We start from the raw sequence: 115,343 nt of genomic DNA on the forward strand, positions 1-115,343 counted from the left end.
ACTGTATCTCGAAGGCCGGACTGGCGATGACCAACCAGCTCTTCGCTGTGAGAATGGCCGAATACAATATTCCGGTTTACGAAATCCGGCCGGGGATCATTTCGACGGATATGACTTCGAAGGTTCAGGAAAAATATGATAACCTGTTCCAAAGCGGCATTGCATTGCAGCCGCGCTGGGGTACGCCCGATGACGTCGGTAAGGCTGTGGCTTCCCTCACGCGGGGTGACTTCCCCTACTCTACCGGTCAGGTGATCAACGTAGATGGTGGAATGCTGATTGACAGACTTTGAGGTAACTATTGGCCGCCGGCTTTCCGCTGTCGGCCAATAGTGTAAAGTAATGCAGTACCGACATTCAATTTGAACACGGAAACCGAAAGCTAACAGCCGACGGCCCAAAACCCTAAACCATGTCAACAACAAACAACTCTAATCCTTCGCTGCTTTCGCAGTTGCTCCAAGTGCCGGTAATAGTGGCCGCATTGGGCTATCTGGTCGATATGTACGACCTCTTTTTGTTCAGTGTTGTGCGGGTTCCGAGCCTCAAGGCTTTAAACGTACCCGAAGACCAGTTGTTGACCGAGGGGATCAGTCTGTTGAACTATCAGATGGCCGGTATGCTCATTGGTGGTGTTCTGTGGGGAGTAATTGCCGATAAAAAGGGCCGGTTGTCCGTTCTTTTCGGGTCGATTATCATGTATTCGCTGGCGAATATCGGCAACGGGTTTGTCAGTTCACTTGATCAATACGCAGTTCTTCGCTTTATTGCGGGTGTAGGATTGGCCGGGGAACTCGGAGCAGGTATTACGCTCGTTACGGAGGTCCTCCCTAAGGAAATTCGCGGCTACGGCACCACTCTTGTAGCGACACTTGGTGTGTTAGGTGCGATTCTGGCATACTTCGTGGCCGATTTGTTCGCATGGAGAATATCTTATTTTGTAGGAGGTGGAATGGGGCTTTTGCTGCTGGTATTACGGTTCAATGTTTTTGAGTCAGGAATGTTCAAGCATGTGAAAGAACATGCGGTGGACCGTGGAAATATCATGATGATCCTGACCAATGGCGCCAGATTTGGGAAATACCTGATGGCAATCCTGGTCGGCCTTCCGATCTGGTTCGTCGTCGGAATCCTGATCACTTTTTCGCCCGAATTCGGGGCAGCGAAGGGAATCGAAGGCATTAATGCAGGAAAGGCCGTTATGCTGGCATTTTCGGGGCAGGTTGGCGGTGACATCATCAGTGGGTTACTAAGCCAGTATATGAAGAGCAGGAAAAAGGTGATCAGGTTATTTATTGTCCTGTCGCTGATCATGGTCATCGGCTATCTCATGATTCCGATGCAGGATTTGTTCTCCTTCTATCTCCTTTGTACATTGCTCGGATTCTGCAATGGATACTGGACATTGTTCATCACCATTGCCGCCGAACTTTTCGGCACCAATCTGCGGGCGACCGTGGCCACCACCGTTCCAAACTTCGTTCGCGGGGCGACCATTCCGCTGGCAGCATTATTTGTGAGTTTCAAGCCCGACCTCGGGGTGATCCAGAGCGGGTTAGTGATAGGGGTAGCAACCGCCTTAGTCGCACTACTGGCGCTTTCCTTCCTCGAAGAGACATTTACAAAGGATATGGACTTTGTAGAAAAAGAATAGTTTCGGTTTTAGTTTTAGTTAAAGACGGCCCCCAACGATGGAGGGCCGTTTTTTTTAACAGTTATTAACACTTCCCGAAGCAACATTTCCCTGCTACTCGCCATCTCTTGGTTAAATTAAAGATCAGCCATGAGATACCGTTCAATTGCTTATTCTGGAAATCAACCACTTGTACCTCCGGAGATTCCATTCATGTACTTTGCATTACATAGTACCGCGCCCCAGTCTACCTTTGTCATGTTCCTTTTAAGAACAAAAAATTTATAGCCATAAAAATAAAATAGCCATGAAAACAACAGTTAAAACCTTCATCTGCGCATTTGCGCTCGCCGCCGCTTCTTTCACTGCCTACGCAGAAGACAAAGACGCCAAAAAGACTTCCAGCTTTGGCACCGGAGTTTACGCCACCAAAACAGGTAAAATCAATGTACTTGTCGACAAGGCCAACAACAATGCCAAAACGACATTGCTGCTGAAAAGCGCAGACGGAACGATCGTCTATCGCGAGACCGTCGCCAAAGACAACAAAAAGTTCGGACGTACGCTGAACCTCGAAGCCATGGAAGCGGGCAAATACACCCTCGATATCATCAGCGGTAATGAAATACAGACTAAAACATTCGAATTGTCGGAACAAAAAGTAGAACGGGTTCTGACTGTTAAATAAGGTTCAAATTTCATCAGACTACCCAAAGCGGTTTCCCAGGTTCGGGAAACCACTTTTTTATTTTTAGAGAAACAGCATTAACCGTTTGCAAAACCGAATGTGGTGGAGGAGGTTTCCAAATAAACTGCTCAAATAAGGCTAGAAAGCCTTTTTATCACCACACTTTCTATTGAGATACAACAGAAAGTCAATCCGGCTATTAAAAAGATTGCGACAGAAAACAGGAATGCAAAAATATCCCAACTGATGCTAACTAATAAATGAGCCGGCTAAACAAGGAGATCGGTTACAAAAACCACTTTTCAGGTCATTTCCAAGGCATTTCTCATTAAAACCTATAGCTATGGATACCCGTCGCGATTTTCTTCAGAAACTGACACTAGGCATTGGCGCCACGGCGCTCACAGATCTGCCTGCCGCAGCCAGCGAACGCTATGCCGCTCCTAACGCGGATAAGCAATTGCGCGTGGCGCTCATGGGACTAGGAGGCTATGCGACACGCGTTGCCGAAGCGATGAAGGACTGCAAAATGGCAACGCTCGTTGGAGCCGTTTCCGGTACTCCTTCGAAACTCGACACATGGAAACAGAAATACAACATTCCGGAAAAAAATACCTATAACTACGAGACTGTCAGCAATATCAAGGATAACCCTGACATTGACATTGTGTACATCACAACCCCGAACTCCCTGCACCACAAGCACGTCCTGCAAATAGCAGCTGCTGGCAAGCACGTGCTTTGCGAGAAGCCTGTGGCCGACAATGCAAAGCAAACCCGTGAGATGATAGCAGCATGCAAAAAGGCCGGTGTGAAATTCTTCATCGGCTACCGGATGCATTTCGAACCACACACGCGGGAGCTCATACGCATGCGGGAGGCCGGTGAGCTGGGCAAGATCATGCACGTGAACAATTACATGGGTTTCAAATCCGGAGACCCTAACCAATGGCGCCTCAAAAAAGCTCTGGCCGGAGGCGGGGCGATTATGGATGTCGGAATTTATGCATTGAATGGAGCTCGCTATGCGACCGGTGAGGAGCCAATCTGGGTTACCGCGCAGGAAACGAAGACTGACCCGGTGAAATTCAAGGAAGTAGACGAGACAGTCATGTTTCAATTGGGCTTTCCAAGCGGGATTGTTGCGAGTTGCGGTACCACCTATGCTTTCAACAATTACGAACGGTTGTATGTCATCGGAGAAAAAGGGTTCGCGGAACTAAGCCCTGCGTTTGGCTATGGCCCCATCAAAGGCCGCACACACCTGGGACCGATGAATCAGCCGGTGGTTACGCATCAAACCCTTCAAATGGATGGTATCGCCGACATTATCCTGAACAACAAACCAGACCCCAACGTAACCGGGGAGGAAGGCCTGAAAGACATGATTGTGGTCGACGCCATCTACGAATCCATCAGGAAGGGTGGGGCCAAGATTATGATTGCCGGAAAATAACATATGCATCGCCCAAACCTTCTTGTCATTTGCGGTAAAAATAAACGGCGTAGCCGCACGGCAGAATACCTGTTTAAAAACGACGATCGCTTCAATATCCGCTCGGCAGGATTGAGCCCTCAGAGCAATCGAAAAATCTCTGAGGGCGACCTCAATTGGGCAGATATCACCCTCGTGATGGAACCCGACCATAAATCCAAGATCCGGAAACTCTATGGACATATGGATCTACCACCCATTCATGTGCTCGACATTCCCGACGAGTATGAATTTATGGATGAGGAACTGATTGAAATTCTAACCACCAAAATCAACAGTCTGCTCGAAGCAAACTTCGAGGCCTGAAATATTTTTTTACGCAACTCTTGCGCAACCGATTAATTGCATATATATTTGCACCCGATCGATTGCGCAATTAATCAGAATGAAATGAGACGAGATGTTTTTCAAGCCATCGCCGATCCGACAAGGAGGGACATCATTGGCCTGATCGCTAAAAAACCGATGACGCCTAACGCTGTGGCCGAATCCTTCGGCGTGAGCCGCCAGGCCATTTCGAAGCACATCCAGATCCTGCTCGAATGCGGCTTGCTGGGCATCAGCCCGCAGGGGCGTGAACGCTATTACACGGTGCAGCCAAAAAAGCTGGCAGAGGTAGCCGATTGGATCGACCCGTTCCGCAAAATGTGGGAGAACCGGTTTGAGAAACTGGACGACATTATCAACACTTTAAAAAACGAACATCATGGCAACAAGGAATGAAACCAAAATCATTGTAGAGCAAGGCAAACAGGAACTTTTCATTATCCGCGAATTCGAGGCACCACGCGAGATCGTCTTCCGCGCATTCAGCGAGGAAGAACTACTCACACAATGGGCGGCCGGGCCGAATGATATGACCGTGCGCTACGAAAAATTCGAGCCCTTTGCCGGCGGCTCCTACCGCTACATCAATACGATTCCCGGCAATGCGATGGAGTTTGCGTTCCATGGTGTATGCCACGAGCACACAGCACCGGAACGGATCATTCAGACATTTGAATTTGAAGGATTACCTGAAAAAGGCCACGTAATACTGGAAACATCCCGTTTTGAAGATCTGCCCGGCGACCGCACGCGCCTGACTGTCCAATCTGTATTTCAGTCCGTTGCCGATCGTGACGGCATGGTGCAATCGGGAATGGAACGCGGCGTACTGGATTCTTATGCGCGGCTGGATGAACTGTTAGAAAAGGCGGCTGTATAGCGCCACTAAACTTTGAACGAATAAGGCAACTGACTGTGACCGGTTGCCTTATTCTATTTTACAACATACGGAATCCTGAACTGGCCGCACGCATTTCGAGTTATAAGGGCTAACGCCATACAGCCATGAACAACTACCCGCAAAGCGTCCGGAGAAAAGACCGGCAGGAAACCGACATTGCATTTCTTCACGAAGTTCTGACCAAATCGGTTTCCTGCTCCATTGCCATCGAAAAAGAGGGCTATCCTTTAATCCATGTCGCGTTTTTTCACTTCGATGAAGCCAACAACGACATCGTCTTCCATTTTTCCAAACACGGCTATGGAGGCGAGGAAATTACTGAAGGGAAGAAAGCAAGTGTGTCTGTTTACAAATACGGCAGGCTATACACCGCCTCCAAAGCCGTCGACTTCGGATGTGAGTATCAAAGTGTCATTATTTATGGCAAGATCCGCATCATCGAGCGCGAGGAAGAAAGAATGCAGGCAATGGGCACTTTCTTCGACCGATTTTTCGGTCGGATCCCGAAAGACAGTTACGAGGCTTTTACGTCCGCACAAAGCAAACCAATCCATGTCGCAAAAATCCGTATCGAACAGTGGTTCGGTAAAGAGCACCTGGTCCCGGCGATTGCGATTGATGCATTTCCTCCGGAGTTCCCTTCGGTAATCCAATCCGGGGAAGCTTAACCCGGCGGTGGCGTTCAACGCGTCAAAACAGTATAGCATGCAACCATTCAGACTTTAATACACTGATCCGACAAAAAAACGGGTTGGCCTTTATCATGCAAAAATCAAAAATCATTTTTCCGGTGCTGGCTGGCCTTGCCACACTGTTTTCTCCTGTTCTACTATCCGCACAAATCATGGATTCGAAATCAATCGTTGCACCCGGCGCCCAGGTCGAGAAGCTGGGAGAAGGTTACAAATTCACAGAAGGTCCAGTCGCCGACAAAGCCGGAAATGTCTTTTTCACCGATCAGCCCAACAATAAAATCATCCGGTGGGACGCCGAAACTGGCGAATTCAGCACTTTTTCGGACAAAGCCGGCCGTGCTAACGGAATGTATTTCGATAAAAAAGGGAATCTCGTGGCTTGTTCCGATGAGGACAACCAGGTATGGTCTTTCGATAAAAAAGGAAACCCTACCGTGCTTGTGAAAGACTATGAAGGCAAATTGCTCAATGGCCCCAATGATCTGTGGATCGACGCAAAAGGAGGTATCTACCTTACCGATCCATTATACAAGCGCGACTACTGGAAACGCGACCCTGCGATGCAGCAGGATGGCCAGCACGTATATTACTTCACTCCCGATAAGAAGCTCATCCGGGTCGATGAAAAATTAAAAAAACCGAATGGAATTATCGGAACGCCGGATGGTAAGAAGCTGTATGTGGCTGACATTGGCGATAATAAAACTTACATCTATGACATTCTGAAAGACGGCACACTGGGTAACCGGCAGCTTTTTGTATCAAAGGGTTCCGACGGGATGATCCTCGACGAGGAGGGTAATCTCTACATCACAGGCGACGGCGTGACGGTTTTCGATAAATCAGGGGTTCAGATTGCCCATTTTCCCATACATAAAGGCTGGACCGCTAATTTATGCTTCGGTGGAAAAAACCGGGACCTGTTATTTATTACGGCAGAAACGGCTGTCTATGGTCTGAAGATGAGAGTCAAGGGCGTTAAGTAAGCGATCTCTGAAAAAAAGAATGGCGGAATTTCCGGACACCCTGGAAGTTTCGCCATTTCTTTTTGTATGTACTGCAACGGATTTAGAGTATATATCGTCATGGTGAAGTACAATATTCCATACTAGATCACCCGTCGGCTCGTTACTGAACCTTACCACAAAATCCACCTATGCGTCTGATTTTTACGATCTTTCTGTTTTTCGCTTCGTTTGCTTCTTTTGCACAGGAAAAGATCACGATCAGCGGGTTTGTAAAGGAAAAAGGAAGTCAGGAGCAACTTCCCGGGGTGAATGTCTTCATCGAAGGCACACCGTACGGGGCAGTCACCAATACATACGGCTTTTATTCGCTCACCGTTCCGGTTGCTGATTCAGCAACCGTTTCGTTTTCTTTCGTCGGCTATGAGAAAACCGAAAAGAAGGTCTATCTGAAAAAAAATATCGAATTGAGTATTTTTCTGCCTCCCGTCACACAATTGGACGAAGTTGTGGTCTCTGCGAGGCGACAGGAGGACTATGTGAGCCGAACGGTGCAGATGAGCAAAATAGAAATACCGATTCAACAACTGAAAAAGATCCCGGCCTTTTTCGGCGAAAAAGATGTGCTTCGTGTTTTGCAATTAATGCCGGGTGTCCAGAAAGGCACCGAGGGGCAGACAGGGCTCTACGTGCGCGGGGGCGGACCTGATCAGAACCTGATCATCCTTGACGACGCCGTTGTTTACAATGCCAACCACCTTTTTGGTTTCTTCTCAATCTTCAATAGTGACGCATTAAAAAGTGTCGAACTCACCAAAGGCGGCTTCCCGGCGCGATATGGGGGACGCTTATCCTCGGTGCTGGAAATGAATATGAAGGAAGGCAGCAAGGAAAAACTACATGGTGAAGGAGGAATCGGCCTTATCTCATCCAGACTAACCTTGGAAGGTCCTATCTCTAAAGGCAAATCTTCCTTCCTCGTTTCCGGTCGCCGTACCTACATCGATATACTGGCAGCACCCGTGATTGCCCAGCAACAAAAGGGCGACGACAGCCAGGTAAAACCCGGTTACTACTTCTACGACCTCAATGCCAAGATGAATTATGACCTCGGAACGAAAGACAAGCTTTATGTAAGCGGATACTTCGGCAGGGATAAATTTCACGCCAACGAAAAAAGCAGCGACTCCGAAACCCGCGCCGGCCTGGATTGGGGCAATGCCACCGCCACCATGCGATGGAACCATGTTTTAAATCAAAAACTGTTTGTAAATACTTCCTTTATTTTCAGCAATTTCAATTTCGGCGTTTCCAGCTACTCGAAAGATCTCAATAGCGATGGAACGATGAATGACGAATTCAGCCTCGAATACGATTCCCGGATCAGGGATTTGGGCTTCAAAACCGATTTTGACTACTACCCTTCCTCCAAACACGCGGTTCGTTTCGGCATGCAGGCTACTTTCCACAAATTCGTTCCGTCAGCCCTGGCCATTGAAGGTACCTTTACGGATAATCCGATCGAACGCTCCGTGCAGCCGGTGCGCACACTCGAAACCGGCGTATATGCCGAAGATACCTGGCAAGCACTCGATGCGTTGAAAATTAATGCCGGCATTCGGCTGAGCACATTTCAGACTCATTCCAAAACATACCTTCGCCCTGAGCCGCGCTTTTCCGCCGCGCTGCGACTGGCCGAAAATCTGTCATTCAAAGCGTCTTATGCGCGTATGAACCAGTACGTCCATTTGCTTTCAAACACGGGCCTCGGCTTACCGACCGACCTCTGGGTACCTACCACCGATCGTGTGAAACCGCAGCAATCCCAACAGATCGCAGCTGGCTTTGCCAAGGATATTGAAAAACCCGCTTTGACCGTGACGCTGGAAGGCTACTACAAACGAATGGACAACATCCTGAATTACAAGGAAGGCTCGTCGTTCCTGAGCATCAATGGTGAGAATGCCAATGAGCTCAGCTGGGAAGACAATGTGACTTCGGGGAAAGGCTGGTCCTACGGTGCGGAATTCCTTGTTCAGAGGAAAACAGGCAGGCTCTCGGGCTGGATCGGCTATACATTATCCTGGACTTACTGGAAATTCCCCGAACTGAATTTTGGAAATACGTTCTTTCCCCGTTATGACCGTCGGCACGACATTTCGGTGGTCGGCATTTACGAGATCAGTAAACGCATTACGTTATCGTCGACCTGGGTGTATGGCACCGGTAATGCGCTCACATTACCGGTGTCAACCTACCGTGCCGTCACGGATAACTTCATGACGCGCCTGAACCCAACCGGAAAACCCGCCATTGGCTGGTATGGCCCGACGGTCAGCGAATACGGACAAAAAAATAGCTACCGCGCCGAACCTTTTCACCGGATGGACATTGCCATTCAATTTCACAAAAACAAAAAAAGGCATGAGCGCACCTGGGAATTCGGTGTTTACAATGTCTACAACCGCCGGAACCCTTTTTTCTATGACATCGACAAAGACATCGTAATTCTGCCGGGCCCACCCAGTACACCTGTTGAGAAAAACACCCTGAAACGGTATTCGCTCTTTCCGATACTACCTTATTTCAGCTACAATTTTAAATTTTAATGTCGCAGGTCCATGAGATTTCTGAATATAGCTATATTACTCTTTACGCTGGCAGCTTGTGAGTCGCTGGTTACAAATGTCGATCCTTCGAAACTACCTCAAACTGAATCGAAGCTCGTCGTCCAGTGCTTCATCTCTCCCCAGGCAGCCCGAACAAATGTAGTGGTCACAGAATCCACTCCACTCTTTGGCGAAGTGAGTGTGCCGGGCTTTAACATTCCGAATGCGGTTGTGAAAATATCAGACGGGATCAAGGAGGTAATCGTCCCTTACGATACGGCCAGCCAGCTCTATTCTATCGATAAAACACTTTTCCCCATCGTGGCTTCCAAAACCTACTATCTGTCAGTAACGGAAGGAATCCGGTCGGTGACGGCCACCTGCACCGTGCCTGCCAAGACGGTCAATGCAAAAAGCTATGTAATAGACACTTCCTATTCAGGCAGCATCGGCCAGCAGGATACCGCTATTACCGTGAAAATGACCTGGGTCGACATTCCTTCGGATACGAACTACTATCGGGCAAGAGCTTCCATGGATTTGGAATACAGTGTACCAGAAGGAACAAACCCCGATAACTTAAAGGAAAAGCGTATAAGAACCCGTTTCAATTTCAACTGGGACGACACCATCGGTCGCAACGACTACCGTAGTGATGCAAACCTGGATGGTGCTTCATTCACTACACCAATCGGACGGACGAAGCTACCGCAAGTTATCTATTACGACTTCGGCAACGGCAACCGTTTTACCATCTACCCCAAAAGCAAGATCATTTCTGTCACCATGGAAGTGTATAATACCGACGAGCATTACTTCCGCTATCACCGGTCGCTTGAAACGCGTGGAAGCTCGGATAATCCTTTTGTAGAACCCTCTCTCATCTACACCAACATCCAGGGAGGATTGGGATGTTTTGCGGCCTACAATTCAGGACAAGTCATATATCGTCCCAAGTAATCTTGCTTACATCCCATTTCCTTTCTACATAATTTAACAGATTGAGGTCAAAGCACCTCAATCTGTGTTGCGCTATTCTGCCTGATGATCTTTAAACCGGACAGCATTTCAAGGCATGCTTTTTTCCCGTATAGTTCCAGACATCCCTATCATTTGTTCAAATCAAAAACCGATCATCCATCTTAAAACAACATACTTATGGACTTGCAAGGAACAACCCGGGACAAGACGAAGTCGTCTAATCCTTCCAACAAAAACATGAGTGAACCGGATACGCTCATCGAAACCCTGGAAGATCTGCAGGAGCAAGGTTATACGTACGACTTCAATCTGACAGCCCATGCGCTGGAAGTACACAAGGACGACGGCATTTGTCTCACGCTCTCACCCGAAGACTTTGACATCGTACAGGTATACCGGTTTGAGGGCATGACCAATCCGTCGGATATGTCGATCCTTTATGCTATTGAGTCAAAGGACGGATTAAAGGGAACGCTGGTCAGCAGCTACGGCGTCTATGCCGATGCCATGTCCAACGAAATGATCAGAAAGCTGGATACCCGCAGCTCGCTTATCGTTCACCATCCGGATGAGGACGACATGGCGCATTAGTATTTCAGCTGTCCTGCATTAGTCTGAATAGAGATGTTACTTTACCAGTGAAATGGTCGGGTAACATCTTTTTGCTGGCAACCCTTTGCCGGCAAAAAGAGAAAAAGTGTAGTTCATGACCTGGCTTTCGAACTGCGTAAACAATAAAAAGCCGGGTTTGTGCGCTGGCACGGGTATTTTATACAGAAATCTTAATTGCATTTTAAAGTACATGACCATGGAAATGATCGAACTGACCGACGAAATGATTCAATCAGCCGAGGCGCGGTCTGCCGGCCAGCCGTACCCATACTTTGTCAAAAACCTGAAAGCCATCGGCGTCGACAATTATGAAGTAAAGGTTAAAAACCATAAACGTACCTATACTTCCGTTCAGGGAGACAAGCTGATCATTCCCGGCGACCTGCCCGAGTTTGAATGTGCAGAGACATTCGAGCTGGAAGAGGTGAAAGCTGCCATCAAGCGTAACCAGGAAGGTATTACAGACTATCCCGCATTCCTGCGCGAAATCGGTGCTGCGGGCATACATACCTACGTGGCGGACCTTTCGGGCATGAAAGTTATTTACCAGGGCCCCAACTCGGAATACGAGTATGAGGAGGTGATCCCGGAAGTATAATCTATCTTACAGATTCCTGACTTTCAAAAGCATCGCTTCCAAGTGATCATCTGAAAAATCCAGATGGGTCACAAATCTCACAAGCCCTTTTCCAAATGTGACGGCCAAAATCCCCGCATCCGCAAGCCGTTTCACATAGGCCGTTTCTGAGACGTCATCAGCCAGTTTGACAATGACGATATTCGTATCCACCGGAAAAATACCGGTCACCTCGGGTCTTGTCGAAAACATCTCGCCTATTGCGCGTGCTCTTTGGTGATCTTCTCTCAGGCGGTCGACATGATGACCCAGTGCATAAATACCCGCCGCCGCCAGGAAACCCGCCTGGCGCCAGCCACCTCCCATGACCTTCCGGAACCGGCGCGCATCGCGTATTATCTCTTTTGTCCCCAGCAAGAGCGAACCTACCGGGCAGCCGAGGCCCTTCGAAAGGCAAATACTGATGCTATCGAATACTTCTCCGTACTGAGCGGTTGTTTCGCCGGTTTCCACCAATGCATTAAAGAGCCTGGCGCCGTCGAGGTGCAATGGGATGCTACGTTCGCTGCAAACATCCCGGATAGCACGGATGTCCCCAAAATCATAATAGCAGCCTCCTCCCTTGTTCATTGTGTTTTCAATCGAAACGAGCCTGGTAAGCGTCGAATGCACGTCGTTCTCAGGGCTGATCGCATCCGCTACCTGCTGTGCCGACAGCCTGCCACGATCACCATCGAGGAGTTTTACGGATGAAAATGAGTTCAGCATAATCCCCCCGCCTTCGTAGAGGTAAATGTGAGAATGCTTGTCACAGATCACATCGCTGCCCGGTTTGGTGTGAACGCGAATGGCAAGCTGGTTGGTCATGGTTCCCGACGGGCAAAAGATCGCATCCTCCATTCCAAAAAGCCTGGCTGCCTTCTCCTGCAATGCATTCACGGTAGGATCATCACCCAACACGTCGTCGCCTACTTCTGCTGCCCACATGGCTTCCTGCATCTCCCTCGTAGGCCTGGTGACGGTGTCACTCCGTAAGTCTATGGTCATTTTGATCTTTGTCAATTTAAGTGGTGGTAACGGAGCGCCAAATTAATTCTTAATGCGGATTTCCCGAACAGGCAATCATTACTTTAAACGGGTATATTGCAACCAAAATCAGGAATTATGGAATTTGAAGAATATCTGAAAACAAAAAAAATAGACTCGGAAGCGTTCAAAAAAGCGGATACGTTACGGTTTCAGGAATGGAGTACCCTTTTTGAAACGATGCACCCGGAAAGCTTTACTGCGCATAAAAAATTCCTCATCAACGATATCCGCCGGCGTTACCATCTGAAAGAAGGTGAGCGGTAGGATTTGAACACCCACATGCTTTTCACTAAAAACTTCTAAAGGCTGTATGAAAAAATTTACATTTCTTATTCTCCTCTTCGTTTCGCTGCAGACAATAGCCCAGCAAGGCCTTATCAAGGAAAGTCTGAAAATCAACAGCAAGGCCATGGGCAAGGAAATCAAGTACAACATTTATCTTCCCGCAGATTACGATAAGACCAACCGTGCCTATCCTGTCCTTTATCTGCTACATGGCTATTCAGACGATGAAACCGGCTGGACGCAATTTGGAGAAGCCCAGCACATTGCCGACAAGGCCATTGCCGATGGCGACGCCCCCGCTATGATCATCGTGATGCCCGATGCAGGCGTTACTTTCTACATTAACAGCGCCGACGGAAAGGCCAAATACGAAGACTTTTTCGTCAGCGAACTTATTCCGCACATTGAATCCACCTATCGGGCAAGAGCCAAAAAGGAATTCCGCGCCGTGGCAGGTCTTTCAATGGGTGGCTACGGTACGATGGTCATGGCTACCAAGCACCCCGATCTGTTTGCAGCCGCGGCCCCATTAAGCGGCGCATTCTGGTCGGATGAAGAGATTTCCAATATGCCGGCCGAGCGCTGGGATGGTCTGCTCGCCGGGTTGTTCGGCAAAGCGGCGCCCGGTAAAGACCGTCTTTCCGAGCATTGGTATAAAAATTCAATCCTGAAAATCATTGAAAGTACCCCGGTAGACAAATTGAAAACCGTGAAGTATTATATCGACTGCGGTGACGATGATTTCCTGATCAAAGGCAATATGAATCTGCATGCAGCGATGACCGACAAAGCCATTCCTCACGAATTCCGGGTACGCGATGGCGGGCATACATGGACCTACTGGCGTACCGCATTACCTGAGGTGTTAAAATTCGTGGGACAAAGTTTCCACCGCTAAGCGAAAAGCCCGGGAGATTCGCATCACCCGGGCTTTTCTGCATCGCTATCCTCTCATTTCTTCCATCAGCTTCATCAGAATCCCGACCGTTTTCTCCGTCTGTTCTTTACTGGGCGTTGTGTCCCAGTTCCCGACGATTCCGTTGCTGCCAATGTAAATGCCGTCTTTCCGAGCAATGAAATTTGCTCCCTGCGTGTACAATTTATAGTTGATATCGCCCTGCGGGATCAGGCAGGAAAGTTGGCCTGAAACGGGCGTCAGTTCCTCATCGTTGAAAACCGGTTTCGCTCCCAGTCCCATGCAGTTGACAACGACTTTCTCCTGCAACGCATCGATATCTTCCAATTTTTTGATTTCCTGTATCTTCACTTTACCCCCGAACATCGTAAAATCCTGCAAATGATGCCTCAGGTAAGTAGGTATGTTAAACATGATATTGGTCCGGCGCGTCACGTGATCTGCTTTAAACGGATGTTCTTTTTTAGTGAGCCGGACGCGTTCCGGTAACAGGCCTTCTATTTCAAAGTCTTCCCCGCCCGCCCCTGGAATGTACATGGGCGCCTGTTGGAACACACCATATTCCTCTGCCCAGCAAGCGATATCACTCATTCCCAGCAGGAACTGAAACCTGCGAAAGGAAAAACGGGTCGCTTCTTCCCAAATCTCTTTGAATTCGGGCTTCGCGATCTTCTTATCGCAGACCCTCGAAGCAGGTGACCAGGTACCCGTAGCCAGATTACTCGTTATATTAGGAGGCACATCCTTCGTGTAGATCGTTACTTCGCAGCCACTTTCCTGCAACAACCGGGACGTTGCGATTCCCACCGTGCCACAGCCCAGCACCGCGATTTTCTTTTCCCCCGTTGCCAGTACATTTTTGCGCGCGATGTTCCCCGTTCCCCACGAAAGCGACCACCCGCTACCGCCATGGCCGTAATTATGCACGATTGTCTTGTTTCCGAGCCGCTCCACGTCCAGTCTGGGCCCTGAGGCGCGGAATGGTCTCAGGCCGACTGTTTCCTTCACAATGCGGTCCATGGAAAGGCGCAACTTGGGAATCTGGTGGTACCCCCGACTGATATGAAAGTGCTTGTCGGGATACCTCAGTTCACTTTTGGGGGCGCAGGAAGTTGCTACTGCGCCTAGTGCAAAACTGGCCGGGATGGCTTTTTCGAAGAAATTTCTGCGGTTCATTGAGGTTGGAGTGAATGATAATGGAATGATGGAATATAGAAAGGAGTACCAACGTTTACAAATTTTCTATCGCAATACTAAAAACAACCCAAACATTCTTTCATAAAAACCAATTTAGACCAACACGTCACAACACCAGGGCCGAAGGCTATTTGTTTCGAGACAGAGAAAAAGGTACATCCGCCTCGCCTGCGCCCCATTGCAGGTTGGGTTTACTGCCCATTTGAAACACCAATGTTCCACCTCGTAAAATCTCATCGTGCGTGATATAGGTGCGCGTGAAGGATTTGCCGTTCAGCGTGGCAGATTGAATGTAACGAGCTTCATCCGAAACACCCCTGGCCACTACGGTAAACTTCTTCCCTTTCCCTGTACTGACTGACATTTCCGCAAAAACCGGACTACCCAGTACATATTGATTGGTACCCGGTACAACAGGGTAAAAACCCATCATACTGAACGCCAGCCAGGCCGACATTTGCCCGCCGTCTTCATTGCCGCTCAACCCGCCGACGCTCGTATCGTATTCATTCCGGATGATGCTCCTTACCCATTGCTGTGTTTTCCAGGGTTCTCCGGCGTAGGCATACAAATAGGCAATCTGATGGTTTGGTTCGTTGCCGTGCCAGTAATGTCCCTGCCCGAAAAGTGTATCCAGTTTGTTAACAAACCCTTTTTTACCGCCGATAAGCATTTGTAGCCCCGCAATATCCTGGGGAACAAACCACGTGTATTGAGCAGGTGATCCTTCGGTGATAAAACTGGCGCGTTTGGCAAAAGGATCGAAGTCCGCGATCCAGCGCCCGTCTGCGTAGCGCCCGCGCGCGTAACCGGTGCCCGGGTCGATCACGTTCCTGTAGTTGAGTGCCCGTGTCCGCAGCTGGCCCGCGTCGCCCTTCTTTCCAAGCCCCGTTGCGAGTATCGACAAACAAAAATCGTCATAGGCGTATTCGAGCGTGCGGGAAACCTGTTCCCGTTTGTGAAAAGCCTGCCATACGCTGTCTTCCAGGGGTACATAGCCATATTGCAGATAAGATTTCAATGCACGACGCCCCATTCCCGCTTCATAGCTTTTTGGATTGGTATTAACCTCAAATGCATTCTTACGGAGGTAAGTGTAGGCGCTCTGCAAATCAAAGTTCCTGACATTTTTGGCGTAGGCATCGGCGATCACAGACATCGCATGATCGCCGACCATCGCCGCGGTATAATGATTCCAGCAAGGAAAAATCGGCATCCAGCCACCTTGCTCCGCCTTTTTCACCAGCGACTGCATCATATCTCCGGCGCGTTTCGGTTCCAGCAACATGTCCAGGGGCATGGCCGCGCGGAATGTATCCCACATGCTGAAATCGCAATAGTAATCAAATCCCTCCGCCTTCTGGAGCGGAGTTCCGCCAGCGAAAGACGGATAATGCCCGTCCACGTCGGAGAAAAGCCGGGGCGACAATTTGGTGCGGTATAATGCGCTGTAAAAAAGAACCTTGTCCTCTTCGCTGCCTTTCACCTCGACTTTACCTAATGCATCATTCCAGACATCGTGTGACAATTTTCTGACTGCCTCAAAGCTTTTCGTCCCAAGTTCCTTTTCCATGTTCCGGCGCGCACCTTCCAGGCTGGTAAATGACGTTCCTATCCGCACTGTAATGGTTTGCTTTTCATCGCCGAAGCCCACATAGGCGCCCAGCTCTTCCCTCTTGCCTTTGCCTGTCAGTATACGGCCCATAGGGGTAATGGTATCGCCCAGCCACGTACCCGACTGCATAAATTTCTTGTCAAATTTCAATACGAAATAACCGCTGATCCCCGCTGGCTGCCCCGTTCCCTGGTAAATACGGTGAACCGGATTATAACCCACGATCTCGCCACGTTCCGGCAACACTTCCACGTATCCCTCTCCTTCATCGCTATTCGGCTCGACGAGAATAAAAGACTCATCGCCACTTTCGAATCTGAAACGCATGATTCCCGCTCTTGCGGTGGCGGTTACTTCGGCCTGAATCTGCTGTTCGGGCAACCATACTCCGTAATAATCCGGTGAACTTTGCTCCTTTTCATGCGAAAATATCGCCGATCTTTTTTCCGCGTCGCTGATCAGCTCCCCGGATAAAGGCATGACCGTCAGAGATCCGTAATCCTGCACGCAGGAGCCATTTAGCCAATGTGTTCCACGGAACCCCTGGAATCTGGTATCGTTATAGTAGTAAGGAGCAATACATTTGGTTTCCGAAGCGCGGGTTTGCGGAGTCCATTGCGTCATCCCATTGGGTATGCCCACTGCGGGGATTGTCTGGCCTTTCAGCTCGCTTCCCGCCTCGCTGTGGCTCCTGGCACTCTCTGTTGCAGAAGGTGCCGTACCTATCAGGGTTGCCACAAAATCTACCGGCTTTTTCTGCGCATCACACTGGTTGTCAATACACAACGCAGACACAAATAATAAACTCACTGACAGAAAAGGAAATCGCATAGCTAGGCTTGTTGTTAATTCAGGGCGGAAGATCGAAAAAATTATGGTATGTTAGATCGATAGAATGTTGATATTCCATTGACCAAGACGATTTAAATTCACTGCCCCCTTATGAAAATCCACACCATCGATACAGGCTTTTTCAAACTCGACGGAGGCGCGATGTTCGGTGTCGTTCCGAAAGTGCTGTGGAACAAGCACAACCCCGCCGATGAAAAAAATCTCTGCTCCTGGGCAATGCGGTGCCTGCTGATTGAAGACGGAGAAAAAGTGATCCTGGTCGATACCGGCATGGGAGACAAACAGGATGACAAATTTTTCAGCCACTACGATCTGCACGGTGAAGCGACCTTGTTATCATCAATAGAAGAAAAAGGATACGGCCCCGGGGACATTACGGATGTTTTGCTGACGCACCTGCATTTTGACCATGTCGGAGGGGCTGTTCGCTTCAATCGGGATGGCTCCATGCTGCAACCTACGTTTCCAAAAGCCACTTATTGGTCGAACAACGCGCATTGGGAGTGGGCGACACACCCAAATCCCCGCGAAAAAGCGTCTTTTTTAAGAGAAAATATACTTCCACTGCAAGAATCCGGACAGCTGAAATTCATTGAGGAAGGACAATCCCCATTCACTTCCATGACGCTGATCTCCGTCGACGGGCACACCGAGCAAATGATGCTGCCGGTTATTCATTACAAGGACCGGAAAATCATTTACTGCGCTGATCTGATCCCCTCCTCGTTCCACATTCCCATTCCCTGGGTGATGAGCTACGACATGCGTCCGTTGCAAACGATGGATGAAAAGCAGCGGGTGTTACAGCAAGCTGTCGACGAACAATACATTTTGCTGTTCGAGCACGATCCATTGTATGAAGCAGCCATCGTGGAACAGACGGAGAAGGGCGTCAGGATTAAAGAAAGAGGAAATCTGGGCAATTTTATCTGAAACCCATGAAAACCGGATTGGTCCTTTCAGGCGGAGGCGCGAGAGGAATAGCACACATAGGCGTCGCTCAGGCGCTCATTGAAGCGGGTATCCAGGCTGATATGATCAGTGCAACAAGCTCAGGTGCCTTTGTAGGCGCTTTGCTGGCTTATGGGTATCCGCCGTCGGATATTCTCAAAATCGTTCGTGAAACCAGTTTCTATCCTTATTTAAGACTTGGATTGGGTTCTAACGGCCTCTTGCATATGCGTAAAATGGAGGAGGTTTTTCGCAAATTCATTCCTGAAAACACATTCGAGTCGCTGCAAAAGCCGTTGGTCGTGACTGCCACCGACATTGTATCCGGCGAAGAAGTACATTTTCGAAACGGGGAGCTCGCATTACCAGTATTGGCATCCTGCTGCATTCCGGGCCTTTTCAGCCCTATGCTTTATCAGGGGCATCAACTGGTTGATGGGGGCGTGCTGAATAATTTGCCCGTCGAGCCGATTCTGGACGAGACCGATTATCTCATCGGCAGCCATTGTAATCCATTTAATCTCGACAAACCATTGAAACGAACTACGGAGATTGTATACCGAAGCCTGATTCTCGCGATGCACACCAAAACAAAGGCCCGGTTTGCAAAATGTCATTTATTGATCGAACCGCCTGCATTGAGCCGTTTCAGCATTTTCGATTTCAGGAAAGCCGGACAGTTATTTGAAGTGGGTTACACTTTTACAAAGAATTTACTCCACAATCGGGAAGCGCTACTTTCCTGAAATCGCCATGGCTTTATCCCCAAGCGTTTTGATCACCCACTGCCCTACCTGCTCACCCTGCTTTTGCCCATTCTCGATCGCGTCCATGAAATGAATGCCTCCGTAAAACCGGGATATTCCGGATTCATTGGCGGCCGCCATGAATGACTTGAATGACCGGGCTTTCAGGTTGAACCTTTCCTCAACCGTATCGGTATAGGCAAAGTTGTCCCCGAAATAGTGCGTGAGTATTACCGCAGCTGCAGTGGATATGACCGAATGACCGCTGAGGTATTCGGGGAAAGGTGGTGTTTGCAAAAATGGTGTCCAGGTAGGATCGATGAATTTCCGGATGGCTGTCTCCGGGCGGATCCGGTTACTCCGGTACTTCTCGTCCCAACACGCCATGAAACCATCCATCAGGCCGATGGCCACTGTTGTATTAATGAGCATGGTTTTGGCAAAATCCGTTTTACCCTGGCGGCACGCAATATCGGTAATGCCCATCCAATGCGCTCCCGGGGAGATTTTCTTCATTCCCACCAGCAAGTGCCCCTTGTTTTCCAATGCGAATGGATTGCAGTCCCAAAAAGCGGCTATTACGCGATGCTCGGGCTCTTTCTGATCATCATAATTGCGTTTCATCAATTGGAAGAACTCCGAATTTTTGGACTCGGAAAATGCAACGGGCGGTTCAGGGCGGAATTGCGAAGCGGAATCCAACGTAAAAGGACGCACGGTTTTGAAATATGGCTCAACCGGCGGGAAATATCCCGGTGGTGTCGGATACCAGGTCCCCGGCCCGCCCTGCGGCTCGTACCTGGGAAAATTGCTGATCTTATTGTAACGATCCGATTTGGCATATTTCAGGATCTGTTTGCTGATCGCCAGCGCATATTCCTGAGACCCTGCAATCACTTCCTCTGTAAAACCCGCTTTCTTGCAGGAATCGATAAGACTTTGCTGGTATTTTTGATGCAATGCGCCAGACGGCTGCATTTTTTTGGCAGTTTCCAACATCGCCAGCACCGCAGTGAGCTGATAGGAATATCCCTCCACCTTCGGCTTTTCAATCTCCGGGAAATCATTCAGAACTCCGTGCATGCTCGGATATGACTTCTCGTGCTGGGCTACAACCTCGTAACCAGCCAGACAGGCATAGGAATAAAAACGCGCTCCCAATGGCGGATTTGTTACGTCATGCACCATAACGTCGGTCATCTGCAAGGTCACCTGCCCGATGACGTCGGGACTGATCTCTTTTTTCGATTCGCCCCTTTTGCAAGCCGCCCAGGCAACAGTCAGGAGGGCAACAAGGAGAAGATTACTTAACTTTACCAATTTGATATGCTTTTATTTCCTGTTGATTAATTCCGAACAACAGCTTGTTTCCAAGCGGCAATACACTCCTTACATCACCTCTGAGCGCAAAACCGGACTTTTCCTGGTTCAGATAGTCGAATTTGCCGGCTCCCGCACCTTTTAACAAGATCCCATAATTGGCATCGTACTTCCCGAAACGAAGCCGCGCTTTGCTGATGTTACCGCACAGCAGCAGGTCTTTTTTACCATCTCCGTCATAATCCAGAACTGTGATACTGTAAACCGGCGAAACCTGCACTTCCAGCGGCAGGATCTTCTCCGTGAACTTCCCATTTGCTGCTCTTTCAAAATAGGCCGTTTTTAGGTAAGTGGCTTTAAGTTCCTGTGCTCCTTTTAGCTCATCGGGCGTAAAGATCTCTTTCACTGTCGCATCGGCATAGCCCTTGTAGTCCTGGAAGCGGGTACGCATTATACTCATCTGGTCCAGCATTTCATCACGGGTAACATAAGGATAGCTTTTACCCTGGATATAAAAGCTCATAATCGGATCAATGGAGCCATTGTCATCAAAATCTTTGTAGATCATTTCCACGGGTTCGCTGTCACTCGCTTTGCATTGGGTGTTCGTTCCCATATTCCCGATCACCAGGTCTTCCTTACCGTCGCCATTCAGGTCTTCGACCACGATTTTGTTCCACCAGCCCGTGTAAGGCTTATCGAAGTAATCCGCAGTTCGGTTTTCCAGCTTTCCATTGTTATTGATAAAAACAGATACCGGCATCCATTCACCTACCACGACCAGGTCGGCTTTGCTGTCGCCGTTGATGTCTGTCCACGCTGCATCGGTAACCAGACCGATATGTTCGAGCTCTTGCGAGAAACGGGTTGTCTGATCGGTAAATTTACCTTTACCGTCGTTAATGAGTATATAACTACGCGGTGTTTCCGGGTATCGTCCGGGAATGACGCGCCCGCCCACAAACAAATCTGGCTTGCCATCTCCATTGACATCTGCCGTACGGACGCAGCTCGTGCTCGTAAGCATCGAAGGCAATGCACCAGCGCTTTTGGTTAAATTTCCCTTGCCATCATTCAGATACAGCCTGCTTTGCAGCAAAGGGTCCTCGGGCAGGAAACTCGAATATCCGCCACTGCAAACGAACAGGTCTTGCGCACCGTCGCCATTAGCGTCAAAAAACAATGCGTCGGTGTCCTCGCTCTGTTTATCAGTTTCGAAAGCAAGAACTGGCTTGGGACTGAATGCTCCACTTTTCTGCTGAATATACAGTCTGGCCGCTTCGCCTGATCCTCCGCCCACAAAGACATCTTCCAGTCCATCCCCGTTCACGTCTCCTTTTTTCAGGCACGGGCCGGAAAACGACAGCGGATTGATGAGCAATGGCTGACGTTTGAAGTCATTGGTTTTGATACCCGGACTTTTGAAAGCGATCGGCGATGAAACCGGCGCAAACACCGGAGCCGTCTGTTTCACTGCCTTGCGTACCGGCTTCGCATTCGCCTCGGAAAGCGATAACAAAGCATTAGTTTTGGGATTTACCACTTTCTCCTGCTTGCCATCCAGCCAGGTAACCACCAGCGAATCCACGGCTGCAGCCTTGCCCAACCCGAAATGTAATACCGGCGATACGCTCGACTGATAACCACGGGTAGGCATTTGCTCAAGATATTGCTGTTGCCCTTTCTGATAGATCGTGACTTTTGCACCCAGCCCCTGGCTATTTTGAGCACTACCTGCCAGCTTCACTTTGAGGTAATTGTTCTTCAATTGCTTCTCTCCCTCATTCCGGTAAATAAATGCGGGTTTATTGATATTATTGACAACCAGATCGAGATCGCCATCATTGTCCAGGTCAGTATACGCGGCACCTCCGCTGTTGGAGATCTCACCTAATCCCCAGTTATCCGCCATATTGGTAAAAGTCAGATCCTTTTTGTTCTGAAAAAGGTAGTTCTTCATATTCGAAGACGGCATCTGGTAAACCAGTTCCAGGACATCCTCCCGCTTCACCTTTCCCTCAATCCGCTTCAAATGGTCTCCCATGAATTTGACAAAATCCATGTTCGTGAAATCGCGAAGATTTCCATTGGTAATAAACAGGTCTTTCCAGCCATCATTATCATAATCTGCGAAAAGTGAGGCCCAGCTCCAATCCGTATTCGAAACGCCGGATAATTGCCCGATCTCGGAAAAAGCCAAATCCTTTGTACCTTTTCCTAGGCCCTCGTTCAATTGCAGCATATTCCGCATATACTGGTGATGAAAGCCCATTTTCACGTTAAAATCAAACAATTCATAGTTGTCCAATCCCGTAAGCAGTTTTTGGCGCCGGTTGTCTTCCGGCAGCATGTCCAGCGTGAAAATATCGGGCAGACCGTCATTGTTGAAATCCGCGATGTCATTCCCCATCGACGAATGCGAAGTATGGCCGATGCTGCTTTTCAAAACATCCGTAAAGGTCCCGTTTCCATTATTGATATATAGGAAGTCAGGAACGGAGTAGTCATTGGAAATATACATATCCTGCCAACCATCCTGGTTGATGTCGGCGATACCGATTCCCAGGCCGTAGGTTAGTTGCGAGCTGTGAATGCCTGCTTTTTTGGTAATGTCGGAAAAATGCGGTGCGCCGTTTTGCGGGTCGTTCCGAAAAAGCCTCACGCCAGTTACAGGGTCTTCTTTTTTAAGAATATCGGCTGTGCTAGCTTCATCGAGAATAGGGAGTGCTTTGGGATTATGGTTGAGCAGGAACATATCGAGGTCCCCGTCCCTGTCAAAATCGAAAAATGCCGCCTGGGTGCTGTTGCTCGGCGTAGCCAAACCATACTGCTCCGCCATTTCTGCAAACTGCGGGATGCCCTGTGCATTGTTACCTTTGTTAATAAAGAGCTGATCTTTCAGGCTTTCTGGTGAAACGGCGCCTGAGTAGCAGACATAAATGTCCAGTTTACCATCCCCGTTCACGTCGGCCATGGTGACCCCGGTTTTCCACGGATGCGACCGGCCGCCTACCTGCGCGACGCCAGTAATGTCCTCGAAGACCATCCCGCCTTTGTTCAGGTATAGTTTGTTGGACACCATATTGCCGGTAAAGTAGATATCGTCTAAGCCATCGCCGTTTATATCGCCGGTTGCCACTCCACCGCCGTTATAAAAATATTCATACATCAATACGTTGGTGTTCAAACCCTCGGTTAATGTATTGGCGAAATCTACTTTGGTTTGTTCGGGCGTAAGGAGTGTAAAGAGTGCGGGTCCGGCGGGGCCTTTTTTTTCCTCTTTGGAATCCGAGGATTTGTCACAACCGGAAACAACCAGTCCAGCAATCAAAACAATGCTGCCTGCTTTCCAGGGCCAAATTTGCTTCATGACAGGGAATGAAGAGTTAAGGGAATAAAAAAGAAACTATGCCTTGTAAGCCAAGACATAGTTTCAGTAAAATTAGTCAATAAAATATAACTATTTGTCGTAACCCGGGTTTTGCACCAGTTTCGCATTACGGTTCATCTCATCACGGCTGAACGGGCGGAAGTACATTTTATCCACCCATGTACGGTTCTCATGAGATTTCTCTTCCACCGGCGTGTAAGTATAGTCGTACACCGTCGGATCATAGTGATACGGCTCCTTCATTGATTTACCCGCCTTAAACTTCCCGATCACGTTAATGTATTGCAGAGGACGGCCCAGCGTGGTTTGCGCTATCATCCAGCGACGTGCATCGTGGTAGCGTTGCTCTTCATAAGCCATTTCAATGCGTTTCTCGTGACGATAAGCCTCTTTCAAAGCAGCTCCGGAAACTTTCAGCGCTGGCATACCTGCACGGAAACGGATCTTATTCAACCATTCCAATGCGATTGCTTCATCACCAACTTCAATGCTCGCCTCGATGTAATTGAACGCCATTTCCGTTACCCGGAAGAACGGCCAGGGGATATTCTGACGGTCGGTGTTGTCGTACAACGATGGGTTCGGGTCGATGAATTTGCGCATGTAGTAACCGGTACGGCTTCCGTTCCAGTCTTCAATACTGCTGCTGCGGGTATCCAATCCTTTGCGATTGATCAACGCGCCTTTGTCGTCCAGAAGGTCATATGCGCCAGTCTGGATTTGGTTCGCAGGATCTTTTGCGTCGGATGGGCGTGGTTTCCATGTTGCCCCGTCAAACATAATGGTGGCATATAAACGCGGATCGCGGTTCACATAAGGACTGGCCTTGTGGGTGGGGTTAGTCCACGAGAACGGTGTTCCGTCCATCATTTCATAGTCATCCACGAGCGTTCCGATAGGTGTATTACCCGCCCAGTTGTGGTAGCCGTTCGGGCCATTGTTCAAACCGGTCTGCCGTGCACCCTCGTTCTGGCTTGGCGTAAAATAGCGTCCAAAAATAATTTCACTGGCACCGGAAGCATCCAGGGTTTTATCAGCGCTGGCACCGGCCATTGCCATCGAAATATAGTTGATTTTGCCCTGATCCGCCGTTACTGGGGCTGTCAGGTTCAGCTTGTAGCCGCCGCCACTCGCATCTAACGCAGCTTTCGCAGCAGCTTGAGCAGCCTGCCAGCGTGCTTTGCGGTCACCCGACGGATAACCCAGGAACTCAGGATTCGTATAAGCGGCGAGCACCGTAGATTTGGCTTTGACAGTAGGAATATCGTGCAAGTCACTGGCCGCATAGAGCAAGACACGCGATTTCAACGCCAATGCAGCGGCTTTGGTTGCGCGACCTTTTGCCAGCGTTTTGCCATCCAGCAACAGCACAGCACTATCCGCATCGCTTACGATCTGCTTGATACATTCGTCGAAAGTATTACGCTGAACAGAGTAATCTTCGTTCAAAGCATATACTTTCTTGATGATGGGAACACCTCCGTAGTAGCGAACCAGTTGCTGGTAATAATAGGCCCGCATAAAGTACGCCTCGCCTCTCAGACGTGCCTTCAGGGCATCGTCTGTAAATGTCGCCGTAGGCAGATTCGCAAGAGCGATATTGGCCGCACGGATGTACTGGTACATCTGGCTCCAACCATAGGTCGCATCCACCCAACCCAGGTTCGAAGGGCTCAAACTTCCTTCGTTCACCGTGTTGATGTTACGGCCCGTGTGGGTAAATACGGCTTCATCGGTGAGTGAAGCAAGCATTTGCTCGCTGAAACCTCCCTGTTGAAGGCCTGCATAAATGCCCGTCACAAAACCTTCTGCCAAGGGACCCTCTTTCCACGCTTCCTCACTCGGAATTTCCGTAGGCGGCGTCACATCCAGAAAATCGGTATCGCAGGATGAAAGTCCTCCGGTCACCAGGGCAATTAGCAATAGACTTTTATATTTCAATTTCATATTTCGTTTCGTTAAAATGCTACACGTACTCCTGCGCTGATAACTCTTGACTGCGGATAGTACTGACCGCTGTTTGTAGTCGCTTCGGGGTCCCAAACCTTGATTTTGTCGAAAGTCAGGAGGTTCAATCCGTTCACATAGATCCGGAAATTGCTCATCCCGATTTTTGAACCGATTTCCGATGGCAGGTTATACCCCAGTTCGACGTTTTTCAAACGCAGGTAGTTGTTACTTTTCAGGAAGTAGTTGTTGATACCAGCCTGGCCTGTGTTGGTGTAGTAACGGTTGTTACGGTTGGTCAGACGAGGATACTGATCGGTCGGATTGTCGATAGTCCAGCGGTGGTCGTAGTCATATTTCAGGTAGTTACCAATGTCACCTGACTCTGTCAGACCTACGATTTGAAGCCCTCCGAGCGTTCCCTGGAACAGCATCGACAGGTCAAATTGTTTGTAGCCCAGGTTGACGGAAGCACCTCCGGTAAACCATGGACGTGACACTTTTTCGGAACGGATACGGTCGTCACCGTTGATTTTACCATCGTTGTTGACATCCTTGAACTTCATATCACCAGGGCGCAGGTTACCTGTGATCGGGCTGTAATCGATTTTGTTGGCATCAATTTCTTCCTGGCTCTTGAATGCACCGTCGAATTGGTACACTAGGAAAGAGTTGAACGGCATGCCTGTTGTTCTCTGGTAAGAAGGAGCACCTGGTGTTTCATCCCAGTACTTGATCTTGTTTTTGGCATAACCACCATTCACACTCACAGAATAACTGAAATCTCCGGCGTTGCCATCGTAGCTAACCTTGAATTCCCATCCCTTATTTTGCAGTTTTCCAAGGTTTTGAGGTGGAAGCTTTCCATCGATACCAGCGGTAGAGGGTGTAGAACCAGCCTTTGGAATCAGTGTTTTGGAACGGTTGTTTACAAAGTAGTCGAACTCGAAAGAAAGTTTGTCGTTCAGCAATGTACCCTCGATACCGAAGTTGATGTTGTTTGCAACCTCCCAGGTAAAGTTAGGGTTGGTTACACGGCTTTCCAGCAATGTTTTGGCAACCTGGTCATTGATGATGTACGATCCAAAGCCCATGGTAGACAAATACTGATATTCAGCCAAAGTTTCTGTATTCAGGAAATAAGGTTCCGCACCCATTTGTCCCCATGAACCGCGTAGTTTTACATTGTTTACATAGCGCGAGATGCTGTTTTTCCAGAAACCTTCTTCTGAAATGCGCCATCCTGCCGATACCCCCGGGAAGAAACCGAAACGGCCATCTTTCGGGAATACATAGGAACCGTCCACACGCCACAGGAATTCAGCGAGATACTTTTCTTTGAAGTTATAACCGGCACGGCCGTAGTAGCTCAACCGGGCTCTCTTGTATAGATCGGTGTTGTTGATCGTCTGTCCGTTCAATGTGATCGAACCGGAGTTACCGATGTTCTGCTCAGGAGTACCACCTGCAAAAAGCTGGTCTACAACAGGTGAGATGTAATAACGGCGGAATGCAAAGAAACCATCTGCGTCTACTTTTTCACGCTGAGCACCCGCCATCAAATTGAAATTGTGGCCATCAACTGATTTTTCGTAAGAAATCTGTCCTGTTAGCTGAACTGATAATTCCTGAGCCGAAGTCTCAGTCAGGCGGGGATCTTTGAAAGTCGAGCGCACAGTTCCGGTGAGGAACGGCGTTTTACCATCTGCCTCATAGGTTTTCTTATCCCAGAAATACAATGTCCATGGTGTTTCAAAGTTCTTAACACGACGCAGCTGTTTATCGATAGCCGCCATTGTATTGATTTTTAAACCTGGCACACCGGGAATCTGGATTTCCAGACCGCCATTCGTCTGGATGTAGTCTCTCTTGTCGTTATTGTAACCAGTAGTGTTCGTTGTGATTACCGCTGGGTTTTGTCCGTTCTCGATATCGGGACCCGGACGTCCGTCCGGCCAGATCGCGATTTCGGTAGGTTTACCGCGCATGAGCATCCGGAAGATCGCTCCGGCGCCGTTACCTCCACTTGGGAAGTGACGGAACTCCTCGCGGAGGGTAACACCAAGGTTTGCAGTGATATACTTGTTGATCTTCGTATCCAGGTTCACACGCATATCGTATTGCTTGTAGCCCGTTGCAGAATTTACATAGTAACCATCCTGGTTAATGTGCCCGATAGACGCGAGGTATTTGATATTTTCACTACCTCCTGTCAATTGCAGGTTATGACGTTGCTGAGGTGCCCATTTCCGGATCACAGAGCCGTACCAGTCGGTATTCGGGTGGAGATAAGGATCTGATCCGTCACGGAATTTCTGCATGTCGTCCGGGTTGAACACCGCATTGATCACGTTTCCGTTGTCGATCCTTTTATAAGAACCGTTTGTATTGAAGCCTTGCAAAGCACCTTGCCATTCGCCCACCGGGAGGTTGTCGTAGATCTGCAATTCGTTACGGATGGTCGCATATTCCGCTGCATTCGACATTTCAGGTGTACGGGTAGGTTGAGACACACCCAGGTTCATGTCGTAAGAAATTTGTGGTTTGCCTGATTTACCACGTTTCGTGGTGATCAGGATAACCCCGTTACCGGCGCGCGAACCATAGATTGCAGCCGCAGCATCTTTCAGTACCGAAATACTTTCAATATCGGCAGGGTTGATACGGTCGAGACCGCCGGAACGGTTAGGCACACCATCCACGACGATCAGCGCATTGCTGTTACCCAGGGAGTTGGTACCACGGATGCGGATCGCAGAACCGTCGTATCCTGGCTCACCGCTGGATTGTACGGCTGAAATACCAGGCAGACGTCCGCCCAGCGTATTGGATAAGTTGGCAGCCGGAGCCTTTTGGAGCTCAGCACCTTTTACGGCCGTTACGGAACCGGTAAGGGTCGCCTTTTTGGCGGTACCATAACCTACCACGACCACCTCTTCAAGTGCTTTGGTGTCGGAAATCAGGATTACATCCAGGACACTCTTGCCTCCGACAGGTATTTCCTGCGTGAGATAACCGATAAAGGAGAAAACCAATGTGCCGTTTTTCTCGGCAGTTACCGTATAAAGTCCTTCGTTATCAGTTACTGTACCTGAGGTTGTTCCCTTCACGACAACGCTTACCCCGGGTAGCGGTTGTCCTTGCTCATCTTTGATCTTACCCTTGATGGTGTTCTGGGCAAATGCTCCCATGACCGTCACCAGGGCCAGACAAAGAGAAAAAACACTTCGTGATACAGCACGAGGCGTCCATCCAGTAGAAAATCTCATAGATTAATAGTTAGATTGTAGTTGTAGTAAGAATGTTTGCTTAACCGTATAAGCACGGAACGTAGAGTCAGACTGGATTTCGTTTCGAAAATCGGTGCTGGCGATTAAAAATTGTAGCTAGGAGAATTTTAACATACAGTAGGGAAACAGTTAGGTGAGTACTTTCATCGAACAGAGCTTAGGCCTTCAGACTGTGTACATCGCACACAATTAAATTCAAATACTACATGACTATGTAGGATAAGTGCTAATTGTGGTGATATACTCGTTTGATTGTACAAAAAGATATTAATTTTTTAACAAAAAAAAGACTTCCCGGTTAAAGAATATGCATTCTTAAAAAATAACAATAAATAGTAGCACCTAACGAACAATTTTTATCATCTAGTAATATATAAGTTACAATAAATCATTCTTTTGTACAGAATTATCATCAAATTCCTATTTCTTGTTATATTCGTCGACTATATCAGTTACAATTTTCTGCGATACCGAATGAAGTTCCGTTTACTCTCCCTGTTGATCATTCCGTTTCTCTATGGATGTAAAAAAGAGTTATCATCCCAAGAGTACAATGCGAAGGCTTCGGATCCGGCGCTGTTCCATGAAACAGCCACACATCTGACCGACGTCATCATTCACGATATATTCAAACCGCCTGTTGCCAGCCGCATTTACGGGTATTCCTTTCTGGCTGCTTACGAGGCACTTACTCCCGGCTACCCGGAATACCAGTCACTTGGTAATCAACTTGTTAAGTTCAATCTACCCCCAAGGCCAGACAGCTCGTTGGCCTACTGCTTTCCACTGGCGAGTATCAAGGCGTTTACAGTTGTGGGCAGAACGCTCACTTTTTCCGGGAATATGTGGGATGACTATGAAAAGAAGCTTTTCAAAAAATATCAGGATATGGGTATTCCTGAGGACGTATATGAACGCTCCATTGCATACGGCGACACCGTAGCGAAGCATATAATGGCATACGCGGCCAAGGACCACTATAAAGAGATTCGCGGTTATCGCTATACGGTGACCAATAAGCCAGGGACGTGGGTCCCTACTCCCCCCGCTTATGCCGACGCCTGCGAACCGATGTGGAATACTGTAAGAACATTCGCGCTGGATTCCGTGACACAGTTCCGTTGTCCGCCACCGGCAAAATATGACCTCTCAAAAGACAGTAAATTCATGGAACTGGCCATGGAGGTATATCATATAGGCCAGGGGCTCACCGAAGACCAGAAGGCGACCGCTTACTTCTGGGACGATAACGCTTTTGTGACCAACGTCGTTGGCCACGCCATGTTTGCCAATAAAAAAATGACGCCGGCAGGCCATTGGCTCGCCATTATCCGCACAGTCACCACCGACAAAAAACTCAATCTGATGCAGGCTACCGAGGCGTACACACTCGGAGCACTTTCGATTTACGATGCATTCATTGCGTGCTGGGATGAAAAGTACCGGACAGTCCGGATCAGACCAGAGACCGTGATCAATAACAACTGGGACCCCAACTGGCGCCCATTCCTGGAGACACCTGCATTTCCTGAATATGTGAGCGGGCACAGTTCCATCTCAGCGGCCTGCGGTGCTGTTCTAACCCATTTGATCGGAAAGAATGTCGCATTCACGGATACCACAGAGAAAAAATATGGTCATGGCGTAAAATCCTTCAAGTCTTTTGAAGAAGCTTACTGGGACGCGTCAATCAGCCGTGTGTATGGCGGAATCCATTACCGGGATGGCGTAGAGGAAGGGACCTATCTGGGCCTGAAGATTGGAGAAAACATCTGGAAAAGGGCCATTACACGCAAAGATCGCAATGTACTGGCCCAAAACTAGTCGTTCAACCTACGCAACGTGATCCGCATTGTAGTGCAGCCCGATGTTCTCGCGTCGGGCCATTGCCATTTTGATAATCAGGTAAGACACTGATATCATATTCCGGAGTTCACATATCGCGACCGATACTTTTGATTCCTTGTAAAGGTCTTCGTGCTCCTGGTGCAGGAGTTCCAGACGGTCGTAGGCACGTTTCATACGCCGGTCGGTACGAACGATACCGACGTAATTGGACATGATACTATTGAGTTCCCGGGTCATTTCCGTGACCAGTACCTGCTCTTCGGGGTGCGTAGTACCCGAATCGTCCCACTCGGGAATATTGTTGGGGACAACCGCATTCTCAAATCCGGCAACAGTACTTTCATAAGCCCGATGCCCAAAAACGACTGCTTCCAGTAATGAATTGGACGCCAGCCGGTTCGATCCGTGCAAGCCGGTACATGCGCATTCTCCTACCGCATACAGGAAATCGATATTTGTTTTTCCCCACTCATTCACCCGGACTCCCCCACACATATAATGCTGGGCTGGTACGACCGGAATCATGTCCTTACGCACGTCGACTCCCTGTTGCAGGCAGTATTCAGTGATATTCGGAAAATGCTCGAGGAACTTTTCGTAGTCGCAGTGCCTCACATCCAGATACACGTGGTCAACCCCGTTCTTCTTCATCTCGGAGTCAATCGCGCGTGCAACGATGTCACGCGGTGCCAGGGAAAGGCGGCTGTCGTAGTTTTCCATGAACGTACTGCCGTCGGCCCGTTTCAGTATTCCTCCAAAACCTCTGACGGCCTCTGAAATCAGAAACGAAGGTTTTTGGCCAGGCTGATAGAAACTCGTGGGATGAAACTGGATGAATTCCATATTGTCACAAATACCCTTGGCGCGATAGGCCATTGCAATGCCATCGCCGGTCGCGATCGTCGGGTTGGTTGTACTCTGGTAAATATTACCTATTCCACCCGTTGCGAGCAATGTGGTTTTAGCTAAAAATTTCTCGACCTCGCCTGTGCGCCTGTTGAGCACATAGGCGCCGAAGCACTTAATATCCTCCTGATACCGGTAAACTGTTTCTCCCAGATGGTGCTGGGTAATCAGCTCGACCGCGTAGTAATGCGTAAAAATCTCGATGCTTTTATGGCGATTGACCTCTTCGAGCAATGCGCGCTCGATTTCCGCACCGGTAATATCCTTAAAATGCAAAATCCGGTGGTCGGAATGCCCGCCTTCTTTTGCCAGGTCGTACTCGCCGCCCTTTTCCCTGTCGAAGCGGGTGCCATAATCGATCAGCTCCTGAATGCGTAAAGGCGCCTCACGCACGACGATCTCCACAATATTCCGCTTGTTCACCTCATCCCCCGCATCCATTGTATCCTGAATATGTTTTTCAAACGAGTCCGACTCGGCCCAAACTACCGCAATCCCTCCCTGCGCATACTTGGTGTTGGTTTCATCCGCCTGCACTTTTGTAATAACGGCAATGGAAACTTCCTGCTTCAATTCATCGAAATGGCGGGCTAGTTTGGCAGCATAACTCAGTCCGGCAATTCCCGAACCGATAATCAGAAAATCAAATTGGGGCATAATTCAAAAAACAGGGTTAAATCGGTGTCAGATGCCTTTGCTCAGTTCCAGCATGCGTGCAACGGAATCATAGGCTTTTAGCCGGATATCCTCGGGTACGAAGATTTCGGGTTGCTCATAATACAATGCATTATAAACCTTTTCCAGCGTGTTCATCTTCATATACGGGCATTCCGAACATGCGCAGGTATTATTGTCGGAACCGGGAGCCGGGATCAGCTTTTTATCGGGTACCGATTGTTTCATCTTGTGCAGGATACCCGCTTCGGTCGCTACGATGAATTTGTCGTGTTCGGATTCCTTCACAAATTTCAGAAGACCCGTCGTTGAACCGACAAAATCAGCCTGTTTGAGAATGTCTTCCTTACATTCCGGGTGAGCGATCAGCAATGCGTCCGGGTTTTCGTCACGAAGTTGTTTCAACTTCTCACGGGAAATATCGATGTGCACAATACAGGCGCCGTCCCAAAGGACCATATCCCGTCCGGTCTTATGTGCCACATACCTGCCGAGGTTAGCATCCGGTGCAAAAATAATCTTCTGGTCTTTCGGCAGGCTTTCGACAATCTGCAATGCATTCGAAGACGTGCAGACAATATCGGTCAATGCTTTGATCTCTGCCGAGCAGTTGATGTAGCTGATCACGATATGGTCGGGGTACTGGGCTTTGAATGCCGCAAATTTATCCGCGGGTGCCGAATCAGCCAAAGAGCAGCCTGCATTCAGGTCAGGTATAACGACCTTCTTGCCCGGGCTCAATATCTTGGCTGTTTCACCCATAAAATGTACGCCGCAGAAAACGATCATGTCAGCATCCGTGGCAGCTGCCTGCTGGGACAGGCCCAGACTGTCGCCGATATAATCAGCCAGGTCCTGAATTTCTGCATCCACATAATAGTGAGCCAGGATCACTGCATTCTTTTCCTTTTTCAGGCGGTTGATTTCCGCAACCAGATCAATGTCTTCTGCAATCGCCTCCGTCACATAACCGTAGCGGTTAACCTGCGCTTCAATTGTAGTCATTATGGTGAATAATTGGCTTTTATTTGATATTAAAAATCCATGCCGAATTTACGATATTAAACCAATGAAAAGCAAAGAAAGTGCGCCAGGCACCATAAAACGAAAGCCGCCGGAATATTCCCGGCGGCTTTCGATATGCGTAAAAGTGGATCTGTCAGAAAATCCAGCGGAAAAACGCGTAAAGTGTACCCGACAGCAGCATCGTTACCGGCAAAGTCAGAACCCACGCAATCACGATGTTACGGATCGTACCACCTTGCAGGTTTTTAACCCCTTTGCTCGCCACCATCGACCCGGCAATACCGGAAGACAACACGTGGGTCGTACTAACTGGCAGCCCCATGTAAGAAGATACACCTATGGTACTTGCGGCCACCAACTCCGCCGATGCTCCTTGTGCATAAGTCAAATGTTGTTTACCGATCTTCTCCCCGATCGTAACTACAATCCGCTTCCAACCGACCATCGTACCGAGCCCCAGGGAAAGTGAGATCATCAGAATAACCCAATCCGGAGCATAATCGGTATATCGTCGGATACCCGCTTCGCCGCCCGATTGCTTTTTCAGAAATGCCATATCGGCCGCATTCAGGTTAGCCTGGCCATTATCCAGGATCGTTTTGGTATTACGGCTGATGAGAAGCAAGGAACGACGTGCATTCATTCGCTGCTCTTTCGGCAACCGGTGCTCGGGCATGGGATGGCTGATCTGCGCCTGAAGTGTAGCTATCTCCGCCTTGATCGTGCTCAGATGATGACGATCGGAAATGGAAAGGCGGCTGGAATCAATGCGCCCTACCGCCTGTTCGATACCGATCAGGTCGGCTTTCATTTCAACAGGATCTTTGGAGTTATCGAGCGCAAAATGTGCCGGAACGATACCGATCAGGATCAGCATCACGAGGCCCACTCCTTTTTGCCCGTCATTCGAGCCGTGGAAGAAGCTCACAAGCGTACACGTCGTGATCAATATGGCGCGTATCCAGATCGGAGGCGCTTCATTCTTTTTGGGTTCGCTGAAAACAACTTCCCGAAGCTGCTTCGACAACGACCTCCTCAGAATAAACATAATAATGATTGCCAGGGCAAATCCGAAGATCGGGGAGCTTAAAAGCGACATGAAAAGCTCTTCGGCCTTGGTCCAGTTGACCCCTGTGCCTTGCGTATTTTCAGGCATCAGTGTAAATGCGAGCCCTACCCCAAGGATGGAGCCGATAAGCGTGTGGGAACTGGAACTCGGCAAACCAAAATACCAGGTACCCAGGTTCCAGATGATAGCGCTGAACAGCAGCGCAAAAACCATGGCCGCACTATGGTAGACATTCTGGTCGATGAGCAGCTCTACGGGAAGCAGGTTCACAATCCCCATGGCCACCGCGATCCCGCCGAAAAACACGCCACAGAAGTTCATAAAGCCTGACCAAATCACTGCTACATTGGGTTTCAGGGAGTTGGTATAGATCACCGTTGCAACCGCGTTCGCAGTATCATGAAAACCATTAACAAACTCAAATGCACAGGCCGCTAGGATACTAAAAGCGAGGAGGATAAAAATGTCGGTTTCCAGACCAAACATAAAAGAAGTATATAGGTTGATTTTATTGGCACAAAACTACTTATTCTCGGCCGATGCAATGTTAAGAAATTGTTAAGCCGGGTTTAACTCAGTTTGTTTCTTTGTTAGCAAGTTGCCCGCAAGCAGCGTCGATATCCTTGCCACGGCTCCTCCTGACATGCACCGTAACCCCTCTGTCTTCCAGGAATGCAGCAAATTTATCAAGCTTATCAGCCTCAGTGTTCTTAAAAGCAGCCTCGGCGATGGGGTTGTATTCGATGATATTCACACGGGCAGGAACACGCTTGGTAAACTCCCAGAGCTCTTTGGCATCCTGCAAAGTGTCATTGAAGTTCTGGAACACAATGTACTCGAAAGTAATGCGGTTGCCGGTCTTCCTGTAAAAGTAGTTTAATGCTTCCGCCAGGTTATCGAGCGAGTTGGACTCATTGATCGGCATGATCTGGTTCCGCTTTTCGTCATTGGCCGCGTGAAGCGACAATGCGAGCCGGAAACGTACTTCGTCATCTCCCAGCTTTTTAATCATTTTTGCGATGCCAGCCGTCGAAACCGTAATGCGCTTGGGCGACATATTAAGCCCTTCCGGGGAAGTGATATATTCGATGGACTGGAGAACATTGGTGTAATTCAGCAACGGCTCCCCCATTCCCATATATACAATGTTGGTCAAAGGCGCATTGAAACTGCCTTCTGCCTGTCGCGCAATGGCCACTACCTGGTCGTAGATCTCTCCGGCGTCCAGGTTCCGCTTGCGATCCATGTAGCCCGTCGCACAAAACTTGCAGGTAAGCGAGCAGCCTACCTGGCTGCTTACACAGGCGGTCATCCGATCGGTAGCGGGGATCAGTACACCCTCCACAAGGTTCCCATCGAACAGCCGGAATGCCGACTTGATCGTCCCGTCATTACTTTGCTGCTGCTTGGCTACATCCAGTGAATGGATCACGAAGTGTTCGTTCATCAGCTGCCGGGTAGCCAGCGAAAGATTGGTCATTTCGTCAAATGAATGGGCCGATTTTTTCCAGATCCATTCATAAATCTGTTTTGCCCTGAAAGCTTTTTCCCCGTGCTCCGTCATCCAGCTCTTGATCTGGTCAATGGTGAATTTGCGGATGTCCTGCTTGTGTTGTAAGGTGGTCATTTTTTTATCATTCTGTCAAACACACGGGGCATTCAACCAATTTTTCTGCAAAAGTACTGAAAATCAACAATGAAAGCTTAACCCGTCCGGGAATTTGAAAGTTCACTCGTCGAGGTAATCCCGTTTCCAGTCGCGGATCACGTCCGTGCCTTTGGGCATTAGTGACAATGCTTTGGTAATAACCGTAGGAGCGACGGGCACAACAAGCGGGTAAAGATAGGTGTCGTCGGTACGGTGCGAGGGGATCTTCACCCCGATGGCGTCGACCAGCCAGAAAAACACGCTGATCCCAAAAACCCAGGTAAAAACACCCACCATTGCCCCGGCAAAACTATCGAAAGTCCCGAGGATCGAATAGCGCAATGAACGCCGGATCGTGTAGCCGAACTGGTTGAGGAGAAAAATGGTAGGGAAGAAAATGGCAGAGAACCCTACATAAGGCAGGACTTTCCGTGCAACTCCTTCGCTGAAATAAGGCGTAAGGACTTCCATCCCCAACCCAAGGAATTTGAAACCCAAAACCATGGCTACCACAAGACCCAGAATACCGATGATTTCGATCAATAAACCCTTGCGGTAACCATGCAATGCCCCCCAAAGCAGGGGAAGAAGGATGAGAACATCCAATAATTTCATGCGAGCAATGCCTTAACCAGGGTAGATACTACACGTCCTTCGGCTTGTCCGGCAAGTTCTTTGGTAGCAACGCCCATGACCTTACCCATATCTGAGGGGCCAGCTGCACCTACCCGGGCGATGATCTCCTGCAACTTTGCTTTTACCTCGTCTTCAGTGAGTTGCTTAGGCAGAAACTGTTCTATCACCGCCAGTTCGGCCTCTTCTTTTTCAAGCAAATCCGGGCGACCCTGCGTTTTGTAAATATCAGCTGACTCGCGGCGTTGCTTGGCAGCTTTGGTCAAAAGTTTCAGTTCATCGTCAGCAGAAAGCTCACCGGTGCCACCGCCTTTGGTTTCTTCCAATAAAATCAACGACTTGATGGCGCGCAAAGCACGTAACGTATCCTGATCCTTTGCACGCATCGCGTCCTTAATGCCGGATTCTACTTGGGTTTTTAGAGACATGTTAGTTTAATTTTGAATGATTGAATGAGTGACCAGGTCGCCAGAGCGATGACTGAATGTTTAGTCCGTGTTAGTCAGATATTGTCATTCGGTCATTTATTGTTCTTTATATTTGATTTAGGTCAAAAATTAGCGTCAAAAGTGTTTTTATGTACTCAAATGCTAAATTTGTAACAGACCGGCAAAGTTAGTAATTCGCTTGAAAACTCGTTGCCAAGATTCAAAAGTCACAATCTCGCATCCAATCATTCAAAAATTCATTCACACATTCAGTCATTCCATTATTCACTCATCCAAAATTGAACATCCCGCATGACCCGTCTAAGCGTTAACATTAACAAGATCGCAACACTCCGTAACTCCCGCGGCGGCGACAACCCTAATGTGCTGAAAGTAGCGCTGGACTGCGAGAGGTTCGGCGCACAAGGTATTACGGTACATCCGCGTCCCGACGAGCGGCATATCCGCTACCAGGACGTTTATGATTTACGGGAAGTTGTGACGACAGAGTTCAATATCGAAGGAAACCCCGCAGAAAAGAAGTTTGTGGAGCTCGTTCTGGCCAACAAACCCGATCAGGTAACGCTGGTTCCGGATGCGCTGAACGCCATCACTTCCAATGCAGGATGGGATACAGTCACACACCGCGCCCAACTGACCGATCTCGTAGGCATATTCAAATCCGCCGGCATCCGGGTTTCCGTCTTTGTCGACCCAGACGAAGAAATGGTGGAAGGCGCGAAAATATGCGGTGCCGATCGTGTTGAACTATACACAGAACCATTTGCTGCCGGTTATTTTGAAAACCGCCAAAAAGCCGTGTTACCATTTGTGAAGGCTGCCGAAAAAGCGAGAGAAGTGGGGTTGGGACTCAATGCAGGCCACGATCTCAGCCTAGACAACCTGCATTTCCTGAAACAGAGCATTCCCTGGCTCGATGAGGTGTCCATTGGCCATGCCCTTATCTGTGACGCATTGTACATAGGATTGGAAAATACGATCCAGATGTACCTGCGGGAACTGGAATTGTGAAACGTGCTGTCACCCCGAGTGCACGGGGCCGCCCGGCGGTCGAAGGGTATCACGCACGACGCTCTTCGACTGTGCTCAGGGTGGCATGAACACTTCGCAAACGCCTACCAGCCCGTCCGGTATTGCCTTTTCACAAACTGGTTGGCCACATCGAAGTTGGTAATTTTCATATTGGTACCATCCCAAAGCAGCCGCTGCCTTCCCGGGAAAGTGTATCCTTTGCCGTCGGCTTTTGCCTCCCTGTACAGATAAGATCTTACCGCCAGGTTTCCCATCAATACAATCTCCGTCAGTGGCCCCGACTGGTCGAACGATGAACTGGTATATGCGCCATATCCCTTTTTGCAAGCCTGCACAAACTGCTGCTGATGTCCCTCCCAGCTGCCCTGCACCAAAGCACGCGGCTTAGTAGCGATCCTTATATTCTCAAATTTTTTCTCCGGCCACAGTCTTGGGTTTTCGCCAAACATTTCGGCGCTGATAATTCCTTTTGTTCCGATAAAAAGGATTCCGCCGTCGACGCTGCCGAAAACGGTCCTATAATCACAGCCATCGGGTAGCTGCGGACGCATTCCGCCGTCATACCAGTTGAAGCTGATCTCCTTACCGGCAGTTTTGGAAGCAAATTTCAGGTGAATATTCGCCGAGGGCGGGCACACATCGTCAAAAAAGGCTTGTTGAAAAAAGTCGGCGTAAACAGACCCGACACTGCATTCGACGGACGTCGGATACCCCAGTTTCAGTGCGCGGAACGGAACATCGATAAAGTGGCACCCCATATCGCCTAACGCACCGGTCCCGAAATCCCAGTAACCGCGCCAGCGGAACGGCATATAAGCTTCATGGTAGTCGCGTTTGGGAGCTGTCCCGAGCCAGAGGTCCCAATCCACGCCCGCGGGTACGGGCTGTGCTTCGCCTTTATCTTTCGGCGACTTTACGCCTTGCGGCCAGACCGGCCTGTCCGTCCACACCTCGATTGTATGCACGTCCCCTATCGCGCCGGATTGCACCAGCGCCTCGGTTTGCCGGGTGCCGTCGCTGCTGCTGCCCTGGTTGCCCATTTGGGTTACCACTTTGAATTTCTTAGCTGCTTCGGTCAGCATCCGGGCTTCCCAGATGTCCTTAGTCAACGGTTTTTCCACATATACATGTTTTCCCAACTCCATTGCGGCCATGGCTACGGGATAATGCATGTGATCGGGTGTGGTAATCAGGACGGCATCGATTGTCCTGGCCTCCTTCTCGAGCATTTTACGATAATCCTTATAGTACGGCGCGTTAGGGAATTGTTTGCGGTATTTTTCGGACTGGCGGTCGTCGACATCGCATAGCGCGACCATATTTTCAGTTCCGTTGTTGTAGGCTTGCCGGATGTTCACGTCGGCCTTGCCTCCACAGCCCACCGCGGCAATATTGAGCTTGTCGCTCGGGGGAATATAACCTCTGCCCAGCACGTGTCGGGGAACAATCATCAAACTGCCGGCCGCCAATGCCCCGGCTTTTACGAAATCCCTGCGCCTGATAGAATTTCCGGATGCCTTTTCCTGATGATCCATGAATGTATAATCGTTTGTTGAAATACTGAATGGTATCGGGAAAAAGGCGTCCGGGATGAAAGACTACTATCGGCGTCCGAAGGTTTCCGCGATTTTCATGGCAACACCCATATCGCCATCGATTTTCAGCTTTCCGGTCATCAGGGCCATCATCGCATTCAGGTCACCGTCAATGAGTTTCAGGGCATTTTTTACCGACACCTCAAAGGTACAGTCCGCATCCTCATCCGCATTCGATACGTTGTTGGGCACCGACTTCCCGTCGACAAACACGATACCTTCGTCGGTTACAAATTTGGCTGTGGCATCCAGTCCGCTCTCGGTTCCCAGGATATTTTTAATGCGATCAGTCAGAATCTGGAGGCTCATAAGTATCGTCTGTTAGAATGTTTGAGTTTTTATTGGATTAAAAAACGACAAATGTATACCCGTCGGAAGAATATTCAAATGCCTTTGGTGTTTTCACCGAAAACGACAAATTTTACATCGCTGATCAGAAACTTCTGATCTATTTTCAACTGAATAAGTGCTATTGTGAATCGTCCGACGTTCCTGACCGTTTTGTGTTTTCTCACCTTCATGAGCTCCGTTTCAGGACTCTGGACCCAATCCGAAAGACTCTGGAATCCCGGCATCACTGCAGACAAAACCCGAGAAACGTTTGAGGCTGTCCGTGAAAATCTCGACCGGCAGCAACAAACGGCCGAAGCCAAAACGATGGATGCGATGTTTGAGGCTGTCATTGACCAGACCACGGCCGACTCCATCCGGACAGGCGCCATTATCATGCTCATTTTCGAATCATTATCGCTCTATGCAGCCTATCTGATGTGGAACCTCCGAAGAAAAGGGTATTACCTGTACCTGGCCGGGATTGGCGTTGCCTTTGCAGCCCCGCTCCTGCTGATCGGCGGGTGGCTCGGGGTTATCACAGCGATGGCAGGGGTCATTCTCAGTGCTGTCATGGCAATCCTGTACGCTTTCAACCTGAAACACATGTACTAAGCAGGAAATCCTGCCCTTCGCTCATACTGCCCGGCCGCACAACGTCCGGATGTCGCCAATAATTGTAAAATGGGTTGTAAGCGCTTGCATTCCATCAAGAAAAGATTTTATTTTGCGCACTAATTTGAATCGAGAAAATGGCTTTAATTAACAAAATCAGAGAAAAATCCGGGATAGCCGTCACGGTTATCGCTATCAGTTTAATTCTTTTTATGGTTGGAGGCGACCTGCTGGGCCCAAATTCAATGCTCGGGGGCAATAACAACCAGGTCGTGGGAGAGATTGCCGGGAAAGAAATTAATATCAAAGATTTTCAAAGCCGGGTGGACGGTTTTCGTCAGAATTATGAAGCCCAGTCGGGCCGCAGCCTGAACGAGAATGAACTCGCTTCCCTGCGCGATCAGGCCTGGAACCAGTTCGTTGTGGATATTGCCTATAAAAAACAATACGACAAGCTGGGACTTTCGGTAACCGACGAAGAACTGTACGACATGGTTCAGGGTAACCACATCAGCCCCTCGATACTTCAAGCGTTTTCAGATCCTACCACCGGTCGTTTCGACAAGAACGCGGTGATCAATTATCTGAAAAACCTCAAAACGCTTCCCCTCGAACAGCAGAAGTCCTGGGAGAACTTCGAAAAAAGCCTTCGTGAAGAACGCACACGCGCCAAATACGAGAACATGCTGAGACTTTCGACCTACACCCCGAAAGCACAGGCCGAAAAGGAGTACGTAGCACAGAATACCAAAGCCAGTCTGCGTTACCTGTATGTACCTTATTTCTCGGTTGTTGATACTACCATTAAAGTTACCGACGCACAACTGGAAGAATACCTGGGCGCTCACCGCAAAGAGTACAAAGGCACAGATACCCGCTCGGTTGAATATGTGACATTCCCGGTACAGCCTGCGAAAGATGACAGCTCGGCATTGTACACTGAAATTAAAGAACTGGCGAGAGGCCTTGCTACCGCGCAAAGCGACTCTGCATTCGCTGCCATGAATACGGATATTCCGATGCCGATCAACCAGTCGTACGCCACCATGAGCGACCAGTTGAAAGAAGCGGTAAAAACCTTCGTACCAGGCGGTGTATACGGCCCCTATCGTGAAGGCAACACTTACTACATTTACAAATACGGCGGAACCAGGTCCGACACGGTTTCATCTGCCCGTGCAAGCCATATTCTGATCCGTGCCGAAAACCAATCGGATTCAGCGAAAGCGGCAGCCCGGGTGAAAGCAGAGGGCATCCTTGCGCAGATTAAGGCGGGCGCCAACTTCGAAGCACTGGCGGCAACATCCAGCGCAGATCCGGGATCTGCACAGCGCGGTGGTGACCTGAATTACTTCCAGAACAACGGCGCAATGGTGAAACCATTTGAAGACGCTGTTTTCTCGGCAACCGCTCCCGGCCTCATTCCCCGATTGGTGGAAAGCCAGTTTGGTTTCCATATTATCAAGGTAACAGCCACCAAATCCAATACGCTGTACCGCATTGCCGCGATCGGCAAAACGATAGCGCCTAGCCAGGCTACCCGCGACGAAGCTTACAGAAAGGCTGATGAATTTGCTAATTCCGTAAAAAGCAGAGAACAATTCGAAGAAGCGGTTAAGAAAAACAAAGCGCTGGTTCTCGCGACTGCCAATCGTATCCCTGAATCTGCTACCAATATCAATGCGATCCAGAATGCACGAGAAATCGTGAGATGGGCATTTAAAGACGATACAAAAACTTCTAATGTTTCCCCTGTTTTCGAAACGGAAGAACAATATGTAGTGGCTGTCCTAACCGGAAAATCAGATGCCAAAGATGTAAAAGTGGACGATTTCCGCGACGAACTGACTACCAAAGTACGTAACCAGATCAAGGCAGAGCAAATTACCGCCAAGCTGAAAGGCGCTACCGGCTCACTGGAAGAAGTCGCGAAGAAATACGGTGCAGGTGCATTGGTCGAATCTGCCAACGACATTTCACTGGCTACCGGCTTCCTGACCAGCGCAGGTTTTGATCCGATTGCACTTGGAAAAGCATTTGGTCTAAAGGCTGGACAAAAATCAGGTGTATTCACCGGCGAAAACGGTGTATTCATCATGGAACTGGGCAACAAAACAGATGCTCCGAAAATTGCAGACTTCACCCAGTATAAAACGCAGCTGACCCAGTCACTGGAAAGCCGGATGTCGTACCTGGTAAATGAAGCGATCCGCGAGAACGCCAAAATCGAAGATCGCCGCGCGAAGTTCTTCTGAGAACATTCCTGAAAAATCTTATTCCAAGAGGAGCAGAAATTAAATCTGCTCCTCTTTTTGTTTATGCTGCAAAATTTTCAGAAAAAAGTGATAGTATTGCAGTATGAAATGTCAATTATACACTTATTAGTGTATTGAGGAGAAAGGAGGATGGGAAAAGGGAGGAGTACAAGCTCACCAGTTCGCATTTTTCCATTTATTTAAGCATTATAAAACGATTAACAACATTCCAATGAGCATTCTACTCGGAGAACAGGAGTATTTTAAAGGTATCGGAAAGATCGCATTTGAAGGACCGGAAACCGACAACCCGCTGGCTTACCGCTGGTATGACGAAAATCGCGTCATTGCGGGCAAAACCATGAAAGAACACCTTCGCTTTGCGGTGGCCTACTGGCATACATTCTGCGGTGCGGGTTTGGACCCTTTCGGCGGACCTACGCTTTTTTATCCCTGGGATAAGAAGCCCGACGCAGTAGACCGTGCTAAGGATAAAGCCGATGCAGCTTTTGAGTTTATCACCAAACTCGGCCTTCCTTATTACTGTTTCCACGATGTAGATGTGGTAGATTACGCCGACGACGTGCGCACCAATGAAAAGCGCCTTCAAGCTTTGACAGCATATCTTGGTGAAAAACAAAAGGCTTCAGGTGTTAAACTCCTTTGGGGAACTGCGAACCTTTTCGGGCATCACCGCTATATGAACGGAGCATCTACCAACCCCGATTTCGATGTTGTCGCACATGCAGGTGCACAAGTAAAAATGGCCCTGGATGCAACCATCGCACTGGGCGGTGAAAACTATGTATTCTGGGGCGGACGCGAAGGATATATGAGCCTGCTGAACACTGACATGAAACGTGAGCAGGAACACTTCGCGCAAATGCTTAAAATTTCGGTTGCCTATGCGCGTGCCAAAGGTTTCAAGGGTAAATTCTTCATCGAACCGAAACCATGTGAACCTACCAAGCACCAGTACGACTACGATGCAGCGACCGTAATCGGCTTCCTGCGCCAACACGACCTGCTGAGCGATTTCAGTCTGAACCTGGAAGTAAACCATGCCACACTCGCCGGCCATACATTTGAACATGAATTGCAGGTAGCTGCGGACGCCGGAATCCTGGGATCGATCGATGCCAACCGCGGCGATTACCAGAATGGCTGGGATACCGACCAGTTCCCGAACGACGTCGCCGAATGGACCCGCGCATTACTGGTGATCCTGAATGCGGGTGGTCTGCAGGGCGGGGGTATCAATTTCGATGCCAAACGTCGCCGCAACTCCACCGATGTGGATGATGTATTCCACGCACATATCGGCGGTATCGACACCGTGGCGCGTGCCTTGGTGATCGCGGACAAGATCATTCAAAACGGCGAATACGATAAAATCCGTAAGAACCGCTATGCGAGCTTCGACGGAGGCAAAGGAAACGAGTTCGAAAAAGGAGCGTTGAAACTGGAAGATCTGTTCGAATACGCGGCAACCAAAGGCGAACCAGCAACAATCTCCGGCAAACAGGAATACCTGGAAAATCTGATCAACCGGTTCCTCTGAGTGTAATCCCAATATTACCTCAATATTATTTTTCAAAAGCCATTGATGTATTTCAATGGCTTTTGGCATTCATGCGGGCCTCACCAACGTAACTTGCATGAAATTAACCCAGCGCTAACTGCCATGCATACCGGCCGCGCCCGTAGTCAGCCCCTCTCTCCCACATCTCAAGGCATCATCCTGTTTCTGATCTGGACGATTTACGCAGTACGTGTATTTGCCCAAACTGAAACAGGCATTAAATATCCTGAACATAGCATACCGGTCAGCCCCCAAAACTCCGATTCTGTCCTGCTCCACTTAAAAGCGAAGTATAACGATGCGGTTCAACAGAAACAGGATGTAAATGCGGCAGTATACCAACAGCAGATCGGCCGCCTGCTTTTCATTTCCGGCCATTACCCCCAGTCACTCGATTATCTGCTGAAAGCGGAAAAACTATTCCGCATTCTCGACCAGAAAAAAATGCTGGCTACCAATCTCGATATGCTGGGCGAGCTGTACTATCGCACGCGCAGGCCCCAGCTTGCCCGAAAACAGTACGACGAAGCATTGCGCATTTACCAAAATCTGAAACTGGAATCCGGCAAAGCGGAAACCTACGGCAGAATGGGTCATCTGTACGAGAAGCGGCAGCTTTATGACAGCGCATTTCTTTTTCAACGGAAAGCATTGCTCGCCTACCAGCTCGATCACCGTCCAGATGGCGAAGCGAAGATTTATGAAAACATTGGAAGCATCTATGAAGACCTTGAAAAATACGACTCGGCCTACTTCTATTTCAATAAAGCGTTTAGACTGAATGAACAAACAGGCAATGCAGGTGCGCAGGTAGAAGTAGTGAACAACCTGGGAGACGTGCTCAGGAAGACCGGCCGGTTCAGAGATGGATTAGCATACAGTGTAAAATCCCTCGATCTTGCCAAAGCGCATGGCGAGCGCTATCAGATTTCCAGCGCATTCAACGACATGGCAAAGGCCTATAATTTGCTGAACCGGAACGATAGCGCTTTTCATTACCTCTCGTTGGGCCGGAACCTGCTCAACGATATCTATTCCGAAGAAAGCAACAAACAGCTCGCATTACTGCAAACACTATACGAAATTGAAAAAAAAGACATCGAGATCGAAAGACTGGTCCAGGCGCGCCGGACAGACACGCTGATCGCCCTAGCGACCGGCATCGTCATCGTACTCATTATCCTGGTAGCCGCATTGATCATCAGCCGGCAGCGCCTGAAAATCAGGAACGAGCAGAAACTCCGCGCACAACACAAGCAGGTATACGAAGCACGAAATCAACTGATGGAAGTTGAATTAAAAAACAAGAAACTCGAAGAAGAGAATCTCAAACAACAGCTCGAAACGAAAATGCAGGAGTTGAGCAGTTATACTCTGCACATTATCCGGAAAAACCAGTTGCTGGAAGACCTCCGCTCGAAGCTCGATGAGATGGTCAAAGACGATAAACGCGACCAGCGGAAGCAGATCAGACTGCTTTCAGAACAAATAAGTGACGGGTTGCAGGACGACCAGCATTGGGAGGAATTCCGTGGTATTTTCGAGCAGGTACACCAGTCCTTTTTTGACCGCCTTCAGCAGCAAACGGGGCCTCTCACCAACAATGACCTGCGGCTCATCGCGCTCATCAAAATGAACCTGACTTCCGCGGACATCGCAACCTTGCTTGGAATCTCCCAGGACAGTCTCCGGGTGATCCGGCACCGTTTGCGCAAGAAAATGCACCTCGCCCCGAGCGATAACCTCTCGGCTTATATCCAGTCTATTTAAGTGCCGTTAACAGTTTCTTAATACAGCGGTAACACAAAGATAATGGCGCACAAATTGATTGCATTTACCTGAAAAACAATCAATTATATTCAAAAACACCCCCTTGTTGCCCTAATGTAACGCTCCCGGAACGCCTGTTGCCCTTTTGTTAACGGCCGGGATTTGGATCACTGACTTTGTTCTGCACACCTTCGCATCAACGATCGAAACCGGCGCAAATGCCGGATACTCCCACAACGATTCCCTGACGCGATGATCCGTAAAATTTACCTGTATACACTTTTGCTTTTCATGGCGGTCACGAGCCTGCATGCGGGAACACTCAAAGGAAAACTGCTCGAAGCAGCCACTGGCGAACCTGCATTGGGCGTAGTGATCACCATAGAAGGTACTGATAGGCAAGACATCTCCGGGCTGGATGGTTCCTTTTCCATTTCTAATCTTCTGAAGGGCTCCTATCGCCTGAATATTCATCACATTTCCTATGCACCGTTACAAAAAGATTTTACGATTACCGGTAATGAAACGGTGCAGCTGGACTTCGTGCTCGAAACAGCTGCCGGACTCAAACTGGAAGAAGTAGCAGTTACCGGCAAGCGGGACGGAGCCAGCGACAATACGGCACGCCTCATGGAACGTAACGCCGGCCAGGTCATGAACATCGTTTCCGGTAAAACGATCCAGCTATCCCCGGATCTCACGGTTGCCAATGTTATTCAGCGTATATCCGGCATTTCCATCGAACGGAACAGCAATGGCGACGGCCAGTACGCCATTCTCCGCGGAATGGATAAACGCTATAATTACACGCTCGTCAATGGTGTCAAAATTCCCAGCCCGGACAACAAGTACCGGTACGTTCCCCTTGACATCTTCCCCTCCGATCTCCTTGACCGCCTGGAAGTATATAAGGCGCTTACCCCGGCCATGGAAGGCGACGCGATCGGCGGAGCGGTGAACATGGTGATGAGAGATGCGCCCGACCGGTTTACATTGTCGGCCAACATTTCCACAGGCTATAACGAGCTGTTCATGCAGCGGAAATTCATGGGGTATGATTTCCGGAATATCGCATCAAAATCGCCCTACGAGTTGCAAGGAAACCAGTACAACGCAACCCCCGGAGATTTTTCAAAAGCGCCGGCCAGTTATACCCTCAAAACCCCGCTTCCAAACCTGCTCGGGAGCCTTGCCGTGGGAAACCGGTTCATCCATGATAAACTCGGCATTCTGGTAGCAGGTAGTTATCAAAACACGCACCGAGGTAGTAACAGTCTTTTTTTTGACTCGGAAGCGGTGGATACCCTGCGCGGCGAAACGTTGACCAAAATGAGTGAGCGCGCATATTCGGAACAGCAAATCCGCATAGGGCTGCATGCCAAAATTGATTTCCGGTTCAATGAAAAACATAAGATTCAGTTTTACAATGCATGGATGAACCTGACCAATGTACAGATAAGAGACACCAAAGCGACCCAGCTGACCATCGGCGGCTATGATCCGGTTGCAGGTAATGCCACATTAGGTTATTCGACCCGCTCCCGGCTTACCAAACAACAGATCCTGAACAGCACCCTTCAGGGGAAACATCAGCTGCTCGATGCACTGGCACTGCAGTGGTCGGCGGTGTATTCCAAAGCAACCAACGAGGTACCGGATAATGTGACCGTACCCCTGACGGGTGTTATGGAAAACTTCCGGGAACGCAGGACGACCGTCGGTGACGCCTCGGCGCGCTGGGAGCATAATTCGGACCGCGACATTTCGGGTTATCTGAGTCTGATTTACAACATGGCCATCAGCATGGCGCAGGTAGAATGGACTGTGGGCGGGCTGTATCGTGACAAATCACGCTCGAACTTTTACAACAACTATCAGCTGAGGCCGGCTGACCCATTTGCCGAATACGGAAAAGATTTCACTGACTACACCCAGATCCGCTGGACCATTCAGAATCCACGGGGCTCTGTTGCCAGCGCATTGAACTACGATGCGACCGAGCGGATCAAGGCAGGTTTCATTCAGTTTAAAGCAGAAATACAACGCATGGAAGTACTGGGAGGCATGCGGGTCGAGAGCACGGATCAGGGCTACTCCATGCTGTTTCCGATTGGCGAAGACCGTCCCGAGGGCAAACAAGTGTACACAGACTTTCTCCCCAGTCTCCATTTGAAATACAAACCGGAAGACCGCGTCAACCTCCGTGCCTCCTATTTCCGTTCCATCAACCGCCCCGGATTCTTTGAAATCGTCCCCTACCGGATTGTTCAGGAGGAATACCAGGAACGCGGCAACCCGGACCTGAAGCGCGCCATTGCCGACAACATCGACCTGCGTTACGAACTTTTTCCGAAGCCGTCCGAACAGTTGATGGTAGGTCTTTTTTACAAACACATCAAAGACCCGATCGAATATACCCTGCAACGCGACGCGATCCGGGGACAGGATATTTACTACGTTCCCGGCAATTTCGGGAACGCCAAAAACTACGGTCTGGAAATAGACTATATCAAATATGTGAAGCAGTTTGGCATCAAAGCCAACTACACCTACACGCATTCACGCATCACTACCCCCAAGTCCAGACGCATACGTAACGAGAGCGGCGACCTGCAAACGATCAATGTCGATCAGACCCGTCCGCTTTATGGTCAGTCGGCGCACGTGGCAAACCTGTCGGTACTTTACAAAAACCAGGAGAACGGCATTGATGCACAGCTGGCGGGGGGCTACACGGGCGACAGGATCAATACTGTGTCCCAGTTCCTTGACAATGATCTCTGGCAAAAAGGATTTATTCAGATGGACGCCTCTCTTGAAAAGACATTCCGCAATGGTCTGGGTGTTTTTATAAAAGCCAATAACCTGCTCGATACGCCTATGGAAGTGTACATGAAAAACGTCAGCGCGTCCAATGCGAACATTCCAAACCAGGATCTGGCCGGGAAAACACTCATCCGCCGCGACCGCTACCAACGCACTTACCTGCTGGGCTTCCGATACAAGTTTTAATCTGTTATCAAAAATTGCATACTCATGAACAACTCCAAAATGAAACATCTGTTTATTCTTTCCGCCCTTGCGGCATTTATCGTCGCCGGTTGCAGCGACGACAAGTCAGATCCAACTCCTGTAGACAACAAACCGACCGAGCAAAGTGTCGCCGGAGAAGTGTCGGGTACCTGGACAAAGGGAAATACTTACAAAGTGACAGGGCACATCCAGGTGCCCGAGGGCAAATCTCTGACCATCGAGGAAGGCGTCACCGTCCTTTTCAGTGATTCCGTCGTGAAACCGGAAGTGGTGGTGAAAGGAAACCTTTACAGCTTGGGTACTGCCGGCGCACCTGTAAAATTCACGGTTCCCGATGCCTGGAAAACAACGGGTAACCAATTCGGAAACCTATGGGGCGGTTTGATTGCCGGCCCCAAGTCTGCTGAATTTGTATTGAACTACACCATTCTCGAGTATGGCGGCGCAGTAACGACCGAGGAATCACCATCCGTGAAAGCCGGGTTGTACAAAGCTATCGCAGGAGAGCACGTTCCGGTGCTTTATTACCCCAATATCGACGGTAAACTGGTGGTGATGAATAGCACGATCCGTAATTTCAATGAAGACGGATTCTATATCGAAGGCGGTAAAGTGATCATCGCCAACAGCACGTTTTATACAACCGGTGTTTCGGGTGGCGATGCCATCAACATCAAGTCCGGCGTTCAGGCCGACGTGGCATTTAACCTCGTATACAGTCCGAATACCAATGCGTTAAAACTTTCCAATTCCGGTGTAAGAACACCCCAGGCATACATCGTTGGCTACAACAATACCATTGTCAATGCCGGTTGGAGAAGACCTACCACCAAAGGCGGGTCCATTTGGCTTGAAAAAACGGTAAGAGTGGATCTTTACAACAACTTGCTGGCCAACGATCGCTTTGGTATCAAGAAAGAAAATGCAGAGAACTCGGTGGACGACCGCTCCCGGATCGATAACACGTTGTATTATGGTTCTACCGACGAAGCTGTGAAGCAGTTCCAGCCTTCGGTTGAAATCCTGAAAGGCACCAACGACCTGATCTCAGCCAAAGTAGGTGATAATGATCCGAAGTTCGTCAATTACCCCTTGACTACCGACAATAAAAACGCCACTTTCAACACCGCCTGGGACTTCCACGTGCAGGCTGGCTCGCCGGCCCTCGGTAAAGGAAAAACCAATTTCACCCAGCTATATGCCGACGGGCTGCTCGTTAATGGCGTAACCTACAAATCCCCCGCCCCTGCCGACTACATCGGCGCATTCGGAACCAAGTAATCATCTCCTAATATGCTCCCGGCCTGCATTTACCGGCCGGGAGCTTTTTCTTTTTATATGACTGTGAAAGTATCCTTACTCCCGGCCATTGGCCTGGCGGCCTCTCTCCTTGCCTGCCAGGGCCAGCAAAACGCCCCAATGCATTCCGCCGCCCATGCCGATACGGTTAATGCCATCATACAACCCGTTTTCATCACCGACACCGTAGCACACGATACCGACGACCCGGCCATTTGGATCAACCCCAGCGATCCAGCCCAGAGCCTCATTATCGGTACAGATAAGGATCAGGACGGCGGATTGTATGTTTTCGATCTTCAAGGCAAACTGCTTCGTGAAAAAACCGTTACGGGTCTGCAGCGCCCCGATAATGTCGACATTGAATACGGCCTGAGCCTGGGAGGCAAACCTGTCGATATCGCTGTGGCAACCGAGCGCCTTACACACAAACTCCGTATTTACAGCCTGCCTGATATGAAACCTGTCGATAACGGAGGCATTGAGGTTTTTTGGGGGCAAACCGGAGCAAATGAGCGCGATCTGATGGGCATTGCGCTTTACAAAAACAAGGGTGGTAAGGTCTACGCCATTGTGGGCAGGAAGTCAGGCCCGACCGACGGTACCTATCTCTGGCAATATCTTCTTGAGGATGATGGCAGAGGTAAGGTGAAAGCGTCCCTGGTTCGTAAATTCGGTGCTTATAGTGCTTTCAAAGAAATCGAGTCCATCGCGGTTGACGACCAGCTGGGCTACATCTACTACTCCGATGAAGGAAAGGGTGTCCGAAAGTATTACGCCGATCCTGAAAAAGGGAACAAGGAACTGGCCCTTTTCGCAACGAAAGGTTTTACTGAAGACCACGAGGGCATCTCTATTTACCAGCTTACCGACTCGACCGGATACATCCTCGTCTCCGACCAGGGGGCCAACAGTTTCCAGATCTTCCCCCGGGAAGGAGCGCCCGGCAACCCGAATGAGCATACCGTGTTGAGGAAAATAACAGTCAAAGCCAGTCACAGCGACGGATCAGACGTCACATCAATATCTCTCAATGGTGATTTCGCAAAAGGCCTCTTCGTAGCCATGAGCGACGACAAGACTTTTCATCTCTATCGCTGGCAAGACATCGCCGGAAAGCACTTAAAATCAATTGAGTAATCAGAAAAAATAAGCTGTGGTATCCAATGCAACGACTTGCCGTTTTGGGTGTTTCACGACTTACTACGGTCTCAGTGCCACAGAGCGATCGGGCGAGCGACAATGTTCGGAATTCGAAGATCGTAATGGGGCGTTTTGGTTTTTTTCACCAAAAAAACCAAAACGCCGCCGGAAATGTCCGGCGGCGTTTTTATTACTACTGCGATTAAGCTTAGGGAAGCTTAATTATTAACCTAATCTATGAATCAATATCCTACGTTCTGGTTCAGATTGGTATTGTTGCGAACCTCTGCTGTCGGAAGCGGGAAAAGCAACTCACGGGCAGTTACCGTAGGGCCATAGCTGAACTTATGACCTACGTAGTCTTCAAACTTCTTGGTCTTCACATTGAGCGCCTTACGCAGCCTTACCATATCAAACCAGGTGATGTTCTCGAAACACAGCTCATACCAGCGTTCTTTCCATACCGCCTCACGAAATGTATCTTTTGAAAGACCGGTCAGATTTGGCAGCTGAGCCCGGGTACGGATCGCGTTAACCGCATCATAAGCTTTGGCAGAAGGACCGCCCACTTCGTTGGCAGCCTCTGCATACACCAGCAACACGTCGGCATAGCGGATTACCGGCCAGTTCAAATCACTGTTGGCTGTGCTTGTTTGGGCCACATTATCAAAATGCTTGTAAATGAAGTATCCCCCCAGATCCACTTCCTTGCTTCGATCGGCTTCATTGGTAAATTTGGTAAAAAAGAATTGCTTCTCCTTTGCACGAAGATCATTGGCTTCGTAGGATTTCACAAAATCAGCAGTCGCATAAATCCCCCCCGTTTCGTCGGAATATTGGGAAATATTCTTGTTGTAAGGGATAATGGCCACCTGCCAGTTGGACGGGAGAATCTGCGTCTTGAACTGTACCATGAATATATTTTCCTCAATATTCTTCTTGGCGGGATTATGAAGGTCATCATAAGAACCAAACAGTTTGAACTGCTTCGAATCGATTACTTCCTCTGCTTTTTTGGCAGCCAGATCATAATAGGCTGCGCCTTTTTGCAGCGGATAGCCTGCCATCGTCAGGTAAACCTTTGCCAGCAATGACTTCACAGCTCCCATACTAACCTTTCCGGATACGTCTGTCATCGGCAAACCTGCCGCTTCGGCGAGTTTGAGATCTTCTACAATCAGATTATAAACCTGCTCGGGCGTTGACTGGGTCGGACGCAGCTGTTCCGATTGCAGATCTACCGGGGCTGTGATGATCGGAATGTTCCCGAACATCTGCACGAGATTGAAGTAATAGAATGCGCGGAGGAAATAAGCCTCTCCCATCAGCTTTTTAGCCTCTGTTGCATCCATGCTGATCCCCGGGATTTTAGCAATCGAAAGGTTAGCATTCGCGATTCCCTTGTAATAAAACTGCCAGTAAGATTGCCCGTAGCCATTGTCGGAAGTGTTTCTGAGATCCTTCACGAAATAGCTGTTTACAGCTTGTCCAAGGTCGGTTGCCGCAAGGCCGGTCGCGAATTCCGTCATCATCCAGGTTCCGCCCCCAAAGCCACTGCCCAAAGGTACGCGCAGGTTGGCATAAATTGCATTTACGGAACTTCTTGCGTGCTCAGGCTTTGTGAAATAGTTTTCAACCGTAAAGTTGCTGGGATCCGATTCATCGAGGAAGTCGGAACAGCCCACCGTCATAAACGCGCCCAGCAACGTCGTAAAGAGGCCTATTTTTCTTGATATACGATTCATTGGTATTTCAGATAATGGTCAGAATAATTATAAACCGATGTTTAAACCCAGCATGAATACCCGTGGTTTGGGATAGTCATACAATCCAAATCCCTGATCGAATGGTGAACCTGAATTGGATACTTCCGGATCATAGCCTTTGTATTTGGTCGCCACGAAGAAGTTCTGTACCGAAGCGTAAGCTCTGAGCCTGTCCAGTTTCAGTTTGGAAACCACACCCGCCGGGAAATTATACGCCAGCAGGAGATTTCGTCCGCGGATAAACGAAGCGTCGGTAACCTTGTGGCTATCGTTGTTGGTATCATAATAGGCATTAATCGGGCGGATTTGAGCGATCGGCGTATTTTGGTTGGTTTCCGTCCAGGCGTTGAGGACAGTTTTATAGCTGTTGGCGATACCTTGTCTATCCTCGGCCGAGTGGATACTTCTGTCGAGCACATCGTTGCCGTACATGTATTGCAGATCTACCGTCAGTGACCAGTTTTTAAAGTTAAACGTATTCAGGAATGTCCCGAAACCGTCCGGTATGCCTTTCCCGATGATCGTACGATCGTTGTCATTGATAATACCATCTTTGTTCAGATCTCCGTATTTGACGTCACCGGGCAACTTATTGTACTTCTTGGCTTCCTCAGCTTCCGCCGTCGACCAGGTTCCCAGATGAGATCTTCCAAAGAATGACCCTACCGGCTCGCCAACACGGATGACAGTCGCTCCGGAGAAGATATCGCTGCCGCCTGAAAGTGCCAGTACCTTATTCTTATTGACCGAGATATTGAAAGTAGTACTCCATGAGAAATTGTCGGTCCGGATATTGGTGGAATTCACCGCAAATTCAACCCCCTTGTTCTCCATACTGCCGATGTTGGTAAAGATGCTGCTGTAACCCGTGGTGAAAGGTAGCGGCGCATCGAGCAACATGTCGTTCACTTTTCTGCGATAAAGATCCAGTTCGAAGTTCACGCGGTTTGAAAACAAACCCAGCTCAATACCCAGGTCAACCTGCTGGGTTTTTTCCCATTGAAGGTTAGCATTGGACATCCTCGCAATCCCTGTACCGATATTACGTGAACCATTGAAGATCACGCTGTAATCGATCACGTTAGGTATGTTGTTGGCCATACCCGCCAAAGCGCGGTAAGCAGGGATCTCAGAGTTACCCGTGGCACCGTAGCTGGCGCGAATCTTCAGATTGGAGATCGCAGAAACGCTCTTCATGAAATCTTCTTCCGTCACCCGCCACGCTACTGCCGCCGACGGGAAGAATGCATACCGGTTGGCCGCACCAAACTTGGAAGAACCATCGATACGTCCGGTGAAAGTCACGAGGTATTTGTCCATCAACCCATAGTTCACCCGTGCAAAGTAAGAGTTCAGGCCATAGGCTGTTCCCTCTGACCCGGGTGGTTGCGGGCTCGCCCCTGCTCCCAGGTTATTAAACTGAAAATAGGTATCATCGAAACCCTGCGTAGTTGCGGTGTTGTCAAAACGGTCTACATGCTGCCACGACAACCCGAGCATCGCATTCACCGAATGGATTTTTGCAAAGTCTCTATTGTAGGTCAGGTAATTCTCAAATTGCCACGAGTTGAGCCGGCTATTGATAACGCTCGCATCCCCGTTGGCGGAAATGTATTGCAAACCTTTTGCAGCGAAATAATCCCTTCGCTGGTTGATCACATTGGTACCGATAGTGGTCCGGAATTCAAGTCCTGGTGCCAGATTGATATTCGCATACATATTTCCCAGCATGGTTTGTGTGCGAAGGTAAAAAAGACGCTCTCCGGCTACGCGCAACGGGTTATCCCCGCCCTCCATACCCGGATAGTCCCGGTTGCTCGCCCACGAGCCATCGCTATACTTTATCGGAATGATCGGCAATGCTTCCAGTACCTGACGCATGGCGGTAATACCACCGCCACCCAGCTGGTCGATCTGTTTCTCATTCTGATCGGTGTAGCCCAGTGTACCACCCACTTTCAGCCAGGATTTGATTTGTGTATCAAATACAAACCGACCGGAGAAACGCTTTTGCCACGATTCTTTAACGATACCGTTTTCATTGCGGTAGTTCAGGAATGCGCCATAAGTACCTTTTTCATTACCGCCTGTAAAACCAAGCTGATGATTTTGGGTAAAAGCTTTCTGGAACATCACGTCCTGCCAGTCGGTATCATACAATGGATTACCGCTGGAATCGAACAAACGCGGATTGGTACGTTTCCGCTTGGGGTCGGTATATTTGGTACCGGTAGCCCAGCCTACGGGGTCATACTTCGCCGCGTTGGCATAGATCGTTTCTTCCACGGCAAGAAACTCTTTGGAATTAAGCACATCCAGCTTTCGGGGTGCAACGCCGATACTGAAATCCGTATCGTAAGTAACCCTTCCGCCACCCGCTACACCCCGTTTGGTGGTCACCAGAATTACCCCGTTGGCACCGCGCGCACCGTAAATAGCGGTCGAAGAAGCATCCTTCAATACTTCAATGGAGGCGATGTCGTTGGGGTTGAGGTAATCGATCGGCGTACTACCATTTTGAAGTTCCACCGCATTCAGAATAACCCCGTCAATAACGTACAGTGGGTTATTGGAAACGCTGATGGAGCTCGCTCCACGGATACGGATATTGGCACGACCACCCGGACGCCCCGAATTGGACGATACGTTGACTCCGGTAATACGGCCTGAAAGTCCCTGGTTCAATGAAGATGCCGGACGCTCCTGCAACACGTCAGCCTTAATAGTACCGACGGCACCGGTAAGATCCGATTTCTTAACAGTACCATAACCCACAACCACTACCTCCTCCAACGCGTTCTCATCCGGAGCAAGCTTGATATTGATAGCCGACTGATTTCCGAGCGTCACCTCCTGCGACTTGTAACCCACAAAACTAAAAACCAATACGTTTTGACCACCTTCCGGCACATCGAGCGTAAAATCCCCTTCCGCTCCGGTGGAAGTTCCCCGCTGCGTGCCTTTCAGCAATACGCTCACGCCCGGCAAGGCAACACCCGACTCGTCCGACACTTTTCCTTTTACAGTTCTGTCCACGGCTGCTATCTCAACCGCACCGGGAGCAGTTGAGACGCTCCCCGGCACCTGCTGTTCCGGCAGTGCCATGGCCTCCTCCTTGTTATCCTTCACCGGGGTGGCTTCCTTTGCCTTGCCTTCGGTAATGACAAAGGTGTTCTTCCTGGTCTTCTTATATTTCAGCCCGTTCTGCCGCAAGAGCACGTCGAGATTTTTTTCGATAGGCTGGTTAAAGTCCAGACTGCTGGAAGCGACATTTACGGAGCCCACCAGGCGGTCTTCAAAAATGATTTCCACCCCGTAGTGCCTTTGCAAATCGAGCAGAACATTTTTGAGCTTCATTTCCTGACCAATGGAGTTGTGCTGCTTGGCCGGCGTCGATGCAAAGGCAATGACCTGGGAATGTACGATCCGGGACGATTGTGTCATCAACACGATCCCGATCGCCACCCATTGCTTGGCAGATAGCGTTAGATTCATAAACAAGTGGTTTGGAATTATTAATTGTTCGTTAAAAGGATATTGGAGCCGTTTTGCTGGATTCGTACATCAAGCACCTCCGAGATAGTCTTCAGCAGCTCCTCCGCGTTCTTGGTCTTGAAGTTCCCGGTGATCGAACGCTGGGCAAGATTCGAGTCGGAAAGGATTACTTTCTGTCCGAAATTCTCCTCGATCATCGCCAGGATCTCCCGTACCGGTGTCCCGTTGAACATATACCGTTGCTCCTTCCAGGCAGCAAACGTTCTCATGTCCTGCTCTCTCTCTAACTGTACTATGCCTTCCGGATCCAGAAATGCCAGGTCGCCCGGTTCCATCATGATTTCTTTCCGCCGGTTGTTCTGCGAATAATCGATCCTGACACTTCCGGATTTCAATGCTACTTTGGTTCCTCTTGGACGTGCAAAGACCGAAAACGTCGTACCAAGCACTTCCACCTGAAATGCATCCGATGTTTTGACCACAAACCGCTTATGATCAATAGTATGGCTTACTGAAAATTCTGCTTCTCCTTCCAGAACGACTTCCCGCACACTTCCGAAAAAGCCTAGCCTGGGTACCTTCAATCTGGAATTGGAGTTCAATGCGACACGGCTTCCATCTTCGAGGTAGACGTCCGTATTCTGCCCGTAGGCGGTCTGGTAGGATTTGTATTGCAGCGGTTCGCGAAACCACCAGCCGCAGCTTACCAGCAAGGTCACTGAGGCAGCCGCAAGCCAGAACCGGTTGCTTCTGCTGCCCAGCCATGAACGCGCATGGCTCTCCTCCTCTATCCTTACTTCATCCCCGGAGGCGTGAATCCCGGAATCCAGCCTTCGCAGCAGGCCTTCCAGCGCTGTATCCTGATCGGGCATAAACTGCGGACATTTGGTTTCGTATTCCAGGAGCCATTGATGAAATGTTTCGGCGTTCTGCTGCTGCACGATCCAGTCCTCTACCAGCTGCCTCTCCAGCGGATTGGCACGCCCGCTCAGGTACTCGAAGAGCGTATATTTAGATATAATTCTTTCCATGTTCGGTTCGGTTTACAACGTTGACTGACCAGCCCACCGGAGGGCTATATCATACTCAAAATGGTAAGGCAAAGGGAGATCATCCACTCTCCGTGAAGAGCAGAACGGAGGTGTTTCAATGCCTTCGAGATGTGCACTTCGACAGTTTTAGGCGAAATATGCAGTTCATCTGCTATCTCGTGGTACTTTTTATTCTCAAACCGGCTCAGCAGGAATACCTTCTGACACTGTGTAGGCAGTCTTCCGATCACCTCATTGACTTTCAGGAACAGATTATTGTAGTGGATTTCGGCATCCGGCTGTTGATGGTAGGTTGAAATCGTATGCTCCTCCGTCATTTCCAGCGTGTCCATTTTGCCGAACTCTCTACGCATATACGTATAGCATTCGTTCCGGACAGAACGGAAAAGGTAGCTGGTATAAGAAGAAGTAATGTTCTCGTACGCTCTCGTGCGATAAAATTGAAAGAACACCTCGCTCACCAGATCTTCCGCAATCTGCTTGGAATACACGAACCTCACCGCATGACTGCAAAGCGGATTATAATACCTTTTGAACAACAACTCCAGGCCCTTACCCGGGTTTTGTTCGAAAGTCGCCTTCAGGAATATAGCAGAGTCAATTTCACTTACAGGGGCCCTGCCTTCGTGTGCGGGAGGCACAAATGGCCCAGGGCGCTTCGGTTCCGGGTTGAGCAAAGGATCGTGCATTGAGTATCTGTTCGTATGTAATAATTAAAAGACTTTCTTGTACTCAAAACCCCTTATCCTTAAATTAAAAAAACTAAAACTTTTTTTAATTATATCCTTTATCAAAGCACAGGGCACAAAAAAGCCGTTGTCCTGACGAACAACGGCTTTTGTTAAAAAATATCAACAATTGGTTACAAATTCTTCGCCTTCATTTGTTTCACGGCGTAGTCGGCAGCCCGGGCCGACAGGGCCATATAGGTAAGCGAAGGATTTTGCGTCGCGGTCGACGTCATACAAGCTCCATCGGTCACGAAAACATTTTTGCAATGGTGCAACTGGTTCCATTTGTTGAGCAGGGAGGTTTTAGGGTCTTTACCCATGCGTACACCACCCATTTCATGGATATCGTTACCAGGATTACGGTGGTTGTCATGCGTCCGCACATTGGTAAAGCCTGCCTTTGTGAACATCTCGCTCACCTGCTCCATATAATCCTTGATCATCTTCTCGTCGTTATCGTCGTAACCGACAGATATTTTGAGCTGTGGAATACCGAACGGGTCTTTAATGCCTTTATCCAGCGCGACATAATTGCTTTCTTTCGGGATGGTTTCGCCCATCATATGCGACCCCACACTCCATCCACCATATTTGGTTTCATGCAAATTCGATTTTAGCGACTCACCCAGTCCGTTACGGTCTGAATAAGTAATTCGATTAGCACCAAAACCGGCGGCGTAGCCTCTCAGAAAGTCCGTTTCCTGTTTGTATAGATTGCGGAAACGGGGAATATAGCCACTGTTCGGACGACGCCCGTCTGTCGTAGAATCGAGGAAGCCCTCGTATTCGCCTGAGACGGTCGCGCGGTAGTTGTGGAACGCAACATATTTACCCAGCAGACCGCTGTCATTACCCAGTCCGTTCGGAAAGCGGTGTGAGGTCGAGTTTAGCAATACGAGGTTTGAGTTCAATGCGGCTGCATTCAGGAAAATAATATCGGCATAGAATTCCATCATCTCCTTCGTATTCGAGTCAATCACCCTTACGCCCGATGCTTTCTGTTTCTTTTCGTCGTAAATGATCGAATGAACCACGGAATGCGGCCGAAGCGTCATATTACCCGTCTTCATCGCCCACGGGATCGTTGACGCATTACTGCTGAAATATCCGCCAAACGGACATCCGCGCTCGCACATCACGCGATGCTGGCACTTCGCACGGCCCTGATCAAGGTGGATCTGCTGCGGGTCGGTAATGTGGGCTGCTCGTCCGATGATGATATGCCGGTCCTTATATTGCTTCGATACCTGCTCTTTAAAATATTTCTCAACACAATTCAGATCGTGCGGTGCAAGAAATTCCCCGTCGGGCAAGGCGTCTATACCGTCCTTATTCCCGGTAATCCCGGCAAATTTCTCCACGTGGCTGTACCAGGGTGCGAGGTCGTCATAGCCAATCGGCCATTCTACTGCAAACTGGTCGCGTGCAGGTCCTTCGAAGTCATACTTACTCCACCGCTGTGTCTGCCGCGCCCATAGCAATGATTTACCACCCACCTGGTAGCCCCGGATCCAGTCGAACGGCTTGTCCTGGACATAGGGGTGCTCGTTATCTTTTGCAAAAAAATGCGCGGACGATTCTTTGAAATTGTAGCAACGCGCGGCAATCGGGTTGGCGTCTACAATCTCTTTCGGGAGCCTCTCCCGGTGCTCGAATTCCCACGGCATCATATTCGTGGTGGGATAATCCTTGATATGCTGTACATCCCGGCCGCGTTCCAGCACAAGTGTTTTCAAACCCTTCTCGGTCAGTTCCTTCGCCGACCAACCGCCGCTGATCCCTGAGCCAATTACAATAGCATCGTAGGTACGGGCTTTTTTACTATCTATATTAAAATTCGCCATAGTTTTTTTGTAGGAGGAAGGGGAAGAAAGGGAGGATAGAGGAAGGGACTCCTTCCTCCATCCTCCCTTTCTTCCTTTATCCCTTTTTAACAGGTACACACCCATGATAACGGGCCGGGACCATTTCGTAATGTGTAATATTGGTCATGACATATTCCGAATTCATATATCCCTGGATCGTCAGGTTTTTGACCATGCTGAAAAATGCCTTATGATCTGCATCGGAGCTCTTTTCAATTTCCTGCAGGAGTTGCAGGCGCTGGTCCTTGCCCGCATCTGCAAATGACTTCCCAAAACGTTGTATGCTTTGCTCATCGACATTGGAAACACCGCTGGCCAGGCTCGCCTGTGCTTTCGCGTCGTAGCAGTCTTTCACCATTTTCTGAACAAAATCCCCTACCCCCAACTCACCGGCTCCCGGCGTATCTGTTTTGGGAATGATGGTTTCCACAATCATCGTCAGATTTTTGGATTGGTCCGCCGGTAGCAGCCTCCCTTTTCCCACCGCACTTTTGCTCCAACCGGATGCCCAGGAAGGCAAACCCGCCATGGCGCCCATGGCAACCGCCATGCTTTTAAGCGCTACGCGTCTTTCCATTTTCGTTTCTGTTATGTTTAAACGTCTTTACTTGTATTTGTGACTTCGTTCCTTTTGTCAAATGGCGTCATGGGTTGTCAATAATTGTCAGAATTATCAGGATTGAAATTTTTTCTCCCGACTACATCTGACCATCCCTAACTACACTTGACCATACCTGACCACTCCCGCTACTCTTCCAGAAAATCCAGATCCCTTCCGTGTGTTTCGGGGATAGTAAGAATGCAGAAGATGCCGATCGCAAAACAGATGACACCTACCAGCGCCCCAGCCTGAATGACAGAAAAAGAACCTTTAAAAGTAGCAAATAATGTGGTCATTAGCACTACCGTTCCGCGTACCATATTCGGTACCGTGGTAGCTGCCGTGGCCCTGAGGTTGGTCCCGAACTGCTCCGCGCCGATGGTTACAAACATCGCCCAGTAACCTATCCCGAAGCCCAGTAAGCCCGCGACGGTGTAGAGCATCTGCGCCGACCGTATTCCTGCAAACAGGTACACGACGCTTGCGATAAGGGTGAAGACCATCAGGTAAAAAACAGCCTTCTTCCGGGATTCGAGCCAGTGGCTGATGAAGCCACTGCAAAGATCTCCGATAGAAAGGCCTACGTAACACCACATGATGGAAAGCCCCGGTTTGATTGGCTCATCGATCCCCAGCGCCTTCCCGAATTCGTTACTAAATGTGGCCAGAATTCCTATCACAAACCAGGTAGGAAGCCCGATACCAATGCATTTGAGATAGCGAACGAGGCGGTCCTTGTTATTGAACAGTGCAAAGAAGTTGCCCTTTTCGACATGTTTCTGATCCTTGATATCCTTGAAGATACCAGACTCAAAAACACCTATCCTTAGCAGCAAAAGGGAAATTCCCAGGCCACCGCCTATAAAATAGGCATAACGCCAGTCGAAATACTCAACCGTGAAATAGGCCACCACTGCGCCGAGCAAGCCAATGCCTGCCACCAGCGAAGTACCGATTGCGCGCAAATGCTTGGGTAGGATCTCCGACACCAGCGTGATGCCCGCGCCCAGCTCTCCAGCCAGTCCTACGCCGGCAATGAAACGAAGCAGCTTGTAAACTGTAACGTCCTGCACGAACCCGCAGGCGATATTAGCCAATGAATACGTGATAATGGAACCGAAGAGTACCGACAGGCGGCCTTTCTTGTCGCCTAGTACCCCCCACAGAATTCCTCCCAGCAGCAGGCCGGTCATCTGCCAGTTCAGAATGCTGGCGCCGGTAATGGAAATATCGGCCTCCGACAGTCCCAGTGCCGCCAAACTGGGCAGCCTGACGATGCCGAAAAGCAATAAATCGTAGATGTCTACAAAGTAACCAAGGGCTGCAACTATAACGGGAGCACTAAAAAGGTGGGAAGCATCTGAGCGAGGCGCTGTAATGGATGACATTTGATTTTGAATGGGTTTCATCGGAATAAGTGCAATATTATGCAAATAGCCGGACTTATGTCCGGCTATTCATTGGCGAATTTATAAAATTTAAAGAGAAAGTTTTGTTTGTTCGCTGTCCGGCTTTCTCCTTGTTCATACGTTTATACCTTTTTGAATACGATTGTCATTTTGTATTTGACGCCATCTTCCTCCTCCATAGTCGACCATTTCATTTCGGTCTTGCCTGCTTCGAGGTCGAATTCGGTGACGTCGCTTCCTTCCGTCAGAATGATCTTCTTGTCTTTGATAGTCCACTTCGAGGTACTGTCGACTACATCCACTTCGTCGATAATGTCTTCGCAGCCCGAAGGCACTTTGGCATCGACAGTACCGTTGCCTTTGAATGTAATGACTGTCTCTGACAGGCATTTCTTCCCGGTCAATACTTCGTAAAACGCAAGTACATCAGACACGCCGTTCTGGGCCGGATCGACCGTCATCGCATTGATCTTCCAGGAACCTTCTACCGCGTTTCCGGGTGGCGTCTCAGGGGTCGGATCATCGGAATCTTTACTACAAGCGAGCATGCCTGCGGCAAAGACGAATAACATCAGATAGTTTGCCAGATTTTTCAGGGATACAGTTTTCATGGTTATCTCATTTAAGTTTAGAATGAACGTAACCCGAAATTAAGCGGTATTATCTCCCTTACGAAGCAGTTTCGAGTGACCGGCTACCCGATTGAGTGAGCGGTACCTCTTTTTATAGTTCCAGCTTCTGTTTGTCTTTTAGCAATTGTTCCTTCAATTTGGCATAATCCACATCCTGTACCGCCACTTTGGCGTCGATCGCCTGAACGGCAGCCGTTGCCGCGCTCTGCCCCAGGATCATGAACACCGGCTCCATGCGGATAGAACCATAGGCAATATGCGACGCCGAAACGCATACCGGTACCAGCAGATTTTCGCATTCCACCTTCTTAGGAACAATAGAGCCATAGGAAATGCCATAGGGTGTTTTAGGATGCACGCCGATGTCGCCTTCGTTCTGCACGAAGCCATCTTCCTTCACGTAACGCTGCGCGTTGTGCGCGTCGAGTGAGTACGAGCCCATTCCAACGGATTGCGGCACCGCTTTTTTGCCTAATGTTTCGTTTTCGGTCATCACGCTCTGCCCTAGCATGCGGCGTGCTTCCCGGACGTAAATCTGGTGTGGCCATCCGCCATTGTCCTTGAACTCGTCCTTCGGCAAGCCCCATTCGCTCATTTTGGCGCGTACATCGGCCGGGACGGCCGGGTCGTTGGTCAGGAAGTACATCAGGCCCTTCTGATATACTTCATGCTCCTGAATGATCTGCTTGCGGCGTTCGTAAGTGGCATCGGGATAATCGTAGTTCTGACCGATAAAATCGGTGCTGAACGGCCCGTGATTATTGGTGTCGGTCTTGCGATTGGGAATCGGATCGTATTTATCGAAAGTCTCGGTCCAGCCGGCTTTGTAGACCCGGGCGAGCAACTCATATTTCGCTGGATCGTAACCTGCCGGCTTGGCGAACGGAATACGGTTTTCGGGGTGCGCCGAGAGGCACATGCGGAAGCAGTAGGCCTGGATTTTGTGGTCGCCTTCACCGTTCTTGCCGATTTTTTCCGCTGTGACATAAGGCAACAGGCCGCTTTTGGGATCACCTTCTACTTTATAAGGGCTGATATTCTTGGCGAAATAATGCCTGTGCTGGAAAACGCCTGCCTGAATGCCGTTCCATTCTTCATTGTAAACGCTGTTAGCTTCGCGGCCCACATGGTATTTCACGCCCGCAGCGGCCATCAAATCGCCCTCGTAGGTCGCATCGATGAACATTGTTCCTTTGAATGTCTTGCCACTCAATGTTTTAAATGAACTAATGCGGCCCTTGTTCTTTTGGACGCCATTTTTGCTACGGTCCAGCCATTCGTCGCGGTAGATCTTGATATTGTTTTCCTTGACAAAATCCTCGAAAACCTGTTCGGCAACGTGCGGTTCGAAGATCCACATCGTGCGTTCGGCTCCGTCCATAGCCACGGTTCCCTGCCCTTTATTGCCATATTCTTCTTTCTTCTGCCAATGCCACCCCTCGGGCTTGTCGTAATGCTGGTAAACGCGGTGGTAGAATTCACGCGCGAGCCCACCGATCACCGATTTGTTTCCCGTGTCGGTGAAGCCGAGGCCGCCGGACGAAAGTCCGCCCAAATGCTTATCGGGCGACACCACCAACACTGTTTTACCGGATTTTATAACCTGAACCGCCGCAGTGACCGCAGCACAGGTACCACCATAAACGATCACATCGGCTTCATAGGATTGTGCAAAAGCGGTCGTAAGCCCGACCTGTGAAATGGTGATCAGGAACAGAAAGAGTATTTTTTTCATCAATATTCTGATTAGGATTTAGAAATCTATTTTGAACCGGGCACGAACAGAATGGCATCCGCTACCACCGCCCCGGAAGCGCCTTCCGACGAAATATTCACCGCCGAAGCATTGCCTTTCGGGAGATTGAATTTTCCGACATGATACCATTCGCCCGACGTCTGTCCTTCTACGACAATGTCCTTTTCGCGAACAGTCAGGTCTTTCACTTCATTGCCATGCTTTACCGACAGTTTTATTTCCGAAGCCGGTTTGGCGACTTTGGGGAAATAGGCATAAATATCATAGGCACCTGCTTTCGCGATCTCAGGAGTAAAAGTCACCGAACCACCGTTTTTATCGCCTTCAGCTGTCGTTAAAAATGAAGGCCCATAGCCCCCTTTTTTCACCGGTTCCCAGCTTCCCTTAACCGAAACCTGCTTAACATCCTCATTATCGACCAGGATTTCGGGCGTTGCGCCATTCACCAATGGGTCGGCTTTGAGTTTTGCCTGTAATTTCGGAATATCAATGTGCTGGATGCTCGTTTTGGCGTCAATAGCCATTACAGCCGCGATCGCGGAGGATTGGGCGAGCACCATAAACACCGGCTCCATGCGGATAGATCCGTAGGCGATGTGTGTTGCGGAAAGACAAACAGGTACGAGCAAGTTGGTGCATTCCTTCTCTTTCGGCACCAGCGAACCATAGGCGATCGGGTAAGGCCCAAAGCCGCCGATTTCGACATTACCTTCGTTTTTAGCCATACCATTCACCACAATGCGCTGAATATTATGCGAATCCATCGTATAAGCAGCCATCCCGACACCATCTTTGACCACTTCCTTTCCTTCGCAGTTGGCTTGTGTCATCACGTAATTTCCGATCATCCTTCTCGCTTCACGTACATATAACTGCGGCGACCAGTTACCCGTTTCCACATATTCGTCTTTGGGATAACCCCATTTCAGCATCGCTTCACGAAGCTCCGTGGGCACGCGCGGGTCGTGGCCGAAGAAGTAGAGCAAGCCTTTGGTGTAGGTTTCGTGTGCTTTAATGATCTGCTCCCGTTTGGCGTAAGCGGCGTCGGGATAGTCGTGGTTCATGCCGATCATATCCGTCGAAAAGCCGTTGCGATTATTAATGTCCGTCTTGTTGTTGGGCATTTTACTCCAGATGAAGTAATCGTTCAGCGCTTTCCTTTCCGGTTGCTTTGCGATCAGGCGCGCAAGGAGCTCGTAATGCGTTGCGTTATAACCTTCAGGTTTGGTAATGGGAACCATATTCTTCGGGTCGGAGGTAAGGCAGATGCGGTAGTTGTAGGCCTGTACCTTTTTATCGCCGGTTCCATTGGGTTCCAGTTTATCATTGGAAACGCCCCAAAGCAAACCGCTTTCCGGCTTCCCCTCCACCTTATAAGGATCGATACCATCGGGCAACTGGTGCCCTTTCATGAACTGTACGCCGTCGATCGTCTCGTTGTAATCGGCGTTAGCCTCCCGGCCCACCGCATACCTGACGCCTGCCTTAGCCATCAGATCCCCCTCGTAAGTACAGTCGAGGAACATTTTTGCCGCAACGGTCCGGTTGGCTTTTGCATCCGGTTTCAAGCTGTTTTCCAAAATAATGGATTTAATTTCAGCGCCCGACTTACTGGCGCTGATCACCCTGCTTTGGTAGATTACCTTAATGCCCGCCTCATCGAGATATTGCTGCAAATACTGTTTGGCAACTTTCGGCTCGAATGTCCATTGCTCGAACTTGCCGTAATGCCTTCCAATGCGGCGATAAAAGTCCCGCGACAAGCCGGTAATCGCATATTTATTACCGATATCCGTGTAACCGAGGCCACCCGAAGTCATGCCTCCCAAATGTCCGCCCGGCTCGATCAACACGACCGTCTTACCCATTTTCTTCGCCGTGTAAGCTGCAATCACGCCGGCCGATGTGGCCCCGTAAATACAGACATCGACCTGCTGTACCGGTGGTTCCACCCGGGCTTCGGCAGTGAACCTAAACTCCGGCCGAAACCCCGATAGCAGAAATGCCAGGCAGCATGCAAACTGTGCTAATACTATTTTTTTTCTCATTATTTAAAAACCTGATTTTGAAATTCTGTTTGTTCAAGACTCAATACCCGGGATTTTGATCCTTGGCTGTGATGGCTTTGTTATATAAAATCTCCGAATTCGGGATAGGCCAGAGCATATGTTTCTCGGCTACCACAATATTCTTTACTTCCAGAATGCGCTGTTTGGCTATTCCAAGACGTTTCAGGTCGTTCCAGCGCTTGCCTTCGTACATGGTCTCATAACCTCTTTCCTGAACTACCTTGTCGATAAAAGATTGAAGCGTGAAATCCGAGAGTTTAAAATCAACCGTGGATGCCGTTTCGGCCGGCTTTCCGTAAGCACGGCGATGCACTTTGTTCAGGCTTTCGAGTCCATCCGCAGTGGGTTTACCGTTGGTGCGGGCGTCGGCCTCTGCGTGGAAAAGCAGCAGATCGGCGTAGCGGTACCATGGGTAGTCGTTACCGGCACCACTGGTTGCCAGCGGGTCGCGGTATTTACGATATAACAGGGAAGTCTTGCCAAGGCCGATATCCACATTATAAAACATGTGGTTTTTGCGCAAATCCTTGAAATCCCAGTTCTTGATCACCGAATTGGAAACCGAATCGGTGTACTGCGCATAGACGCCTCCGGGGCCGTAGTAGTTGTATTGCCCGATCTTGCGGTGTGCGTAGCTTACCAGACCAAAACCTTGCTGACGTGAATATTTAAAGTAGAATATCTCTTCCGACGTATTCACTACCTCAGGCCCGTAAATCTTCTGAAAATCCTCGGAAGTGCTCACCGCCACCAGCGAATACTTCTTAGAGTCGATCACTTCTTTCGCTTTCGCACGCGAGTCTTCCCATTTTTCCAAATACAGGTAAACTTCCGACAGCAAGGTCTTTGCAGCCCATTTCGTAGGCCGACCGATTTCGGACGGACTATCGGGCAACCCGGCTTCGGCTACCAGTGCATCCGCGACGATCAGCTTATAAACATCCTCCACACTGGACCGGGGAATGTCGGCTACAGTCATATTTTCCTCCGTGCGCAATGGCACGCCCGCCCAGTTACGCACCATCGCAAAATATATGAGCGATCGCATGTATTTCGCCTCGGCGACAAACGACGCCTTTTCCGCGTCCGTCATGCTCGTACCTTTCGGAACATTGGCAATGACCAGGTTCGCATTCCGGATGGATTGGTAAAAGTTGTCCCAAATCGTAGCGACGCGGTTGACATTCGTGTTATCAAGTCCCTGGTATAAACTCACAGGCGTCTGCGTCCCCCTGGAATTGCCATAATCCGCCAATCCTTCGAGCTGTGCGGGATAATTGGTCGACAATGCATTGTCGACACGCATCGGTCCATAAATCGCATTGACAGCCGCTTTGGCTTCCGCTGCTGTATTGTAAAAGTTTTCCGAGGCAAGCGATTTGGGTTTTTCTTCTAAAATATCGGAACAGCCCATAAAAACCGCCGCTAAAAACAAACTGGTGAATATCTTCTTCATATCAATAATTTCTTTAACCGGTTGTAAAAACTGACCTTAAAAACCTACTCTCAGACCCACTGTGGTGGTTTTAGCCACCGGATACACGTAATGGTCGACGCCCTGAACGAAGGAATTACCACCTCCGTAAGAGTTGACTTCCGGATCGTACCACGAGTACTTGGTCAGGGTGATCAGATTCTGGCCGCTTACATACAACTGTGCATATTTCATCCATTTGATATGTAGCTTGGCAACGGGCAGGTTGTAGCTCAGCTGGATATTCTTGAACCGCAGATAAGAGCCGTCCTCCACAAAACGGTTCGACATTTGCGCCTGTGAAGAGGTTTTGATGATCGGGTATTTCGCGTTGGTATTAGTTGGTGTCCAGTGGTCCAGATACACTTCCCTGGGCATATTCAGCGCCTGGCCGTAGTCGTAGCCCTGCCCTTGTGCGCTCAGATTAAAAATATCATTACCCTGTGATCCCTGGATAAAGAATGTCAGTTCGAAGTTTTTGAATGACATGTTGGAGTTCAGGCCGTAGGTAAATTTAGGATTGGGGTTACCTATGATCTGCTTATCGCCCGCATCGCGGCTTCCGCTGTTATTGTAATCTTCATAGGCAATGAAACCTTTATCGTCATAGCCTTTTTCGACATAGCCATAAAAAGATCCGAGCGGATAACCTTCACGGAGGATGTTGACATTATCATTCACCGCCGCACCGATCGTCTGCCCCAGGATGTCATTGCCGCCATACAGCTTCATCACCTTATTCCTGTTGATCGACAGATTGGTCGAGAGATTCCATTTGAACGCTCCTTCCAGGACGGCCGCATTAACTGCCAGTTCGAAGCCCTTATTTTGAATTTTTCCGATATTCTGGATCGTGTAAGTGTAGCCGAGCGAGGATGGCAGGGCAACATTGTTCAACAAATCCCTGGTATTTTTGATATAATAATCGGCCGACAAACTTACGCGGTTGTTCCACAAGCCAAGATCGATTCCGAAGTCACTCTGTGCGGTTGTCTCCCACCTCAGCGAGCCGGCCAGCCGGTTACTGGGTGCATACGAAGTCATAAACGCGTCTCCAAACACTACCTGACCCGAAGCAAGCTGATTTAATGTAAAATACGGCTGGATGGACGTGTTACCTGTTTCGCCATAACCTACTCTCAGTTTCAGGTCCGAAATAACAGGGATGTTTTTGATAAATTCCTCTTCAGAAATCCGCCATGCAAGCGCGCCCGACGGGAAAAAACCCCATTTCTGCCCCTCGCTGTATCGCGACGAGCCATCCGCACGGAAGCTGGCCGTTGCGAGGATTTTGTTATTGAATGTATAATTGACGCGGGCAAGATAGGATAGCAATGACCATTTGGAATAGGACGATATCGGCACGCCTTGTGTAGCTGCCGCACCAATGTCATGCGTTTCCTGGTTATCGCTGATAAAACCGCTTCCGCTAGCTTTCAGGTAATTGGATGTATAATCCTGGTAAGTAAAACCCGCAACAGCGGAGATACTATGTTTGCCAAAATCCTTCAAATAGCTGACGGTATTCTCGCTCAGGATACTGGCAACACGCTGGGTTTCAATGGATGCGCTGCCTTTTGAGTTAACATATTTTGTAGTAGTATAACCATCCGTACGATCATCGGTGCTTTCGAGACCCGCCAGCGTTTTGATAATCAACCCTTTGACAGGTTCAAATGTAATCGCGCCGTTGGTCAGTATTTTATTAGATTTGATCACATCCGACTGCTGGTAAAGAAAATTCAAAGGATTGGTGATCACGTTCGAACCCCAGGCATAAGCTTCGGCCAGCCGGGAATAGCTGCCATCCGGAAGCGTAGCGGAAATGGTCGGATAGCCCGAAAGCATTGCCGACATCAGGGTTCCGCCGCGGTTACCTTTTTCAGAATTTTTGCGGTCCGAATCGATGCGGCTCAACAGTGTGCTAAGATCGAATTTGAATTTTTTACCGATATCAGAGCTTAAATTAACGCGAAGCGCATTCCTGACATAATCACTGCCGATTATGATCCCATCCTGATTGAAGTTACTCGCTGCGACCGAAAAGCGGGTCTTTTCATTTCCGCCGCTCACGGTCAATGCATGGTTTTGAACAGGTGCTTTCCTGAATACCAGATCCTGCCAGTCGGTTCCTTTGCCAAAACCGGAGATCTGATCAGCCGTGAAATGCGGTGCGAGGCCGTCATTAGCCGCTTGTTCATTGTAAAAATTGGCATATTCGGTCGCATTCATCAGGTCCAGCTTCTTCCGGATGCTTTGAACACCATAATAACCGTCGTAATCAACGCTTACGCGTCCGGCTTTCCCTTTTTTGGTGGTGATGAGTACCACACCGTTAGCGCCGCGCGAACCGTAAATGGCAGTCGCCGAGGCATCCTTCAAAACTTCAATGGATTCGATATCCGCATTGTTCAGCAGGGTTGGGTTACCGGAATAGGGAAAGCCATCCACCACGTAAAGCGGCTCATTACTTCCCTGGATGGAGTTGGTACCCCGTACGCGCACGCTGATCGGGCTGCCGGGCGCTCCTGTGTTTTGGGAAACATATACACCCGCTGCTCTTCCCGCCAGCGATTGTACCAGGTTGGTGGCGGGATAGGCATTGAGCTCGGTCGATTTAATGGATGACACGGAACCCGTAAGGTCGCTTTTCTTGACCTGCCCGTAACCGATCACCACAATTTCCTGCAACGACTTATCTTCCAGGACCATATTAACGGTCAGAGCCGTTTGGTTTCCCAGCACGATTTCCTGTGACTTATAGCCTACAAAACTGAAAACCAGAACCGAATTGGGAGCACTGGATTCGGGTATTTCGAGTTGAAAATCCCCGTCAGGATTGCTGGTAGTACCTGTTTGTGTCCCTTTTAAAACAATACTTACCCCTGGCAGACCTGTGCTGGTCTCTCCATCCAGCACCTTTCCCGAAACCGTACGTTTCAGCGAATTCGACGGTGCAGCCTGCCCTGGTGCAGTTTCCGGTGTCGTGTTCTCGATCCTCCGGAGGATGATGATCTTACCCGAAACCTCATAATCCAGGCCCAACGGCGTCAAAATATAATCGAGGGCCTCGTACAAAGGTTTCTCCTTTAACGAGACTGTCACCTTTCTGGCCGATTTGATCAGTTTGGAGCTAAAAACAAACCGCACATCGACCTGCTTTTCCACCTGGCTCAGCACCCTTTTTACCTCGCTGCCATTGGCCGTAACGGAAACCTTCTGGCTGAGAAGGGATTGAGCACTGCCTTCACGCGCATAACCCGTCGCTATAAACACAAAGGCAAGCATGAGTTGAGTAGCTGTCATTCGCATGGTCCACAGTAATACCCTACGGTATTTTAAAGGTTTTTTCATAGATTTGATTGTTTTGTAGAATTGAAATTTGGCAAAACGATCCCTGCCTCCCACGGGAGGAAAATGGCGACAACCAAAAGGGATATTATCGGAGCCGGTGATGCGGGAACATTGCCGGCTCTTCTTTTTTGGGGTTTGTTTTCTGTTTCCTGGGCGCTTTTTTAGAGGTTTACGTGATTATTCTGATTAATTCCTGCATCCTTTGCTATGGATGATCACCTGGCCATCGACGATCTCATAGCTGGATTCAACGGCTTTGCAAATGATGGAAAGCTTGTCGTGCAACGTCTGGTTGTCGAGAAGAGCCGTCAGCGGGCAATCTTTTAACAATGTCTCGTCGTAGATTATATCAATGCCATAAGCTTTTGCGATCGTATTGAAAACCTCGCTGGCAGGTGTATCTTCAAATTCAAAAAGCGGAATTTCCGCTTTGGAAACTACCATTTCAGGTTTTTCGACCAGTGTTTTCACCATCTTCACCTCGTCGCGTGCGTAAATGATTTTCTGGTTCGGTGTGAGTACTACGCCCAGCAACTGTTTGTCAGCCACCTTTTCCTTCAAATGCGGGTCCGAAGCAGCAAATACGGATACTTTCCCGGTTTTGACTTCCACCGTCACTTCACCGGAATCGTCATAGGCTTTGATTCGAAAACTGGTACCTAATACTTTGGTGACCAAACCATTGGCATACACCAGAAAAGGATGTTCGGGGTCTTTCGCAATGTCAAAAAAAGCTTCTCCTTCGAGAAAGACTTCCCTTCGCTCTCCGTCGAACCGCTCGGGATAACGAACACGGCCTTTCGGTGCGAGGCTGATCTTGCTGCCGTCGCTCAATGCGAGCTCCATCGTCTGCCCGGTGGAATTGACTTTTTCAGCAAATGTTTCAGCATTATCGACCATGCTGTTGTGCTGAGAAAGCTGCGGCTTGTCCCGCTCCTTGATCATAACTTCATAAACTACCCAGCCGACCAATACAATGAATGCCACCGAAGCAGCAAATTGCATCCAGGGAATGGAGAATGCGGGGATCCGGCGGGTTGACTGTCGCACGGCTTCCTCTTCGGCACCGGTGATCCTGCCTACGGTCTGTTTCACGACCTGATTGATTTCCGAATCGTTGATGTCCGTCTCATGGAGGCGGAGCGAAAGGACAATAGCCTTGGCTTGCTCCACTTTTTCGAGCATTTCGGGATTGGCGTCGATCCAGTCGTCCCAGACAGCGTCGGTTTCAGCAGTAGGTGATAGTGTCCATTGACGGAAGAAATCGTCCCATACAAAGTCCTCGACAGAAAAATCGTTGTAACGGTCCATACCATTTTATTGTGTCTATAACAGGATAGACAAAATCAAACCCGGGATACCAATAAATTTTAAATTATTTCTGGAAAAGTGAATAAAACAACCTTCCAACCTGGCGCTCTGCGGCTTAAAATAGGAAATGGATCAGAAAAAATGTGAGGAATTCCGCCTTCCATTGTGTTTTCAAATGCTTAATAGCGATCTGAAGGAGGTTTGAAACGGTTTGAGGCGAAACAGCCATTACTTCGGAAATCTGTTCGCGGGTGAGTTCCTGGAAAAACTTGAGATATACGACTTCTTTCTGCCGGCGCGGCAATGCTTTCAGAAGCTTTTCCAGCTGACGCGTCCTGACAAGCGTCGCCTCGTTTTCGATATACTCCTCTTCCACCGAAAATTCGATCTCAAAATGTTCGTCGTCCCCGTTCAGCGATTCGCTGCCTGCCCACGTCCGTGCGGACGATTGCCTGTGCATGAGCCTGCGGAGCGAGGCCATCAGATAGGGCCTGACGACGGCATCCGGATTGAGATTCTCTTTTTTCTCCCAAAGCACCAGAAACAAGTCCTGAATGCTGTCTTTTACAAATTCCCTGTCTTTGGAAAACTTGCTCCCGTAATTGAAAAGGAATCGAAAACTCCCTGACATCAGCCTTTCGAAAGCTTTCATGTCCCCGGTCAGGAAATCCTGCCACAGCAAATGTTCATCTGAAAAAGAGGACGTTGATTTCATAACTTATTGAAAGGGACGCCTAAATAAATTAAAGTTAGCCGCAAACTCAATTTATTTTGCAAGATTAGTTTAATTCCATCGAGCAATCGTCCTATTATGTTCTTTCATTCCATCAGTACTTTAACGGCATTGACTTTCCTGTCCCGATCCTCAAATTGCAGCAGGTAAATACCTGACGCAAGCGGCTTAAATGGCAGGACTTTCAGTCTTCCGGGGAATTCCGGTTGCGTATGGAGGTATATACTCCGACCGCTGTTGTCGATAAGCCGGACCGAAGTGGCATCGATCCCATTGCCGGAAAGCATAATGCCTTCCGACTTGGCTGGATTTGGAAAGACAAAAACTTCATGCACCTGCGGTTTCGGTTTGCCATCACTGATCAAAATATCATCGATCCGCATTTTGCCTATCCCGTTCCGGAACCGAATTTCAAAGTTGGAAAGCTTGGTAAGCGAATAGGCTGAATTACCGGGGTAGGCTTTGCTCCCCTTGTTAACCGGCTCATCATTCACCCATAAATCGTACGTCCCCGGCCCGGCGGTTTCTTCAGGGCCGGAGCTAGTGACACGATACGGCAGGGATCCCGTACTGTTGTTCAGAACCCATGTTAATGTGACGCTGGTCTTCACGGGGTAGCTTTTGCTCGTCAGCAACGTTTCGAGATCTTTGATTAAAAAAGAGTCATCGGAAAAACTGACCGAGCATTTGCCGAACATGAGCGCATTACCGGGAAATGAGTTATTGACGGGATTAAAACTTTCCCCGATATAAAAGTACACCGCATTTTGAGCTGCCTCACCAATCGACTCCACGCTGAGACGAAGCCGTACGACAAGTGTTTCCGCACCGGGCGTAAACGGAGTCGCACGTAATGCGCGTATAATGCCCCCCGTCGCGGAATCCTGCTGCGTGCGGACGAGCTCCATGTAGCCTTTATGAAATTTGTGGTAGGAAAGCGTCGGGGCCGTCAGGATCACATGGCTAAACTGCCCGGTGTCGGGTTGCGGATTAACCAGCGAGGTGGTCTGACTAAAATCCTGATGAAAATATACTGTCTGCGCATCGATGCCTGCCGATAGCAGCAACAGAATGGCCAGTGGGAAGTGGAATGAATAAATGTTTTGCATAAACGACGATGGTTTATGCATTTAGACGCTGAGGGTTTGTAATGGTAACTTAGGAGTAGCGAATATTTTTTGATATGTCACGAATGCACAAACTAGCCACGAATGTGTTTCGTGTTTAATTCGTGCATTCGTCGCACTTAAAATCACTTATGGCTACGCCCTGCTTCGCGCACTTTTTCAATCTCAGCGGCCATGGCTTTTGCCTTCGCCGGATATTTTTCTGCGATGTTGTTCTTTTCACCGATATCCTTGCTCAGGTCGTACAATTGCGGCTTCGGATTATTCCCTGTTTCGGTATTGGTCAATTCGGCAACCGCTTTTCCTTCCCGGGGCTCGATGTATTTCCAGCTGCCCTGGGTAATGGAAAGTGCACCACCCTGCTTGATGAGCCACGTACGCCCCGTCTGCGTTTTACCGAGCATGGCGTCCATAACGTCGAAGCTATCTACCCCTTCTTCACTGCCCGTTTTTTGCTGGAAGAAATGTGCAAACGACGCCATCAGGTCGATCTGGCAGATCAATGCGTCGGATACCGAACCGGGTTTGATCGTCTGCGGCCAGCGTGCGACCCAGGGTACACGGGTACCGCCCTCAAATGCGCTGTATTTGCCGCCGCGCAACGGTCCCGCCGGGCTGTGACCTTTCGCCAGTTCTACGGCGCAATCGGCGTAACCATCATCCAGCACAGGGCCATTGTCGCTCGAAAAGATGATCAGCGTATTGTCCGCGATTTTGAGCTCGTCCAATTTCTTCAAAATCTCCCCTACCGTCCAGTCCATTTGCAGAATCACATCACCGCGCAGCCCCATTTTGCTCGTTCCTTTGAATTGCGTGCTCGGCATTCGCGGTACATGAATGTCGTTCAGCGAGAAATAGAGAAAGAACGGACTCTTCCGGTTATCCTCGATAAACTGCTCGGCCTTACTCAGAAACACATGGGCTATCTCCTCATCAGTCCAACGGGCCTGCTTACCGCCCGTCATCCAACCGATCCGTCCAATGCCGTTGACGATCGTGTTATTATGTCCGTGGTTTGCCGAGGCGGGCAATTTGAGCAATTCCGGATTTTCGAGTCCCGTAGGCTCGTTGCCAATTTTTTTGGAATAATCTACCTCGATTGGATCGCCCGGGTCGAGGTCCTGGACATCGTGATTTTCGACAAAAACAGTCGGAACGCGGTCGGAAGTGGCTGGGAAGAAGAACGCATAATCAAAACCGACCTCATTAGGCCCTTTTGTAAGGGGTTTGTTCCAATCGATCTGCCTGTTATTTTCGCCGAGCCCGAGGTGCCACTTGCCCACCGAGGCTGTTTTATATCCTGCATGCTGAAAAACAGCGGGTAATGTCAGTTGATTGGTCGGAATAATCAGCGCAGCATCTCCCGGAAGCACACCGGTGCCTTTTTGCCGCCAGGGATATTTGCCCGTCATCAATGCAAACCGTGAAGGGGTACATGTGGCGGACGTGGCATGCGCATTCGTAAAACGGATGCCTTCCCTGCCGATCCTGTCGATATTGGGCGTGCTGATTTTGGTTGCGCCATAAGAACTCAGGTCGCCATAACCGACATCGTCGGCGTAGATGAAGATGACATTGGGTTTGGATTGCTTTCTCTGCGCCTCCGCCACCCGTGGCAAAAGCAGGGCTGTGGCAAGTAGGCACGACATTAACGAGTACCGTAATTTCATAAAATTGGGTTAAGAATTTCGCCGTGAAGATATTGATTCAGGATGATTCCACCGGTTGAAATACGAAAGTTTACCCGCAAAAGGTATCTTCAAAAATAATAAAGGTGTGACCTTTCATTCGTTGCTGAACTCAGCAAGAGATAATCAAAACGGCCCGGAAGTAACTACCGGGCCGTTTAATTGTCATTCTAGCTGCTTTTCTCGCTGGTTAACTTCTTGATCAGATCAACCTCCGCCTGCTTGTAAGGTGTTCCGTCTTTTCTGAAAATATCGTGGAACCACAGATCCGGCTCTTTGGTGTAAGTCTTTTTCCAGCTGTCCCAAGGGTAAATGGTCTGCGATTTGCCGTCCACGAGGCCCCAGTTAATAGCTCCCACATTGTATTTCTTGGCAACCGGCAATGAGGTTTCGAAGAAGCTGCCGTTGCCGCGCGACATGTATTCGGTACAGATCATCGGGCGGTCGTATTGCTGCAACCATTTGATGCGCTTTTCAAACTCCTGCGCATTTTCGTAGTTGTGGAATGTGATCACGTCGGATTGGTCGATCTGCGCCTTTTCGATTGGCTTCAAAGTCTGTGGAGTAGACCAGTCGCCTGCCCATACGCCGGACGACAATGGCTGCGAAGGGTTCACCGAACGCGCCCATTCGAAGGACTTCACCATCAATGGCAATACATAATCCACTTTATTAGGCAGTTCCACTTTACCGTAGGAGCTGTTATTGGTATTATCCGGCTCGTTCCAGATATCCCACATGAGCACACGGTCATCGTCCCCGAATGCAGCTACGGTGCCTTTCACGTAACGTTCCAGGCGCGGATATTGCGTGCTGTCCTTCAATGCATCGAAACCCGGGTTTTGTACCCAGCCTGAGTTATGCACGCCAGGTTTCGGGTCGCGCTGCTTACCCAGTTTCGGGAATGGATCCCAGCAGGAATCGAAAAGCACGAGTACCGGCTTGATATTGTGCTTTTTACTAATATCGAGGAATGTGTCGAGGCGTTTGATAAAACCTACCGAATCCTGCTGGTACAACAAGTCATGCAGGTAAACGCGCATGGTGTTCATTCCAATGTTTTGCGCCCAGCCCAGCTCTTTATCAATGGTGGCAGTGTCGAATGACTCTGCCTGAAACATTTCCAGCTGGTTAATGGCCGTGCTCGGCAGGAAGTCGGCGCCTACAAGCCAGCCCTGCTTGGCATACCATTCCTTGGCTTGCTCTTTGGTCCATATTTCGCGGTCGGCGCTTTGCTCTTGCGCGGGGGGTTCTTCTTTCTTTTCGTCTGATTTCTTGGCGCAGTTCTGCAACATTAAACAGGCTGCAACGGCCCAGATCGTCGTTTTTAGGAATTTCATCAGGTGTTAGAATTGGTTTTGTTATTTAAAAAGTGGTGCAGGCCGGTTTTCTAAGCTTGGTTCGGCATTGGAAATTTCCGGCCAGCCGTTCTTCCATGAAAGTTTGTCGAGCATTAACACACGGCGATTCGCGCCTGTCGACACGCGCGGATCGGCTTTCAGGATCGCATGATACAATAGCCAGTCGTTGCCCGCATCGTCGGTAACCCAACGCGCATTGTGACCCGGTCCGGCGTATACATCGTTGCTATGCAATAACAACGTCCCGGTGCCCCGCTCTTTCAAATCTTTCCCGTCATGATCGAGAAATGGTCCAAAAATGGACCTGGAACGACCTACGCGGACATGGTATTTACTCTTTTCATATTCACAGCAGCTTTCTTTCGATCCCAGGAAATAGAAGTACTCTCCTTTTTTCTGGATCATTACAGCTTCAAAATCACCCGCTGCTATTTTGAATTTCTTCGAAAGGTCGGGCACCGATTTGCCATCGGCCGACAATTCCACCCCGTAAGTCCCTTGCGTAGGTTTATCGCTGAAACTGCCCCAGAACACGTATTTCTTGCCATTCTCTTCCAGATAAAAAGGATCGATCGAATTCGGGACTTCCACATCCTGGCTATTGAACAATTTGCCCTGATCCACAAACGGCCCCGCCGGCGAATCTGCAATCGCCAGCCCTACACCCGGGTTCACGTCGCCCCAGGTCGAATAGGCGTAATACATGTGGTATTTGCCATTCACTTTCACCACATCCGGCGCCCAAATACCGCCCTTCTCTTTCCAGGCCGGCTTGGTCAGGAATGCCTCTTTGACATAGTCCCAATGCACTAGGTCCTTCGAACGGACGATCGGAACAAGCCGTGAACCTTTGCCATCGCCCCAATCATCCTGCGTCCCGTAGGCGTAGAACCAGCCGTCGTCGCCTTTCACCACCGTGGGGTCAGCAAGAATGGGCTCGAAAACGGGGTTTTTGTATTCCTTGTCTCCGGGGCCCGCCAACACAATGGGCAAGAGTAGTGATAAGAGTGACTTAATCATTTTTGTTTCGGTTTTTTATAGTTATTCAAGCCAGATAATCTGGGTAAATGCGCCGTTGGCGGCTACATCCCAAAGTTCTACCCGCAGCCATTTACGGCCCTTCATATTTTGGGTAAACTTAAAATTTTTCTGGCCGAATGCTTGTGTGTCGTTCAAATTAATAATGTCGTGAAAAACCTCCTTGCCATCGCCCGAGATCACTTCGGCGCGGTTGAGTGGGAAAGTCCACCGGGCATCGACGGCTATTTCGACATGACCTTTCGCGTCCGGTTTCGCCGTTTCCCCCACCACGGCGTTGTTCACTTTGAATGCCGGGATGAGGACCTCGCCCGTCGTGACGAAGAATTTTCCTTTACGCATGGCGTCCAGCACCGGCTGCCAGCCGTCCTCGAAACGCGGGAGCTGGTCGAGTTGCAGGTAATTGACATTCAAATGGCCGTACAATTCATAATTTGGCTCGATGCGAAACAGGTCGGCCTCTGCGAGGACGTTCTTTTTGTAGCCCCAGTTGGCCATATCGTCCATCAGATCGAGCACGCGTTTGCCGAGTTTGGGTTGAGAAAGGTCTGCCGGCATGGCTTTCCATGCCGCGCCCAGGAAATGGTCGGATTTGTAGAATGGCTCATCCTTATGCTTATCGGGAAAGCCGGTGGAGCCTTTCGTACGTGCGTGCGCCGTCCACGCGAGGCCATTTTCCATTTCAAGCAGTTTCAGCATTTCCTCTTTATTGCCAATACGGTATACTTTGCCGTATTCGGGATGGTCTTCGACGAAAGGCTGGTCCTTTTCCCGCGACATGAGCCAGTAAACGGGTTTTGGAAAAATATTCATCCAGTGCCCACCAAAGAAATTGTTTGGTTCCTCACCCGGCAGCAACAAGAAATTGCCTCCCGAAAGCCGGGCGCATTCGGCAAACATTGTTTTCAGCTCCGGCCAGCGCTTTACCTCCGGGCCCCGCGGGCTACCCGGACCGTGAAATTCCGCTAAATGCACAATATTCAGCCCCGTATTCCGGAATGCTTTTACAAAACCGGGCATATCCGGGAGCGGCTTACGTGTCAGTACATCGTCGATATGCTCCTGATGGAAATGGCTCGACATCGTGTAATACCCCGGAATCGGCTCATATTTATCGGAATGCGTAAATACCTTCACATTTTCGAGCACCTTGCCATCCTTTTCCCGGCTCAGCAAACAGAAGAAGTTATAGCGCTGCTGTGTCCCCGGCGGTGCATTGAACCACGGCACCCAGCGGCGATCGCCCAACAGGTCATGCCGGATGCCAATACCGAAGCCCGGAAGCAGGTTGCGGTAATTCTCGCCGTACCAGATGTGTTCGAGGTTATAGCAGTTATCGAGCGGATAAAAATACTGGTGCGGCGCTGGAAAAACGGCGAGATTCCCCTCTTTGCCCTGACCGACGATCGTCCGGTATTTCACGGCCATCATTTCCACCGTATCCATTTTTGCCACGCGGGTACTTCGCATAAAATCCTCGGTATCCGCCCAGAAAAGCTTCTCCCAGGGCGTTTCGCGGGACGTGAGGCCCACGTCGTAGATCACGGCCAGCGAATCGACGTTCGTAGTCATTACCGCCGCCACATTCATGAGCGGGCTGCCATTGTATAATGTAAATTGAATGGAGCCTGAGAACAGTCCGGCTTTGGCGCCATTGACCGTGATTTCCGTACGGGAGCCATTACTCGTCACTTTTACGTCGGTCTTATCGAGCTTGACGGCGTAGCTCTGGTATTTCTGGTAGGCCGTTTTATCAAAGAAAATATTCCACCCATTTTGCGAAACGAGGTCGCGCTTGCCTACGGTCAGGATAATGGCCGGATCGAGGTTGCGGGCGATGGTATACTGTTTTTCCCTGGAACCAATGCCCAAGCTGCCGATCAGCGGGTTTGTTTTGTTTAAATCAATGGAAACCTTCCCGGTTTCAGCATTTCCGGCGGGCCATTCAACGTTCAACATTGCATCGCTGACGGTCGCCTGGACACCACTTTTCTTGTCAAAACCTTTTAAATCGACGGGTACCTGCGCTTGCAGGTTTGCCGCTATGATGTACAAGAAGACAATCAGGATATTACGCATTGATAGTAGAATGTGTTGGAACAAACATTTTCTTGTAGAAAGCAAGCCCTTCTTCCGCCAGCTCATCGGCGCTGTTCGCCAATGGCCGCCAGATGCAGGCCGCGCGTGCGAGTTCTTTGGAGGGTTGTCCGAAGGTTTCGATCACTACGGCGCCGTTATAACCGATGTCGGAAAGCGCTTCCTGAATGCCCTGCCATTCCAGATGGCCGGTTCCCGGTGTGCCGCGGTCGCTTTCGTTGCCTTGTACATGACAAAGCAGGTCTTTCCCGATTTTCCTGATCGAAGCCGGAATATCTTTTTCCTCAATATTGGAATGAAAGGTATCCAGCACGATTTTAAGGTGCTGATTCCCTACCTCGTCTAATATAGATAACGCCTGATCCACCGTATTCACCATATCGGTTTCAAAGCGGTTCAGCGGCTCCAAACCGAGCGTTACCCCGCTATCCCCGGCGATTTGGCTTACTTCCTTTAAAATAGAGACGCACCATTCCCGCTCCTGCTTTTTCTGCTCTTCCGAAACAATGCGTGTCTTGCCCACCGCCGAATAAACGGGCCCGCCGAATACAGGGCTGTCCATTTGCTCAGCAATGCGAATGCAATCAATAATGTACTGTTTGCCAATTTCCCGGAATGTAGGTTCGGTACTCGAAATGTCCCGCTCCGGCCCAAATGCGCCACTGATGGTGATTTTAAGATCGAGGTCGCGGGCAATGTCTTTGATGAGTTTCCAGTCGATGATTGCCGTGTCCTCTACGGCTATTTCGATGATGTCGTAGCCCATGTTTTTGACCTTGGTGAGCAGGTCAATATTTTCCGTTGAGAATGGGGAAACCCAGATGAATGTGCTGGCTCCGAATAGCATAAGGGGTCAGGTTTAGCAAAAAGCCAGGTTTTGAGGCCTGGCTTTTTATTGGGATAAAAAATTATTCTTCAAAACTCGGCACATCCACGCGGATGCCGCCCTTCATGGCCGACTCGTGTGCGCAAATGCCCGCGCAGGTGTAGTTGGCAGCCAATGCCGCATCCACCGCTGAATCGCGGCCTTCCACGATCGCTGCCACAAATTCCTGCACCAAATGCGGGTGCGAACCGCCGTGGCCCGCGCCTTGGAGAAACGATACGTGGTTCGGATCGTCGATCTTTTCCCTTTTCGTAAAATGCTTGATCGGCTCGATCAGCAGTTCGTCGGTATCCGGCACATCGATGCGGGATGCATTTTCGCCGCCATCGAAGATCACATGCTGCTCGTCCTGCAACTGCTCCCATTCGAACGACATTTTGGTGCCGTACACATCGTAGCTCTCGCGGTACTGGCGCACGACATCGAACAGCGAACGGGTCGCTTCGGCCACCACGTCGGTGCCTTTCAATGTAAATGTGGCTGTTTCAACGGCGAATGGCGATCCATAACGGCTGGCGAGGTCTTCGCTCAACCGACCCGATCCGTGGCAAACGACGGTTTCGGCAATGGTATTATTGATTTTCAAAAGCGGGGAAATGGCGTGCGTGCCGTTCAGCATCGGCGGGTAGCCCTTCCAATATTCGTCCCAGCCCTCCATGCTCATGTCCTGAATGTGTGAGCCGCGTACAAACTGGATGCGTCCGAGCTGGCCGGTCTGCGCGAGGTTCAGGCCGTAAAGAAATTCGCGGGTGTAAAGCGCGGTTTCCATCATCATATATACCTTACCCGAGCGGCGTTTGGCCTCTACAATGGCCTTGCAATCTTCGACGGTCATCGCCATAGGAATGGTGCAGGCGGTGTGTTTGTTGGCATTCAGGGATGCAAGCGTCATGCGGGCGTGGTCGGGTACGGGGGTTACCACGTGTATCGCGTCCACGTCGTCGCGCTTGGGAACATCTTCGAAATGCTCGAAAACGAGGTTAGGGTCCAGATTGAATTTGGCAGTCAGCTCGTCGCGGGTTTGCTTGCTGCGTGTGCAAATGCCGACCGCTTTGATATTCGGATGGCTTTGATAAATGGGGATAAATTCCTTCCCAAAACCCATACCCACGATAACTACTGTGATTTGCTTGTCGCTCATTGCTTTTTTGTTTAATGCCCCCGGGTTTCAACCCGGGTTTAAAAATGGATTGATTTGCTTCTTTTTTTGAGCCTGCGGCTCAACCATTTTCGGCCCGGGGTTGAAACCCCGAGGAAATGAGGCCTACTTTGCGGCCCATGCTACGGCGTTGCGCAGAATGGTTTGATAAGGCTCGATGGTGTGCGATTTGGCGTCGTGGCCCAATGCAATGCCTACGATTTTCCCCTTCGGATATTTGACGATGAAAATGCTTGGGAAAATCTTGTCCGAACCTTCGGCTTTGGATGTGGCCAGTACTTCAATGGGCGTTCCTGCCGCATCCGGCTTGAAGTAGTACAGTTCGTCATCCAGCTTGAAAGTCGCGGGGACGCCCCTGGTTACCGGGTGCTTTTGGGTAATGGTTACTTCAAACGGTCCGTATTTATCATGACCTTTCGAGCCTCCTCCTACGAGCTTCTGGTTGTATTCAGGCCAGTCGGCCCAGTTGTACCAGAGTGCGGGATGCGCCAGTACCAGGCCTTTCCCGGCATCCACGAATGCGAAAATGGCTTTGCGTGTCGCTTCGTCGGCAATGGGCTGGTTGTTGCTGAGGTAAAGCACGTCGATGTCTTTCAGTTTGGCCAGAATGGTCGTCGGGTTGCTGGTATATTCCACTGTTGCCAGGCCATCTTTTTGCAGCGTTTGTACATCTTCCTGCTTATACCACCGGTCGAAATCGTGCGATGCGCCGCCGCCTACCAGCAGCACACGGATCGCCTTTTTCTTTCCAGGAATTTCCGCCATCACATGATGGGCAATCGAGGCTAACAGAAGCACTAATGTGGCGATGGTTTTCAAGTTTGAACGGGCCATTTTTTGTTTGGGAGTTTAGAGTTTAGGAGTCTATGAGTTTAAAGTGTTGAGTTTAAGAGTGTATGAGTCTAAAAGTGAATGGTCAAGGCTTGCGAGACTAAGATTTAAAGGGTTTTTCATTAGGCAGTTCCTGAGTTTAAGCAAAGATTAACATCACTCTAAACTCATAAACTTTGAACTCTCTAAACTCATAAACTCTAAACTTTGAACTCTCTAAACTCATAAACTCTTTACCACGCGCAGGATTCCGTTCATGCCGCGCCAGTGGCCCGGGAATGTGCATACGTAGGGATAGTCGCCGGACTCGGCCGGCACGGTAAATTCCAGGGTTACCGTTTCACCGGTGTTCACCAATCTTGTCGAATGCAAAACTTCCGGGATCTTGGGAACGTATTGCATTTCGGCGGCTTTCGGATTACTTAGAAGTTCGTCCGCGGCCTTACCTACTTTCTGCAAGGTGCCTGGTTTGATAATCAGAAGGTTATGTTGCATTCCATCCGGGTTTTCGAGGTTAATCACCACTTTTTGGCCCGCTTTCACGGTAATCAGCTTTTTATCGTATTGCATGATCTCCTTTTCCACTTTCAGCTCGATCACCATCGCATCGGACGCTGCCGGTTTGGAAGCTGTTTTCGCCATGGAAGCCGCATTGCTTCCGCCTTCATTAGGGCGATTGAGTTCGAGGGAAGCCTTTTGGAAGTTTCCGACAAAACCAAAACGCCCCTCATATTGACCGATCCTGTCCTCGCCTTCCATATCCTCGCCCGACCGCAAAGAATTGCTCAGCGGTGCATTGAAAAGCATGTGTGCCTTTCCGGTAGCCGCTTCTTTGCCATCTATTTCAATTCGGATGGTACCGCCCTGTGTCAGGCTTGCTACCACGTCGAATTTATCGGGTAGGCTGCCGGTGGTGGCTGCCTGGCTCAGCATGCCATGCTGTTTCACGGCCATAATCAGCTTGCCATCCTGGATATAGAGGGCATAACCGCCGTCTTTTCCGCCCTGACCGGCAATGAAGCCCTGCAATGCACGGTCACGGCCCTTGTTGATCGTGGCGCGGATCGTGATCTCCTTGCCTGTCACATCAGGCGGGAATTGCAGCGTATTTCTCCTTCCCAACGGATAAACCTCTTTGCTGAGCGCCTCCGTTACCTGGGTCGTGAATGCCGACGGCTGTGAACCTTTGCCGGCAGCCGCCAGAAAGCCTTTTTCATGTTTGATGGCCGCTGCCAGAATCGCACGCGAAAGCCATTGGTCCTTCGCGTTCTGCTCGTCGAGGGATGCCTGGTAAACAGCCGCGCCCACTTTTTCCGACGCCGGTAATTCCGCGAGGGCCACGAATACACTTAGCCGGGTGTTCAAATTGGCGTCTTTCATATTTTTTTCAAGCATTTCAAAACTTTGCTCCTGCTTAGGCAAAACACTCGCCGCAGCTTTGCGCACACCCGCTGCCGGATGGCTCAATGCTTTGTTCACGACCTGCAATGCCTCCGCATTCGAACCATCGAGCGCGCCCAGGCCATGCAATGTCCATAATGCATGCACTGCAGGACTGTTCAACCCGATTTCATCGACTTTTGGATTATTAATGATCTTATACAAATCCGGCACCACCGAGAGTTTCTTCGACTCCACGAGCAAGCGCTGCGCCGTCATCCGCCAGAACATATTGTCGTTTTCCAATGCAGCCAGCAATCCGGGCAGGTCGTCTTTCGAGAGTTTTAATGCAGGCGTTTTCTTTCCGTTTTTGTAAACAATGCGGTAAACGCGTCCGTGGTTAAGGTCACGCATGGGGCTGCTGAATGCATTACCCAAGCCGTGTGGCTGCTCTTCAAACGGGAGAATGAATTTCGAAGGCGATTGTGCCGGTACAAACACATTATGCTGGATAATGAAGTTATACCAATCCGCGATCCAAACCGCGCCGTCGGGGCCTACTTCGGCTTGTACCGGGCCGAACCATTCGTCGGAGCTTGCCATGAAATTCCAGCCGTCCTTTTCCTTGAAACCCGCTCCATCCGGTTCGAGAATGGCTTTGTGTACCAAACGGATCGTAGGCTCGCTTACGAATGCGACGCGGTTCCAGTATTCTTTCGGGTAATTTCTCGCGGTGTAAAAATGATGGCCCGCGGCGGAAGTAAAGCCTCCTACCACATCCACCTGCCGCAGGTTGGGCGTCATAGGGTGTGCATCGTAATGCCCGTCAATCTTCTGAACCGCCTGAACGGATGCCTGCTCTTCGCCCAGAGTCCGCTGCATCAGCCGGCCCGGCATCGAGAAGAACGCGCTGTGGGTGTTGTTGGCAGTCGAGAGGAAGACATTGTTATCTTCCGTGACGCCCAGGCCCCAGGTATTGTTGCTGCTGCTTCCAAGATATTCGAAGTTCCTACCGTCCGGACTAAAATGGTAAACGCCTTGGGAGAAGCTCATTTTCTTCCCATTGATCACTCCGTTAAAGCCCGAGTAACCAAGTACGCCCCAGATTTTATTATCAAATCCATATTGCAAGTTCGACGGCCCGGCGTGGGTATCGTTCTTGCCCCACCCGGTCATAATCACCTCGCGCACATCGGCTACGTCGTCACCATTGGTGTCTTTCATGAATACAAAATCCGGCGCCATGGAAACGATAATGCCGCCATTGGAAAACACGATGCTCGTCGGGATATTCAGCTTGTCGGCGAAAACGGTGAATTTATCGGCTTTGCCGTCGCCATTGGTATCCTCACAAATCTTAATGCGGTCGTTGGCGGCACCGTCGGTTTCTTTGAATGTGTTGGGGTAATCGACCGATTCGACGATCCAAAGCCGCCCGCGCTCGTCCCAGGCCATGGCAATCGGGTTGGTAATATCGGGTTCGGAGGCAAAAAGTTGTATGTCAAACTCCGGCAGGACCTGCGTCAACTTGTTGGATTCCGCTGGCGAAAGCGATTCCTGCATTTTGGGCACCACATGTCTTTTGGTATAATGCGAAATCGTATCCGACTGGTAAATATCGACATCGGGGAGGTTCAATGCTGCGACTTGCGTCTGCACTTTGTCACCTATTGCCCATAGCACGCCGTTTCGTACCAGGTCTAGGAAGCCCCGGTTGGTCCAGGTGCTGTCCTCATGACCGTATGCCGTGTAAAAAACGCGGCCTTTGCCCTCGTTTCGCACCCATGTGTAAGGCTCGTGCACCTCGCCCTCCGGGCGGCCCTCCACGCGCTCGCCCAGGACGGTCTTGTCAGGATTCAGGTTTTTGTGTACGTAAGTTTCATCCCAGGTCTGAAAGTCGGTAATACCTTTCATGACCTGGTGATCCGGTTTTAGAATAGTGTTTTTGAATGTGCCCGTTTTGTGCGAGGCAAACTGGCCGCCTATTGTTTTGATATACCAGGAAGAATTCCTGAAACAGCCCGAAGCCGAATGGATCGGAATGAGCCCTTTTCCGCCCTCCACAAATGCTTTCATCGCACTTTCCTGCGAGGGCGACAGCGAATCGTGATTGGCATAGATGATCAGACCGTCGTATTTTTTCAGGTTTTCAGCATTAATGTCGGCAAGATCGGCCGTGTACGACATATTGATACCGCTTTTGAACAGCTTCACCGCCAGCCAGGGCGCGTATTTGCCCGAGTCGTGGTGTTTGCTGTTGTGTCCCAGGAACAATACTTCGGCCCTTCGGCCTTTGACTGCACCGGTCTTAACAGCCGACGTTCCGGTGGCTGAGCCCCCCATTTTACTCTTTGCACATGCCAGCGCGATGAGCCCGACAAGCAGGAGTGCAATGTAATTCCTCATTCAAATTAGTTTTTAAAGAAAAGTTTCGGTTTTAGTGCGGGAATCAACCCCTTATAAATTGACTTTCTGGACCGGTGAGAAAACCATATCCTCTACATCCTTGATCTTCACGCCTACCCTTGCGAATACATAATTTTGCGCCGGTGAAAGCGTAGGGACCGTAGCTGTGATATTGATCGCATTCAAATCCTTGACATCCGTTCCCGCCAGGTCCGTTACGGCGACGTTAGTAGCGCGTGCCACGAAATCGGTTTTGTTTACATACAATGAGACCCTTTCGATGTCTTTACCCTCGGTGCCCGTCAGGATTTTTTCAAGTTTTAATGAAACATTCACCTTGCTCTCCCCTCCGCTGAACTGTGGTGTGCGGATCATGTAGTAAGGCATTACTTCCACGTCCAACGTCTGGTTGCCCGAAAGGTTTACAAACACCGTATCCTTCGAAGCAGCGTCTTTGGCAATCGTCTTGAATGGCCCCCGGTTTCTTGGAAAAACCAGCTTGTAGCTTCCATCGAAAAGCAATGCCGAGTAGGAACCATCCTGTGCGATCGGCGCGTCGATAGCGGCCAGCTTGCCAAAACCGGGTTGCCAGAGTTGCAGCCGCACCTGGCCTTCTTCCACGCCCACCGGCTCGCCTTTGTACACGATCTGGCCCGAGAGCGTCGATTTGGGTTCGGTGTAGTTGTCTTTGTCACAAGCCGTCAGGAGCGCAACCATCGCAACAAGCGGCATTATATGAAATCTGATTTTCATGATCGTATCGTTTGAATGTGATGGCCTATTGGTTCGGGTTTCTGACGAGCTTGGGGTTATTGCTGATGATCGCGTCGTCGATGTACGAATAGTAATTCCCGAGCTGGAAACGGTCGGCGCCGGTGACACGGCTCAGTTTGACCGGTTTGTAAATCCACTTGCCATTGTTGGCTGAGCCCGGATCGTAGATTTTGTACGACCACAATCCCCACGGCTGCGTGTTGCGCTTGGTGGCTTTACCCAGGTCTTTCGAAACTTCCGCTGCGGTGATCGCATTACCGTCCTGAATGAGGTGGGCGATGCGCCATCTTTTCATGTCATATAAAAGATGCCCTTCGAATGCAAACTCCACGCGGCGTTCATGCACTAGGCGGTCGAAATTGATTTCGGAGGCTTTCAAAGGCGTTATCAGTCCTGCACGTGCGCGGACCTGATTCATGTAACCTGCCGCTTCCGCTGCCTGGCCCAGTTCAAACGCAGCTTCTGCTGCATTCAGGAGCACTTCGGCGTACCGGTAGCGGACGAGCCACACTTCGCTGTTCACCCCGCGCTGGCCGGAGCCGAGTACCGGGTCGAGGTATTTGCGGAGGTAAAAACCGGTTTGCGCGGTGAATTCAAATCCGTCGATCGGGCCATCGAAGCCTACAACCTGCTCGGGTACCGTTTTGCCAGGGAGCGTTTTTTGGGCACCGCGGTCGTCGCCGCTGATGATCGTGCCGTTACCGAGCTGGTAACCTGCCCAGATGTCCACTTTGCGGCTTTTGAATGTGGTACCGGGCAAGATCACCGTTCCGGCAAGGCGGGCATCGCGGCCTGCGAAAATGTCGGTTTGGTCGTTGTAGTAAATCGGCGTTCCGTTTGCATTGGTGGTTGGGATCGGCGCGAAGGTGTTGTCCAGTTTCTCAAATGCTTCGACAAATTGCAGTGAAGGGTTAATGCGCCCTCCTTCCTCTTCCTCTGCACCATAACGCGGCTGGTTCCACCCGGTGAAGTAATGCACCTTTCCGCTTTGCAGTTTGAAATCCTCTACAAAAATGACTTCCGAATTATTAGCCTTATCATAAAAAATGCTGGCGAAGTTTTCAGCCAGGTCCGGCTTTTTGGTATACAATGCATAGGTACCCGCCTTGCCGGAAATGATTTCCTTGGCAGCTGCCAATGCTTTGGTATAATAACCATTCGCCATCGTCGCCGGAATGCCTACCTCGCCGCCCGGCAATGAAACCGCTGGCGTATTAGCCCCGTATTTGGCAATCGAACCCGCATAGAGGGCCGCTCTCACCTCCATTGCCAGCGCAGCAGCCTGGGTAGCACGCGATTTCTCGCCGGGTGTCGCCGGGAGTTTGTCTTTAATTTCCTCGGCCTCTTTGATGATAAAATCATAGATTTCCGACTCCTTCGCACGCGGATGTTGCAGGTAGCTCGGATCGCCGCTGTAGTCGTACGCCATCGGTTCGAGGATCAACGGCACACCGCCCATTCTTTTCACCAACTCAAAATAGTAGGACGCACGCAGGAAACGTGCCTCGGCAAGGTAACGCTCGCGAACGGCCGGGCTGAGCTTTTCAGCGGCAGTACATTTCTGAATAAACAGGTTCATTTCGCGGATGTAGGCATAATCCCAGTGGGCCCATGAACCGAAGCCCCAGCCGCTGTTCTGGAAATTGTTATACCTGCCCGCTTCCGACCAGAATGCTTCATTGAATTCTCCCACCGTTGTCCATCCGGGAACATCTACGTCCCCGACCCGGATCGTTTTGAATGTAGATTGATCGACGTAGCGGTTGTACAGATCGCCCAATACTGAAAGCACCTGGCCCTCATCTGTCCAGATCTGCTCTTCCGAAAGCTGTCCTGTCGGCGGACGGTTCAGGAAATCGTCGTCGTTACAGCTCCAACCCAATGTCAATACGGCAATAGATAGTATTTGAAATATCTTTTTCATGTTGGAATCCAATCGGTTTAAATAGATAGGTTGATGCCTATGTTCACAAACTTGTTCTGCGGGAATTGCAGTCCGTTATCGTTCTCGATCTCAGGGTCGATACCGTATTCTTTCACGTTGTCGATCGAGAACAGGTTGTAGCCGTTGATATAGAACCGGGCGCGTTGCAGGCGAAGTTTTTCCAGGATCGATTTCGGCAGGGAGTAGCTGAGCTCGATCGTTCTGGCCCGGATGTATTTCACATTATGCACCCAGAATGTGGAGTTTTTGTAATTGATATGGTCGCCGTCGTTATAGCGAAATGCGGGATATTTACCCGGGATCCACTCGCTGTTCACATCGAACGGATCGGCACGGTGCCACCTGTCGAGGAAGATGCTGTTCAGAGCACCTTCGTTCTGGTATGGCCAGCGCTGCTCGTAGTTCTGGTTCCACGAATACATCCCGCCACCTGAGAAGTCGGCATTGAAACCGATGCCTTTCCAGCTTACGGAAAAGTTCAACCCAAAATTCACATTAGGTTGGCCGGTAGCGTTGTAGCCTATCGGTCTCTCGTCCAGGCCGTTGATCACGTTATCTCCGTTAATGTCTTTGTAAATCAAATCTCCCGGCAGCAATGTGCGGTTGCCCTGGCCATCGATATTCACAGGATATTCGGCAATCTGCTGTGCCGACTGGAACTGGCCGGTTGCCTCATATCCCCAGAAAATATTGTTGTAACGGTCTTCCTTCGAGTTGCGATAGCGGTCCCAGGAGTTGTTGAAGATCGGCTTGTACGACGCATCGAAGCGTGTGCGTGAGAACGATACATTACCGCCGATCGAGTAGTTGACATTGCCGGCTTTTCCATTGTAGGTCAATGCTCCCTCCCAGCCGCGCTGCGAGTCACTGTTCACGTTTTCGTCGGGCAACGAGTAACCCAGCTCGCTGGGAACGAGGATGTCGTATTTACGGCCCAGCAATCCGGTACGGAGGCGGTAGAAGTAATCCACGCTACCGGTGACTTTGGTTCCGAGGAACGAGAAGTCAGCACCGATGTCCAGGATCTTGCTTTTAAACCATGAAATCGTATTGATGATCTGGCCTTTGTCACGCGATGTTACCACGGCATTGCCGCTCAGGATCACATTTCCTTTGTTGTAATCATAGCCTGGCAGGTATGCGTACGGGCTCAGCGGCCTGTTCGGGTCGTTATCGAAGAGAATGTTGTCATCCCCGAGGATACCATAGGAAGCCCTGAATTTCAGGTCATCCAGAATGCTGCGCTCGCCCACTACCTTTTTGAAAAAACCTTCTTCGGAGATCCTCCAACCCACGGAAGCGGAGGGAAAATAACCTACGCGACGGTCCGGCGCAAACTTCCACGAGGCGTCACGACGGGCCGAAACTTCGAGGTAATACTTGCCGCCATAATCGTAATTCACCCTACCGATGTACCCTATACGCGCCAGCTCAGTATCGGTATCATTATACGTATCCATGGTTGGAAAGTATATCAATGGCAACACGTTCGTTTTGGGCACGGCGTGTACCCATTGCTCCTGTACCTGCTCATCCTGCCATTCCGAAACGAAGGTAGCGCCTACCGTGTGTTTGCCAAATGTGTTGTTGTAGGCAAGCTGCCCCTGGTACACATTACGCATTACTTTCTTAGTACCGCGCTCGCGCCACGGGTTGGTGGAGCCGCCGGTAACAGTGTAGGTGTCGTCGTTTGGATTGTAGGTGTAAGCCTTGTAGGTGTACTCGTGTCCGTTCATGACGCGGTCGGCGATGTAGTAGGAGTACATTCCCCTCGCGCTCAAACCTTTCACGCCCGGGATCTGGTATTCTGCCGAGAAGTTGGTTTGCAACACGCGCCAGTATTCAGTCCAGTAGCCGCCGAGTTTCTTGTTATTATAAGCCCAGTTGGTTTCGTTGTGCTTGATATCGTTCAGATATTCAGGGTTATCGTTTGCGTACGGGCGCTCAAACGGGCGGTTGCGCAGGATCGCGAAACGAGGGAGCCAATAGTCGTCCGCACCGGGGATACCGGGCTGGTCGCGCTTCTCGATCCGTCCGTTGATCTGCACACCCAGTTTCAGACGGTCGGTGATTTTCGCATCGACGTTGCTCTGAATGTTGGTACGGTCAAATGTAAATTCCCGGCCCAGCACGGAGTTCTGGCTCAGGCGTGTTGCTGAAATGTAATAGTTGATTTTATCCGAACCGCCGGTCATGTTCAGGTTGATCGAGCTTAACGGCGCATTCTTTTTGATAATGAAGTCTTTCCAGTTAAATGTCTGATAACCGCGCTCGGTACCCACACGATACTTTTCAAGTTCGGCCTGCGTGATCGACGTTTTGCCAAATTGGTTCATCTCCGCTTCCGCTTTGCCGTGCATCCATTGATAGGAATCGTTCACGACATTCGGGAAGCGCGACCAGTTTTGCCAGCCAGTGTAAGCATCGACGCTCACCGTATTTTTCGCACCCATTTTACCGCGTTTGGTCGTCACAACCACTACCCCATTCGCTGCACGAACCCCGTAAATAGCCGCGGAAGCGTCTTTTAATACGGAAATACTCTCGATGTCGTTAGGAGAAATGTTGTTGAACTGGCCTGCATCCTGCTGGATTCCGTCGATCACGAACAACGGGTTACCCATGTTCCGGATCTGGATATTGGCACTCGCGCCCGGACGGCCATCCGGCATCCGGAATGTGACGCCAGGAATTTTCCCCGCCAAACCCGAGCTCACTGTCGAACCTCCATGCACGCGCTCAATGTCCTTGCTCGTAACCGTGGCGATTGCGCCCGTGAGTGATTCTTTTCTTTGCGTACCATAACCTACCACAACCACTTCTTCCAGCGCTTTGTTATCTACTTTCAAAACGATATCCAATGCGCTTTGGCCCGCCGGAACGGCTACTTCCTGGGAGATAAAGCCCACAAATGAGAAGATCAGCACATGCTCGCCGTTGGGTAGCGTCAGGGAGAAATTGCCCTTTTCGTCCGTGGAAGTACCGGTCTGTGTACCTTTCAATACCACACTAACGCCGGGCAAACCTGCACCGGCCTCATCTTTAACAACCCCTGAAATGGACTTATCCACCGTCTCGGCGGTGATTTCCACAATGGGCGTTTCCTCCGAAACAGGTTCAGCCGAAGCATGGTCGGGCTTGATCACGATCAGGTCGTTATTGATCTTGTAATACAATTCAAGGGGTTTCAGCAAAGCATCCAAAACGGCCGATAATGAGCCATTTTTAACCTTTACCGAAGCCCGGCGACCAGATTGGATCAATTTTGAGCTGAATATAAACTTCGCATTGGTCTGCTTTTCCAGCTGCGCGAAAATCGTTTTGATCTCCTCGTTCCGGATATCAACGGTAACCTTCTGGCTCAATGCGGATTGAGCCCTCCCGTCGTTCGCCCACGTGAGGCCCGCAAACAGGCCAGCCAGGATACATTGTATTAATGTTATTCGCATGAGCTTGATGAGAAAGTCTTCAGGTCGTCGAACTTTTTTCATATTTTTGAATGAATTTGTTGTTTAAGGAGATTATTCAACGAAATCTTCCCCTGTTCATCCATTGTCCAAATGGATGTAGCAGTAATGTCCGTTACTGTGGGGGAACCTGGGATCAGTCATGCTGGAACATGGCTGGTCTTTTTTTATTTTCAGGCAATAGGGTATCGTTACGTCATAGGCGGCGTTTAGGGTAAAATGTGATATGTCAGGTTAAAAACTACTTACATCCTTTTCCCAGGATCGTTATCTGGTTATCGGCCATTTCGTACTGCGCGTCCAGCGCATTGCAGATCACATCGAGCTTTTCCTTGAAAGGCTGCCCGATCAAAGTCGCGTTCAGCGGGCAATTGCCCATTTTTTCCCGGTCGTAAACGATCCGGACGTTGTAGGCGCTTTCCAGTATCCGGAACACCTCCGAAACCGGTGTCTCATCAAATACAAACTGCTGTTTTGAAACATCCTTTTCAGAAGCCACCGCCACCACGGCAGGCAACGGAATGATCTTACCACTCTCCTTCGAAAACGCGATCCGCTGATCGTGATTCAACGTTACCCCCTCCAACTCGGGCTTGTCCAGAACGGCCTCTTTTTGGGTATTATCCAGATTATTAATGGAAAATACGGAAACAGTACCCGTCCTTACTTCCACTTTAATGTCCTTGCTTTCCGAAGATGCATCGATGGTGAAACTGGTACCGAGGACTTTCGTAGCCAGGCCGTAGCTGTATACCAGGAACGGCTTCTGCTTATTTTTTACTATTTCAAAAAATGCTTTTCCGGTCAAGGTAACCTCTCTGCGTTTCCTGTTCACGCCTTCCGAATAGCTTAGCCTGCCGCCGGGTTGGAGCACTACCGAACTTCCGTCTTGCAGCAGCACCGTCATCGGCTTGTCGGTATCATTATATTTCTGAATCGTATTGGGCAAGCCGACCTCCTCCCGCACTGCTACTTCCTGCAGAGGCCCATCGGCTTTCTTGTAATAGAACCAGTAACTCACCGAACCAATGCTCAGGATCAGCGCTGCCGATGCGGCCACGCGCGCCCAGCGCCATCCGTGTCCGCGACTCGTTTTGAAAACCGGAACCGGCTCTTCGTCCGGCGTTTTCTGCACATCGTCATGCATATGGCTTTCGACGATACTCCACATTCTATCGCTTTGCTTCTGGGTAGGCTGATGCCTCCCCGTGTCCTTTGCCAATAGAATGACGTATTCCCGCGCGGACTCCACAGTTTTGCGTTTCCTGGGATTGTTTTCCAGGAAGGCCCGCCATTTGCGGTCGCTGAGTTCGTCGGGATGCATTACCCAGGCGATAAACTCTTCATTTCTGATCAGCTCGGTCAGAGAATAAGGATCATGCTTCATGTTTCGCGGGATGCAGTTCGTCGTTCAATAGTACAGAGCGACGAAACGCGGATTTGACCTCTCCAAAATGAAATTTTTTGAAGAAATATTTTTAAATAAATAGTAACAGCCAGAAAATCAGGGAAGAAATGAGCAGGATTTCCCGGCTCTGGCGAAGGGAAGTCAACGCTTTGTAGATAAAGTTGCGGACAGACTTTTCATTCACGGCCATAATCTCGGCGATTTCTTCAATGCTGAAGTCGTCGAAATAGCGCAGCGTGAGTGCTTCGAGCTGCCGCTCGGGTAGCTGCGCGAGCAGTTCCTGAATGCGTTGCGCGCGCATGGAAGACGATTCCACTTCAATCAGCATCGCTTCGGAATGGATGTGGTTGGCAGGTGTATCCTCATCGTCGAGCTCGCTGATCTCCTCCATGGAAGGGAACTTGTCGAGCGCCACATGAATGCGCCGCCGCAATGCGCGGTATAAATAGAATTTAACGGAAGTGACGTTTTCAGTAAGGTTATTCCGCAGCCGCCAGACGTCGATAAACACATCCTGGACGGCATCCTCAACCAGCGAGGAATTACTGGAAAGCTTGCTGCCGTAGTTGTAAAGTGTGCGGTGGTATTTTTCAAAAATTGCAGTAAAGGCTCCCTCATCGCCCGTGCGAATCCGTTGCCACAGATCATAGTCCTTGGTATCGCCCGTTGAGGTAGCAATATGAATCACCGCTTCTGTATGTTTTCGTAAGAAAGCATAAAGCTAAAAATTTATCCTTAAAATACCATTGGGTGATCGACTATCGTAGTTCGGCCATTTGGTATTTACGAAAAAAGCTGCCTTTGGGGCAACCTTGTGATTTTTTGTATGTGGTACTACTACAAGTTTCGCTTTACTTCTCTCACAAATGCAGCTGGGACACCAACTAACCGGGCGATTTCCCGCTGGGTGAATTTCGTTTCACGGAGCAGATTTTGGACGAAGGTCGTATTGCGGGCAATGCGTTCCTGCGATGCCCCCTGTTCCAAACCTTTTTCAAGCCCTTCTTCTTTACCTTCCTCCTTCACAATCATTAAAATAGTTTCTTCGAATGTCATAGGAATTTCGTGTTTACCAACTACCCTATCTATTTCCAGGTCAAACGCTCTGTCGAGTTCTGAACTGCCTAACCTCACATAAAATTGCAGAAAATTCATCAGCCTTCCAATCTTCCATTTGGGAATATTGCGGTCCAGAAGCCTTTTTGCTAGGTCAATTTTCAAACGGTATAGATCATTTGCTGAAAGCTTCTTTCCAATGAGCGCGGTCTTGGTAATGAAGATGGCTTGGGCGAACGGATTGTCGCTGACAGCCAGTTCTTCCTCTGATTGATCCAATACTTTGTAACTGTTGAACCGAAAACACAAGCTCGTTCCCAGGCAACTTTGAACAAACTCACAAGGATGATAATGCTTACAATCATCCGTAACAATGGCGAAGGCAGTGACCGGCTTGCGGTGCTTGTCCCAAATACGATAGTAGTAGGTAAACATACGCTCCGCAAAGTCGTTATCACGGTAGCCCTGCACTTCGATATGAATCAAAATCCATTCTTCAAGTCCAGACCGACTGTATACTTTTACAAGTTTATCCACAAATTTAGGCGAAAATTGATCGCCTTCCGGCGGAAAAAGCTGCTCCAACTCCTGATCCAGGTATTCGAAACCCTTTTCTATGTCAAACACTGCATCAGCATCGGGGAAGAAGAATTTCAGAAAATCATCAAAAATGTCTTCCAGTATTGATTTCCAAAGAATATCGTTTCGCTTCATCAAAAAAAGAAAAAGGGTGCCTGAACATTTGTACGTTCATGCACCCTTTTGGTAACACTATTCTACAAGCTATTTTTTCAGAGCTTTCCGAGTTCGTGGATCAGCTTTTCGGTGTCTGCTACGGAAGTCGCCGGGAAATTGGCAATGCGCAGTTGTGTGGCTTTTCCAGCCCCATAACCGCTTCCGATCACCATGTCTTTTGACTTAATGCTCTTGATGATATCAGCCGATGGCGCTTCGGTATCCGTTACGATGACTGTTTGAGAGCGGAAAGCCTTTTCCTTCACAAATGCAGAGAAACCTGATGTCTTCTCAATAAATTTATAAATCATACTTGCCTTCTGCTCGGTTTCCTTGCGGATATTCTTCACACCGATACGATTGAAATCTTCCGCAACTTTGCCTAACAAGTAAATTCCCATCACATTTGGCGTGGCTGGCGTTTCGTTATTTTGTGCGTTCTTCCAAAGTGTCGGCAGGTCGTTGTGTGCGCCGATGGAATACGTGTTGCGAATGCTCTTCGCTTTTTCGAGACAACGCTCGTTCACGATCCATACGCCTAACCCTGCCGGCAAACCGAATGCTTTTTGAACCGAGAAAAACGCCGTGTCAATAATGCTGTAATCCAGCTCCGGATACGGTGCGGATGATACCATATCCACCGCGATGAACTTACCAGGGTGCTTTTGTTTCAATTTATGAATTTCAGCGACCGGCATTTGTACACCCGAACTCGTTTCGTTATGCGTCGTGGCGATCAGTTCGGCATATTCGGGCACTTCAATTTCCGAAGCAACAAAGCCCTCACCCATCGGTTTTTCAAACTTGTGGGCGTATTTGTTCAATGCATTCGAATAGTCGTAAAACTTCTTCGAAAACGAGCCATTCACGAGGTGGAAACTTTCGAGTTCAACAGTACTGAACAGGATGCGTTCCCAAGCTTCCGAAGCGGAACCTAAAAATAGGACTGCGTGCGTGTCAGGCACGTTGAGCAACGTCCGCAGCTGGTCGACCGTGAATTTATGCAAGTCGCGGTACTGCTGGCTGCGGTGGGAGATCGAGCCGAGCTGGTTGTCGACAAATGTCTTCAAATGCTGCTCGAACGTCGGATACAACGCCGCCGGGCCCGGAGTGAAAAAAGTTAATGACATTATTACTGATTGAATGACCGGGTTACCGGTGCGATGAGTGACTGAATGAGTGAATGAGCAGCCTTGACAGGCCCGACCATTCACTCCAATTCCTAGTAAAGCATCCGGAAACGGATCGTTCCTTCCACCTCTTTCACTTCCTGGATAAATTCCTCTGTATAATCCTTGGCAATATCAACGATCACGTAACCGATATGCTCGTTGGTTTTGAGATACTGCCCGGTGATGTTGATATTGTTTTTCGCAAAAATCTGGTTCAGCTTCGCCAGCACGCCCGGTACGTTCGCGTGGATGTGCAGCAAACGGTGCGAATCTTTCAGCTTTGGTAATTGTACCTCGGGGAAGTTGACGCTGCCGTATGAGCTGCCGTTATTCATGAATTCCAGCAATTTGGAAGGCACAAAATGACCGATATTCTCCTGCGCCTCTTCGGTGCTACCACCAATGTGTGGCGTCAGAATCACGTTCGGCAAGCCAAGCAGCTCGCTTTCGAACATTTCATCGTTGGTTTTCGGCTCCTTAGGGAACACGTCGACACCCGCACCGGCTACTTTTCCGCTTTTCACGGCGCCGGCCAGCGCTTTAATGTCCACCACGTGCCCGCGTGAGAGGTTCAGGAAGATCACACCGTCTTTCATCAGGTCAAACTCGCGTTTGCCGATCATATTGGTGTTTTCCTTACGGCCGTCCACGTGCAAGCTCAGCACGTCGGACATTGCCAGAAGCTCTTCCAGTGTATTTACCTTCTTGGCATTTCCGATAGATAGTTTTTCAACCGCATCATAGAAATACACATCCATACCCAAAGCTTCTGCAACCACAGAAAGCTGCGTACCGATGCTGCCGTAACCTACCATACCGAGTTTCTTGCCACGGATTTCGAAGCTACCATTCGCAGATTTGTCCCAGATGCCTTTGTGCATGGAATTGCTCTTGCCAACGATATTACGGATCAGCAGGATCATTTCCCCCACTGCCAGTTCCACCACAGAGCGGGTGTTGCTGTAAGGCGCGTTGAACACCGCGATACCTTTTTTAGCTGCCTCGTCCAGGTCGATCTGGTTGGTTCCGATACAGAATGCACCGATCGCCATCAGACGGTTCGCATTTTCGAGCACGCGCTTGGTAATGGTAGTTTTGGAACGGATACCAATAATGGATACGTCCTTGATACGCTCGCAAAGTTCATCCTCATCGAGAGCGCCTTTTACGAATTCTACATTGAAGCCTTCTTCTTCGAATGCCTTCCGCGCCACGGGATGCACGTTTTCAAGCAAAAGCACCTTGATCCGGCTCTTCGGATAAGACTGGCTTCTGCTGAATTTATTGTCATATAAAAAATCGTCAAAAGAAGTGGCAATGTGATCGGCTACGGCTGTCACTCTCGGACGTTCGATGTTTTCAGTAAATGCATAAAAACGGTTGGCGAGGCCCGACGCTTTTAGTTCATAATCCGTATAACCGTCGCCGATGGCATAAACGTCACCGGACAGGTTCAATGCCGAAAGGATCTTGATCTTTCCGCCGTCCATCGACAGCACATTCTCCTCGTCGATGCCGATGATATTTCCTTCCTCATCAAAAATAAATTCGTTGGCATATACGTGATCGGCCAGAATCCCCATTTCCGTCGCTACCGGTACGATAAATTCTTTAAACCCGCTGGAAACGATAAAAATCTGCTCCGTATTTTCCGTCAAAAACTGCGTATTCCGCTTAAACGAATCCGAAACCTTGGTCCTCAGGAAGGAAACCAGCTCGTCAATATGTGAGCGGTTTGCTTTCAATAAGGCGATGCGCTGGCGCAGGCCATCCGCAAACGACATTTCGCCATTCATACCCTTATTGGTCAGGTCAGAAATTTTCTGAACAACCTGATCACGCTCCGGATGGCCTTTCAAGGCGATCGCGGCTAATTCGTCGAGCCCTTCCACTTTGGTGAAAGTACTGTCGAAATCGATGATAATGTACGGTGGTGGATTGAGAGTTAATGTGGACATGAAGCGGGAAATAACTGGAAAAATGATCGAGTTAACGTGATTTTTATCTCTAAGGGTCCGGTCTGTCTGAAACAGGCCACAAAATTACCAAATCTGTTTAGATATGACACTAACAAAATAATCTTTGGATCAGTTTTCTTGTCTGCAAAAGTATCTCAGGCTCCCTGTGTAAGGAACTCCACGGCACGGGTTTCCGACCAGTAAAACCCGCCAGCCAGACGTGCGGGTCGGAAACCGCAATGTCCGCCGTCAGGCGTTGCAATCATACACACCAGCTGATGGGCACGGATCAGGTCCAGGGGCAGGCTCGAAAAAGGTACGATCGGGTCGTTTTGGGCATTGATGATCATCGTGGGAACCGCAATGGCATCCACAAAATGCATAGAGCTACATTTCGCATAATAATCGTCTGCACCGTCGAAGCCGTGCAGTGGTGCGGTATAAATGTGATCAAAGTCGTAGAGTGTCCGGACATTCCGGTGGTCTTTCAAGCTGATCTCAACCGGAAAACGCGCTGCCTTCGCGGCTACCTTTGGTTTCAGGGTATTCAAAAAACGGTGCATATATACCCGGTTTTCACGTCGGATAATGGACAGGCTGCACGCTTTGAGATCCATAGGGACGCTGTAAACCAGTGCATTCTTGATACGTGGGTCTACATTCCCGCCCATTTCCCCGAGATATTTGAGTGTAAGATTACCTCCCAGGCTAAAACCCATTAAGTGAACGCGATCATAACCCCGGGCAAGCGCATGCCGCAACACCAGCCCAAGATCGTCTGTGGCGCCGCTATGATAAAACCTCGCCGTCTGGTTCATTTCGCCTCCGCAGCTCCGGAAATTCCAGGCCAGGCAATCGAAGCCCTGACGATTCAGCAACTTTACCATGCCTGTGATATACTGACGTGTACTGTTCCCTTCGAGTCCGTGAGACAGTACGACAAGCGGTTTGTTGAGCTCCGTTTCTCCGTACGACCAGTCAAGGTCCAGAAAGTCATCATCGGGAGTTACAATTTTTTCACGAAAATATTTTATACCGGTTATCTGCCGGAAGAGCGCCGGATAAATGCTTTGAAAATGCCCATTTGGAAGCCAATATGGCGATATTTTTGATTTGAGTTGGACTAACGGCATGATACAAAACTCATTAAAATATCTGAAAATAATTTTATGGTAAAGAACTTTAGTGTTGGATTTCTGTATTTTCTATCTAAATTTGGCTTTTACAAATAATAAGAACAATTCTAATGGCAGAAGGTACAGTTAAGTTTTTCAATGAATCTAAAGGATTTGGGTTCATCCAACCATCAACAGGTGAGAAAGACATTTTCGTTCACGTTTCAGGTCTTCAAGACGATATCCGCGAAAATGACAAAGTGTCTTACGAGGTAGAAAATGGAAGAAAAGGTCTAAACGCAGTTAACGTAAGAGTTATCTAAGGTTAGTCATAATAAAGACATTTCGAAAGCACGTCTCCGAGGGACGTGCTTTTTTAATGTCCGATTTTTCATTTCTTCTTGGTCGTCGCTTCATAGGCTTTTTGCGTTTCCGGGTCGAAAGGCTCCGCACGCATCGCTGCGCGACGGGAAGCGGCATCCTTCACCCATCGATACACCCACGAAAAGCCGGCGTTACCATAATAATAGCCGTACGAACCATAGGCCGGATCACTCATCGCTTCCGCAAGGCTAATAAAACGATATTCCTTTTCTTTCAATTTTTGCACCAGTGCAGGCAGAAAATCCGTATTCAGCCGATTGTCATGGCAGAGGTAGATCTGCCTGACAGGTTTCCCGGTGACCACGACGGCCAGACTGTCAAAATAGTCGAAATGCCGAAGACTGAGGGCTACGTAACGATTACCAATGGTCCTCGCCTCTTCCCGTTTGCCATCCCGCAAAGCCTTCTCATAAAGTTGTGTATAAAGCCAGTCTTCACTTTCAACGGTGAAAGGGGTTGAGATGTAATGCTTCTCTGCCAGGAACTGCTGCATACGGACCTGCTCAGCACTGTCCCTACCCATGCCATTAAAGGGAAAACGAAAATATTCAAGATTCTTTCCCGCACTGACTGCCATCTGACGGCTCAGCTCTTCACCTTTCAATACCTGTTCCTTGAATGTGTCGAAACCGGCTTCCCCTAAATTGGGATGCGAATAGCTGTGGTTTCCCACGGTAACGTACCGCTTCGAAATCCAGCTTTGAAGCAGGGATCTGTTCTTTTCAAAAGCTTTGGTCAATCGGAGGTTTCCTTCGTTGATAAAAATAGCGACGGGGAGGTTCAGCGAGTCCAGCTTTCGGAGTAAACCGGAAGAATAACCGCTGGTTTCGAACAAATGTACATTAGGCACATCGTCGATTGTGATAGCTACGCTTCGCTGCTGTGCGTAAACGGACGAAGCGAACCCGGTAAACAGGATGGCATAAATGAGATTTTTCATAGCTGGTATTTGATCGATAACTAAAAAGAATGCACCGTCTTTCGACCGTGCATTCAAACTGAATTCAACCTGGGATCCTGTCGCGCCCCTGACGCTCGAACATCCATTGCGGGTATTCTGTTTTCAGCACTGAGACCTCATTCAGTTTTTGAAGCTCATCGCCGGTCAGCACCACCGATGTCGCTGCAATATTGTCACTCAGCTGTTCAGGCTTTTTGGCACCGATGATCACGCTCGTTACGCTTTGCTGGTGCAGCAGCCACGACAATGCGATCTGGGCGACGGATACCCCGTGCGCCGCCGCGATAGGCCCGATCACATCAATGATGTCATACGCCTTTTCTTTATCAATGGGTGGAAAATCAAAATTGTCGCGGCGGTTATCGCCGCCCGACTGGCCATTGCGGGTATATTTCCCTGACAAAAATCCACCTGCCAGCGGGCTCCATGGCATCAGAGCCAGGTTTTGGTCCTTCATCATCGGCACCAGCTCTCTTTCCAGGTCGCGACCGGCGATAGTATAATAATGCTGGCAAGCCACAAATTTCGTCCAGCCGTTTTTTTCGGCGATACCGTTGGCCTTCATGATTTGCCACGCAGCATGATTGCTTACGCCGAGGTATCGCACTTTGCCGGAACGCACCACATCTTCCAGCCCTCGCATGGTTTCTTCCAGCGACGTTTCAACATCTACACCGTGGATATAAAACACGTCGATGTGATCGGTACCCAGCCGGGCGAGGCTTTCTTCCACGGAATCCATGATATGCAGCCTCGACAAACCGATCTGGTTCGCACCAGATGCCATTCTGCCGCGTACTTTTGTGGCGACGACTACATCACTCCGTCTGATGCCCAGACTTTTGAATGCCCGCCCCAGTATTTCTTCGGATTTGCCGTAAGAATACACATTGGCAGTATCGAAAAAATTGATCCCGCTATCGAAAGCCGTTTTTACCAGCGCGGTCCCCTCTTCCTGCTGCAACTTGCCAATAACCTCAAAATAGCCGTCTCCGCCGAAGGTCATGGTCCCGAAACAAAGCTCCGAAACCAGCACACCTGTGTTGCCTAGAAATTTGTACTTCATGTGTTTAGGAATTCAAAAGTTTAGGAGTTAGGACTAGTGAGTTCAAAGTTTAGAGTTCAAAGTCCGTAGTCCTTTGAACTTATGAACCTTAAACTCATAAACTTCAAATTTTCTATTCAAAAAGGTCTTCGGAACGTTCGAGCATCAGGATGGATGACTGCGGAACAATCACATATTTCTGACCATCATATTCCAGATCGATGGCGTTGCGTTGCAAATAAATAGCCAGGTCGCCTTCTTTGGATTGCAAGGGCATGTATTTTACTTTTTCCTCGGTCTCCTTCCATGGTTCGTCCTCCGCAGCCACTGGAATGGGATAACCCGGCCCCACTTTGATCACATAACCGCTTTGAACCTGCTCGCGCTCGGTTACGGTCGGCGGAAGATAAAGCCCACTGTTGGTGCGGTCACTCGGACTTTTGGGACGGATCAAAACACGGTCCCCAACTACGATCAGGCTTTTTAGCCTGTTGTCGGATGTTACTTCGTACATTTTAATTGATACTTAAATCGGTAATAAGAACGTCGGTGCCTGCTCAAAGAACTGTTAACAAATATTTGAGAGCAAATGTTTGCCTCTTTCTCCCACCTTGTTAAAACTGGAAGTAAATAAACTGGTTTTCAGAAACCACACCCAGCATGTAGTTCAGGAAGATAATAACGGCAAACAATATAAAGAACACGGTGGTGTTCCGGGTGGGAATTTTCAGACAATAGTGCTCCTTGATGAGTAGAGACACCACCAGAAAAACGCAAAACCACATTTCGATATGGTTTAATGGTGTCTGCAATGGTTCGGAGAACGAGAAACCGGCCATTTTTTGCAGGATCATAAACGACCTGCCGACCGGGGCCTTGTGATTTCGAAAAAATACCCAGGTAATGGTGACCAGCACAAACGTAAAAACTACGCTGAGTGCATCGGTAAAAGTGTTCTTTGGCATTTCAAAGCCGGCTTTTTTCATCCATTTGTCTCGGAGCGAAGCCGCGACCTGGTAAAATCCGTGCAACGCTCCCCAGATCACATAATTCCAGCTCGCGCCATGCCATAGCCCGCTCACCAGGAATACGATAAACTGGTTGCGGTATTTGATCCATTCCCCCTTCCGATTCCCGCCAAGAGGAATATACAGGTAGTCTTTAAACCAGGATGACAGCGAAATGTGCCATCTTCCCCAGAATTCAGAAATGGATTTCGAGATGTACGGCGTCCTGAAATTATCCATCAATGTAAAGCCCATCACCCGGGCAGCACCAATAGCAATATCCGAATACCCCGAAAAATCGCAGTAGATCTGAAAAGCAAAGAAAACCGTCGCCACGATAAGCGTAATACCATTATGTTTCGCAGGATCTTCGTAGGCGTAGTCGACAAGCATTACAAGCCGGTCGGCGATCACCATTTTCTTGAAAAACCCGAATGCCATCTGCATCAATCCTTCCTTCACCTGCTCGAAATCATACTTGAAAAATGAATGGTACTGGAACAGCATGTTCTGCGGACGCTCGATCGGACCGGCGACCAGCTGTGGGTAGAACATCACGTACAAGGCGTAAATGCCGAAATGCCTCTCCGCCACCTGGTTGCCCCGATACACCTCGATGGTATAACTCATGGCCTGAAAAGTATGGAAAGACAAGCCGATAGGTAACAGAAGTTTCCCGCTTCCGGTCGTCATCCATTCCGCAATCGGGCCGGGGATCAGTCGTGTAAAAGCCGGAAATGCCGGACGTAAATGGAGATTGGCAAGAATAGTATTCACGGAATCCTGCACAAAATCATAGTATTTAAAAAAAGCCAGAATACCGATGTTCGAGATCAGGCTGATCACCAGCAGCATTTTTTTCTGCCGTTGCTCCTGCGATTTCTCGATCCAGATCCCCGCGTAATAGTCGATGATGATGGTTCCAAACAGGATCAGGATGAAAACCGGTTTGAAAACCATATAAAAATAACAGCTGGTTGCGAGCAGGAGCATCCAGCGGCCACGCCACGACAGACTGAAATAAGCCAGCGTGACAACTATAAAGAAAATGGCAAATTGAATCGAATGAAAATCCATCAGGTCAAATGTACTCCCGGTTGACTATTTCCTCTTTAATAATGAACAAGGGACGGTTTTTGGATTGAAAAAAAATCCGGAGCACATATTCTCCAATGATACCCAGCGCCAGTAACTGTACCCCGCTGAACAGGATAATTACAAAAAGCAGGGAAGTAAAACCTTCTATCACGTGGGCAAAAAACATCTTTTTAATCACCACGGTCACAAAATACAACAATGATATCAGTATGGCAGCAATACCGACCCGGCTCATGAATTTCACTGGAAATTCACTAAAATTGAAGATCCCGTTATAGGCCAGCCCGAAAAGCTGTTTGAAAGAATATTTAGATTCTCCTGCCGCACGCGCATCGCGCTCATATTCGTACCCGACCTGCCTGAACCCAATCCAGGAGCGCATTCCACGCAGGTAACGGCTTTCCTCAGGCATTTTTTTCAGGACATCCACGACGCGTCGGCTGATTAATGCAAAATCACCACTGTCGAGCGGAATATCAACATATGAAATCGAGCGCAGTAGCCGGTAGAACCAGTAATAGCCCATCCGTTTAACAAAACCCTCCTTCCTCTTCTTCCGGACTGCATAAACCACATCATTTCCCTCCTGCATCAGCTTATAAAATTCCGGCAACAGCTCCGGCGGGTCCTGCAAGTCTCCGTCGATCACAAAAATAGCCTCTGTACCACGCGCGGCCGAAATCCCCGCTGTGAGCGCCAGCTGATGTCCGTGATTGCGGGAAAGAAAAACGCCGTGATAACGACCATCCGTCAACGCCAGCTGCCTGATCCGGAGTGCCGTATCATCCTTGCTTCCGTCGTCGATCAAAACTACTTCAATCGACAGCGGGCTGGTGTCCATCAGCGCATTGATACGTTGTACGAGCAATGGGAATGATTCCGACTCATTATACAACGGCGCAACGATGGAAATTTGAGGGGTTTTCAATATGCTATGCTTTTCAATGACCAGTAGCGGCAAAAATACACCTTTCGATGCATTATCGAAACATTCGTTTATTTAAGGGATTGTCACTTTTCCAAGAATACCTCCGTCCAGCAAGCCTCCTGAGACATTCACTATGCCCAGATCGTACGTTCCAGGGAGTAATGAGGCGTGCGGTATTTCTATATCGGAACCCTTATCGTATTGCCGGAAAACATTTCGTCCGGTATACTTATGTGGTTCCATTTTAAAGAAATATAAGCGATGCGCATTTCGAATGAAAGCATACTCCCCGTTCGATCTGGCCGGAGAAACGCCTCCTTCCGCGTCGTTCAGATGAATGCCTTTTTCGCGATGCGTAACGGTGACCGGTCTTGTCACCGGGAATGGCTTCGTGAACGCATGCACCTGGCGTCCCAGCTCATTTCCTTCCTTCGGATACGAATAAACACCCATTTTTACCAGGTTTTTCATCAGTTTATCTACATATTCCGCAGCCTCTGAATAGGGTACGTGGCCCAAACCGAAGCCATTATACTCCTGGTTATATCCGTTTACGGTATAGTACTTTCTTCGCTCGGTAATCACCGGCAGATAGGTGTAGATCGAGACACCCCAGATGATAATCCCCAGAAAAGCGGCCAGTCGTAGCGCTCTTTTCCTCGCATGCTCATTTTGGGTTGAAACAATGAATGAAAGATAGGCCACTGCTAAAAACAACGCAGGATATATCTTGTAGTTGCTCACAATCATCACATTGAACCCGAAGCGGGGACGAAGTAAGCCGATGACCAGTGCTTCGACAAGCAGAAAGGTCAGAATACCCAGCAGAAACGCTTCGACGTCCGACATACGGTCAGTAGCATCTGGTGTTTTTGTCTGCCTGAATGTTCTGCCCAACCAGGGAACAAGTTGCCGATAAAGCCAGATCGTGACCCATATCATCACAAAGAAGGCCATCAGCACCGGCAACGTCGAACGCACGACGATCGATTTTTCCGGAAGGACATCAAACAATCCGCCCAGGAATGCGAAGAAGCCCAGGACAGACAAATGCGGGTACTTTACAAAAAATGCGAAACTGGACTCATTGCCCTGTGCCGACATCCCGTAGAAATACAATCCCACCGCCAACGCACCGATAAACAACCAGCCGGCCAGCTGTTTGTATTGCGATCGCAAGAGCAGTATCATCACACCCGCAGGCCACACGAAAATCCCACTGCTCATCGCGTACGTGGCGCATACGCCCGCGAGCGATGCGCCCGCAAAACGGTTACCCGATAACAGAAACATTGAGAGGCATACAAAGAAGACAACCGGCTGATGCTGCAGTCCGCATATCGCCCAAAGGAAGATCAGGTGATATTGAAGTTGAAAAAGCAGGAAAGGTACCGGTAAAAAATACCAGGCGCTGAGCCTGGCCCGCTGGAATGCACGCCAGAATACCACCAGGGTACCCAGTGTAAAACACGCGCCGGCAATGTGCAGAAATGTAAAATTGAGGTGTCCCGTAATCCAATAATAGAGCACTGTAACCAGCTTTCCGATCACCATCCGGTGTTCATTATTCGGCTGAAAAAGTAGTTTCAGTTTTTCAGGAAGCGCATTGCTGGTTATCCATTTATGCAGGAAGTCGGGAAAAGGATCAAAATCGTCATACCACGGCAGATTGACCGAATAATACAGGATAACTGCAATCCAGACCAGCACCGGTAATGCCATCACTAAAACAGCAAGCGGCTTCTTAATGCTATTGTTCACTTTCGGTATCTTTCATGTAAATGGCCTTTTTACCAAAATAACCAGCGGTACATTTGTTCCACCAGTGACTGCTGTCCGTCTTGATATCATCGTCGAGAAAGATGGATATCGGCTTGGAACGGACCGGCGGCAGATAGAGAATATTTTCCTTAGAGCTTTTGAGCAACGCATAACGCTGGTACATCTCTTTATCGAATGCGGCTGCCTTACCTTTGATCAGATCGGTGTAAACCATTCTCACATTATTGCTACGGAGGAACGATAGCCCGACCGACACCAGCAAAATACCATAGACGATACCATACCGGGGTGTGGTGAGCTGCAACAATGTGATTCTCCGCTTTCTGAAATAATGGAAAATAACGCCGATGACGTAAAACCACCCGATCAGAAAGAAGAAGTAAACACAGTTGATCACGCGGGGCGTAGGCTCGATTCCCACCCCGTAATAGGAAGGAAACAACTGAGCGGAAAGTACACCTGTAAATAACAATACCGCATACCAGACGGGGATCGAAAAGTAGTTCCGGGCACCTTCCGACATACGCGACAGCACAAACAGCCACGCCAGGGAGAAGAACAGCAGGGGCGTCCGGAAGATCCAGTCATAGCCAAGAAACGCCAGCTTTTGAAAAGATGAAATAACAGAAAACGGCATGTTGCCTCCCAGCGGATTTCCTCCAATGCGCGCCGCATTACCCGGTGACGCAAAATAAAAGTAGCAGGAAGCCGCTGTAACCAGCAGCATAGCCACCATAAAAGCGTCTATTTTCCTGTTAAACAGCAAGCGGTAAGCCAGCCACGCCCCAACCAGCAAAATCATGATAAGCAGGTTAGTTTCACTGCTTCCGATAACGGCAAAAATCAGAAAGCCGGAAAGCACCCCCACAAATATCTTGGCGGGTTGTGTGTCCTGCCGGTACCAGCGCAATACAAGTACGATCCAAAGCAGGGTAAGGATATTAGGAACGGTGTAGGTCACAAATGCGGCCATCCAGTAGAATGCCTCCACGATACTGGCCATTTTTAGAATGTATAAAAAGAAAACCGCACCCGCGAACCCCAAATGCGCCAGCCGCGACAAAGTCGGAGTAAGGTGCCTGAACAAACTGTACAAGGCAAACACCATCCCGAAAAGCAGTACGACGGGCAGTACCTTGAAACCAGTGATGGAATGAAACAGAAGCGGGTTAGTATGATTGAGGAAAATACCGAAGTAACGGCCCGTCCATTCGGTATAATACAGCTTCATGGCTTCGAACCAGCCAATTTTGAATACAGTGTCGATGTAGCAAAAATCGTCGGCCGGCGAGGGATGGTTAAAATAGGAAAGCGCCAGCAACGGTACCAGCACGGTCAGCATCAGGAGAATGTTGATCCAGTTCCCAACAACCCGGTATTTTTTATATAATCTATTCATTGACAGTTTTTTCTATAATATAGCGCGGACGGCCTTTTACTTCTTCGTAGATCTTTCCGATGTACTCCCCGATCAGTCCGAGCGCCATCATGTTGAAGCCGCTAAAAAAAGTGAGCGGAAGCATCGTAGACGTCCAACCTGGTACAGTATGGCCGATCAGGAATGAAAAAAGGATATACACCACGATCGCCATCGCGATAAAAAAGTTGGCAAACCCAAAATACAATACCAGCCGCATCGGGAATGTCGAAAATGAAGTGATGCCATTCCATGCGAAGAGCAGCATTTTGCTCAGCGGGTATTTCGTCTCGCCCGCTTCCCGCTCGAGACGACTGTAAAAGACTTTCTCATTCCGGAAACCGATCAGCGGCACGATACCGCGGAGGAACATATTGATTTCGCGGAAGTTCCCCAGTTCTTTCAGAACACGCTGGTCCATCAGCCGGAAATCTGCATGATTGAAAACCACCGGCACACCCATTTTTTGCATCAATACATAAAAACCTTCGGCTGTAAATCGCTTGAACCAGGTATCGGAAGTTCTGTCACTGCGGACACCGTATACCACCATTGCCCCTTCCCGGTGCTTTTCGATCATGGCCGTGATCGCGTTGATATCGTCCTGAAGATCCGCGTCGATGGTGACAAAGCAATCGAATTGATCGACATGCTTTTCCAGACCGGCCATAATTGCGCTTTGGTGCCCGAAATTCCGCGATAACCCAACGCCGATGATGTCCGGGTCTTTACTGCAAAGATCTTCAATAATGGCCCAGGTTTTGTCCCGACTGCCATCATTGATAAAACAGATGCGACTGTCCTCCGCAATGAGCCCTTGCTTCTTGATTCCTTTGAAGTACGTGTTTAATTTAGCATACGTCAGATACAGGATCGCCTCTTCATTGTAGCATGGTATGACTAAAAGTAAACGAGCTGGATTCATATGTCACCCTGTTGGTTGAATCGACAAAAATAGCAGTAATAAGTTAATATGCTCCTTTTCATACCACCGGCGGTATTAATAAGGCCTATTTCCCTGTCTCAATTATTTTCCGGTTGTTGTTCTTTAAAATGCTGCTCGTCAGCAGCGGGTACAATAACACAGCCAGCAGGATCAGTAATGTTCCCATATAAAACCCCTGCGTCATCCGCTCCTTTTCCCCGAAAATGAAAAAAGCCAGTGCGATTCCGTAAACCGGTTCCAGATTGATCGTAAGATTGATCAGATAGGCGGAAAACTGCTTCATCAGCTGCGTAGCCATCGTACTGGCATAAACCGTGCAAATGAACGCAAGGAATAGTATCCAGACCCAGTCAGCCGGTGCCGGAATAAATGGAGCTCCTCCGTTCCAATCCCTGTACTCTGCAATCACCAGGAACAGCAGTGAAAACAATGTGGCCCCTATCATCTCATAGAAAGTGATCACATAGGCATCGATTCGCTGCACGAGCCTGCTATTCGCTACTGTAAATGTCGCTGCAAGAACCGCCGAAGCCACTGCCAGCATTAAACCCAATGCATGATCAAATTCAAAACGGAACACTACATACAGCCCGGCAAAGGCCAGCACACCTAATCCTACTTCCAGCGGACTTACCCGCCGCTTGTTGACCAGCGGTTCAAGCAAACTTGTCCAAAGCGAGGTGGTCGCCATTCCCGCCAGGCATACCGATGCTGTGGATACACGCGCGGATGCAAAAAACAGCATCCAATGTGCCGACAACACAAAACCTACTGCCAGCATTTTGACAAGATCGCTAGTGTTGGCAGCGAAACTTTTTTGTCTGAACAGGATTACAACTCCCAACCCGAGAGCCGCCAGCAATGTGCGGTACAAAACCAGTGCAACCGGCGATATCGACACCATCAACCCCACAATGGCCGTGAAACCCCAGATCAACACCAGGAAATGCAAGTGCAGATAGGAACGGACTGAATTGGCGGACAGCATATTATCTGGGTAATGTTTTATACAAAACCACACCGATCAGGGAAAAGACGATGTTGGGCAACCACACGGCGAAAAGCGTATTGATAGTTCCCGCCTCGGCCACGCCCTTGGACAACAGGAAGAAAAGAATATAAATGAAGGCAAGCATGAAACCCAGCGCGATCTGCCAGCCTACCCCGCGGCGGCTTTTACGGGCCGAAACAATCACTCCAATGGCGGTGAGAATAAGAATTGCAAAAGGCTGGGTAAAGCGGGTGTACTTTTCGATCAGGTATACTTCCAGCCCGTCGGCCCCGCGGCTTTTCAGCAGATCGATGTAAGCATTGAGTTCCGGAAGCGTGAAGGTTTCGAAGAGATTGTAATCGCTCTCAAAATCCTCGGGTGAAAGATTGATAGTCGTGTCGATGGCCATTCCACGGCTCAGCTGCTCTCCAAGGCTGTCGAGCGTCCTTACCTGGTAGTTTTGCAATGTCCATTTCTTCTTGGCAGGCTGCCAGACGATCTTATCGGCGTAAAACTTTTGCAAAAGTTTGGTCCCCTTGATCGTCTCCATAGTAAACTTATTGCCGGTCTGCGTCGTCGTATTGTAACTTTCCAGGTAGGCGTAAACATCCGGCGCGATCGTAATGTGCACGTTGTGCCCGCTGAAATAGTACTCGTTTTTCACATAGGTTTTTTCAAAACTATTCCGGATTTTGTTGGCCTTCGGTAAAACCCAGCCCACCTGGATGAAGGTCACTATCCCCAGCACCACGGCGCCGGCCATGTAAGGCAGCAGCATCCGCATAAAACTGATCCCGCTGCTGAGCATCGCGACGATCTCCGTACGTGCCGCTATACGCGATGTGAAGAAAACCGTCGCTATAAAAACCATCAGCGGACTGATGTAGTTGATCCAGTAAGGAATAAGATTGAGATAATAGTCGATCAGGATCTCCTGTAACGGCGCCTTTTTATCCAGGAAGTCGTCTACTTTCTCCGTATAGTCGATCATACAGATAATCAGCACGATGACGAATGCCACGAAAACGTAGGTTATCAGAAAGTTTTTGATCAGATAGCGATCGAGTATTTTAAATTTCATGGCTGGCTAGGGTCTCATCGGCTGTACCAGCAGATTTTTGGACACCTCGAGACTGATAAACAACGTCTGCCCTGCATTAATCTGTACAGAGGCCGACTTATCATATTCATTGATTTCTTTCACTTCGATTACCGAACCCAGTGTAATCCCCGACCGGTCGAGGTGCTGTAAAAACGACGGCGCATGGTCCAACACTCCCATCATCAGCACTTTTTCGCCTACCGTAACGTCGGTCAGCAAACGATAATCCGGCTCGGTAAGGTTGCCTTTCGCATCCGGTATCGGGTCGCCATGCGGGTCGAATTTGGGATGTCCGAGAAAGGTGTCGAGCTTTTCAACCAGCACTTCAGAGGGGATATGTTCCAGCTCTTCGGCGATATCGTGTACCTCATCCCAGCCAAAACCCAGTTTCTCCACCAGGAATACCTCCCACAGCCTGTGCTTGCGGATTACTTTGATCGCCACTTTTTCTCCCGTTTCGGTAAGCGTTACGCCCTGGTACTTTTTATAGTGGATCAAACCCTTGTCGGCCAGCTTGCGCAACATGTCTGTTACGGAAGCCGCGCGCGTAGATGTGCTTTCGGCCAGCGCGTTCGTGCTTACCTCCACCCCGTCGCGACCGGAAAGTGAATGGATGATCTTTAAGTAATTTTCTTCTGTGAAGGAATTCTGCATTGCCAATGAGCCCCGGTTACCAGTCTTGATATCTGGCAAAAGTACGACTTCCAATCCGTAAAATAAAAAATTTAGACTAACCTAAAAATATATTAAGAATTTCCTTATCTTTGTTTTCAGCAAACTAAATTGTTTATTTCGGAGACACAGAAAATGATTGACGATTTAAAGATAAATAGATCCTTGCAAGAGAAAACCTCAGATGAAGGCCACCAACTCCGGTCGCTTTCGGAAGTACACTCCTCGATTGCCGTACCTGAAGGAGCTGGTTTCTGGAAAAAACTGGCTGCGTTTACCGGGCCTGGCCTGATGGTCGCGGTAGGTTATATCGACCCCGGCAACTGGGCAACAGACATCGAAGGCGGCTCCCGTTTCGGATATAAATTGCTTTCCGTCATCCTGATATCCAACCTGTTCGCGATGCTTTTACAGCATTTGTCACTCAAACTGGGCATTGCGTCCGGTCGCGATCTCGCCCAGGCTTGCCGCGATTACTATTCCCGCCCCGTTTCATTTGTACTCTGGATACTTTCAGAAATAGCCATTGCAGCCACGGACCTTGCCGAAGTCATTGGATCGGCCATTGCGTTGAATCTCCTATTTGGCTTGCCGCTTCCTATTGGTGTACTCTTCACCGCCTTTGATGTGCTGGTTGTGCTGTACTTTCAGCAAAAAGGTTTCCGCATCATCGAAAGCATTGTCGCAGGGCTGATGAGCCTCATCTTGCTGTGTTTTTTGTATGAAATGATTGTTTCACAACCTTCATTGTCAGGGATCATGGGTGGTTTGCTGCCCAAAAAGGAGATCGTAACCAACCCCGGCATGCTCTACATTGCCATCGGTATTCTCGGCGCTACGGTAATGCCCCACAACCTGTACCTGCATTCCAGCATTGTACAAACACGCAATTTCAAGAAAGACGAGGAAGGAAAACGCTCGGCTATCCGTTTCGCAACCATTGATTCGACCGTATCACTTGCCCTGGCATTTTTTATCAATGCCTCCATTCTGATCCTGGCGGCATCTGCATTCCACGCTAACGGCCATTTTGAAATTGCCGATATTACCGACGCCTATCATCTGCTCGACCCTGTTCTGGGGGTTAGTCTGGCCGGTATCTTCTTTGCGCTGGCTTTACTGGCCTCCGGCCAAAGCTCCACTCTCACCGGTACACTTGCCGGGCAGAT

At 49.4% G+C, this 115,343-nt stretch carries 87 protein-coding genes (2 of these 87 only partly in view); 28 read left to right on the forward strand and 59 right to left on the reverse strand.

Going from position 1 to position 115,343, the window contains the following annotated elements; genetic code table 11:
• The 13 genes from BP71_RS11985 to BP71_RS12045 all read left to right on the forward strand — a co-directional run.
• Window positions 1-293, forward strand: the 3' portion of a protein-coding gene (locus BP71_RS11985; RefSeq protein WP_496379438.1) for a 3-ketoacyl-ACP reductase. Its footprint begins 478 nt before the window's first position; 293 of the gene's 771 nt are visible here — the last part of the coding sequence; the start codon falls outside the window, past its left edge; the stop codon is at window positions 291-293.
• Between the two features lie 119 nt (window positions 294-412).
• On the forward strand, window positions 413-1,654 hold the full coding sequence (locus BP71_RS11990; RefSeq protein WP_496379440.1) for an MFS transporter: 1,242 nt from the start codon (window positions 413-415) through the stop codon (window positions 1,652-1,654).
• A gap of 286 nt (window positions 1,655-1,940) precedes the next feature.
• Window positions 1,941-2,321 carry a DUF3244 domain-containing protein gene (locus BP71_RS11995; protein ID WP_496379442.1) on the forward strand — a complete coding sequence of 127 codons (381 nt, stop codon included), beginning with the start codon at window positions 1,941-1,943 and terminating at the stop codon, window positions 2,319-2,321.
• A 343-nt stretch (window positions 2,322-2,664) separates the two neighbouring features.
• Window positions 2,665-3,777 (forward strand): Gfo/Idh/MocA family protein, encoded by a 1,113-nt coding sequence (locus BP71_RS12000; RefSeq protein ID WP_496379444.1) that lies wholly within the window; start codon window positions 2,665-2,667, stop codon window positions 3,775-3,777.
• A gap of 3 nt (window positions 3,778-3,780) precedes the next feature.
• The gene (locus tag BP71_RS12005; RefSeq protein ID WP_496379446.1) at window positions 3,781-4,122 is read left to right on the forward strand and encodes a low molecular weight protein tyrosine phosphatase family protein; all 342 of its coding nucleotides are present in this window, start codon (window positions 3,781-3,783) and stop codon (window positions 4,120-4,122) included.
• Between the two features lie 84 nt (window positions 4,123-4,206).
• Window positions 4,207-4,539 (forward strand): ArsR/SmtB family transcription factor, encoded by a 333-nt coding sequence (locus BP71_RS12010; RefSeq protein ID WP_496379448.1) that lies wholly within the window; start codon window positions 4,207-4,209, stop codon window positions 4,537-4,539.
• The gene (locus BP71_RS12015) at window positions 4,523-5,023 is read left to right on the forward strand and encodes an SRPBCC family protein (protein WP_496379450.1); all 501 of its coding nucleotides are present in this window, start codon (window positions 4,523-4,525) and stop codon (window positions 5,021-5,023) included. The genes BP71_RS12010 and BP71_RS12015 overlap by 17 nt, the downstream gene beginning before the upstream one ends.
• 125 nt (window positions 5,024-5,148) lie before the next feature.
• Window positions 5,149-5,712: a pyridoxamine 5'-phosphate oxidase family protein gene (locus BP71_RS12020; RefSeq protein WP_496379452.1), complete on the forward strand. Its 564-nt coding sequence runs from the start codon at window positions 5,149-5,151 to the stop codon at window positions 5,710-5,712.
• Window positions 5,713-5,807: 95 nt separating this feature from the next.
• Window positions 5,808-6,725, forward strand: coding sequence for an SMP-30/gluconolactonase/LRE family protein (locus BP71_RS12025; protein ID WP_496379454.1), 918 nt, complete (start codon window positions 5,808-5,810; stop codon window positions 6,723-6,725).
• A gap of 170 nt (window positions 6,726-6,895) precedes the next feature.
• Window positions 6,896-9,313, forward strand: coding sequence for a TonB-dependent receptor (locus BP71_RS12030; protein WP_496379456.1), 2,418 nt, complete (start codon window positions 6,896-6,898; stop codon window positions 9,311-9,313).
• 12 nt (window positions 9,314-9,325) lie between these two features.
• Window positions 9,326-10,273: a DUF4249 domain-containing protein gene (locus tag BP71_RS12035; RefSeq protein WP_496379458.1), complete on the forward strand. Its 948-nt coding sequence runs from the start codon at window positions 9,326-9,328 to the stop codon at window positions 10,271-10,273.
• A 198-nt stretch (window positions 10,274-10,471) separates the two neighbouring features.
• Window positions 10,472-10,885 (forward strand): hypothetical protein, encoded by a 414-nt coding sequence (locus BP71_RS12040; RefSeq protein WP_496379460.1) that lies wholly within the window; start codon window positions 10,472-10,474, stop codon window positions 10,883-10,885.
• A 217-nt stretch (window positions 10,886-11,102) separates the two neighbouring features.
• Complete coding sequence (locus tag BP71_RS12045) at window positions 11,103-11,504, forward strand: DUF1398 domain-containing protein (RefSeq protein ID WP_496379462.1); 402 nt, start codon at window positions 11,103-11,105, stop codon at window positions 11,502-11,504.
• A gap of 6 nt (window positions 11,505-11,510) precedes the next feature.
• Here BP71_RS12045 and BP71_RS12050 read toward each other — a convergent pair whose 3' ends face one another.
• Window positions 11,511-12,530, reverse strand: a complete 1,020-nt coding sequence (locus BP71_RS12050; protein WP_496379464.1) for a threonine aldolase family protein — start codon at window positions 12,528-12,530, stop codon at window positions 11,511-11,513.
• Window positions 12,531-12,647: 117 nt separating this feature from the next.
• On the opposite strand from BP71_RS12050, the gene BP71_RS12055 reads away from it, so the two are divergent.
• Both BP71_RS12055 and BP71_RS12060 read left to right on the forward strand, forming a co-directional pair.
• Window positions 12,648-12,836 carry a hypothetical protein gene (locus BP71_RS12055; protein WP_496379466.1) on the forward strand — a complete coding sequence of 63 codons (189 nt, stop codon included), beginning with the start codon at window positions 12,648-12,650 and terminating at the stop codon, window positions 12,834-12,836.
• Window positions 12,837-12,882: 46 nt separating this feature from the next.
• A complete protein-coding gene (locus BP71_RS12060) occupies window positions 12,883-13,755 on the forward strand; it encodes an alpha/beta hydrolase (RefSeq protein ID WP_496379468.1) in 873 nt (290 codons plus the stop codon).
• Window positions 13,756-13,800: 45 nt separating this feature from the next.
• Here BP71_RS12060 and BP71_RS12065 read toward each other — a convergent pair whose 3' ends face one another.
• Both BP71_RS12065 and BP71_RS12070 read right to left on the reverse strand, forming a co-directional pair.
• Window positions 13,801-14,949 carry an FAD-dependent oxidoreductase gene (locus BP71_RS12065; RefSeq protein ID WP_496379470.1) on the reverse strand — a complete coding sequence of 383 codons (1,149 nt, stop codon included), beginning with the start codon at window positions 14,947-14,949 and terminating at the stop codon, window positions 13,801-13,803.
• A gap of 148 nt (window positions 14,950-15,097) precedes the next feature.
• A complete protein-coding gene (locus BP71_RS12070; RefSeq protein WP_496379472.1) occupies window positions 15,098-17,416 on the reverse strand; it encodes a GH92 family glycosyl hydrolase in 2,319 nt (772 codons plus the stop codon).
• 111 nt (window positions 17,417-17,527) lie between these two features.
• On the opposite strand from BP71_RS12070, the gene BP71_RS12075 reads away from it, so the two are divergent.
• Both BP71_RS12075 and BP71_RS12080 read left to right on the forward strand, forming a co-directional pair.
• On the forward strand, window positions 17,528-18,370 hold the full coding sequence (locus BP71_RS12075) for an MBL fold metallo-hydrolase (protein WP_496379474.1): 843 nt from the start codon (window positions 17,528-17,530) through the stop codon (window positions 18,368-18,370).
• A 5-nt stretch (window positions 18,371-18,375) separates the two neighbouring features.
• Window positions 18,376-19,134, forward strand: coding sequence for a patatin-like phospholipase family protein (locus tag BP71_RS12080; RefSeq protein ID WP_496379476.1), 759 nt, complete (start codon window positions 18,376-18,378; stop codon window positions 19,132-19,134).
• Here the strand turns inward: BP71_RS12080 and BP71_RS12085 are convergent.
• The 4 genes from BP71_RS12085 to BP71_RS12100 all read right to left on the reverse strand — a co-directional run bounded on the left by BP71_RS12085 (window position 19,123) and on the right by BP71_RS12100 (window position 28,983).
• Entirely contained in the window at window positions 19,123-20,454 is a 1,332-nt protein-coding gene (locus BP71_RS12085; RefSeq protein WP_496379478.1) for a vanadium-dependent haloperoxidase, read from the reverse strand. The genes BP71_RS12080 and BP71_RS12085 overlap by 12 nt on opposite strands.
• Window positions 20,438-23,824, reverse strand: coding sequence for a VCBS repeat-containing protein (locus BP71_RS12090; RefSeq protein ID WP_496379480.1), 3,387 nt, complete (start codon window positions 23,822-23,824; stop codon window positions 20,438-20,440). Before BP71_RS12090 ends, BP71_RS12085 begins: the two co-directional genes overlap by 17 nt.
• Before the next feature lie 90 nt (window positions 23,825-23,914).
• Complete coding sequence (locus BP71_RS12095) at window positions 23,915-25,792, reverse strand: RagB/SusD family nutrient uptake outer membrane protein (protein ID WP_496379482.1); 1,878 nt, start codon at window positions 25,790-25,792, stop codon at window positions 23,915-23,917.
• Window positions 25,793-25,803: 11 nt separating this feature from the next.
• On the reverse strand, window positions 25,804-28,983 hold the full coding sequence (locus BP71_RS12100) for a SusC/RagA family TonB-linked outer membrane protein (protein WP_496380583.1): 3,180 nt from the start codon (window positions 28,981-28,983) through the stop codon (window positions 25,804-25,806).
• 573 nt (window positions 28,984-29,556) lie between these two features.
• On the opposite strand from BP71_RS12100, the gene BP71_RS12105 reads away from it, so the two are divergent.
• Window positions 29,557-30,906, forward strand: coding sequence for a vanadium-dependent haloperoxidase (locus BP71_RS12105; RefSeq protein WP_496379484.1), 1,350 nt, complete (start codon window positions 29,557-29,559; stop codon window positions 30,904-30,906).
• Between the two features lie 9 nt (window positions 30,907-30,915).
• Here the strand turns inward: BP71_RS12105 and nadB are convergent, their stop codons facing one another.
• The 6 genes from nadB to BP71_RS12135 form a co-directional block, all read right to left on the reverse strand.
• The gene (gene nadB, locus BP71_RS12110; RefSeq protein WP_496379486.1) at window positions 30,916-32,493 is read right to left on the reverse strand and encodes an L-aspartate oxidase; all 1,578 of its coding nucleotides are present in this window, start codon (window positions 32,491-32,493) and stop codon (window positions 30,916-30,918) included.
• Window positions 32,494-32,520: 27 nt separating this feature from the next.
• Window positions 32,521-33,516 carry a quinolinate synthase NadA gene (gene nadA, locus BP71_RS12115; protein WP_496379488.1) on the reverse strand — a complete coding sequence of 332 codons (996 nt, stop codon included), beginning with the start codon at window positions 33,514-33,516 and terminating at the stop codon, window positions 32,521-32,523.
• Between the two features lie 154 nt (window positions 33,517-33,670).
• Window positions 33,671-35,092: an inorganic phosphate transporter gene (locus BP71_RS12120; RefSeq protein ID WP_496379490.1), complete on the reverse strand. Its 1,422-nt coding sequence runs from the start codon at window positions 35,090-35,092 to the stop codon at window positions 33,671-33,673.
• A gap of 88 nt (window positions 35,093-35,180) precedes the next feature.
• The gene (rlmN, locus tag BP71_RS12125; RefSeq protein ID WP_496379492.1) at window positions 35,181-36,233 is read right to left on the reverse strand and encodes a dual-specificity RNA methyltransferase RlmN; all 1,053 of its coding nucleotides are present in this window, start codon (window positions 36,231-36,233) and stop codon (window positions 35,181-35,183) included.
• Window positions 36,234-36,335: 102 nt separating this feature from the next.
• Window positions 36,336-36,869, reverse strand: coding sequence for a CvpA family protein (locus tag BP71_RS12130; RefSeq protein WP_496379494.1), 534 nt, complete (start codon window positions 36,867-36,869; stop codon window positions 36,336-36,338).
• Entirely contained in the window at window positions 36,866-37,315 is a 450-nt protein-coding gene (locus BP71_RS12135) for a GatB/YqeY domain-containing protein (protein ID WP_496379495.1), read from the reverse strand. The genes BP71_RS12130 and BP71_RS12135 overlap by 4 nt, the downstream gene beginning before the upstream one ends.
• A gap of 312 nt (window positions 37,316-37,627) precedes the next feature.
• Between BP71_RS12135 and BP71_RS12140 the strand changes: the two genes are divergently transcribed.
• Complete coding sequence (locus BP71_RS12140; RefSeq protein WP_496379497.1) at window positions 37,628-38,347, forward strand: pyridoxine 5'-phosphate synthase; 720 nt, start codon at window positions 37,628-37,630, stop codon at window positions 38,345-38,347.
• A gap of 104 nt (window positions 38,348-38,451) precedes the next feature.
• On the opposite strand, the gene BP71_RS12145 is transcribed toward BP71_RS12140, so the two are convergent.
• From BP71_RS12145 to BP71_RS12155, 3 genes are all read right to left on the reverse strand, one after another.
• On the reverse strand, window positions 38,452-39,903 hold the full coding sequence (locus tag BP71_RS12145; protein WP_496379499.1) for a Gfo/Idh/MocA family protein: 1,452 nt from the start codon (window positions 39,901-39,903) through the stop codon (window positions 38,452-38,454).
• Between the two features lie 66 nt (window positions 39,904-39,969).
• Window positions 39,970-40,272 (reverse strand): SCP2 sterol-binding domain-containing protein, encoded by a 303-nt coding sequence (locus BP71_RS12150; protein ID WP_496379501.1) that lies wholly within the window; start codon window positions 40,270-40,272, stop codon window positions 39,970-39,972.
• 74 nt (window positions 40,273-40,346) lie between these two features.
• Window positions 40,347-40,484, reverse strand: a complete 138-nt coding sequence (locus BP71_RS12155) for a hypothetical protein (RefSeq protein ID WP_496379503.1) — start codon at window positions 40,482-40,484, stop codon at window positions 40,347-40,349.
• On the opposite strand from BP71_RS12155, the gene BP71_RS12160 reads away from it, so the two are divergent.
• From BP71_RS12160 to BP71_RS12190, 7 genes are all read left to right on the forward strand, one after another.
• On the forward strand, window positions 40,483-40,908 hold the full coding sequence (locus tag BP71_RS12160; RefSeq protein ID WP_496379505.1) for a hypothetical protein: 426 nt from the start codon (window positions 40,483-40,485) through the stop codon (window positions 40,906-40,908). The genes BP71_RS12155 and BP71_RS12160 overlap by 2 nt on opposite strands.
• A 137-nt stretch (window positions 40,909-41,045) precedes the next feature.
• Window positions 41,046-43,163 (forward strand): peptidylprolyl isomerase, encoded by a 2,118-nt coding sequence (locus BP71_RS12165; RefSeq protein ID WP_496379508.1) that lies wholly within the window; start codon window positions 41,046-41,048, stop codon window positions 43,161-43,163.
• Between the two features lie 232 nt (window positions 43,164-43,395).
• Window positions 43,396-44,724: a xylose isomerase gene (gene xylA, locus BP71_RS12170; protein ID WP_496379510.1), complete on the forward strand. Its 1,329-nt coding sequence runs from the start codon at window positions 43,396-43,398 to the stop codon at window positions 44,722-44,724.
• Between the two features lie 123 nt (window positions 44,725-44,847).
• A complete protein-coding gene (locus BP71_RS12175) occupies window positions 44,848-46,515 on the forward strand; it encodes a tetratricopeptide repeat protein (RefSeq protein ID WP_496379511.1) in 1,668 nt (555 codons plus the stop codon).
• Window positions 46,516-46,767: 252 nt separating this feature from the next.
• Entirely contained in the window at window positions 46,768-49,527 is a 2,760-nt protein-coding gene (locus BP71_RS12180) for a TonB-dependent receptor (RefSeq protein ID WP_496379513.1), read from the forward strand.
• 24 nt (window positions 49,528-49,551) lie between these two features.
• Complete coding sequence (locus BP71_RS12185) at window positions 49,552-50,829, forward strand: beta-helix domain-containing protein (protein WP_496379515.1); 1,278 nt, start codon at window positions 49,552-49,554, stop codon at window positions 50,827-50,829.
• Window positions 50,830-50,886: 57 nt separating this feature from the next.
• The gene (locus BP71_RS12190; protein ID WP_496380585.1) at window positions 50,887-51,987 is read left to right on the forward strand and encodes a phytase; all 1,101 of its coding nucleotides are present in this window, start codon (window positions 50,887-50,889) and stop codon (window positions 51,985-51,987) included.
• Between the two features lie 245 nt (window positions 51,988-52,232).
• On the opposite strand, the gene BP71_RS12195 is transcribed toward BP71_RS12190, so the two are convergent.
• From BP71_RS12195 to BP71_RS12350, 32 genes are all read right to left on the reverse strand, one after another.
• Window positions 52,233-53,735, reverse strand: coding sequence for a RagB/SusD family nutrient uptake outer membrane protein (locus BP71_RS12195; RefSeq protein WP_496379517.1), 1,503 nt, complete (start codon window positions 53,733-53,735; stop codon window positions 52,233-52,235).
• A gap of 27 nt (window positions 53,736-53,762) precedes the next feature.
• A complete protein-coding gene (locus tag BP71_RS12200) occupies window positions 53,763-57,251 on the reverse strand; it encodes a SusC/RagA family TonB-linked outer membrane protein (protein ID WP_496379519.1) in 3,489 nt (1,162 codons plus the stop codon).
• 20 nt (window positions 57,252-57,271) lie between these two features.
• Window positions 57,272-58,282, reverse strand: coding sequence for a FecR family protein (locus BP71_RS12205; protein WP_496379521.1), 1,011 nt, complete (start codon window positions 58,280-58,282; stop codon window positions 57,272-57,274).
• A gap of 44 nt (window positions 58,283-58,326) precedes the next feature.
• The gene (locus BP71_RS12210; protein WP_496379523.1) at window positions 58,327-58,992 is read right to left on the reverse strand and encodes an RNA polymerase sigma-70 factor; all 666 of its coding nucleotides are present in this window, start codon (window positions 58,990-58,992) and stop codon (window positions 58,327-58,329) included.
• A gap of 173 nt (window positions 58,993-59,165) precedes the next feature.
• The gene (locus BP71_RS12215) at window positions 59,166-60,878 is read right to left on the reverse strand and encodes a GMC oxidoreductase (protein ID WP_496379525.1); all 1,713 of its coding nucleotides are present in this window, start codon (window positions 60,876-60,878) and stop codon (window positions 59,166-59,168) included.
• Between the two features lie 76 nt (window positions 60,879-60,954).
• Window positions 60,955-61,476: a gluconate 2-dehydrogenase subunit 3 family protein gene (locus tag BP71_RS12220; RefSeq protein ID WP_496379527.1), complete on the reverse strand. Its 522-nt coding sequence runs from the start codon at window positions 61,474-61,476 to the stop codon at window positions 60,955-60,957.
• Between the two features lie 170 nt (window positions 61,477-61,646).
• A complete protein-coding gene (locus tag BP71_RS12225) occupies window positions 61,647-62,888 on the reverse strand; it encodes an MFS transporter (protein ID WP_496379529.1) in 1,242 nt (413 codons plus the stop codon).
• Between the two features lie 143 nt (window positions 62,889-63,031).
• Window positions 63,032-63,520, reverse strand: coding sequence for a lipocalin family protein (locus BP71_RS12230; protein ID WP_496379531.1), 489 nt, complete (start codon window positions 63,518-63,520; stop codon window positions 63,032-63,034).
• A gap of 112 nt (window positions 63,521-63,632) precedes the next feature.
• On the reverse strand, window positions 63,633-65,276 hold the full coding sequence (locus BP71_RS12235; RefSeq protein ID WP_496379533.1) for an FAD-dependent oxidoreductase: 1,644 nt from the start codon (window positions 65,274-65,276) through the stop codon (window positions 63,633-63,635).
• Window positions 65,277-65,302: 26 nt separating this feature from the next.
• Window positions 65,303-67,345, reverse strand: a complete 2,043-nt coding sequence (locus BP71_RS12240; protein ID WP_496379535.1) for an FAD-dependent oxidoreductase — start codon at window positions 67,343-67,345, stop codon at window positions 65,303-65,305.
• Between the two features lie 40 nt (window positions 67,346-67,385).
• Window positions 67,386-68,822 carry a RagB/SusD family nutrient uptake outer membrane protein gene (locus BP71_RS12245; RefSeq protein WP_496379537.1) on the reverse strand — a complete coding sequence of 479 codons (1,437 nt, stop codon included), beginning with the start codon at window positions 68,820-68,822 and terminating at the stop codon, window positions 67,386-67,388.
• 36 nt (window positions 68,823-68,858) lie between these two features.
• Entirely contained in the window at window positions 68,859-72,194 is a 3,336-nt protein-coding gene (locus BP71_RS12250; protein ID WP_496379539.1) for a TonB-dependent receptor, read from the reverse strand.
• Between the two features lie 186 nt (window positions 72,195-72,380).
• Window positions 72,381-73,505 carry a FecR family protein gene (locus BP71_RS12255; protein ID WP_496379541.1) on the reverse strand — a complete coding sequence of 375 codons (1,125 nt, stop codon included), beginning with the start codon at window positions 73,503-73,505 and terminating at the stop codon, window positions 72,381-72,383.
• A gap of 115 nt (window positions 73,506-73,620) precedes the next feature.
• Window positions 73,621-74,220 carry an RNA polymerase sigma factor gene (locus BP71_RS12260; RefSeq protein WP_496379543.1) on the reverse strand — a complete coding sequence of 200 codons (600 nt, stop codon included), beginning with the start codon at window positions 74,218-74,220 and terminating at the stop codon, window positions 73,621-73,623.
• 104 nt (window positions 74,221-74,324) lie between these two features.
• The gene (locus BP71_RS12265) at window positions 74,325-75,347 is read right to left on the reverse strand and encodes a T9SS type A sorting domain-containing protein (protein ID WP_496379545.1); all 1,023 of its coding nucleotides are present in this window, start codon (window positions 75,345-75,347) and stop codon (window positions 74,325-74,327) included.
• A 143-nt stretch (window positions 75,348-75,490) separates the two neighbouring features.
• Complete coding sequence (locus BP71_RS12270; RefSeq protein ID WP_496379547.1) at window positions 75,491-77,035, reverse strand: sulfatase family protein; 1,545 nt, start codon at window positions 77,033-77,035, stop codon at window positions 75,491-75,493.
• Window positions 77,036-77,223: 188 nt separating this feature from the next.
• The gene (locus BP71_RS12275) at window positions 77,224-78,393 is read right to left on the reverse strand and encodes a cellulase family glycosylhydrolase (protein WP_496379549.1); all 1,170 of its coding nucleotides are present in this window, start codon (window positions 78,391-78,393) and stop codon (window positions 77,224-77,226) included.
• 21 nt (window positions 78,394-78,414) lie between these two features.
• Window positions 78,415-79,434 (reverse strand): family 43 glycosylhydrolase, encoded by a 1,020-nt coding sequence (locus BP71_RS12280; protein ID WP_496379551.1) that lies wholly within the window; start codon window positions 79,432-79,434, stop codon window positions 78,415-78,417.
• A 21-nt stretch (window positions 79,435-79,455) separates the two neighbouring features.
• Window positions 79,456-81,531: a CehA/McbA family metallohydrolase domain-containing protein gene (locus BP71_RS12285; RefSeq protein ID WP_496379553.1), complete on the reverse strand. Its 2,076-nt coding sequence runs from the start codon at window positions 81,529-81,531 to the stop codon at window positions 79,456-79,458.
• A complete protein-coding gene (locus BP71_RS12290; protein ID WP_496379555.1) occupies window positions 81,524-82,396 on the reverse strand; it encodes a sugar phosphate isomerase/epimerase family protein in 873 nt (290 codons plus the stop codon). The genes BP71_RS12285 and BP71_RS12290 overlap by 8 nt, the downstream gene beginning before the upstream one ends.
• 61 nt (window positions 82,397-82,457) lie before the next feature.
• Entirely contained in the window at window positions 82,458-83,576 is a 1,119-nt protein-coding gene (locus BP71_RS12295) for a Gfo/Idh/MocA family protein (RefSeq protein ID WP_496379557.1), read from the reverse strand.
• 123 nt (window positions 83,577-83,699) lie between these two features.
• Window positions 83,700-84,428: a ThuA domain-containing protein gene (locus BP71_RS12300; protein ID WP_496379559.1), complete on the reverse strand. Its 729-nt coding sequence runs from the start codon at window positions 84,426-84,428 to the stop codon at window positions 83,700-83,702.
• Between the two features lie 219 nt (window positions 84,429-84,647).
• A complete protein-coding gene (locus BP71_RS12305) occupies window positions 84,648-88,211 on the reverse strand; it encodes a PVC-type heme-binding CxxCH protein (RefSeq protein ID WP_496379561.1) in 3,564 nt (1,187 codons plus the stop codon).
• A 51-nt stretch (window positions 88,212-88,262) separates the two neighbouring features.
• Window positions 88,263-88,964: a DUF3823 domain-containing protein gene (locus BP71_RS12310; protein WP_496379563.1), complete on the reverse strand. Its 702-nt coding sequence runs from the start codon at window positions 88,962-88,964 to the stop codon at window positions 88,263-88,265.
• A 25-nt stretch (window positions 88,965-88,989) separates the two neighbouring features.
• Complete coding sequence (locus BP71_RS12315) at window positions 88,990-90,909, reverse strand: RagB/SusD family nutrient uptake outer membrane protein (RefSeq protein ID WP_496379565.1); 1,920 nt, start codon at window positions 90,907-90,909, stop codon at window positions 88,990-88,992.
• Between the two features lie 17 nt (window positions 90,910-90,926).
• Entirely contained in the window at window positions 90,927-94,421 is a 3,495-nt protein-coding gene (locus BP71_RS12320) for a TonB-dependent receptor (protein ID WP_496379567.1), read from the reverse strand.
• 217 nt (window positions 94,422-94,638) lie between these two features.
• Entirely contained in the window at window positions 94,639-95,784 is a 1,146-nt protein-coding gene (locus tag BP71_RS12325) for a FecR family protein (RefSeq protein ID WP_496379569.1), read from the reverse strand.
• 91 nt (window positions 95,785-95,875) lie between these two features.
• Window positions 95,876-96,493, reverse strand: coding sequence for an RNA polymerase sigma factor (locus tag BP71_RS12330; protein WP_496379571.1), 618 nt, complete (start codon window positions 96,491-96,493; stop codon window positions 95,876-95,878).
• Between the two features lie 149 nt (window positions 96,494-96,642).
• A complete protein-coding gene (locus BP71_RS12335) occupies window positions 96,643-97,446 on the reverse strand; it encodes a hypothetical protein (RefSeq protein ID WP_496379573.1) in 804 nt (267 codons plus the stop codon).
• A gap of 206 nt (window positions 97,447-97,652) precedes the next feature.
• Window positions 97,653-98,726 carry an aminotransferase class V-fold PLP-dependent enzyme gene (locus BP71_RS12340; RefSeq protein ID WP_496379574.1) on the reverse strand — a complete coding sequence of 358 codons (1,074 nt, stop codon included), beginning with the start codon at window positions 98,724-98,726 and terminating at the stop codon, window positions 97,653-97,655.
• Window positions 98,727-98,818: 92 nt separating this feature from the next.
• Window positions 98,819-100,726 (reverse strand): phosphoglycerate dehydrogenase, encoded by a 1,908-nt coding sequence (serA, locus tag BP71_RS12345; protein ID WP_496379576.1) that lies wholly within the window; start codon window positions 100,724-100,726, stop codon window positions 98,819-98,821.
• A 155-nt stretch (window positions 100,727-100,881) separates the two neighbouring features.
• A complete protein-coding gene (locus BP71_RS12350) occupies window positions 100,882-101,859 on the reverse strand; it encodes a YheT family hydrolase (RefSeq protein WP_496379578.1) in 978 nt (325 codons plus the stop codon).
• 113 nt (window positions 101,860-101,972) lie between these two features.
• On the opposite strand from BP71_RS12350, the gene BP71_RS12355 reads away from it, so the two are divergent.
• Window positions 101,973-102,164, forward strand: a complete 192-nt coding sequence (locus BP71_RS12355) for a cold-shock protein (protein ID WP_250766577.1) — start codon at window positions 101,973-101,975, stop codon at window positions 102,162-102,164.
• Between the two features lie 68 nt (window positions 102,165-102,232).
• Here the strand turns inward: BP71_RS12355 and BP71_RS12360 are convergent, their stop codons facing one another.
• From BP71_RS12360 to BP71_RS12410, 11 genes are all read right to left on the reverse strand, one after another.
• Complete coding sequence (locus tag BP71_RS12360) at window positions 102,233-103,165, reverse strand: polysaccharide deacetylase family protein (RefSeq protein ID WP_496379580.1); 933 nt, start codon at window positions 103,163-103,165, stop codon at window positions 102,233-102,235.
• A gap of 64 nt (window positions 103,166-103,229) precedes the next feature.
• Window positions 103,230-104,252 carry an aldo/keto reductase gene (locus BP71_RS12365; RefSeq protein ID WP_496379582.1) on the reverse strand — a complete coding sequence of 341 codons (1,023 nt, stop codon included), beginning with the start codon at window positions 104,250-104,252 and terminating at the stop codon, window positions 103,230-103,232.
• A 112-nt stretch (window positions 104,253-104,364) separates the two neighbouring features.
• Window positions 104,365-104,745 (reverse strand): co-chaperone GroES, encoded by a 381-nt coding sequence (locus tag BP71_RS12370; RefSeq protein ID WP_188934320.1) that lies wholly within the window; start codon window positions 104,743-104,745, stop codon window positions 104,365-104,367.
• A gap of 100 nt (window positions 104,746-104,845) precedes the next feature.
• A complete protein-coding gene (locus tag BP71_RS12375) occupies window positions 104,846-106,315 on the reverse strand; it encodes an MBOAT family O-acyltransferase (RefSeq protein ID WP_496379585.1) in 1,470 nt (489 codons plus the stop codon).
• A 4-nt stretch (window positions 106,316-106,319) separates the two neighbouring features.
• Window positions 106,320-107,264, reverse strand: a complete 945-nt coding sequence (locus tag BP71_RS12380) for a glycosyltransferase family 2 protein (protein WP_496379587.1) — start codon at window positions 107,262-107,264, stop codon at window positions 106,320-106,322.
• A gap of 72 nt (window positions 107,265-107,336) precedes the next feature.
• A complete protein-coding gene (locus BP71_RS12385) occupies window positions 107,337-109,025 on the reverse strand; it encodes a glycosyltransferase family protein (RefSeq protein WP_496379589.1) in 1,689 nt (562 codons plus the stop codon).
• On the reverse strand, window positions 109,015-110,445 hold the full coding sequence (locus tag BP71_RS12390) for a DUF6056 family protein (RefSeq protein WP_496379591.1): 1,431 nt from the start codon (window positions 110,443-110,445) through the stop codon (window positions 109,015-109,017). The genes BP71_RS12385 and BP71_RS12390 overlap by 11 nt, the downstream gene beginning before the upstream one ends.
• A complete protein-coding gene (locus tag BP71_RS12395; RefSeq protein ID WP_496379593.1) occupies window positions 110,438-111,388 on the reverse strand; it encodes a glycosyltransferase family 2 protein in 951 nt (316 codons plus the stop codon). The genes BP71_RS12390 and BP71_RS12395 overlap by 8 nt, the downstream gene beginning before the upstream one ends.
• A gap of 85 nt (window positions 111,389-111,473) precedes the next feature.
• Window positions 111,474-112,397: a DMT family transporter gene (locus BP71_RS12400; RefSeq protein WP_496379595.1), complete on the reverse strand. Its 924-nt coding sequence runs from the start codon at window positions 112,395-112,397 to the stop codon at window positions 111,474-111,476.
• Between the two features lies 1 nt (window position 112,398).
• Window positions 112,399-113,481, reverse strand: coding sequence for an LptF/LptG family permease (locus BP71_RS12405; RefSeq protein WP_496379597.1), 1,083 nt, complete (start codon window positions 113,479-113,481; stop codon window positions 112,399-112,401).
• 6 nt (window positions 113,482-113,487) lie between these two features.
• The gene (locus tag BP71_RS12410) at window positions 113,488-114,156 is read right to left on the reverse strand and encodes a metal-dependent transcriptional regulator (RefSeq protein WP_496380587.1); all 669 of its coding nucleotides are present in this window, start codon (window positions 114,154-114,156) and stop codon (window positions 113,488-113,490) included.
• Window positions 114,157-114,309: 153 nt separating this feature from the next.
• On the opposite strand from BP71_RS12410, the gene BP71_RS12415 reads away from it, so the two are divergent.
• On the forward strand, window positions 114,310-115,343 hold the 5' portion of the coding sequence (locus BP71_RS12415) for an Nramp family divalent metal transporter (protein ID WP_496379599.1). It continues 319 nt past the right edge of the window; 1,034 of the gene's 1,353 nt are visible here — the first part of the coding sequence; its start codon is at window positions 114,310-114,312; its stop codon lies beyond the right edge, outside the window.

Source organism: Dyadobacter ginsengisoli DSM 21015 (assembly GCF_059568735.1).

What these genes read in the sequence shown, in the direction of transcription:
- BP71_RS11990 (WP_496379440.1), top strand. Translation starts at nt 413, where the DNA reads ATGTCAACAACAAACAACTCTAATCCTTCGCTGCTTTCGCAGTTGCTC.
- BP71_RS11995 (WP_496379442.1), top strand. Translation starts at nt 1,941, where the DNA reads ATGAAAACAACAGTTAAAACCTTCATCTGCGCATTTGCGCTCGCCGCC.
- BP71_RS12000 (WP_496379444.1), top strand. Translation starts at nt 2,665, where the DNA reads ATGGATACCCGTCGCGATTTTCTTCAGAAACTGACACTAGGCATTGGC.
- BP71_RS12005 (WP_496379446.1), top strand. Translation starts at nt 3,781, where the DNA reads ATGCATCGCCCAAACCTTCTTGTCATTTGCGGTAAAAATAAACGGCGT.
- BP71_RS12010 (WP_496379448.1), top strand. Translation starts at nt 4,207, where the DNA reads ATGAGACGAGATGTTTTTCAAGCCATCGCCGATCCGACAAGGAGGGAC.
- BP71_RS12015 (WP_496379450.1), top strand. Translation starts at nt 4,523, where the DNA reads ATGGCAACAAGGAATGAAACCAAAATCATTGTAGAGCAAGGCAAACAG.
- BP71_RS12020 (WP_496379452.1), top strand. Translation starts at nt 5,149, where the DNA reads ATGAACAACTACCCGCAAAGCGTCCGGAGAAAAGACCGGCAGGAAACC.
- BP71_RS12025 (WP_496379454.1), top strand. Translation starts at nt 5,808, where the DNA reads ATGCAAAAATCAAAAATCATTTTTCCGGTGCTGGCTGGCCTTGCCACA.
- BP71_RS12030 (WP_496379456.1), top strand. Translation starts at nt 6,896, where the DNA reads ATGCGTCTGATTTTTACGATCTTTCTGTTTTTCGCTTCGTTTGCTTCT.
- BP71_RS12035 (WP_496379458.1), top strand. Translation starts at nt 9,326, where the DNA reads ATGAGATTTCTGAATATAGCTATATTACTCTTTACGCTGGCAGCTTGT.
- BP71_RS12040 (WP_496379460.1), top strand. Translation starts at nt 10,472, where the DNA reads ATGGACTTGCAAGGAACAACCCGGGACAAGACGAAGTCGTCTAATCCT.
- BP71_RS12045 (WP_496379462.1), top strand. Translation starts at nt 11,103, where the DNA reads ATGGAAATGATCGAACTGACCGACGAAATGATTCAATCAGCCGAGGCG.
- BP71_RS12050 (WP_496379464.1), bottom strand. Translation starts at nt 12,530, where the DNA reads ATGACCATAGACTTACGGAGTGACACCGTCACCAGGCCTACGAGGGAG.
- BP71_RS12055 (WP_496379466.1), top strand. Translation starts at nt 12,648, where the DNA reads ATGGAATTTGAAGAATATCTGAAAACAAAAAAAATAGACTCGGAAGCG.
- BP71_RS12060 (WP_496379468.1), top strand. Translation starts at nt 12,883, where the DNA reads ATGAAAAAATTTACATTTCTTATTCTCCTCTTCGTTTCGCTGCAGACA.
- BP71_RS12065 (WP_496379470.1), bottom strand. Translation starts at nt 14,949, where the DNA reads ATGAACCGCAGAAATTTCTTCGAAAAAGCCATCCCGGCCAGTTTTGCA.
- BP71_RS12070 (WP_496379472.1), bottom strand. Translation starts at nt 17,416, where the DNA reads ATGCGATTTCCTTTTCTGTCAGTGAGTTTATTATTTGTGTCTGCGTTG.
- BP71_RS12075 (WP_496379474.1), top strand. Translation starts at nt 17,528, where the DNA reads ATGAAAATCCACACCATCGATACAGGCTTTTTCAAACTCGACGGAGGC.
- BP71_RS12080 (WP_496379476.1), top strand. Translation starts at nt 18,376, where the DNA reads ATGAAAACCGGATTGGTCCTTTCAGGCGGAGGCGCGAGAGGAATAGCA.
- BP71_RS12090 (WP_496379480.1), bottom strand. Translation starts at nt 23,824, where the DNA reads ATGAAGCAAATTTGGCCCTGGAAAGCAGGCAGCATTGTTTTGATTGCT.
- BP71_RS12095 (WP_496379482.1), bottom strand. Translation starts at nt 25,792, where the DNA reads ATGAAATTGAAATATAAAAGTCTATTGCTAATTGCCCTGGTGACCGGA.
- BP71_RS12100 (WP_496380583.1), bottom strand. Translation starts at nt 28,983, where the DNA reads ATGGGAGCATTTGCCCAGAACACCATCAAGGGTAAGATCAAAGATGAG.
- BP71_RS12105 (WP_496379484.1), top strand. Translation starts at nt 29,557, where the DNA reads ATGAAGTTCCGTTTACTCTCCCTGTTGATCATTCCGTTTCTCTATGGA.
- nadB (WP_496379486.1), bottom strand. Translation starts at nt 32,493, where the DNA reads ATGCCCCAATTTGATTTTCTGATTATCGGTTCGGGAATTGCCGGACTG.
- nadA (WP_496379488.1), bottom strand. Translation starts at nt 33,516, where the DNA reads ATGACTACAATTGAAGCGCAGGTTAACCGCTACGGTTATGTGACGGAG.
- BP71_RS12120 (WP_496379490.1), bottom strand. Translation starts at nt 35,092, where the DNA reads ATGTTTGGTCTGGAAACCGACATTTTTATCCTCCTCGCTTTTAGTATC.
- rlmN (WP_496379492.1), bottom strand. Translation starts at nt 36,233, where the DNA reads ATGACCACCTTACAACACAAGCAGGACATCCGCAAATTCACCATTGAC.
- BP71_RS12130 (WP_496379494.1), bottom strand. Translation starts at nt 36,869, where the DNA reads ATGAAATTATTGGATGTTCTCATCCTTCTTCCCCTGCTTTGGGGGGCA.
- BP71_RS12135 (WP_496379495.1), bottom strand. Translation starts at nt 37,315, where the DNA reads ATGTCTCTAAAAACCCAAGTAGAATCCGGCATTAAGGACGCGATGCGT.
- BP71_RS12140 (WP_496379497.1), top strand. Translation starts at nt 37,628, where the DNA reads ATGACCCGTCTAAGCGTTAACATTAACAAGATCGCAACACTCCGTAAC.
- BP71_RS12145 (WP_496379499.1), bottom strand. Translation starts at nt 39,903, where the DNA reads ATGGATCATCAGGAAAAGGCATCCGGAAATTCTATCAGGCGCAGGGAT.
- BP71_RS12150 (WP_496379501.1), bottom strand. Translation starts at nt 40,272, where the DNA reads ATGAGCCTCCAGATTCTGACTGATCGCATTAAAAATATCCTGGGAACC.
- BP71_RS12160 (WP_496379505.1), top strand. Translation starts at nt 40,483, where the DNA reads ATGAGCTCCGTTTCAGGACTCTGGACCCAATCCGAAAGACTCTGGAAT.
- BP71_RS12155 (WP_496379503.1), bottom strand. Translation starts at nt 40,484, where the DNA reads ATGAAGGTGAGAAAACACAAAACGGTCAGGAACGTCGGACGATTCACA.
- BP71_RS12165 (WP_496379508.1), top strand. Translation starts at nt 41,046, where the DNA reads ATGGCTTTAATTAACAAAATCAGAGAAAAATCCGGGATAGCCGTCACG.
- xylA (WP_496379510.1), top strand. Translation starts at nt 43,396, where the DNA reads ATGAGCATTCTACTCGGAGAACAGGAGTATTTTAAAGGTATCGGAAAG.
- BP71_RS12175 (WP_496379511.1), top strand. Translation starts at nt 44,848, where the DNA reads ATGCATACCGGCCGCGCCCGTAGTCAGCCCCTCTCTCCCACATCTCAA.
- BP71_RS12180 (WP_496379513.1), top strand. Translation starts at nt 46,768, where the DNA reads ATGATCCGTAAAATTTACCTGTATACACTTTTGCTTTTCATGGCGGTC.
- BP71_RS12185 (WP_496379515.1), top strand. Translation starts at nt 49,552, where the DNA reads ATGAACAACTCCAAAATGAAACATCTGTTTATTCTTTCCGCCCTTGCG.
- BP71_RS12190 (WP_496380585.1), top strand. Translation starts at nt 50,887, where the DNA reads ATGACTGTGAAAGTATCCTTACTCCCGGCCATTGGCCTGGCGGCCTCT.
- BP71_RS12195 (WP_496379517.1), bottom strand. Translation starts at nt 53,735, where the DNA reads ATGAATCGTATATCAAGAAAAATAGGCCTCTTTACGACGTTGCTGGGC.
- BP71_RS12200 (WP_496379519.1), bottom strand. Translation starts at nt 57,251, where the DNA reads ATGAATCTAACGCTATCTGCCAAGCAATGGGTGGCGATCGGGATCGTG.
- BP71_RS12205 (WP_496379521.1), bottom strand. Translation starts at nt 58,282, where the DNA reads ATGGAAAGAATTATATCTAAATATACGCTCTTCGAGTACCTGAGCGGG.
- BP71_RS12210 (WP_496379523.1), bottom strand. Translation starts at nt 58,992, where the DNA reads ATGCACGATCCTTTGCTCAACCCGGAACCGAAGCGCCCTGGGCCATTT.
- BP71_RS12215 (WP_496379525.1), bottom strand. Translation starts at nt 60,878, where the DNA reads ATGGCGAATTTTAATATAGATAGTAAAAAAGCCCGTACCTACGATGCT.
- BP71_RS12220 (WP_496379527.1), bottom strand. Translation starts at nt 61,476, where the DNA reads ATGGAAAGACGCGTAGCGCTTAAAAGCATGGCGGTTGCCATGGGCGCC.
- BP71_RS12225 (WP_496379529.1), bottom strand. Translation starts at nt 62,888, where the DNA reads ATGTCATCCATTACAGCGCCTCGCTCAGATGCTTCCCACCTTTTTAGT.
- BP71_RS12230 (WP_496379531.1), bottom strand. Translation starts at nt 63,520, where the DNA reads ATGAAAACTGTATCCCTGAAAAATCTGGCAAACTATCTGATGTTATTC.
- BP71_RS12235 (WP_496379533.1), bottom strand. Translation starts at nt 65,276, where the DNA reads ATGAAAAAAATACTCTTTCTGTTCCTGATCACCATTTCACAGGTCGGG.
- BP71_RS12240 (WP_496379535.1), bottom strand. Translation starts at nt 67,345, where the DNA reads ATGAGAAAAAAAATAGTATTAGCACAGTTTGCATGCTGCCTGGCATTT.
- BP71_RS12245 (WP_496379537.1), bottom strand. Translation starts at nt 68,822, where the DNA reads ATGAAGAAGATATTCACCAGTTTGTTTTTAGCGGCGGTTTTTATGGGC.
- BP71_RS12250 (WP_496379539.1), bottom strand. Translation starts at nt 72,194, where the DNA reads ATGAAAAAACCTTTAAAATACCGTAGGGTATTACTGTGGACCATGCGA.
- BP71_RS12255 (WP_496379541.1), bottom strand. Translation starts at nt 73,505, where the DNA reads ATGGACCGTTACAACGATTTTTCTGTCGAGGACTTTGTATGGGACGAT.
- BP71_RS12260 (WP_496379543.1), bottom strand. Translation starts at nt 74,220, where the DNA reads ATGAAATCAACGTCCTCTTTTTCAGATGAACATTTGCTGTGGCAGGAT.
- BP71_RS12265 (WP_496379545.1), bottom strand. Translation starts at nt 75,347, where the DNA reads ATGCAAAACATTTATTCATTCCACTTCCCACTGGCCATTCTGTTGCTG.
- BP71_RS12270 (WP_496379547.1), bottom strand. Translation starts at nt 77,035, where the DNA reads ATGAAATTACGGTACTCGTTAATGTCGTGCCTACTTGCCACAGCCCTG.
- BP71_RS12275 (WP_496379549.1), bottom strand. Translation starts at nt 78,393, where the DNA reads ATGAAATTCCTAAAAACGACGATCTGGGCCGTTGCAGCCTGTTTAATG.
- BP71_RS12280 (WP_496379551.1), bottom strand. Translation starts at nt 79,434, where the DNA reads ATGATTAAGTCACTCTTATCACTACTCTTGCCCATTGTGTTGGCGGGC.
- BP71_RS12285 (WP_496379553.1), bottom strand. Translation starts at nt 81,531, where the DNA reads ATGCGTAATATCCTGATTGTCTTCTTGTACATCATAGCGGCAAACCTG.
- BP71_RS12290 (WP_496379555.1), bottom strand. Translation starts at nt 82,396, where the DNA reads ATGCTATTCGGAGCCAGCACATTCATCTGGGTTTCCCCATTCTCAACG.
- BP71_RS12295 (WP_496379557.1), bottom strand. Translation starts at nt 83,576, where the DNA reads ATGAGCGACAAGCAAATCACAGTAGTTATCGTGGGTATGGGTTTTGGG.
- BP71_RS12300 (WP_496379559.1), bottom strand. Translation starts at nt 84,428, where the DNA reads ATGGCCCGTTCAAACTTGAAAACCATCGCCACATTAGTGCTTCTGTTA.
- BP71_RS12305 (WP_496379561.1), bottom strand. Translation starts at nt 88,211, where the DNA reads ATGAGGAATTACATTGCACTCCTGCTTGTCGGGCTCATCGCGCTGGCA.
- BP71_RS12310 (WP_496379563.1), bottom strand. Translation starts at nt 88,964, where the DNA reads ATGAAAATCAGATTTCATATAATGCCGCTTGTTGCGATGGTTGCGCTC.
- BP71_RS12315 (WP_496379565.1), bottom strand. Translation starts at nt 90,909, where the DNA reads ATGAAAAAGATATTTCAAATACTATCTATTGCCGTATTGACATTGGGT.
- BP71_RS12320 (WP_496379567.1), bottom strand. Translation starts at nt 94,421, where the DNA reads ATGAAAAAAGTTCGACGACCTGAAGACTTTCTCATCAAGCTCATGCGA.
- BP71_RS12325 (WP_496379569.1), bottom strand. Translation starts at nt 95,784, where the DNA reads ATGAAGCATGATCCTTATTCTCTGACCGAGCTGATCAGAAATGAAGAG.
- BP71_RS12340 (WP_496379574.1), bottom strand. Translation starts at nt 98,726, where the DNA reads ATGTCATTAACTTTTTTCACTCCGGGCCCGGCGGCGTTGTATCCGACG.
- serA (WP_496379576.1), bottom strand. Translation starts at nt 100,726, where the DNA reads ATGTCCACATTAACTCTCAATCCACCACCGTACATTATCATCGATTTC.
- BP71_RS12350 (WP_496379578.1), bottom strand. Translation starts at nt 101,859, where the DNA reads ATGCCGTTAGTCCAACTCAAATCAAAAATATCGCCATATTGGCTTCCA.
- BP71_RS12355 (WP_250766577.1), top strand. Translation starts at nt 101,973, where the DNA reads ATGGCAGAAGGTACAGTTAAGTTTTTCAATGAATCTAAAGGATTTGGG.
- BP71_RS12360 (WP_496379580.1), bottom strand. Translation starts at nt 103,165, where the DNA reads ATGAAAAATCTCATTTATGCCATCCTGTTTACCGGGTTCGCTTCGTCC.
- BP71_RS12365 (WP_496379582.1), bottom strand. Translation starts at nt 104,252, where the DNA reads ATGAAGTACAAATTTCTAGGCAACACAGGTGTGCTGGTTTCGGAGCTT.
- BP71_RS12370 (WP_188934320.1), bottom strand. Translation starts at nt 104,745, where the DNA reads ATGTACGAAGTAACATCCGACAACAGGCTAAAAAGCCTGATCGTAGTT.
- BP71_RS12375 (WP_496379585.1), bottom strand. Translation starts at nt 106,315, where the DNA reads ATGGATTTTCATTCGATTCAATTTGCCATTTTCTTTATAGTTGTCACG.
- BP71_RS12390 (WP_496379591.1), bottom strand. Translation starts at nt 110,445, where the DNA reads ATGAATAGATTATATAAAAAATACCGGGTTGTTGGGAACTGGATCAAC.
- BP71_RS12395 (WP_496379593.1), bottom strand. Translation starts at nt 111,388, where the DNA reads ATGAATCCAGCTCGTTTACTTTTAGTCATACCATGCTACAATGAAGAG.
- BP71_RS12400 (WP_496379595.1), bottom strand. Translation starts at nt 112,397, where the DNA reads ATGCTGTCCGCCAATTCAGTCCGTTCCTATCTGCACTTGCATTTCCTG.
- BP71_RS12405 (WP_496379597.1), bottom strand. Translation starts at nt 113,481, where the DNA reads ATGAAATTTAAAATACTCGATCGCTATCTGATCAAAAACTTTCTGATA.
- BP71_RS12410 (WP_496380587.1), bottom strand. Translation starts at nt 114,156, where the DNA reads ATGCAGAATTCCTTCACAGAAGAAAATTACTTAAAGATCATCCATTCA.